The sequence below is a fragment of the Streptomyces blattellae genome (assembly GCF_009709555.1).
GTDB classification, from domain to species: domain Bacteria; phylum Actinomycetota; class Actinomycetes; order Streptomycetales; family Streptomycetaceae; genus Streptomyces; species Streptomyces blattellae.
In genome coordinates this window covers 57672-169930 of the sequence record NZ_WJBG01000106.1, presented here as the reverse complement: position 1 = coordinate 169930, position 112259 = coordinate 57672, and the positions used below count along the sequence as shown (strand labels likewise).

The 112259-nt window shown below is 71.2% G+C and carries 103 protein-coding genes and 12 pseudogenes (1 of these 115 only partly in view); 69 read left to right on the top strand and 46 right to left on the bottom strand.

The window, feature by feature from the left end:
- The first annotated feature begins 27 nt into the window (after positions 1–27).
- On the top strand, positions 28–1419 hold the full coding sequence (locus tag GFH49_RS03515) for a glycoside hydrolase family 43 protein (RefSeq protein ID WP_155054249.1): 1392 nt from the start codon (positions 28–30) through the stop codon (positions 1417–1419).
- 18 nt (positions 1420–1437) lie between these two features.
- Here GFH49_RS03515 and GFH49_RS03510 read toward each other — a convergent pair whose 3' ends face one another.
- On the bottom strand, positions 1438–1743 hold the full coding sequence (locus GFH49_RS03510) for an ester cyclase (protein WP_196217834.1): 306 nt from the start codon (positions 1741–1743) through the stop codon (positions 1438–1440).
- Between the two features lie 273 nt (positions 1744–2016).
- Between GFH49_RS03510 and GFH49_RS03505 the strand changes: the two genes are divergently transcribed.
- Complete coding sequence (locus GFH49_RS03505) at positions 2017–3057, top strand: LLM class flavin-dependent oxidoreductase (RefSeq protein ID WP_155054314.1); 1041 nt, start codon at positions 2017–2019, stop codon at positions 3055–3057.
- 58 nt (positions 3058–3115) lie between these two features.
- The gene (locus GFH49_RS03500) at positions 3116–3811 is read left to right on the top strand and encodes a DsbA family oxidoreductase (protein ID WP_155054247.1); all 696 of its coding nucleotides are present in this window, start codon (positions 3116–3118) and stop codon (positions 3809–3811) included.
- Between the two features lie 433 nt (positions 3812–4244).
- On the opposite strand, the gene GFH49_RS03495 is transcribed toward GFH49_RS03500, so the two are convergent.
- Both GFH49_RS03495 and GFH49_RS03490 read right to left on the bottom strand, forming a co-directional pair.
- Complete coding sequence (locus tag GFH49_RS03495) at positions 4245–4778, bottom strand: ester cyclase (RefSeq protein WP_155054246.1); 534 nt, start codon at positions 4776–4778, stop codon at positions 4245–4247.
- Between the two features lie 288 nt (positions 4779–5066).
- The gene (locus GFH49_RS03490; protein ID WP_155054245.1) at positions 5067–5735 is read right to left on the bottom strand and encodes a TetR/AcrR family transcriptional regulator; all 669 of its coding nucleotides are present in this window, start codon (positions 5733–5735) and stop codon (positions 5067–5069) included.
- A 434-nt stretch (positions 5736–6169) separates the two neighbouring features.
- Here GFH49_RS03490 and GFH49_RS41365 point away from each other — a divergent pair.
- From GFH49_RS41365 to GFH49_RS03480, 4 genes and pseudogenes are all read left to right on the top strand, one after another.
- Positions 6170–6454: pseudogene (locus GFH49_RS41365) on the top strand (nuclear transport factor 2 family protein); the annotation flags it as partial.
- 83 nt (positions 6455–6537) lie between these two features.
- Complete coding sequence (locus GFH49_RS39820; RefSeq protein ID WP_230396138.1) at positions 6538–7125, top strand: oxidoreductase C-terminal domain-containing protein; 588 nt, start codon at positions 6538–6540, stop codon at positions 7123–7125.
- Positions 7126–7156: 31 nt separating this feature from the next.
- Entirely contained in the window at positions 7157–9502 is a 2346-nt protein-coding gene (locus GFH49_RS03485; protein WP_230396137.1) for a thiamine pyrophosphate-binding protein, read from the top strand.
- A 427-nt stretch (positions 9503–9929) separates the two neighbouring features.
- Positions 9930–10727 carry a TetR-type transcription factor C-terminal domain-containing protein gene (locus tag GFH49_RS03480; RefSeq protein WP_230396136.1) on the top strand — a complete coding sequence of 266 codons (798 nt, stop codon included), beginning with the start codon at positions 9930–9932 and terminating at the stop codon, positions 10725–10727.
- 257 nt (positions 10728–10984) lie between these two features.
- On the opposite strand, the pseudogene GFH49_RS41360 reads toward GFH49_RS03480, so the two are convergent.
- A pseudogene (locus tag GFH49_RS41360) lies at positions 10985–11415 on the bottom strand (zinc-binding dehydrogenase); the annotation flags it as partial.
- Between the two features lie 131 nt (positions 11416–11546).
- Here GFH49_RS41360 and GFH49_RS03470 point away from each other — a divergent pair.
- The 6 genes from GFH49_RS03470 (at position 11547) to GFH49_RS03445 (ending at position 16488) form a co-directional block, all read left to right on the top strand.
- Positions 11547–12326, top strand: coding sequence for a dienelactone hydrolase family protein (locus tag GFH49_RS03470; RefSeq protein ID WP_155054243.1), 780 nt, complete (start codon positions 11547–11549; stop codon positions 12324–12326).
- A 279-nt stretch (positions 12327–12605) separates the two neighbouring features.
- The gene (locus GFH49_RS03465) at positions 12606–12794 is read left to right on the top strand and encodes a hypothetical protein (RefSeq protein WP_155054242.1); all 189 of its coding nucleotides are present in this window, start codon (positions 12606–12608) and stop codon (positions 12792–12794) included.
- 22 nt (positions 12795–12816) lie between these two features.
- Positions 12817–13527 carry a hypothetical protein gene (locus tag GFH49_RS03460; RefSeq protein WP_155054241.1) on the top strand — a complete coding sequence of 237 codons (711 nt, stop codon included), beginning with the start codon at positions 12817–12819 and terminating at the stop codon, positions 13525–13527.
- Entirely contained in the window at positions 13524–14495 is a 972-nt protein-coding gene (locus GFH49_RS03455) for a DUF6895 family protein (RefSeq protein ID WP_155054240.1), read from the top strand. Before GFH49_RS03460 ends, GFH49_RS03455 begins: the two co-directional genes overlap by 4 nt.
- Positions 14492–15412 carry a DUF6895 family protein gene (locus tag GFH49_RS03450; protein ID WP_155054239.1) on the top strand — a complete coding sequence of 307 codons (921 nt, stop codon included), beginning with the start codon at positions 14492–14494 and terminating at the stop codon, positions 15410–15412. Before GFH49_RS03455 ends, GFH49_RS03450 begins: the two co-directional genes overlap by 4 nt.
- On the top strand, positions 15409–16488 hold the full coding sequence (locus GFH49_RS03445) for a serine hydrolase domain-containing protein (protein WP_155054238.1): 1080 nt from the start codon (positions 15409–15411) through the stop codon (positions 16486–16488). The genes GFH49_RS03450 and GFH49_RS03445 overlap by 4 nt, the downstream gene beginning before the upstream one ends.
- 62 nt (positions 16489–16550) lie before the next feature.
- On the opposite strand, the gene GFH49_RS03440 is transcribed toward GFH49_RS03445, so the two are convergent.
- Entirely contained in the window at positions 16551–17924 is a 1374-nt protein-coding gene (locus GFH49_RS03440; RefSeq protein WP_155054237.1) for an alpha-lytic protease prodomain-containing protein, read from the bottom strand.
- 166 nt (positions 17925–18090) lie between these two features.
- Here GFH49_RS03440 and GFH49_RS03435 point away from each other — a divergent pair, with 166 nt between their 5' ends.
- The 6 genes and pseudogenes from GFH49_RS03435 to GFH49_RS03410 all read left to right on the top strand — a co-directional run bounded on the left by GFH49_RS03435 (position 18091) and on the right by GFH49_RS03410 (position 24415).
- Positions 18091–18885 (top strand): class I SAM-dependent methyltransferase, encoded by a 795-nt coding sequence (locus GFH49_RS03435; protein ID WP_155054236.1) that lies wholly within the window; start codon positions 18091–18093, stop codon positions 18883–18885.
- A gap of 15 nt (positions 18886–18900) precedes the next feature.
- A pseudogene (locus tag GFH49_RS03430) lies at positions 18901–19602 on the top strand (ABC transporter substrate-binding protein); the annotation flags it as partial.
- A gap of 9 nt (positions 19603–19611) precedes the next feature.
- Positions 19612–20577: a carbohydrate ABC transporter permease gene (locus GFH49_RS03425; RefSeq protein ID WP_155054235.1), complete on the top strand. Its 966-nt coding sequence runs from the start codon at positions 19612–19614 to the stop codon at positions 20575–20577.
- The gene (locus GFH49_RS03420; RefSeq protein WP_155054234.1) at positions 20574–21416 is read left to right on the top strand and encodes a carbohydrate ABC transporter permease; all 843 of its coding nucleotides are present in this window, start codon (positions 20574–20576) and stop codon (positions 21414–21416) included. The genes GFH49_RS03425 and GFH49_RS03420 overlap by 4 nt, the downstream gene beginning before the upstream one ends.
- Positions 21413–22441, top strand: a complete 1029-nt coding sequence (locus tag GFH49_RS03415) for a hydroxyacid dehydrogenase (protein ID WP_155054233.1) — start codon at positions 21413–21415, stop codon at positions 22439–22441. The genes GFH49_RS03420 and GFH49_RS03415 overlap by 4 nt, the downstream gene beginning before the upstream one ends.
- A gap of 36 nt (positions 22442–22477) precedes the next feature.
- Positions 22478–24415: a DUF2264 domain-containing protein gene (locus tag GFH49_RS03410; RefSeq protein ID WP_155054232.1), complete on the top strand. Its 1938-nt coding sequence runs from the start codon at positions 22478–22480 to the stop codon at positions 24413–24415.
- A 65-nt stretch (positions 24416–24480) separates the two neighbouring features.
- On the opposite strand, the gene GFH49_RS03405 is transcribed toward GFH49_RS03410, so the two are convergent.
- Positions 24481–26397 carry a glycoside hydrolase family 97 protein gene (locus tag GFH49_RS03405; protein ID WP_155054231.1) on the bottom strand — a complete coding sequence of 639 codons (1917 nt, stop codon included), beginning with the start codon at positions 26395–26397 and terminating at the stop codon, positions 24481–24483.
- A 124-nt stretch (positions 26398–26521) separates the two neighbouring features.
- Between GFH49_RS03405 and GFH49_RS39805 the strand changes: the two genes are divergently transcribed.
- Positions 26522–27196 carry a hypothetical protein gene (locus GFH49_RS39805; RefSeq protein WP_408055880.1) on the top strand — a complete coding sequence of 225 codons (675 nt, stop codon included), beginning with the start codon at positions 26522–26524 and terminating at the stop codon, positions 27194–27196.
- Positions 27088–28482 carry a beta-sandwich domain-containing protein gene (locus tag GFH49_RS03400; protein WP_408055881.1) on the top strand — a complete coding sequence of 465 codons (1395 nt, stop codon included), beginning with the start codon at positions 27088–27090 and terminating at the stop codon, positions 28480–28482. The genes GFH49_RS39805 and GFH49_RS03400 overlap by 109 nt, the downstream gene beginning before the upstream one ends.
- Positions 28483–28564: 82 nt before the next feature.
- On the opposite strand, the gene GFH49_RS03395 is transcribed toward GFH49_RS03400, so the two are convergent.
- Together GFH49_RS03395 and GFH49_RS03390 are read right to left on the bottom strand one after the other, a co-directional pair.
- Positions 28565–28759, bottom strand: a complete 195-nt coding sequence (locus tag GFH49_RS03395) for a CsbD family protein (RefSeq protein ID WP_155054230.1) — start codon at positions 28757–28759, stop codon at positions 28565–28567.
- A gap of 112 nt (positions 28760–28871) precedes the next feature.
- Entirely contained in the window at positions 28872–29105 is a 234-nt protein-coding gene (locus GFH49_RS03390) for a hypothetical protein (protein ID WP_155054229.1), read from the bottom strand.
- A gap of 119 nt (positions 29106–29224) precedes the next feature.
- Here GFH49_RS03390 and GFH49_RS03385 point away from each other — a divergent pair, with 119 nt between their 5' ends.
- From GFH49_RS03385 to GFH49_RS41355, 3 genes are all read left to right on the top strand, one after another.
- On the top strand, positions 29225–30070 hold the full coding sequence (locus GFH49_RS03385; RefSeq protein WP_155054228.1) for an EamA family transporter: 846 nt from the start codon (positions 29225–29227) through the stop codon (positions 30068–30070).
- Positions 30071–30225: 155 nt separating this feature from the next.
- Entirely contained in the window at positions 30226–30870 is a 645-nt protein-coding gene (locus GFH49_RS03380; protein ID WP_155054227.1) for an HhH-GDP family DNA glycosylase, read from the top strand.
- Positions 30871–30961: 91 nt separating this feature from the next.
- Entirely contained in the window at positions 30962–31129 is a 168-nt protein-coding gene (locus GFH49_RS41355; RefSeq protein WP_155054226.1) for a hypothetical protein, read from the top strand.
- A gap of 22 nt (positions 31130–31151) precedes the next feature.
- Here the strand turns inward: GFH49_RS41355 and GFH49_RS03370 are convergent, their stop codons facing one another.
- Together GFH49_RS03370 and GFH49_RS03365 are read right to left on the bottom strand one after the other, a co-directional pair.
- Entirely contained in the window at positions 31152–32147 is a 996-nt protein-coding gene (locus GFH49_RS03370) for a helix-turn-helix domain-containing protein (protein ID WP_155054225.1), read from the bottom strand.
- A gap of 111 nt (positions 32148–32258) precedes the next feature.
- Positions 32259–33230, bottom strand: coding sequence for an alpha/beta hydrolase (locus tag GFH49_RS03365; protein ID WP_155054224.1), 972 nt, complete (start codon positions 33228–33230; stop codon positions 32259–32261).
- Between the two features lie 201 nt (positions 33231–33431).
- Here GFH49_RS03365 and GFH49_RS03360 point away from each other — a divergent pair, with 201 nt between their 5' ends.
- A complete protein-coding gene (locus GFH49_RS03360) occupies positions 33432–34313 on the top strand; it encodes an LLM class F420-dependent oxidoreductase (RefSeq protein ID WP_155054223.1) in 882 nt (293 codons plus the stop codon).
- A 215-nt stretch (positions 34314–34528) separates the two neighbouring features.
- Here GFH49_RS03360 and GFH49_RS03355 read toward each other — a convergent pair whose 3' ends face one another.
- On the bottom strand, positions 34529–34750 hold the full coding sequence (locus tag GFH49_RS03355; protein ID WP_155054222.1) for a hypothetical protein: 222 nt from the start codon (positions 34748–34750) through the stop codon (positions 34529–34531).
- A 114-nt stretch (positions 34751–34864) separates the two neighbouring features.
- Between GFH49_RS03355 and GFH49_RS03350 the strand changes: the two genes are divergently transcribed.
- The gene (locus GFH49_RS03350) at positions 34865–35770 is read left to right on the top strand and encodes a LysR family transcriptional regulator (RefSeq protein ID WP_155054312.1); all 906 of its coding nucleotides are present in this window, start codon (positions 34865–34867) and stop codon (positions 35768–35770) included.
- A 360-nt stretch (positions 35771–36130) separates the two neighbouring features.
- Here GFH49_RS03350 and GFH49_RS03345 read toward each other — a convergent pair whose 3' ends face one another.
- Entirely contained in the window at positions 36131–36694 is a 564-nt protein-coding gene (locus tag GFH49_RS03345) for an NAD(P)H-dependent oxidoreductase (protein ID WP_155054221.1), read from the bottom strand.
- Between the two features lie 99 nt (positions 36695–36793).
- Between GFH49_RS03345 and GFH49_RS03340 the strand changes: the two genes are divergently transcribed.
- From GFH49_RS03340 to GFH49_RS03330, 3 genes and pseudogenes are all read left to right on the top strand, one after another.
- Complete coding sequence (locus tag GFH49_RS03340) at positions 36794–37474, top strand: TetR/AcrR family transcriptional regulator (protein ID WP_196217833.1); 681 nt, start codon at positions 36794–36796, stop codon at positions 37472–37474.
- Positions 37475–37563: 89 nt separating this feature from the next.
- Positions 37564–38601 (top strand): LacI family DNA-binding transcriptional regulator, encoded by a 1038-nt coding sequence (locus GFH49_RS03335; protein WP_155054220.1) that lies wholly within the window; start codon positions 37564–37566, stop codon positions 38599–38601.
- 19 nt (positions 38602–38620) lie between these two features.
- A pseudogene (locus GFH49_RS03330) lies at positions 38621–39798 on the top strand (4-hydroxybenzoate 3-monooxygenase).
- Positions 39799–39892: 94 nt separating this feature from the next.
- On the opposite strand, the gene trxA reads toward GFH49_RS03330, so the two are convergent.
- Complete coding sequence (trxA, locus tag GFH49_RS03325; protein WP_155054219.1) at positions 39893–40279, bottom strand: thioredoxin; 387 nt, start codon at positions 40277–40279, stop codon at positions 39893–39895.
- 121 nt (positions 40280–40400) lie between these two features.
- Here trxA and GFH49_RS03320 point away from each other — a divergent pair, with 121 nt between their 5' ends.
- Positions 40401–41834 (top strand): dihydrolipoyl dehydrogenase family protein, encoded by a 1434-nt coding sequence (locus GFH49_RS03320; RefSeq protein ID WP_155054218.1) that lies wholly within the window; start codon positions 40401–40403, stop codon positions 41832–41834.
- A 1-nt stretch (position 41835) separates the two neighbouring features.
- Here the strand turns inward: GFH49_RS03320 and GFH49_RS03315 are convergent, their stop codons facing one another.
- On the bottom strand, positions 41836–42486 hold the full coding sequence (locus GFH49_RS03315; protein WP_155054217.1) for a peptide deformylase: 651 nt from the start codon (positions 42484–42486) through the stop codon (positions 41836–41838).
- 145 nt (positions 42487–42631) lie between these two features.
- Here GFH49_RS03315 and GFH49_RS03310 point away from each other — a divergent pair, with 145 nt between their 5' ends.
- Positions 42632–44032 (top strand): PepSY-associated TM helix domain-containing protein, encoded by a 1401-nt coding sequence (locus GFH49_RS03310; RefSeq protein WP_155054216.1) that lies wholly within the window; start codon positions 42632–42634, stop codon positions 44030–44032.
- Positions 44033–44127: 95 nt separating this feature from the next.
- On the opposite strand, the gene GFH49_RS03305 is transcribed toward GFH49_RS03310, so the two are convergent.
- Complete coding sequence (locus tag GFH49_RS03305) at positions 44128–44574, bottom strand: winged helix DNA-binding protein (RefSeq protein ID WP_155054215.1); 447 nt, start codon at positions 44572–44574, stop codon at positions 44128–44130.
- A gap of 18 nt (positions 44575–44592) precedes the next feature.
- The gene (locus tag GFH49_RS03300) at positions 44593–45081 is read right to left on the bottom strand and encodes a MarR family winged helix-turn-helix transcriptional regulator (protein WP_155054214.1); all 489 of its coding nucleotides are present in this window, start codon (positions 45079–45081) and stop codon (positions 44593–44595) included.
- A gap of 103 nt (positions 45082–45184) precedes the next feature.
- Here GFH49_RS03300 and GFH49_RS03295 point away from each other — a divergent pair, with 103 nt between their 5' ends.
- From GFH49_RS03295 to GFH49_RS03275, 5 genes are all read left to right on the top strand, one after another.
- Positions 45185–46159: a pirin family protein gene (locus tag GFH49_RS03295; RefSeq protein ID WP_155054213.1), complete on the top strand. Its 975-nt coding sequence runs from the start codon at positions 45185–45187 to the stop codon at positions 46157–46159.
- Between the two features lie 144 nt (positions 46160–46303).
- Complete coding sequence (locus GFH49_RS03290; protein WP_155054212.1) at positions 46304–47704, top strand: glycoside hydrolase family 43 protein; 1401 nt, start codon at positions 46304–46306, stop codon at positions 47702–47704.
- Between the two features lie 68 nt (positions 47705–47772).
- Entirely contained in the window at positions 47773–48513 is a 741-nt protein-coding gene (locus GFH49_RS03285) for a helix-turn-helix transcriptional regulator (protein ID WP_155054211.1), read from the top strand.
- Positions 48510–49487, top strand: a complete 978-nt coding sequence (locus GFH49_RS03280; RefSeq protein ID WP_155054210.1) for a pyridoxal-phosphate dependent enzyme — start codon at positions 48510–48512, stop codon at positions 49485–49487. The genes GFH49_RS03285 and GFH49_RS03280 overlap by 4 nt, the downstream gene beginning before the upstream one ends.
- Before the next feature lie 144 nt (positions 49488–49631).
- Positions 49632–49991, top strand: a complete 360-nt coding sequence (locus tag GFH49_RS03275; protein ID WP_155054310.1) for a cupin domain-containing protein — start codon at positions 49632–49634, stop codon at positions 49989–49991.
- 23 nt (positions 49992–50014) lie between these two features.
- Here the strand turns inward: GFH49_RS03275 and GFH49_RS03270 are convergent, their stop codons facing one another.
- On the bottom strand, positions 50015–50989 hold the full coding sequence (locus GFH49_RS03270) for an NAD(P)-dependent alcohol dehydrogenase (RefSeq protein ID WP_155054209.1): 975 nt from the start codon (positions 50987–50989) through the stop codon (positions 50015–50017).
- A 159-nt stretch (positions 50990–51148) separates the two neighbouring features.
- On the opposite strand from GFH49_RS03270, the pseudogene GFH49_RS03265 reads away from it, so the two are divergent.
- Positions 51149–51344, top strand: a pseudogene (locus GFH49_RS03265) (short-chain dehydrogenase); the annotation flags it as partial.
- Here GFH49_RS03265 and GFH49_RS03260 read toward each other — a convergent pair.
- The 9 genes and pseudogenes from GFH49_RS03260 to rhaI all read right to left on the bottom strand — a co-directional run.
- Positions 51345–51566 (bottom strand): annotated as a pseudogene (locus GFH49_RS03260) (VWA domain-containing protein); the annotation flags it as partial.
- A 7-nt stretch (positions 51567–51573) separates the two neighbouring features.
- Entirely contained in the window at positions 51574–52884 is a 1311-nt protein-coding gene (locus tag GFH49_RS03255) for an FtsX-like permease family protein (protein WP_155054208.1), read from the bottom strand.
- A gap of 3 nt (positions 52885–52887) precedes the next feature.
- Positions 52888–53673 carry an ABC transporter ATP-binding protein gene (locus GFH49_RS03250; protein WP_155054207.1) on the bottom strand — a complete coding sequence of 262 codons (786 nt, stop codon included), beginning with the start codon at positions 53671–53673 and terminating at the stop codon, positions 52888–52890.
- 165 nt (positions 53674–53838) lie between these two features.
- Positions 53839–54486 carry a LutC/YkgG family protein gene (locus GFH49_RS03245; protein WP_155054206.1) on the bottom strand — a complete coding sequence of 216 codons (648 nt, stop codon included), beginning with the start codon at positions 54484–54486 and terminating at the stop codon, positions 53839–53841.
- Complete coding sequence (locus tag GFH49_RS03240) at positions 54483–55976, bottom strand: LutB/LldF family L-lactate oxidation iron-sulfur protein (protein ID WP_155054205.1); 1494 nt, start codon at positions 55974–55976, stop codon at positions 54483–54485. The genes GFH49_RS03245 and GFH49_RS03240 overlap by 4 nt, the downstream gene beginning before the upstream one ends.
- Positions 55977–56004: 28 nt before the next feature.
- Positions 56005–56760 (bottom strand): (Fe-S)-binding protein, encoded by a 756-nt coding sequence (locus tag GFH49_RS03235; RefSeq protein WP_155054204.1) that lies wholly within the window; start codon positions 56758–56760, stop codon positions 56005–56007.
- A 71-nt stretch (positions 56761–56831) separates the two neighbouring features.
- Positions 56832–58280: a rhamnulokinase gene (locus GFH49_RS03230; protein ID WP_155054203.1), complete on the bottom strand. Its 1449-nt coding sequence runs from the start codon at positions 58278–58280 to the stop codon at positions 56832–56834.
- Entirely contained in the window at positions 58277–60316 is a 2040-nt protein-coding gene (locus GFH49_RS03225; protein ID WP_155054202.1) for a bifunctional aldolase/short-chain dehydrogenase, read from the bottom strand. The genes GFH49_RS03230 and GFH49_RS03225 overlap by 4 nt, the downstream gene beginning before the upstream one ends.
- Positions 60317–60422: 106 nt before the next feature.
- Positions 60423–61583, bottom strand: coding sequence for an L-rhamnose isomerase (gene rhaI, locus GFH49_RS03220; RefSeq protein ID WP_155054201.1), 1161 nt, complete (start codon positions 61581–61583; stop codon positions 60423–60425).
- 273 nt (positions 61584–61856) lie between these two features.
- Between rhaI and GFH49_RS03215 the strand changes: the two genes are divergently transcribed.
- From GFH49_RS03215 to GFH49_RS03185, 7 genes are all read left to right on the top strand, one after another.
- A complete protein-coding gene (locus GFH49_RS03215; RefSeq protein ID WP_155054200.1) occupies positions 61857–63374 on the top strand; it encodes a sugar ABC transporter ATP-binding protein in 1518 nt (505 codons plus the stop codon).
- A complete protein-coding gene (locus tag GFH49_RS03210) occupies positions 63371–64411 on the top strand; it encodes an ABC transporter permease (protein WP_155054199.1) in 1041 nt (346 codons plus the stop codon). The genes GFH49_RS03215 and GFH49_RS03210 overlap by 4 nt, the downstream gene beginning before the upstream one ends.
- A complete protein-coding gene (locus GFH49_RS03205) occupies positions 64404–65417 on the top strand; it encodes an ABC transporter permease (RefSeq protein ID WP_155054198.1) in 1014 nt (337 codons plus the stop codon). The genes GFH49_RS03210 and GFH49_RS03205 overlap by 8 nt, the downstream gene beginning before the upstream one ends.
- A gap of 60 nt (positions 65418–65477) precedes the next feature.
- A complete protein-coding gene (gene rhaS, locus GFH49_RS03200) occupies positions 65478–66557 on the top strand; it encodes a rhamnose ABC transporter substrate-binding protein (protein ID WP_155054197.1) in 1080 nt (359 codons plus the stop codon).
- A gap of 17 nt (positions 66558–66574) precedes the next feature.
- Positions 66575–66895 carry an L-rhamnose mutarotase gene (locus GFH49_RS03195; RefSeq protein ID WP_155054196.1) on the top strand — a complete coding sequence of 107 codons (321 nt, stop codon included), beginning with the start codon at positions 66575–66577 and terminating at the stop codon, positions 66893–66895.
- A 56-nt stretch (positions 66896–66951) separates the two neighbouring features.
- On the top strand, positions 66952–68382 hold the full coding sequence (locus tag GFH49_RS03190; protein WP_155054195.1) for a BNR repeat-containing protein: 1431 nt from the start codon (positions 66952–66954) through the stop codon (positions 68380–68382).
- An 87-nt stretch (positions 68383–68469) separates the two neighbouring features.
- Positions 68470–69495, top strand: a complete 1026-nt coding sequence (locus GFH49_RS03185) for a LacI family DNA-binding transcriptional regulator (protein WP_155054194.1) — start codon at positions 68470–68472, stop codon at positions 69493–69495.
- A 49-nt stretch (positions 69496–69544) separates the two neighbouring features.
- Here GFH49_RS03185 and GFH49_RS39795 read toward each other — a convergent pair.
- Positions 69545–69883 (bottom strand): annotated as a pseudogene (locus GFH49_RS39795) (cytochrome P450); the annotation flags it as partial.
- Positions 69884–69993: 110 nt separating this feature from the next.
- On the opposite strand from GFH49_RS39795, the gene GFH49_RS03180 reads away from it, so the two are divergent.
- Entirely contained in the window at positions 69994–70602 is a 609-nt protein-coding gene (locus GFH49_RS03180; RefSeq protein ID WP_155054193.1) for a TetR/AcrR family transcriptional regulator, read from the top strand.
- A 94-nt stretch (positions 70603–70696) separates the two neighbouring features.
- On the top strand, positions 70697–71422 hold the full coding sequence (locus GFH49_RS03175) for a DUF2470 domain-containing protein (protein WP_155054192.1): 726 nt from the start codon (positions 70697–70699) through the stop codon (positions 71420–71422).
- On the opposite strand, the gene GFH49_RS03170 is transcribed toward GFH49_RS03175, so the two are convergent.
- The 3 genes from GFH49_RS03170 to GFH49_RS03160 all read right to left on the bottom strand — a co-directional run bounded on the left by GFH49_RS03170 (position 71390) and on the right by GFH49_RS03160 (position 75032).
- Entirely contained in the window at positions 71390–72580 is a 1191-nt protein-coding gene (locus GFH49_RS03170; RefSeq protein WP_155054191.1) for a lactonase family protein, read from the bottom strand. The two genes, GFH49_RS03175 and GFH49_RS03170, sit on opposite strands and share 33 nt — an antisense overlap.
- Positions 72581–72678: 98 nt before the next feature.
- Positions 72679–73731 carry a hypothetical protein gene (locus GFH49_RS03165; RefSeq protein ID WP_155054190.1) on the bottom strand — a complete coding sequence of 351 codons (1053 nt, stop codon included), beginning with the start codon at positions 73729–73731 and terminating at the stop codon, positions 72679–72681.
- A 44-nt stretch (positions 73732–73775) separates the two neighbouring features.
- Positions 73776–75032: an FUSC family protein gene (locus GFH49_RS03160; RefSeq protein ID WP_155054189.1), complete on the bottom strand. Its 1257-nt coding sequence runs from the start codon at positions 75030–75032 to the stop codon at positions 73776–73778.
- 196 nt (positions 75033–75228) lie between these two features.
- On the opposite strand from GFH49_RS03160, the pseudogene GFH49_RS03155 reads away from it, so the two are divergent.
- The 4 genes and pseudogenes from GFH49_RS03155 (at position 75229) to GFH49_RS03140 (ending at position 77831) form a co-directional block, all read left to right on the top strand.
- Positions 75229–76073 (top strand): annotated as a pseudogene (locus GFH49_RS03155) (DUF3626 domain-containing protein).
- A 159-nt stretch (positions 76074–76232) separates the two neighbouring features.
- Complete coding sequence (locus GFH49_RS03150; protein ID WP_155054309.1) at positions 76233–77213, top strand: phosphotransferase family protein; 981 nt, start codon at positions 76233–76235, stop codon at positions 77211–77213.
- Between the two features lie 12 nt (positions 77214–77225).
- A pseudogene (locus tag GFH49_RS39790) lies at positions 77226–77468 on the top strand (sugar kinase); the annotation flags it as partial.
- Between the two features lie 132 nt (positions 77469–77600).
- On the top strand, positions 77601–77831 hold the full coding sequence (locus GFH49_RS03140) for a hypothetical protein (protein ID WP_155054188.1): 231 nt from the start codon (positions 77601–77603) through the stop codon (positions 77829–77831).
- 232 nt (positions 77832–78063) lie between these two features.
- Here GFH49_RS03140 and GFH49_RS03135 read toward each other — a convergent pair whose 3' ends face one another.
- Together GFH49_RS03135 and GFH49_RS03130 are read right to left on the bottom strand one after the other, a co-directional pair.
- Complete coding sequence (locus tag GFH49_RS03135) at positions 78064–79026, bottom strand: SDR family NAD(P)-dependent oxidoreductase (protein WP_155054187.1); 963 nt, start codon at positions 79024–79026, stop codon at positions 78064–78066.
- A 286-nt stretch (positions 79027–79312) separates the two neighbouring features.
- Positions 79313–80347 (bottom strand): PHP domain-containing protein, encoded by a 1035-nt coding sequence (locus GFH49_RS03130; protein WP_155054186.1) that lies wholly within the window; start codon positions 80345–80347, stop codon positions 79313–79315.
- Between the two features lie 118 nt (positions 80348–80465).
- Between GFH49_RS03130 and GFH49_RS03125 the strand changes: the two genes are divergently transcribed.
- Entirely contained in the window at positions 80466–80702 is a 237-nt protein-coding gene (locus tag GFH49_RS03125; protein WP_155054185.1) for a hypothetical protein, read from the top strand.
- 253 nt (positions 80703–80955) lie between these two features.
- On the opposite strand, the gene GFH49_RS03120 is transcribed toward GFH49_RS03125, so the two are convergent.
- Positions 80956–81618, bottom strand: a complete 663-nt coding sequence (locus GFH49_RS03120; protein WP_230396130.1) for a VanZ family protein — start codon at positions 81616–81618, stop codon at positions 80956–80958.
- A 413-nt stretch (positions 81619–82031) separates the two neighbouring features.
- Here GFH49_RS03120 and GFH49_RS03110 point away from each other — a divergent pair, with 413 nt between their 5' ends.
- The 4 genes and pseudogenes from GFH49_RS03110 (at position 82032) to GFH49_RS39245 (ending at position 83000) form a co-directional block, all read left to right on the top strand.
- Positions 82032–82484 (top strand): MrpF/PhaF family protein, encoded by a 453-nt coding sequence (locus GFH49_RS03110; RefSeq protein ID WP_155054183.1) that lies wholly within the window; start codon positions 82032–82034, stop codon positions 82482–82484.
- 24 nt (positions 82485–82508) lie between these two features.
- Positions 82509–82697, top strand: a pseudogene (locus GFH49_RS03105) (Na(+)/H(+) antiporter subunit B); the annotation flags it as partial.
- Positions 82694–82828 (top strand): annotated as a pseudogene (locus tag GFH49_RS39785) (sodium:proton antiporter); the annotation flags it as partial. The pseudogenes GFH49_RS03105 and GFH49_RS39785, both read left to right, overlap by 4 nt.
- Positions 82824–83000: a hypothetical protein gene (locus tag GFH49_RS39245; RefSeq protein ID WP_408055879.1), complete on the top strand. Its 177-nt coding sequence runs from the start codon at positions 82824–82826 to the stop codon at positions 82998–83000. The pseudogene GFH49_RS39785 and the gene GFH49_RS39245, both read left to right, overlap by 5 nt.
- On the opposite strand, the gene GFH49_RS03095 is transcribed toward GFH49_RS39245, so the two are convergent.
- On the bottom strand, positions 83001–83681 hold the full coding sequence (locus GFH49_RS03095; RefSeq protein WP_155054181.1) for a DUF4230 domain-containing protein: 681 nt from the start codon (positions 83679–83681) through the stop codon (positions 83001–83003).
- Between the two features lie 295 nt (positions 83682–83976).
- Between GFH49_RS03095 and GFH49_RS03090 the strand changes: the two genes are divergently transcribed.
- Positions 83977–84930, top strand: a complete 954-nt coding sequence (locus tag GFH49_RS03090) for a ribose-phosphate diphosphokinase (RefSeq protein ID WP_155054180.1) — start codon at positions 83977–83979, stop codon at positions 84928–84930.
- Between the two features lie 8 nt (positions 84931–84938).
- On the opposite strand, the gene GFH49_RS03085 is transcribed toward GFH49_RS03090, so the two are convergent.
- The 3 genes from GFH49_RS03085 to GFH49_RS03075 all read right to left on the bottom strand — a co-directional run bounded on the left by GFH49_RS03085 (position 84939) and on the right by GFH49_RS03075 (position 86840).
- A complete protein-coding gene (locus tag GFH49_RS03085) occupies positions 84939–85319 on the bottom strand; it encodes an anti-sigma factor antagonist (protein ID WP_155054179.1) in 381 nt (126 codons plus the stop codon).
- 598 nt (positions 85320–85917) lie between these two features.
- Positions 85918–86481 (bottom strand): TetR/AcrR family transcriptional regulator, encoded by a 564-nt coding sequence (locus tag GFH49_RS03080; RefSeq protein ID WP_155054178.1) that lies wholly within the window; start codon positions 86479–86481, stop codon positions 85918–85920.
- Complete coding sequence (locus GFH49_RS03075; protein ID WP_155054177.1) at positions 86478–86840, bottom strand: DUF1304 domain-containing protein; 363 nt, start codon at positions 86838–86840, stop codon at positions 86478–86480. Before GFH49_RS03075 ends, GFH49_RS03080 begins: the two co-directional genes overlap by 4 nt.
- A 254-nt stretch (positions 86841–87094) precedes the next feature.
- Between GFH49_RS03075 and GFH49_RS03070 the strand changes: the two genes are divergently transcribed.
- The 5 genes from GFH49_RS03070 to GFH49_RS03050 are packed head-to-tail and all read left to right on the top strand — an operon-like array spanning position 87095 to position 91448.
- Positions 87095–88822: an ATP-binding protein gene (locus GFH49_RS03070; RefSeq protein ID WP_155054176.1), complete on the top strand. Its 1728-nt coding sequence runs from the start codon at positions 87095–87097 to the stop codon at positions 88820–88822.
- A 5-nt stretch (positions 88823–88827) separates the two neighbouring features.
- Complete coding sequence (locus tag GFH49_RS03065) at positions 88828–89247, top strand: roadblock/LC7 domain-containing protein (RefSeq protein ID WP_155054175.1); 420 nt, start codon at positions 88828–88830, stop codon at positions 89245–89247.
- Positions 89244–89615, top strand: coding sequence for a DUF742 domain-containing protein (locus GFH49_RS03060; RefSeq protein ID WP_155054174.1), 372 nt, complete (start codon positions 89244–89246; stop codon positions 89613–89615). The genes GFH49_RS03065 and GFH49_RS03060 overlap by 4 nt, the downstream gene beginning before the upstream one ends.
- Positions 89596–90201, top strand: coding sequence for a GTP-binding protein (locus GFH49_RS03055; RefSeq protein ID WP_155054173.1), 606 nt, complete (start codon positions 89596–89598; stop codon positions 90199–90201). Before GFH49_RS03060 ends, GFH49_RS03055 begins: the two co-directional genes overlap by 20 nt.
- Positions 90198–91448, top strand: a complete 1251-nt coding sequence (locus GFH49_RS03050) for a cytochrome P450 (protein ID WP_155054172.1) — start codon at positions 90198–90200, stop codon at positions 91446–91448. The genes GFH49_RS03055 and GFH49_RS03050 overlap by 4 nt, the downstream gene beginning before the upstream one ends.
- 170 nt (positions 91449–91618) lie before the next feature.
- Here the strand turns inward: GFH49_RS03050 and GFH49_RS03045 are convergent, their stop codons facing one another.
- Positions 91619–92650 carry a 7-epi-alpha-eudesmol synthase gene (locus tag GFH49_RS03045; protein WP_155054171.1) on the bottom strand — a complete coding sequence of 344 codons (1032 nt, stop codon included), beginning with the start codon at positions 92648–92650 and terminating at the stop codon, positions 91619–91621.
- 333 nt (positions 92651–92983) lie between these two features.
- Here GFH49_RS03045 and GFH49_RS03040 point away from each other — a divergent pair, with 333 nt between their 5' ends.
- Positions 92984–93376, top strand: a complete 393-nt coding sequence (locus tag GFH49_RS03040; RefSeq protein WP_155054170.1) for a VOC family protein — start codon at positions 92984–92986, stop codon at positions 93374–93376.
- A gap of 19 nt (positions 93377–93395) precedes the next feature.
- Here GFH49_RS03040 and GFH49_RS03035 read toward each other — a convergent pair whose 3' ends face one another.
- A complete protein-coding gene (locus GFH49_RS03035; protein WP_155054169.1) occupies positions 93396–93716 on the bottom strand; it encodes a DUF4235 domain-containing protein in 321 nt (106 codons plus the stop codon).
- A gap of 17 nt (positions 93717–93733) precedes the next feature.
- Complete coding sequence (locus GFH49_RS03030; RefSeq protein ID WP_155054168.1) at positions 93734–94750, bottom strand: glutathione S-transferase family protein; 1017 nt, start codon at positions 94748–94750, stop codon at positions 93734–93736.
- 118 nt (positions 94751–94868) lie between these two features.
- On the opposite strand from GFH49_RS03030, the pseudogene GFH49_RS03025 reads away from it, so the two are divergent.
- Positions 94869–95866 (top strand): annotated as a pseudogene (locus GFH49_RS03025) (cation diffusion facilitator family transporter).
- A 60-nt stretch (positions 95867–95926) separates the two neighbouring features.
- Here GFH49_RS03025 and GFH49_RS03020 read toward each other — a convergent pair.
- On the bottom strand, positions 95927–96376 hold the full coding sequence (locus GFH49_RS03020) for a nitroreductase family deazaflavin-dependent oxidoreductase (protein WP_155054167.1): 450 nt from the start codon (positions 96374–96376) through the stop codon (positions 95927–95929).
- A 164-nt stretch (positions 96377–96540) separates the two neighbouring features.
- On the opposite strand from GFH49_RS03020, the gene GFH49_RS03015 reads away from it, so the two are divergent.
- Together GFH49_RS03015 and GFH49_RS03010 are read left to right on the top strand one after the other, a co-directional pair.
- Positions 96541–96780, top strand: coding sequence for a ferredoxin (locus tag GFH49_RS03015; RefSeq protein WP_268867464.1), 240 nt, complete (start codon positions 96541–96543; stop codon positions 96778–96780).
- A gap of 364 nt (positions 96781–97144) precedes the next feature.
- Positions 97145–97675 (top strand): flavoprotein, encoded by a 531-nt coding sequence (locus tag GFH49_RS03010; RefSeq protein WP_155054166.1) that lies wholly within the window; start codon positions 97145–97147, stop codon positions 97673–97675.
- Between the two features lies 1 nt (position 97676).
- Here the strand turns inward: GFH49_RS03010 and GFH49_RS03005 are convergent, their stop codons facing one another.
- Entirely contained in the window at positions 97677–98528 is an 852-nt protein-coding gene (locus tag GFH49_RS03005) for a hypothetical protein (RefSeq protein ID WP_230396129.1), read from the bottom strand.
- Positions 98529–98650: 122 nt separating this feature from the next.
- Positions 98651–99400 (bottom strand): endo alpha-1,4 polygalactosaminidase, encoded by a 750-nt coding sequence (locus GFH49_RS03000; RefSeq protein WP_155054306.1) that lies wholly within the window; start codon positions 99398–99400, stop codon positions 98651–98653.
- 218 nt (positions 99401–99618) lie between these two features.
- On the opposite strand from GFH49_RS03000, the gene GFH49_RS02995 reads away from it, so the two are divergent.
- Positions 99619–100587 (top strand): aldo/keto reductase, encoded by a 969-nt coding sequence (locus GFH49_RS02995; RefSeq protein WP_155054165.1) that lies wholly within the window; start codon positions 99619–99621, stop codon positions 100585–100587.
- A gap of 22 nt (positions 100588–100609) precedes the next feature.
- On the opposite strand, the gene GFH49_RS02990 is transcribed toward GFH49_RS02995, so the two are convergent.
- Complete coding sequence (locus GFH49_RS02990; RefSeq protein ID WP_155054164.1) at positions 100610–101365, bottom strand: phytanoyl-CoA dioxygenase family protein; 756 nt, start codon at positions 101363–101365, stop codon at positions 100610–100612.
- A gap of 349 nt (positions 101366–101714) precedes the next feature.
- Between GFH49_RS02990 and GFH49_RS02985 the strand changes: the two genes are divergently transcribed.
- Entirely contained in the window at positions 101715–103562 is a 1848-nt protein-coding gene (locus GFH49_RS02985) for a ricin-type beta-trefoil lectin domain protein (protein ID WP_408055878.1), read from the top strand.
- Positions 103563–103578: 16 nt separating this feature from the next.
- Here GFH49_RS02985 and GFH49_RS02980 read toward each other — a convergent pair whose 3' ends face one another.
- Positions 103579–104220 carry a DUF4232 domain-containing protein gene (locus GFH49_RS02980; RefSeq protein WP_155054162.1) on the bottom strand — a complete coding sequence of 214 codons (642 nt, stop codon included), beginning with the start codon at positions 104218–104220 and terminating at the stop codon, positions 103579–103581.
- Positions 104221–104594: 374 nt separating this feature from the next.
- On the bottom strand, positions 104595–106970 hold the full coding sequence (locus GFH49_RS02975) for a SpoIIE family protein phosphatase (protein WP_155054161.1): 2376 nt from the start codon (positions 106968–106970) through the stop codon (positions 104595–104597).
- A gap of 255 nt (positions 106971–107225) precedes the next feature.
- Here GFH49_RS02975 and GFH49_RS02970 point away from each other — a divergent pair, with 255 nt between their 5' ends.
- Both GFH49_RS02970 and GFH49_RS02965 read left to right on the top strand, forming a co-directional pair.
- Positions 107226–110342, top strand: coding sequence for a glycoside hydrolase family 2 TIM barrel-domain containing protein (locus GFH49_RS02970; RefSeq protein WP_155054160.1), 3117 nt, complete (start codon positions 107226–107228; stop codon positions 110340–110342).
- A 198-nt stretch (positions 110343–110540) separates the two neighbouring features.
- A protein-coding gene (locus tag GFH49_RS02965; protein ID WP_155054159.1) for a glycoside hydrolase family 9 protein crosses the window boundary here: on the top strand, positions 110541–112259 show its 5' portion. It continues 516 nt past the right edge of the window; only the first 1719 of its 2235 coding nucleotides appear in the window; its start codon is at positions 110541–110543; its stop codon lies off the right edge, out of view.

The following is a 112259-nucleotide window of genomic DNA, read 5'->3' as shown; positions in this document are numbered from 1 at the left end:
ACATCCCTGTCGGAGGGAGAGCCGCACATGACCACCACACGTCCCCCCACGCCGTCCCGACGCACCCTGCTGCGCGCGATGGCCGCCCTGCCCGCCACCGCACTCGTGCTCGGCGAAGTGCCCGGCCTGCTCGGCACGGCCGTGGCCGCCGCACCGCCGAGCGGCTCGGCCACCCGCTACACGATCGTGCCGTTCCTCAACAGCGACGACGGCACGGTGAACGTCTACACGTCGGACGACGCGACCGACTTCCGCCTGGTCCAGGCATCCGCCTACACGCCGCCCAGCAACCGCATCCGTGACGCGAGCATCTTCAAGCACACAAACGGTTACTACTACATCACCTACACCACACACACCTGGCAGGACACCAGCACCACCATCGGCTTCGCCCGCAGCTCGGACCGCGTCAACTGGACCTTCCTGTACGACTACACGGTCCCGATCGCCAACCTCTCCCGCGCCTGGGCGCCGGAGTGGTTCGTCGACAGCGACGGCAGCGTGAACGTGATCGTCTCCTGCTCGACGGCCGACGACGAGTGGATCTTCACGCCTTACCTGCTGAGGGCCACCAACTCCGCTCTCACGGCATGGAGTTCACCGGTGGCCCTGTCGGGCATCGGCGCCAACCACATCGACACGTTCATCGTGAGGATCGGCTCGACCTACCACGCCTTCACGAAGAACGAGACGACGAAGTACATCGAGTACGGCACCGCGTCGAGCCTCACCGGCCCCTACACCATCAGCCGGACCGGCAACTGGGCAGGCTGGGGCAGCTATCGCGAGGGCCCGGCGCTGGTGCAACTCGACAACGGCGGCTGGCGCCTCTTCTTCGACGGCTACGGCGACGGCACGTACTACTGCAGCGACAGCTACGACACCTTCGCCAGCTGGTCCGCGCCGGCCGCACTCCCCGCCGTATCCGGAACGGCCCGCCACTTCACGGTGATCAAGGAGACGGTCTCCGGCGGCCCCACCCTGGCCAAGGGCGTCACCCGCTCCTTCCAGTCCGCCAACTACCCCACCCGCTACTGGCAGACCCAGTCCTCCCTGCTCAACCTCCCCGTGGTCAGCGGCTCCAGCACGACCGCGGAGAAGCAGGCCGCCACCTTCTCGGTCGTCGCCGGCCTGGCCGACGCGAACGGCTACTCCTTCCGCGACGCGTCCGGCAACTACCTGCGCCACTACGACTTCCGCGCCCGCTTCGACGCCGGTGACGGCACGACCACCTTCGCCCAGGACGCCACCTTCGTCGCCCGCACCGGCACCAGCAGCGGCGCCCTGCGCTTCGAGTCGTACAACTACCCGGGCCACTACCTGCGCCACTACGGCTACCAGCTCCGCGTGGAACGCACGGACGGCACGGATCTCTTCCGGAGCGACAGCTCCTTCGTACCGGTGACGGCTTGGGGCTGACCTGACGCGGCTCCGCCGTCAGGCGGCCGACGGCACCGCGCCGAGCTGCTGGAGCAGCCCCAGCAGATCGTCCATGACCCATTCCCTGGCGACCTTGCCGTCGGAGAAGGTGTACATGCCGATGCCGTTCACTTCGATGGTCCTCCCGGTGGGAGCGATCCCCATGAACTCGCCGGTGTGAGTTCCGCGGCTGATGAAGCGGCCGACGACCCGACCGCCCTCCATGTCGAGCAGCTCCTCGATCGAGACCTCAAGGTCGGGGAACCCCGCGAGGAACAGTTCGAGCAGCTGCCCGACCGCCTGGGGACCCCGCGCGTCCTCCATCCCTCCCGCGCCCGTAGCTGACGACGCTGTCGTCCGCGAGGACATCGGCGAGCCGGGCCGTGTCCCTGCGATTGAGGACCGTTGCCCGACGACATGCCGAGCGGGCGGGAAGAGGCGCGCTCCTGCGACGCCCGGGTCCGCCGGCCCGAGGACGTCGCCGGGGCGGTCGCCTATCTGGTCTCCCGGGACGGCCAGTCACCAGGAGATCGACTAAATCGGAATACATGCGCCAGTTCTTTGGTTGACTTGTGCAAGCAGAGAGAGGTTGTGACCATGGAAATCGGCGCGTTCACGTTCGTCGACGTAGGCATCGGTGGCGGCGTGAGTCCGGCCCAGCGGATTCCGGAACTGCTGGAGGAGATCGCCCTCGCCGACGAGGTCGGGCTGGATGTGTTCGGACTCGGGGAGCACCACCGGCCCGGGTTCGGCGTGCCGGCACCGGCGGTCCTGCTCGGGGCCGCCGCGGCCCGGACGTCACGGATCCGGCTCACCAGCGCGGTGACGGTGCTCGGCTCGGACGATCCTGTGCGGGTGTTCGAGCAGTTCACGGCCGTGGACCTGGCCTCCCGAGGGCGGGCGGAGATCATGGTGGGCCGAGGAGCGCTGCTCGACTCGTTCCGCCTGTTCGGGCATGACGCGGGCGACTACGACGCCCTCTTCGACGAGAAGCTGCGCCTGCTGCTGGACCTGCGTGAGCCGGAGCCGGTCACCTTCTCGGGGCGGTTCCGGCCGCCGTTGCACAATGAACTGATCCTGCCGCGGCCGGTGCAGGACCGGCTTCCGGTGTGGGTGGGGGTCGGCGGCAGCCCGAACTCCGTCGTCCGCGCCGCGTCCCTCGGCCTGCCGCTGGCCCTCGGCACGATCGGCGGCACGGCCACCCATTTCGCGCCCATGGCCGAGCTCTACCGCGAGGCCCTGGCGCACTACGAACAGCCGGCCCAGCCGATGGCCGTCACCCTGCACGGCTTCGTCGCCGACACCTCCCAGAAGGCCGGCGACATCTACTTCCCCGCCGACGCCGCCCTGTTCAACACGATCGGCGCCGAGCGCGGCGTGCCCCCGCTCGGTGTGGCCGACATCGCGGCCAAGAACGGTCCGGGAAGCATGTACGCGGTGGGCTCGCCCGCTCAGGTCGCGGAGAAGCTGCTCCACCAGCACGAGGTGCTGGGCCACCAGCGGGCCATGGTGCAACTCGCCGTCGGCACCGTGGGGCACCGTGACGTGATGCGTGCCATCGAACTGCTGGGCACCGAGGTCGCTCCCGTCGTCCGTGCGGAGGCCGTCCGCCGCGAGAGCGCCGAGGCCGTCGGGTGAGCGGGGCTGCCATGAGTTCCTGCCCGAGGCCTCCGGACGAGAAGAGAAAGGTGGTTCGATGAACGTGTTCGATCACCCGCAGAACCGGCTCGTCGTCGACGTGTGGAGCGATGTCATGTGCCCGTTCTGCTACATCGGCGACACCGTGTTCGCGCAGGCCGTGGAGAAGTTCACCCACCGCTCCGATGTGGAGATCCGTTACCACAGCTTCCAGTTGATGCCGCACCTGCCCGCCGACCACGCCGTCGACCTCGACGAACTCCTGGAGAAGGAGCGCGGCTTTCCCAGGGCCCAGGCGCGGGCGATGAACGCCCAGGTCGCCGCCCGGGCCGCCCAGATCGGGCTGGACTTCCACATGGACGACGCGATCGCGACCAACACCCGGGCCGCCCACCGGCTGATCCACTTCGCCCGGAGCCAGGGCCGCCAGCACGACATGGTCCAGCGGCTGTTCCGCGCCTACTTCACCGACGGGCTCAACGTCGGCGACCACGACGTCCTCGCCGGCCTGGCCGCCGAGACCGGCCTCGACAAGGACGCCGCACGCGAGGCGCTCCACCGTGGCGCGTTCGGCGCCGACTTCGAAGCCGACGTACGACAGGCCCGGGAACTCGGCATCAGCGGCGTGCCGTTCTTCGTCTTCGACGCCAAGTACGCCGTGTCCGGCGCTCAGCCGATCGAGACGTTCCTGACGGCGCTGGAGACCGCGTGGACGGGTAAGTTCGCCGCGTCCGAGAGTCCAGCCGGCCTCTGAGCGACGACGCACCGAGGCGTTCCGCCGGCTCTGTCGACGCCCTCATCGCCGAGCGCGTCGACAGAGCCGACATCGCATGGACAGGCGGGCTTTGGGTGGTCGCATCGCCGTCGGCTACCGGCACTGTCGGCGTCCAGGCCGTGGTCGGGTGGAAGACCGGCGGGTACGGATGTACGTCGACCAGGCTGGTGCACGGGCCGTGGGCGCACGACGTGTGTCCTCGCTCGACGGCGATCGACCAAGGGGGGAGGCGGGCCTCACCCAAGATGAGCCGATGTTTTCGCGGGTGCATCTGACGGTCGGCTTCCCTGCCCGTCAGGCGACGCCGGAACTCCTCGCGCGCGTTCCGCGGACGGATTCGGCGGAACGCGGGCGCGCGGATTCACCAGCGCCGCCAGGCCCGTTCATCACCCCGGGACCAGCCGGCGTGTTGTCACTCTGCGGCGGGGGCTGCGGACAACTTCTGGAGGAATGCCTGGAAGTCGAGGTCCACCCAGTGCTCCACGATCTGACCGTCCTCGACCCGGTCGACGGCGGTCGCGGACAGGAAGGCGACGTTCCCCGAGGCCGGAATGCCGGCGAACTCACCGGTCTGCGTCCCGCCGAGAGTGAAGCGGGTGGCGACCTTGCGCCCCTCGGCGATCTGGTCCAGCACGACCATGGAGAGGTCGTCGAAGGCGACGACCATCGTCTTGTCGAAGGCGAGCCAGTCCGCGATCGTGAAGGCGTCGTCCATCGCGTGCGTGACCGCATCCGGGGCGATGTACCTCGCGAAGCTCGCGTCCAGATCCCTCTGGTTGTAGCTCTCGTAGAACGCCCGGGCGACACTCTTGGGAGACCCGGTCGAGGACGTGGAGCCTTGCGAGGGGGCCGTGTCCGCGTGCGCGGCGCCGGCTGCGGCGACCCCGGCGATCGAGGCGGCACCGAGGCCGGCACCGGTGCCGAAGAGCGATCTACGACTGATCATGATGTGCTCCTGATGACGGAATCAACTGACGCACCCGCGTCCATTACCGTAGCGCACGAAGGTCTTGAGCGGTTCCCGCTCGTGGAATGTGATGCGTCGGCCGACTCGCTTCTCCCCATGGACGTGCCCCAGAGCCGCCCTGCGGGCGGACGACGGGAATCCGGCCAGGAATCCGGCCAGGGTCCTGGTGCCGTCGGCGTCCGGACGGTGCCACCAGGCCGGCCAGCCGCCTCGAACCGGCGGCCGGCGGCTGCCGCGCGGCCGGTCCGTGCCACGCCCCCCTTGAGGTCAGGAGGGCACGGCGTGCTGATCGCCGTCATGCAGGCGCAGCAGGGCCCGGTAGGTCTCGGTCATGGACGGCGGTGCGGGCAGGGGGCCGGCGCCCGGCGCGGCGAAGGCCTGCAACAGGTAGGCGACGAGCCGGGCGGAGAACTTCTCCGCGATGTCGCCGGTGGCCGCCACGATGCCCGCGTGCGACACGAGCAGCAGGATCATGTCCTCGGGCACGAAGTCCTCGCGCAGGGTTCCGGCGGCCTGGGCGCGGGCGATCATCATGCTGATCTTCTCGTAGGCGCGGCGGCGGTCCTTCTCGATCCGCATGGAGCTGGGGAAGGTCATCGTCAGGACCTCGGTGAAGCCTCGGTCGCCGAGTTGCATGCAGGCCAGGCGTCCCACGAACGTGGTGAAGCCGTGCCAGGGGTCCGGGTCCGCCAGGGCCTCCTCGGCCGCGTCGGCGTAGAAGACGACCTTGTCCTTGAACACCTCGGCCACGAGATCGGCCTTCGAGGGGAACCGGCGACGCAGGGTAGGCTCCCCCACTTTGGCGTGCCGGGCGACCTGGCGCATCGACACGTCCAGCCCTTGGTCGGCGAAGATCTCCCGGGCCGCATCGAGGATGCGACGCCGGTTCCGCTCGGCATCCGCCCGCAACTGCCGGTCCACTCCCGCATCACCCATGCACTGATCGTACCGAGTCAGAACTGGGGTGATTGCGCCAACTAGAGCCGGTGTCGGTCACGCGAGGGCCGGGCAAAGGTACCCGCGCCGCCACCGGGACCTGCCTCCGGCCGGCCGCGCGAGCGTGCTCAACGGCCGTGGCCAGGGTCGGGTGGTGGGCCATGTTCGTCGGGTAATGGGCCACGTTCACGGTGCCATCGTCGAGCCGGCACCGCCACCGACGAACGGGAGAGATTCACTGAATCGTTGCGCGCTCTCCACTTATGGGTCAGCGCCCCGCAAGAGCTCAACCAGCATCGATGTCGACACAAGCCCCCCGTCACTACGGACCTTGCCGGCATAACTGGAATTACTGCGCCAGTTAGCGAGGTTATAGCCGATGGCAACCGGCGCACCACATGCGTCGCTCATTCCCCTGACCAAAGGAGTCGGTCATGTCCGACCTCACCGCAGCCACGTCGACCACGAGCGAGGCGCTGCACCGTTTCGCCGATGAGTACCTCCGTCTCGCCAACGCCCACGACGTGGACGGCCTGGTAGCCCTGCATGCGCCGAGCTTCGTCATGCACGGACCGGAGGGCGAGGCAGGGATCGCGGAGTACCGGGCGCTCATCAGTGGGTTCTTCGCCGCGTTCCCCGACGCCGCGCTCACCTCCGTTCACCTCCTCACCGAAGGCGACCGACTGGTCCTGCACTTCGAGAGTCCGCAGCCCGGCCGTCCGTACCCGCTCCAGCGGGCGCTGCCCGCCGAACTGGCGGCCCCTGTGGTCCGTCTCCACCAGGCCGACGACGTCCAGGTGACGTGTGGCGTCGGAGTGGCACGGCTCCTCGGTTCCGGCCGGGTCGACAAAGTCGAACTCAGCGACGGCCGGGTACTCGACGCCGACCTCGTCGTCGTGGGGGTCGGAGCGGTGCCGCCACCGGGTGGCTCGCCGACTCCGGTCTGTACGTCGAGGACGGCATCCTCACCGACGCCACCCTGCGTACCTCCGCCCCCGGGGTCTACGCCGTGGGCGACGTGGCCCGCCGGCCACGGAGCGGAACCGGGGAGACCGTCCGGGTCGAACACTGGACCAATGCCCGCGAACAGGCGATACTTGCAGCACACAACCTCCTCGACCCCGAGACCGCGGAACCGTACGCCGGGGTTCCCTATGTGTGGTCGGACCAGTTCGGCGAACGCCTCCAACTGGCCGGAACGGCACACGCGCCGGACATCCACTTCCTCAGCGGAGGCTCCGGCGAAGGTTCGTATCTGGCCCTGCGCGGCGATGGCGAGAAGGTCGTCGGCGCGGTCGGGTTCGGCTGCGACCGCCGTCGGTTCAACCAGGCCCGGCGCCTGGTCACCGCACACACCTCCTGGGACGAGGCTGTCGGCCGGGACGGGTGACCGCACACCCGTCCACCGAGAAAGGCGATCCATGGTCACTAGCACCGCTTCAGCAGTTCCGGTCGCACGGGACGACTCCCGTGAGGAGCTGCTGCGCACGCTCCACAGTGTCGAGAAACGCGTGCTGTGGCTCTCGACCGCAATCATCGACCACGCGAACCGGGTACGGCCCAACCCGACCGGGTTGAAGGTCGGCGGCCATCAGGCGTCGAGCGCGTCGATGGCCTCCATCATGACCGCGCTGTACTTCCACGAACTCACCCAAAACGATCGGGTGTCGGTCAAACCGCACGCATCCCCCGTCCTGCACGCCATCAACTACCTGCTCGGCGAGCTGGACCGGGAGTACCTCACACAGTTGCGGTCCTTCGGTGGCCTGCAGAGTTACCCGAGCCGTTCGAAGGACCCGGATCCGGTCGACTACTCCACCGGATCGGTGGGCATAGGGGCGACGGCACCCGTCTGGGGTGCCATAGCCCGGCGCTATGTCGACGGCCGGTTCGGCGGCGCGGGCAGCGGTCGCCAGTACTCGCTGCTGGGGGACGCGGAGCTGGACGAGGGGGCCATCTGGGAGGCCGTGCAGGATCCCATGGTGGCGGGCCTCGGTGAGATCGTGTGGGTCGTCGACCTCAACCGCCAGTCACTGGACCGGGTGGTGCCCGGGGCGGCGGCGGAACGCCTGCGCGGCATGTTCGCCGCGGCCGGCTGGCAGGTGCTCACCCTCAAGTACGGCCACCTTCTTGAGGAGTTGTTCGCCCGGCCCGGAGGCGCAGAGCTGCGACTGCGCCTCGACACCATGGAGAACCCCGAATACCAGCGGCTGCTGCGTTGTACCCCCGAGCAGCTGCGCGAACGGCTGCCCGGTGCCGGGACCTCGTCGGCGGCCATCGCCGGGCTGGTCTCCCAGCTGGACGACGACACCCTGCACAGCGCGGTGCGCAACCTCGGCGGCCATGACCTCGGTGCCCTGCTGGGGGCGTACGAGGAGATCGACGACACCCGCCCGACGGTGATCTTCGCGTACACCGTGAAGGGCCGCGGTCTGTCGACCGAGGGCCACCCGCAGAACCACTCCTCTCTTCTGACCGGCGATCAAGTGGCGGAGCTGGCGGCCCGCGTCGGCGTGGACCCCGCCGACCCCTGGGCGGGCTTCACCGAGGGCAGCCCGGAGGCGGACCTGTGCGCGGCGGCGGCGGAGCGACTGCGTCGGCCGCAGCAGGCCCCGCTGCCGCCCGCCCAGGTCCCCGCCGACCTCGGCAGGCCCGCCCCCGGCGGCACCGGCAACACCCAACAGGCGCTCGGCCGGGTGCTGCTGGACCTGACGCGCAAGGCTCCGGAGGTCGCCGGCAGGATCGTCACGGTCAGCCCCGACGTCAGTTCGTCCACGAACCTGGGCGGCTGGCTGAACAAGGTGGGTGTCTGGTCGCCGACCGAGCGCACCAACTGGTTCGCCGACGATGCAGAGACGATCCTGCACTGGCGTGAGAAACCTTCCGGCCAGCATGTGGAGCTGGGCATCGCCGAGACGAACCTGGTCGGGCTGCTCGGCGAGCTGGGCGCCACCTGGAGCCGTTGGCAGCAGCCGCTGCTGCCGATCGGCGTGGTCTACGACCCGTTCGTCAACCGGGCCCTGGAGCCCTGGTCGTTCGGCGTCTACGCGGGCGGCCAGTCCATCCTGGTCGGCACACCCTCGGGCGTCACCCTCGCCTCGGAGGGCGGCGCGCACCAGTCGATCACCACGCCGTCGCTGGGGATCGAGCAGCCGGATTGCGTGACCTACGAGCCGGCGTTCGGTATCGACACGGAATGGTGTCTGCTCCAGGCGCTGGGCAACCTCGGTAGACCGGACGGCAGTTCGGCCTATCTGCGGCTGTCCACCCGGCCGGTGGACCAGAGCCTTGCCGGCGTACCCACCGACCCGGCCGCACGGGAGCGGCGGCGCCGCCAGACGGTCGCCGGGGCCTACCCCCTGCGCCGCGCCGACGCTCCCGTGGTCACCATCGCCGTGGTGGGCGCCCTGGTCACCGAGGCCCTGGCCGCGGCCGACCGCCTCGCGGCCCTCGGCCGGCCGGCCGACGTGGTGTGCGTCACCAGCCCCGACCTCCTCTTCCGGGCCCTGCAGGCCCGGCGGGGCCAGGAGGACGCCCCCACCTGGATCCTCGACCAGGCCTTCCCGGCCGAGCGCGCCACTCCCCTCGTCACGCTGCTCGACGGCCATCCGCACACCCTGGCCTTCCTGGGCACGGTGAACAACGTTCCGGTCACCACGCTCGGCGTGAGCCGGTTCGGCCAGTCGGGAGCGCTGGACGACGTGTACCGGTACCACCGGATCGACGCCGACAGCGTGGTCGGAGCCGCCCTCGACCTCGTCGACTGAGCCGCCGCAGTACCAGCCCGGTCCAACGGACAACCGCCGGCCGAACCCTGTCCTGCCCGACAGTCGGCCGGCGGTTCCATGTCCGCACACACCTCAACCGGGCACCCACGCCGCGCACCCACGCCGCCACCATGTTGCATTATGTGTGCGAAGAATTATTGACGCCGACGTCACACCCAACGCCGACGGCTGAGCAGTCGCGGCGGGCCCGCGTACCGGTTCATCGCTGCCGTAGTGCGTGACCACGTCGGCGTGCAGTACGTCCCCGAGCGCGTCGTATCCTCCGCAGCTGATGAGTTCGATGTACCGGCACGCCAGGTTTCCTGGTTCCATCCGCGCACTCCTGGAATTGACTTCAGTGTTCATAGTTTGTCAGTAACGTCAGTCGCGGGGAGGGGGTGCTGTTCTGCTCGCTAACATCAAGGCCATGACGGAACGATCGAGGAAGGCCACCTCCGGCGCCGAGCCGGAGAGCAAGGGCACCTCAAGAGCCAGGAGCACCACGGGACGCCGATCCTCGAAGCAGGCCGCCGACAGCCCCACCCGGCAGACGGCCCGCCGAGAACTCGTGGAGAACGAGATCTGCGAGCAGGCGTCCCGGCTGTTCGCGGAGAAGGGCTTCGCGGGGACGAACCTGCAGGACATCGCCGAGGCCATGGGCATCACCCGGCCCGCGCTCTACTACTACGTGAAGAGCAAGGACGAGCTCCTCGCCAGGCTCGTGACACAGATCTCGGAGGCACCTTCCGCGGAGATCGAGGCGCTGGGCAACGACGAGACCCTCGACCCGGCCACACGGCTGCGCAAGATCGCTCACCTCATCGCCTTGCAACGAGCCCGCCAGCCCGCCAGGTTCCAGCTCCTCCTCCGCTCCCAGGCCGATCTGCCGCCGGCCGTCGCCAAGGCGAACAGGCTCGCGCAACGCGCCACCCTGACCTGCCTCGTCCATGTGATGGAGGCGGGCATCCTCCAGGGACAGTTCCGGCCCGTGGACACCCGGACAACAGCGCTCGCGGTGGCGGGCATGTGCAACTGGGTGGCCTGGTGGCACCACCCGGGCGACTCCCACATCACGGACACGGAGGTCGCGGATCAGGTGTCCGATCTGGCAGTGGCGATGGTGATCCGATCGGAAGAGCGGACCCCCGCGGTCTCCGGGCCGAGGGCCGCGCTGGCTCTGCTCCGGCAGGACCTGGACTACTTGGAGCGAATCATCGACGCCTGACACCACAGCCACCACGCGTGGCCTCCGGCCTTCCGGACCAGACCCGATCGACGGACCGGCGCCGGCTGCCTTCGCGCACTGGCGCCGCAGCCGTCGGTGCGGGCACCGCGCCCGCCTGTTCCGCGGTGGTGTCGCGGCGTCAGTCCTGGGCAAGCAGGACGAGCTTCCCGAAGACGCCTCCGGCTGCCAGCCGCTCGAAGGCGGTACGGGCCTGATCGGCGGGTACGTGGTGTCGATCAGCGGGCTCCGCGGGGTTTCCCGACCGCCGCCCCGACGACCACCACGGTGCCGCCCGCCCGCAGAGAGCGCAGCGAGTGGTTCATGGTCGCGCGGCCCACGCTCTCCAGCACCGTGTCCACCCGTCGCGGCAACCGGCCGCCGGGCGGCAGGGCCGCGTCGGCCCCGAACTCGCCGACGCGGGCCCGGTTCTCCTCGCTCCGGCTGGTCACGTACACATCGAGCCCGGCGAGCTTGCCCAGGATCAAGGCGGCGGTCGCGAACCCGCCCCCCCCGCGCCCTGGATCAGTACGGCGTCGCCCTTCTTCAGCCCCGCCTGACTGAACAGCGCCCGATAGGCCGTCAGATACGCCGTCGGCAGACAGGCGGCCTCCGCGAAGCTCAGCCGCTGCGGCTTGTCCAGCACGTTCTGCTCGGGTACGGCGACGAACTCGGCGAACGTACCGTCGTATTTCCCGGGACGGGTCGGTCCGATGTGCCGCTCGGGCGACACCGACGTACAAAATTACGCCGCCTGACTCTAGTGTCAAATATTCGACGAATGATAGGTTCCTTGGTGTGGAGTAAGTAAGGAGCGCCCCCATGTGCCACAGCGACATCCCACCGAAGCAGCCGACGCCGGACGCCGCACGCCGGGAGGTGGAGATCGCCCTGCCCACCGGCGAGACGATGCCCGCGCTGCACTTCGCCACGGACGCGGGCACGCCTCCGGTACTGATCATCGCCGACATGCTCGGCGTCAGCCCGTTCTACGAGCACCTCGCCGCCCTGGTCGCCGAGGCGGGCTTCCAGGCCCTGGTGCCCGATGTCTTCTTCCGTCAGGGCCCCCTGGCCGAACCCGGCAGCGAGGCCGCCGTCGCCCGCCGTGCCAAGCTCGACGAGCGCCAGAGCGTCGAGGACATGCGCGCCGCGGTCGGCTGGCTCAGCGAGCGCTCCGGGGGTGCGGCGGTGGGCGCGATCGGGTTCTGCATGGGCGGCACGTTCGCGCTCGACCTGGCGTCGACGCAGGGCCGTCTCGTGACGGTCGCCTACTACGGCTTCCCCGAACCGCCCGCCTGGGTGGTGGCTCCGCCCGAGCGGCCGATCGACCTCGTCGACTCCCTGAGCGGGCCCGTGCTCGCGTTCTGGGGCGAACTCGACGAGACGGTGGGCCTGGCCGCCGTGCGGCGCTACGCCGAGCGAGCCGCAGCCGCCAACCCCCGCTACGCACACGAGATCCTCCCCGGACTCGGCCACGGCTTCCTCGGTACGTCCGACCTCGCCGATCCCACCGACACCGGCGGCGCGACATGGGCACGGACCATCGCCCACCTCCGTGCGCATCTCGGCGTGCGGCAGAGCGGCCGCGAGCAGCGCCGTTGAAGAAGCCGAAGAAGTTGAAGAAGCCGGAGAAGACGCGGTCACTTCGGAGTCTTCAACTGGCGGAGCATCGTGGCCAGTTCCTCGACCAGCCGCACCTCCAACGGCGAAGTCCTCGGCTGTGACGTCCAGTTAGGAGAGCCGGGAGAACGGCCGTGTGGGCCGGCCGGGTGCCCGGAAGCCGAAGCGGCGACGTATGCCGGTGTCTGGGAAAAGATGCGTGTTCTGTGACTCTGTGGTGATCTGGGTTGTGGAGGGGGTGACCCCAGAGGAGATGGTGATATGCCTTCCACTGACAAGGCGTTCGAGGACATCACGGGCGTCCGGAGCGTCGACATCGAGGCGGCACTCGACCCTGCCGAGCCCGATGGTGTCTACCGCGACAGCCGTGAGTGCGCCGCGTTGGCGCTGCTTTCCGCCGACACCAAGCTGCTGTTGTCCCCGCCGACCCCTCGCCCCAAGAAGGGCTGAGCGGATCGACGGGAGCAGCTGAATGGAGCAGTCAGGCGCTACGACCCTCTTGCAGGGCGCGGTGCAGGACGTTGCGTCGGACGTGGTCTCCGCCCTGCGGGGCGGGGACCACGTGCGAGTGTCCGGCGCAGAGGCCGTGGACGGCCCTGGGGGAAGTCTCGCGCTCGCGGCGGTACGCGTGTTGGGAGCGGACCTGCTCCTGCCGCACGTCCTTTTCCGCACCCCGCCCGCCCCCGAGACGCTCACCGTGTTCCGGGAGACCGTGGAGGCGTTCCCGCCTCGCGCGGACGCGGCTCCCGCCGTCATGTGGAGCCACTGGGCCATGCGTCGCACGCTACGGCGGCTCGACCCGTCGCAGGCCGGCTCACCCGGCGGGGACGCGTTCGCGGAACCCGACGCCCGCTGGCTCGACGAGGCGACCTGGCAGGTGCTGACGCATCAACTCGCGGTCCTGGCCCCGCTGGCGGTGCCCGGCGAGGACTGCGCGGTGGCCCGCGTGGCCCGGCGCCGCACGGTCGACGTGGCCCGGGGCTTCGTACGGGCCGTGCGCCGCAGGGACTGGCCGCAGGCAGCCGGTGCCGGGCGCTGGCTGACCCTGCTCGACGGCGTACCGGACGCACTCGGTCTTCAGACGGGGCTGGACTTCGTGGAACTGATGGGCGGCACCGATCCCCGTGTGGCCCTGCAGGCACAGGCGGCACGCGTCGTTCGGGCGGCCGGAGCCCTCGTATGACCGCGATCGGCGTCGGCGAGCTCCGGGAAGTGGCGGCCGGCGCCTTCGCGTGGCTGTCCGCGCACCGCGGCGAGTTCACGCTGGGGGAGGACGCGCTCACCGCGGACGGCCACGTGGACGCCACCTGGAAGCCGCTCGGGGAACTGGCCCAGACCTGCGCGAGCGTATGCTCGCGGATCCCGCCGCCGGATCCGCTGCACGCGTGCGCGTCGGACCTGTTGCGGTTCGCGTGGCAGCAGACCGGCAGGGGCGAGCTGTTCCTCCGGCTCCAGGCGCTGGAGCCCTTCGCGACATACCCCCTGGAGGTCTACTCCGTCTTCGCCGCGGCCGGGCTGCGGCACCCCGGGTACGAGGCCGCAGCCGCCACGACCGCCCGCACCCGGGGCTGGCGGCTGACCGAGCAGGAACCGACCCGCAGGCTCGGCGTCCTGAAGGCCGAGCGCCGCAGCGGCATCAACCGGCCGGAGCAGGAGACGCAGGCGCTGCGCCGCACCTGGCTGGGCGGGCTGCCGGAACCGTGGACGTTCGAGCGCTCCTCGGGGTACGCGCTCACCCACGTCGTCTTCCACCTCACCGACTGGGGCCGCAGCCCTGAGGGCGTCCCCGCGGACTTGGCCGCCTATCTCGCCGACTGGCTGCCGCCCTGGCTCGACACCTGCCTGGACGCCGGGATGTGGGACCTGAGCTGCGAACTGCTGATCGTCGCCGCGAGCCTTCCGGCCCCGCCCGACCCCGTGACCCTTCAGGACGCCTGGGCGAGGATCGCGCGGGCGCAGCACGCCTCGGGCGCGCTGGCGGAGCAGGGCCCGCGGGGCGACGTGGGAGCGGACCCGGAGCCGGAGCCGGACTTCCGCCGCTGCTACCACTCCACCTTGATGGCCGCGTTCGCGGCGGCACAGACCCTCACGTGCCTCACGGACCAGGGCGGCATGCACCACCGGTACGGGGAACAAGGAGTGCCCGGATGACCGACACCCGTCTGATACACACCGTCGGCGTCCGCGCCCTGGAGTGGCTGTGGGCCCATCGCGACGGATTCCGCCTGGAGCCCGACGTCGACCCGGAAGTGGGCTTTCTGGAGCGCTTCAAACCGGTCGGCGAACTGGCCCTGATCTGCCGGGTGCTGTTCCGCGAGGGCGTGGCCGGATCGCAGCAGGCCGAGCTGGCACGCCGGCTCGTGGACCACACATGGCGGCACACGCTGGACGGCGGTCGCATGCTGGTACGCGGCCAGCGCATCGAACCGCTCTCGCCCATCCCGTTCGAGGTGTACCTCCCGTACAAGGAACTCGGGTACAGCGAACCCGAGGTGGAGCGTGCCACGGTCCTCTACCACCGGCTCAGCAGCTGGACGGCGCTGGAGCTGGACCCGACCCGCCGACTCGGACTGGCCGCGTTCCAGCGCCGCTTCGGCCTCATGCCCAGCCCGCCCGAAGCGGACCTCGTCGGCGCCACCTGGCTGGCCCGTACGCCCGAGCCCTGGACGGTCAGCGGGCACATCGCCTACGACATCACCCACGCGGTGTTCCACCTCACCGACTGGGGAGAGCGCCCCGACGGCCTGCCGCCGGACATCGCCGACTACCTCGCCATGTGGCTGCCGGTCTGGATCGACGACTGGCTGGACCTCAAGCGCTGGGACCTGCTCGGCGAACTCCTCGTCGTCGACGCCTGTCTGCCCCGGCCCACCCTGGACGAACGGGCCTGGGAGGGCTTCGCCGCCGCCCAGCAGCCCGACGGTGCCATGCCCGCCTTCGGGACGATGCCCGAGGGCGACCCTGACGAGGTGTTCGACATGGTCTACCACCCGACGCTGGTCGCCGCCTTCGCGTCCGTACTGGCCACCTCCCGCGCCCTCTCCGAGCTGGCGCACGCCACCCCATGACCGGCAGGTCCACGCCCTGGCCGGGCGGCGCCGAGGACATCGACCAGGACGGTACGGGCGGCCCCCTCGGCAGCGACGACACGTTGCGGGAGCGGCTGGAGAGCGCCGTCCACGCCGTCGACGCGCCCGACGCCGTCTTCGCCGTCTCCCGGTCCGGTCACCGCACCCTGCACTGCGGCGGCACGGCCCCGTCCCCGCCGGTCCCCCGGGAAGATCTGCGTTACGAGATCGGGTCGGCGTCCAAGGCGTTCACCGGACTGCTGCTGGCCCAGCTCATCCAGCGCGGCCTGCTGTCCGGGGGCGAGCCGGCCGCCGCCTGCCTGGACCCGGCCCGGCGGACCGGCCCGGCCCCGGTGACGCTCGCGCACCTCATCACGCACACCGCCGGACTGCCCGCCCTGCCGGCCGACTTCTATGTGCGGGCGGTTCGCGCCTGGCGCACCAACCCCTACGGCCGCTACCCCGCCGAGCGGGTGACCGAGGCCTTCCTGCGACACCGTCCCCGGCACCGTCCCGGCACGCGGTGGGAGTACTCCAACTTCGGCGTCGCCGTGCTCGGCCACGCCCTCTGCGCGGTCACCGGCACGGCGTGGGACGAACTGCTCGGCGCACACGTACTGCGTCCGCTCGGCCTGAGCGGCACCGCCCTGCGGCCGGAGGACCCGAAGACCGACGCTCTCGGCCACGGCAAGGACGGCCGCACGCGCGCCCGCGCCTTCGACGCGGGCGGCTTCCAAGCGGCGGGTGCCGTCCGCGCCACCCCGCACGACCTGCTGGCCTTCCTCGAAGCCCATCTCGACCCGGCCGGCTCCCCGCTGGCCGGCGCACTGCGGGCCGTGCGGACGCCCGTGCTCCGCCGTGGGCTGGGACACCGGCATGTGCACACGATGGCGTGGTTCCGGCACCCCACGAACGGCGGGCCGATGTACTTCCACAGCGGGGCGACCCTCGGCCAGCAGGCATTTCTCGGCTTCAGGCCCGACACGGGCACGGCCCTCGTCGCGCTGTGCACCCGCCGGTTCCGTGCCCGTGACTCCTTCGTCGCCACCGCGTACGCGCTCCTCGCGGAGCAGTAGCAGGCGATACGGGGAGCGGGCGGTGCGAGGGCGTCGCCCCCGCACCCGCCGTCGTACGACACCTACAGCTTCTGCCACAGGGCCGGAGTGGCACTCGGCGACCAGGTGCCCTGGGACTGGTGGGTCTGCAGGCACTGGTAGCGAACACCGGAGTGGGTCACCGTGGTGCCGGCCTCGTAGACGCGGTCGGCGGCCCATGCGTCCTGCAAGCCGTTGTCCTGCTGACCGGGCGGTCGGGTCCCGGCGGGCGCGGTCTTCAGGACGAGGCCGAAGTCCTTGAGGATCGGGTTGACCGGCTGGTAGAAGGTGGTCCCGCCGCTGGTGCAGTCGCCCGAGCCGCCGGAGGTCACGCCCTGCGCCTGGCTGCCGGAGACGTACGGGCCGCCCGAGTCGCCGGGCTCGGCGCACACGGTCGTCTTGGTCACGCCGTCGACGGTGCCCTGGGAGTAGTCGACACTCGTGTCGTGCTGCTGGATGGTGCCGCAGTGCCATCCGGTGGTGGAGCCCGAGCGGCAGATCGACGCCCCGACGAGCGCCTGGACCGAGCCGGTGACCTCCGCCTTCTCGCCGCCCTCGCCCTTGACGTCGGGCGTGGCGGTCCAGTCGGTGTTGACGCCGACCCAGGACATGTCCTTGCCGGGGAACGTGGAGGCCTTGAACGTGCCCTGGGTGGCCTTGTTGAAGCCGGTGGTCTCGTCGCCCGTGCCGCCGCAGTGTCCGGCCGAGGCGAAGCCCTGCTGCGTGCCCTTGGTGACGGAGAAGCCGATGGAGCAGCGGGCCGTGGTCTCGATGTAGTAGGCGTCGCCGCCGACGAGGTCCTCCAGCAGCCGCGGCCGAGCCGATGACACACGGACGCCGACGTCCTCGCCCTGGACCCCGGCCGCCTTGATGAAGGCGGTGGCGGCCGACTGCCTGACCGCCTGGACGACGACCCGGTTCGCCGGCACGTCGACGTACCAGACCGGCGTGTCCCGCGTCGGGACGCGGGCGGCGGCCGTGTCCAGCTTCTCCTTGACGGCCCGGAGCTCGCTCAACGACCGCTTGACGACGGCCGCCTTCGCGCCCTGGGCCCGGATGGCGGCCACGTCGGCGGCCTGCGTGGTCGCGACGGTGAGTTCGGCCGAGGTCGCCCCCCGCACCCAGGCCCCCGCGAAGCGCTCGCCCAGGGCGTTGCGGAGACGGCCCGCACGGACGCCCGCCTCCGCCTCGTTGACCAGACGCTCGGTCGCCTGACCCGGCGTCAGCCCGAGGTCACGCCGCAGGGCACGCAGCAGCGCCGCGGACGGCCGGTCGGCACCGACCGTCTGTGCGGCGGTGGATCCGGGCACCGGCTTGGGCGGCTCGGCCGCCGCGGTCGAGGTGATCCCGGTGAGGACGAGGATCCCGAGAGCGGTCAGGGCGGTGCGGCGACCGGCCGCGGCATGTCTGCCGACCATGCGATGTACCTCCATCGAGTACGGGTGGGAATGCGACGGAGTCAAGGCGTTCACGGAACGGCATGAGTCCATGTCAAAGACGCCGTGTTTTCGCGCTTTGGGGGACGTCGGGCGTGCCATGTGCGCTATACGGGCCGCACGCGAACCGGATGAGAGGAAAGCCGAAGTGGCCGACTACGCACTGACCCTCAGCGACTCGGAGATCGAGCGCTACCGGCTCATGGCCGACGCCGCCCAGCGGCGGGAACGCGACCTGTGGGTGGCCGCGGGCGCGGTTCCCGGCGCGCGGATCGCCGACGTGGGATGCGGACCGGGCGCGATCGCGGTGCGGCTGGCGGGCATGGCGGCCCCGGACGGCGCTGTCTGGGCGGTCGACCGGGACGGCGACGCGCTGGCCGTCGCCGCCGCGCTCGCCGCACGGACCGGTGTCCCCGTGCACACCGCCGGCGGATCCGCCGACGCCACCGGGCTGGCCGAGGGCACCTTCGACCTGGTGATGCTCCGGCATGTGCTGGCCCACAACGGCGGCCGTGAGCAGGCGATCGTCGACCATCTCGGCACGCTGGCCAGGCCCGGCGGCGGCGCGGTGTACCTCGTGGACATCGACGCGAACTCCTCGGGTCTACGGGACGCCCCTCCCGAGTTCGACGAGATGGACGACCGCTACCGCGAACTGCACCGGCGCCGCGGCGACGACCTGACCGTCGGCACCCGGCTCGACGAACTGCTCACCGCGGCAGGCCTGGAGGTCGTCGCCTTCGAAGGCCACATCGACGTCTTCGCACCCCCGCCCGGCATGCGCGGACCCGTCTGGGCCGCCCGCGACACCCTCGTCGCCGAGGGCCTGGCCACCCCGGACGACATCACCCGCTGGGACGACGCCTTCCTGCGCGCCGAGCAGTCCGGGAGCGGACGCCGTTTCTTCGCCGCGAACTTCATCGCCGTCGGCCGACGCCCCTGACGGTTCGCCTGGCAGGCCGGCGCGCAGTGGTTCCGGACCGCCGGCGACACCTGGCGGATCACCATGGACGACGCCCCGACCCGCAAGGTCGCCGCATACTGGCAGCGCCTCGTCGACCAGGACCTGGTGCGCGTCGAACCCGTGGACAGCCAGCAGTGGCGGGCGCACCTCCAGAACGGCGAGACCGTGGGCTACATGGCGGGCGCCTGGGCGGCCGGCTCGCTGATGAACTCCACGCCCGGAGGCAAGGGCAAGTGGGCGATCGCGCCGCTCCCGCAGTGGGACCCCGCGAAACCGTCCCTCGGCACCCAGGGCGGCTCCACCTTCGCCGTCACCAAGGACAGCCGGCACCCCGAGGAGGCACTGGAGTTCATCATCTGGATGGTCACCAGCCCGGACGCCCTGCGCGCCAAGCTCTCCAGCGGCATCAGCAGCGCCTACCCCGCCGTACCCGCGCTCGTTCCCGTGGCCCGCAAGGAGATGGACACCTCCTACTACTCCGGCCAGGACATCTTCGGCCTCTTCCAGCAGTCCGCCCGGCTGATCTCCCCGCGCTGGCAGTGGGGCCCGCGCATGACCTCCACGATCACCTCCGTCGAGGACGGGTTCGCCAAGGCCGGAGCCGGCAGCGGCAGCATCATCGGCGCCCTGCGCCAAGGGGAGCGCAGAACGCTGCCCGACCTGAAGAGTCTCGGCCTGTCGGTCACCACCAACTGAGGAGCGGCCGTGAGCACTGTGCTCTCCGAAGAACGCACGGGAACGAAACCCCCCGCCGCCAGTGCCGTCCGCGCCCGCCGCGCCGGACGCCGCCAGCAGCTGCTCGCCTGCGTCACGCTCCTCGCCCCGTTCACGGCCCTGCTCGTCGCCGTGTTCCTGATCCCCGTCGGCTACTCGGTCTACCTCAGCCTCTTCTCCCAGGACCACGAGGGCCTCGGCTTCGGCGGCGGCACCACCGTCTTCACCGGGCTGCGCAGCTATCTCGCGGTCCTCGACGACCCGAGCTTCCGCTCCGGCTTCGGCGTGATCGCCCTGTACTGCGTGATCTTCGTCCCGGTGGTCGTCCTCGGCGCGCTCGCGCTGGCGCTGCTCCTCGACTCCGGTCTGGTCCGGCTGCGGCGCACCGCGCAGATGATGCTGTACCTCCCGCACGCGGTGCCCGGCATCATCGCCGCGGTCATCTGGCTGTACCTGTACACACCCGGCCTCAGCCCGGTCATCAAGCTGTTCGCCGAAGCGGACATCCACATCGATTTCCTGGGCCTGCACACCGTGCTGCCGGCCATCGTCAACATCGCGCTGTGGAGCGGCCTCGGCTACAACATGGTGATCTTCTACGCCGCCCTCCAGGCCCTGCCGCGCGAGGTGATCGAGGCCGCCCGCATCGACGGCGCCGGCGGCCTGCGCACCGCGCTGTTCGTCAAGGTGCCCATCATCCGCGGCTCCGTCGTCATGGTCTGCATGTTCGCCCTGATCGGCGCGCTCCAGCTGTTCACCGAACCCACCCTGATGAACCAGGCCACCCCGATGGTCAACTCCCGCTACACGCCGAACATGTACATCTACGACGCCGCCTTCCGCCGCAACAACTACGGGCTGGCCTCCGCCGCCTCCGTCATCCTCCTCGTCGTCACCTGCGCCCTGTCGTTCGCCGTGACCCGCTGGGCCGGCCGCCGGGAGAGGAGCGCGCGATGACCACGCACCGGCTCACCAGCCGCGCCGTCGCCAACGTCGTCGTCCTGATCGCGGCCCTCTACACCCTGCTGCCCGGCCTGTGGCTGCTGCTGGCCTCCACCAGGAACTCCGACGCCCTCTTCAGCAGCAACATCCTCGACCTCAGCGACTTCTCGCTCTGGCAGAACATCACCGACCTGTTCTCCATGGAGGACGGCGTCTACGGCCGCTGGTACCTCAACAGCCTGCTGTACGCGGTCGTCGGCGCCCTCGTGGGCTCGATGATCAGCGTCGCCGCCGGGTACGCCTTCGACAAGTACGACTTCCCGCACAAGGAGAAGCTGTTCGGCCTGGTCCTCACCGGCGTGATGGTCCCGCCGACCGTCCTCGCCCTGCCGCTGTACCTGGTGGCGTCCGGCGTCGGCCTGGTGAACACCTTCTGGGCGGTGTTCATCCCGGTGCTGTTCAACCCCTTCGGCGTCTATCTGGCCCGCCTGCTCAGCAGCGGCTACGTGCCGACCGAGGTGCTGGAGGCGTCCCGGGTGGACGGCGCGGGGGAGTTGCAGACGTATCTGCGGGTCAGTCTGCGCATGCTCGGCCCCGGATTCGTCACGGTCTTCCTCTTCCAGCTCACCGCGATCTGGAACAACTTCTTCCTGCCCATGGTGATGCTCTCGGACCAGCACCTGTATCCGCTCAGCCTCGGCCTCTACACCTGGAACAGCTCCGCCACCGTCTCGCCCGAGTACTACCCGCTCGTCGTCATCGGCTCGCTGCTCGCCGTCGTCCCGCTGATCGTCGCGTTCGTGACGCTGCAGCGGTACTGGAAGTCGGGCCTGACCGCCGGAAGCGTGAAATGACCGAACCCCACCCGCATCGGCGCCGCCCGCGCGCCGTCCTGGCCATGGCGCGGCGGACCGCCCGCCAGGTCCTCGACGCCGACGCGCGGGCCCGCCTCGCCGACCTCACCGACATCGACCCGCGTCTCGTCCTGGACGACCTGACCACACCCGCCGCCCACCGTGCCCTCGCCCACGCCGAGTTGCTCGTCACCGGCTGGGGCTGCCCGCCCCTCGACGCGGCGGCCCTGCGCGCCGCGCCCCGCTTGCGCGCCGTCATCCACACCGCGGGCACGGTACGCCACCACATCACCCCCGCCTGCTGGGAGCGCGGCCTGGCGGTGTCCTCCGCCGCCGCGGCCAACGCCGTACCGGTCGCCGAGTACACCCTCGCCATGATCCTGCTCGCCAACAAGCGCGTCCTGGAGACCGCCCGCCTCTACCGCGCCGAGCGCCGCCGCGTCGACTGGAACGAACGCCACCCCGACGCGGGCAACTACCGCCGCACGGTGGGCATCCTGAGCGCCTCCGTCATCGGCCGCCGCGTCATCGGCCTGCTCCGCGCGCACGACCTGACCGTCCTGCTCCACGACCCCTACGTCGCCGAGGGCGAGGCCCACGACCTCGGGGCGCGGGCAGTGTCGCTCCCGGAGCTGTTCACACACAGCGACACCGTCAGTGTGCACACGCCGCTGCTGCCGGAGACCCGCGGCCTCGTCAGCCGCGAACTCATGGCACGGCTGCGCACCGGCGCCACCCTGATCAACACCGCGCGCGGGGCCGTGGTCGACCAGGACGCCCTCACCGACGAGGTGCTGTCGGGACGGATCCACGCCGTCCTGGATGTCACCGACCCGGAGGTGCTGCCCGCCGACTCCCCGCTCTACGACTGCCCGAACGTCGTGCTCACCCCGCACATCGCCGGCTCCAAGGGCGGCGAGCTGCGCCGCCTCGCCGAACTGGCCCTGGCCGAGGTCGAGTCGTACGTCCTCGGCCGCCCCTTCGCCCACCCCGTCCGGCCCGAACACCTGGCACGCCTCGCCTGAGGCGGACCCGAGACGAACAGGAGGCGTGGCTCCGCCATGCCCGAACTCCCGCTCCCGCCCGAGGACCGCACCCTCAGCCCGTACACCGGCTACACCCGCGCCCACTGGGAAGCGGTGGCCGACCATCTGCTCGCCGCCGCCCTCCGCTACGCCACCCCCGGCCACGCCCTCATCGACCTGCCCGGCCCGCCCTCGAAGTCCGGCGTCCGCTCCGACGGCCTGGAGGGCTTCGCCCGTACGTTCCTGCTCGCCGCGCTCCGTACCGCCGGGGCCCGGGGCAAGGACCCGCACGGCTTCCTGGACCGCTACACCGCCGGCCTCGTCCGCGGCACCCGCACTCCCGGCCACGACGACTGCGAGTCCTGGCCGGAGATCGGCCACCACGGCATCCGGGGCCAGCCCATGGTGGAGTCCGCGTCGGTGGCCCTCGCCCTCCGCCTCACCGCGCCGTGGACCTGGGACACCCTCGCCGCCGCCGACCAGGACCGCGTCGAACGCTGGCTGCGCGGCGCGCTCAGGCACACGCCCGCACCCAACAACTGGTATCTCTTCCCGCTGACGGTCGCGGGTTTCCTCCAGTCCGCGGGGCGGGGCGACACCGAGACCGGCCGCGCTGTCGAGCGGGGCCTCGACCTGCTGGACGGCTGGTACCGGGGCCAGGGCTGGTACTCCGACGGCGACGGCCGCGCCTTCGACCACTACAACGGCTGGGCGCTGCACCTCTACCCCCTCCTCCACGCCCACCTCGCCAAGGACCGGCCCCTGCTGGACCGACTGGGCCCCCGCCTCCGGGAGTTCCTCGACGGTTTCGCCCTCCTCTTCGACGCCAACGGCGCCCCGATCCACCACGGCCGCTCCCTGACGTACCGCTTCGCCGCGACCGCGGCCGTGGCCCTCGGCGCCCTCACCGGCAGCACCCCGCTCACCCCCGGCGCCACCCGCAGCATCCTCAGCGGAGCCCTGCGCCACTTCCTCGACCGCGGCGCCCTCACCGAGGACGGCATCCTCACCCTCGGCTGGTACGGGCCGCACGCGGCAACGCTCCAGCGTTACTCGGGGCCAGGCTCGCCGTACTGGGCGTCGAAGGGCTTCCTGGCCCTGCTGCTCCCGCCCGAGGACCCGATGTGGACGGCGACGGAGGAACCCGTGCCCGCCGAGGGCCCCGACCGTGTACTCGCGCTGCCGGCCCCCGGACTGCTCGTCCAGACCACCGCCCGGGACGGCCTGGTACGCCTGCACAACCACGGCAGCCACAAGTTCGACTCCCGCGAGCCGGAGCAGGCCCCCGGCAACCCGCTCTACGCCCGCCTCGCCTACTCCACCCGCACCGGTCCCACCAGCGCCGCCAACACCCCCGACAACCACATCGCCCTGGAGGCCCGCGGCACCCGCAGCGCCCGCATCCGCATCAACCCCCTCGCAAGCGGCCCGGATTGGCTCGCCTCATGGCACCGCCCGGTCTTCCCCGAAGGCGGCCCCGTCCTGCCGTCCGCCCGGATCGAAAGCCTGACCCTCGCGCGCGGCAGCCTCGAACTGCGGGTGCACCGCACGGTCGGCGTACCGCCGGGAACGCCCGTGCATCACACCGGCTGGGCGGTTGCCCTGCCGCCGGAGGCCGCCCCCGACGAAGCCGGGCACGCCGGCGAGATCCGCATCGACGGCGAGGAGGTGACCAGCCGACTGCTGGGCCTGCACGGCTGGCACCGGCAGGGCGTCGTCCGCGCCCCGCAGGGCACGGCGTACGGCCCCTGGGCCCTGGTCCCCGAACTCACCGGAACCGTGGGCGACGACCGGTCCGGCACGGTCTTCGCCGCGCTCGCCTCCCTCACCGCCGAACCGGACCCGCCCGCGCTGACCGGCCGAGTCACCGTCGAGATCGACGGCTTCGTCCTCACCGCCCGCTGGACGGACGGTACCCGCACCGTCGTACACCTCGGTGAGGGCGGCCCGGCGGTCACCGAGGAGCCGGCGTGACACCGCCGCGCCGCGATTCCGTGCCGGACGGCGCGTGCTGCGAGAACGACGAGCAGCGACCCGCCTCACCCGCAGTTCGCACGTCCCGGCTCCGCCGGACACACCCGCGCCGCGAAACCGCCGTTCGCGGGCACGTCCAGAACGATCCGCGAACCGGCGGTCACCTCACGGGTCTCGACGGCAAGACCACCTCCCGGAGCGTCCCGGTAGACGTCGAGGAGCCAGCGCCCGGAGCCAAGGAAACCGAGCGATTCGTCCAGCGTCCGCGCACCCCCGGACGTCACCGCCCCGAGGAACCACTCACTCCCCGACCGCCGAGCGAGCACGGCCCGGTCCCCAGGCAGTCCATCGACCAACTCGGTGTCGTCCCATACCGTGGGCACCCCCCGCAGGAACCGCTCCGCGAGCGGCCGGGACGCATACGACTCGACGCTGTCGGCGAAGTGCTGCACCCCGGACTCGTACACCACCGACAACGCCAACTCGGCCGCGTCACTGGTGGGCCGCACGCCGGTGAAGGTGACCGGCGTGAAGTCCATGGACCCGGTGAGGTTCCGGGTGAACGGCAGCGTCGTGTAATGCTCCGCGGGGAACGGCTCACGCCCCGGCCGGGGCCTCGTGCCCTCGGCCCCCCGCACCGCCTCCACGGTCATCAACTGCGGCCAGGTCCGCTGCTGCCCGCGAGGAATCGTGCCGCCGTGGAAGTTCAGCATCAGCTCGTTCTCGGCGGTCGCGGCGAAGATCGCGTCGTACCACCGCATCCGGTCCTGTCCGTCCGACTCCATGAAGTCGATCTTCAGTCCGACGGCGCCCCAGGACTTCCACCGCGGCAGCAGCGTGTCGATCTCGCTCGTGGCGTCGATGGTCTGCCACCGCACCCACAGCCAGACTCCGACGCCCTTCTCCCGGGCGTACGCGATGAGTTCGGGCATCCAGTCGTTGCTCCAGCCCGAGTCGACGAGCACGTACTCCCAGCCCTGCTCGGCGGCGTAGTCGACGAACTTCTTCTGCGCGGTGAGGCTGGTCGGGCTCTGCCCGTCGGACCACCAGGACCAGGCGGCCTTGCCCGGCTTGATCCACGAGGTGTCGGCGACCCTGGACGGCTGTGCGAGATCGGTGATCAGGTCGCTCTCGGTGACGGTGGCGAGATCGCCGATCACCATCGTGCGCCAGGGGGTCGCGAAGGGTGCCGTGGCCACCTCGGCGGGATCCGGCAGCTTCAGGCTGAAGAGGCCCGCGTCCGCGTCGACCCGGTCGAGGGTGAGACGGGAGCCCGCGTAGGAGCTGTCGAGGCCGGACTCGCCGATGAGCATCCAGCTGTCGCCGTCGACGCGGAACAGGGACGGGTAGCCGTAGTCGGTGCCGGTCTCGGCCTGCGCGAGCGGGGTGCGGTCGTGGATGGACTCGTAGTCCTGGCGGCCGTTGTCGTACGGCAGCAGGTAGGAGTCCGCCTGCGCGGGCACCGCGTACTGCGAGGTCTCGCCCAGCACGGTGACGGTCCCGGACTCCCCGTCGCCCCGCGGGAGTTCATAGCGGTAGGCGACGCCGTCGGACGTGACCCGCAGAGCGATCCGCAGCATGCGGCCCTGCTTGCGGAAGGTGAAGACGGATTCGGCGGCGTCGAGGGTGTGCCGGGTGCGGGCGCCGGTCGTCGTCGTGTACGTCTCGTGGACCGTCCGGTCCCGGCGGCTGACGAAGCTCAGCCCGGCGGAGAAGTCGGTGACGGACGTGCGGATGCCGAGCGCGGACGGCCGCAGGACCGTCGTACGGCCGTCGCGGGCGGTCAGGGTCAGACCGCCCAAGTCGGTGAGGGACAGCTGGGCGGAGACCGGGCCGCCGCCGGGTGCGGCCGTGCGCCAGCTGCGTTCCGGGCCGGCGTCCGGGCCGGCGTCCTGGCCTTGGGCGGCTGTCGGAGCGCACAGCGCCGCCAGGCAGGCGGCGACCGTCAGGGCTCTGGTGACTGTGGATCGTACGACACGCATGTGTGCCTCCCACGCACGAGTCATCGGATGAAACGGTCGTGCTGTTCGGTGTATTGACGCATCATTAGCCGCTTTTTACGCTCACGTCTAGCCAAGTCATCGGATCAATATGAGGAGATCGATGATGAGAGTGAGTAGACGGGGCTTTCTCGGAGGTGTCGCCGCCTCAGCCGCGACGCCGGTCGCCGCCCCGGCAGCGGCAGCTCAACCGGGCGGCGGGCCCGGGGCCTTGATCGGCATGCGCGCCGACCGCGAGTGGCAGGAGTTCCTCGCCGCACAGGACCCGGTGTGGAAGCGGATGCCGCGCACCTGGTACGAGGGGCCCTTCCTCGGCAACGGGCTGCTCGGCTCGATCGTCTACCAGGAACCCGGCCAGGGCGCCCTGCGTTTCACCGTGCAGCACAGCGAAGTCCAGGATCACCGGCCTCAGTTCGGCAGCGACTGGGGCGTGGCCCGGCTCCCGGTCGGCAATCTGCTGTTACACCCCGTCGGCGCCATCACCGGCACCGAGCTGCGCCTCGACCTGTGGAACGCGGAGATCACCGGCACCCTCACCACCGACAAGGGCACCATCCGGCTGCGCGCGCTGGTCCACAACGACCGCACGCTGCTGCTCGTCACCGCCCGAGCCGACGCGGGCGAGCGGACTGCAACTACGACCTGGCGCTGCTGCGCTGGAGCTGCCGCACCCTGCTGGAGACCACCGAACTCCTCGGCGTGGACGACGAGTCGGCGCCTCGCTGGCGCGAGGTCCTGGACCGGCTCACCGACTATCCGGTCGACGCCAACGGCTTCATGATCGGCGCCGGTGTCCCGTTCGCCAAGTCCCACCGGCACTACTCCCACCTGCTCGCCGTCTACCCCCTCTACCTCGTCAACTGGGAACAGCCCGACCAACGCGAGCTCATCGAACGGTCGTTGGAGCGCTGGATCGGCTTCGAGGGCGCCCTGCGCGGATACAGCTTCTCCGGTGCCGCGTCCCTCTCCGCGATGATGGGCCGGGGCGACGACTCGCTGACCCATCTGCGGGAGCTGGTGGCCCGGTTCGTGCAGCCCAACACGATGTACTACGAGGCGGGTCCGGTCATCGAGACCCCGCTGTCCGCCGCGCAGAGCCTGCACGACATGCTCTGCACCAGCTGGGGCGACACCATCCGGATCTTCCCCGCGGTGCCGGGGGAGTGGCGGGACGTCACACTTCACGACTTCCGCACCCAGGGCGCGTTCCTCGTCAGCGCCGTCCGCCGGGACGGCCGGACCCGCTGGGTACGGGTGCGCAGCCTCGCCGGAGAGCCCTGCCGGGTGCGCCATTCACTGGGCGGGCGCGTCACGGTCGCCGGGATCGGCGGCCCGGCTCCCGGCTGGCGCGACCTCGGCGACGGCGTCGTCGAACTCGACCTGCCCAAGGGCGCGGAGGCCGTGATCCACCCGGCGGGCCACCGCCCCGAGCTGCGGATCACCCCCGTGCCGGTCTCCGCCCCCGCCGACAGGTGGGGCCTGCCGGAACTTCCGCAGACCGGAACCGTCACCCAGGTCGACCTGACGAGCCACTTCGACAACGACGCCATTACGACCGAGATGTACTACGGCGACGGGGACTTCGACGGAACCGGCCGCACCTACCCCATGGCCCAGCTCCCCCAGACCGGCCAGACCTCCGACGACGGGATCGGCTTCGCCTTCACCAACGGCAGTGAGGGAACGAACAACAACGTCGTCGCGGACGGCCAGAACATCGCCGTTCCGCAGGGCGGGTACGGCAGGCTGCACGTGCTCGGCGCGGGCGACACGGCGGGCGTCACCGTCCCGGCGACGCTCCGGTACGCCGACGGAACCACCGTCGCCGCGCAGCTCCGGCTCACCGGCTGGCTGGCGTCGGGGCCCGCGTACGGTGAGACCGCGGCTGTGACGACCAGTCAGATCCACACCCGTAACGGGCCGTTGGGCACCAAGGCGGCCATCTTCCACCAGGTGGTGGAACTCGACGCGACCCGGCAGCTCACCGGGGTCACCCTGGCCGCGCCCACGGGCGGCACCGCCCGGGCCCACGTCTTCGCGCTGTCGCTGGAGGCGGTCGGCGGGTAGGTGCGTGCGGGCGCCGCGGTGCCGCACAGGACGACGCCGCGGACACGGTGGGAACGTGTCCGCGGCGGCAGCGTCGCGAGGTTCAGGTGCGGTCGCGCTTGGCGGAGCGCGTCCCCGGCTGCTGCATGTTCTCCTGAGCCTTGCCCTTGAGCTTCTTGGCTTCCCCGCGTGCCTGCTCAAGCCTGCCCTCGGACTGCATCTCGCGATCGCCGGTGACCTTACCGGTCATCTCCTTGGCCTTGCCCTTCATCTTGTCCGCGCGGCCCTTGTCGGCCATGGCTCCTCCTTGGGTGAGACAGGGCTTGCCCGCCCAACGTAAGCGGGTGGGGCGGGCCGCGCGCGTCGGACGGTGACGCTGTGTAGGCAGCGCGCCGCCGGACGGCCGGGCGTCAGCCGCCCAGCCGCGTCCGCAGCAACTCCTTGCCCAGTTCGGCGCCCTTGCGGCTGTCGGCCTGCGCCTTGCGGAACAGGTCCACGACCTCCGTGTCCCTATCGCGCTCGGCGTCCTGAATGTACGACTCCAGCCGCAGCGCGTTGTCCAGGCAGGCCTCGACGTACCAGATCAGGTCGTAGTCCTTGTCCTGCGTGCCCGTGATCCCACCGGTCTCCGTGCTGCTGGTCATGGTGAACCTCCTCCTGTCCTGAACGGAACGATCGAGTACCCCGAGCGGCGGGGCGTACACGGCCTCCCGAGTGCTGGTCACCGGCGGATGGCGACGGCTTCGGCGGGCACCTGAAGCGGATGGGTGCTCTGCTCGCGCTGGCCTCCGCGGTCTGCTACGGCATCGTCGACTTCGCCGGCGGGCTGCTGTCACGCCGGGTCCACTTCGCCGTCGTCACCTTCCTCGGTCAGGTCGGGGGCCTGCTCCTGGCCGCCGTCGCCGCGCTGCTGACGCCCGCGACAGCCGTCCATTCCGCGGATGTCGCGTGGGGCGCGGCGTCCGGCGCCGGAAGCGCGGTGACCATGCACTTCCTCAACCGCGGCCTGAGCCGTGGTGCCATGAGCGTCGTGGTCCCCGTGAGCGCGGTCACCGGGGTGGCGCTGTCGGTGCTGTGCGGCGTCTTCCTGCTGGGTGACCGGCCCACTCCGCTCGCGTGGTTGGGCATCTGCGCCACCGTTCCCGCTCTGTGGCTGGTCTCCGCCGGCGGCGACGGTCACGGCAGCCGGGCCCGTTCCGGGCGGCGGCTGCCGGCGGACGGCCTGATCGCCAGCGGGGGAGTGGCGGTGCAGTACATCGGCCTCGCCCAGGCGGATCCGGCGAGCGGACTGTGGCCCGTGGCCATCGGCCGCACCGCCGCGGTTCTCCTTCTGCTTCCGGGCGTCCGGCGGCACGCGCCCGAGTTCCGCGGGCCCGTCCGGTTGCTGGGCTGTGCGGTCCTGACCGGAGCGGGAGCGGCGTTCGCCCTCATCCTGTATCTCCTCGCCGCCCACGAGCAGATACTGGCCGTCGCCGTGGTCCTGGCCTCCCTGTACCCGGCGGTCCCGACGGCCCTGGGTCTGGCCGTCCTGCACGAGAGGGTCACCCGGACCCAGATGTCGGGTCTGCTGATCGCGGGCGCCGCGATCGTCCTGCTCAGTCTGGGGTGAGCGGCTGGTTGCCGTAGGGCCGCATCGACCGGACCTGGCGCGGGTACACGGAGGCCGACAGTGAAGCGGACCTCGAAACTCCGATGAAGCCCGCGAGATGAAGCCCGCGAGGGAATGACCGTAAAAGCACGAACCGTTGAATCGGTGGCCTGACAATGAGTGCGAAGACCGACAACGCGGTGGTCCGGGCCCTGCTCGACCGGCAGGAGCGCACCTACGCGGCGCAGGCCGGGATCAGGCTGCGTAATACCCCCGGCCCCCTTTACCAGACGCTCGTGCTGGCGATCCTGCTCAGCGCCCGTATCAAGGCCGATATCGCGGTGGCGGCGGCAAAGGCGCTGTTCGACGCAGGAATGCGCGACGCCCGCTCGATGGCGGACGCGTCCTGGCAGGAACGCGTCGACGCGCTCGGTGAGGGCGGCTACCGCCGTTACGACGAACGGACCGCGACCATGCTCGGCAAGGGGGCCGAACTGCTGCTGGAACGCTACGGAGGCGATCTACGGCGCCTGCGCGAGGAATCCGACCCCAGGAAAGCCCTCCAGGACATACCCGGGATCGGTCCCACGGGAGCCGATATCTTCTTGCGCGACGTGCAGGGCATATGGCCGGAGTTCGCACCGTACTTCGATCGCAAGGCCCAGGACGGTGCGCGCCGGCTCGGACTGCCGACGTCGCCCGACAAGCTGGCCGGATTCGTGAGCGAGCGTGACGTACCCCGGCTCGCGGACGGCCTGGTCCACGCGGCCCTCGACAAGCCGCTGGCCGACGAGGTGCTCGACGCGGCGAACGCGGCGTGACGATCCGCCGGACAGCTGCCCCGGGCCACTGGCCGGTGTCTGCATACTCGCCCCGTTGAGTATTCAACGGGGCGGGTGTTGGCTTGGGGCCATGGCGTTGCGTAATGCGGTGACGGCCACGCCCCAGCAGCTCTGCCGGGAGCGGCTGCTGGCCGGACGCAGCGAGGACGAGTACTTCGCCGACGCCGTGCGCATCGGGCCCTACCGCACACTGATGGGCGGGATGGCTTTCGAGTGCGGTAGGGCGGTAGGGCGGTAGGGCGGGTAGGGCGAGTCGCCGGCTACGCGCGCGCCAAGTGCCGCATGGTCAGGGCCAGTTGCAGCCTGAGCCGGCCCTGGGGGGTGCGCACCGGCCAGCCCAGCAGCTGCTCGGCGTGGGCCAGCCGGTCCTGGAGGGTGGAGTGGTGGACGTTGATCTCGGTGGCCGCCGCGCGCAGGCTCGCCGTCGAGGCGACCGCGTGCAGCGTGGCCAGCAGCCAGGGCGTCGCCGCGGCAGCCGTGTCCACGGCGCGGACGTCGGGCGGCGGTTCGGCACCGGGTACGACCAGGTCGGCGAGGAGTGCGATACCGCCCAGGTCGTCGGCGTGGACCACGCGCGCGCCGGGATCCTGTGCGGTGCCGTCCGCCGTGAAGCGCAGGGCGGTGCGGGCCGCGGTCCAGGAGCGCGGCAGGTCGAGCACGGGGACGACGGGGCCGATGCCCAAGCGGTGTCCGGCGTGCGGTGGCTCGGTCTCCGGGTGCGCCGGTGCGATCCGGGGGCGGCCGTCGTACGGGGCCAGGGCGCGGGCCTGTCCCGCGGGGTCCAGGCCCAGCCGGCGGGCGGCGTGCAGTCGGGCCGCCTCCGGGGCGGTGGCGTCGAGGACGGTTTCGACCAGGGCGGGGTCGTCGATCGGGGCCCGGCCGCGGGTACGGTCGAGGACCCGCCGTACGGCACCGGCGGCCCGTTCCAGGATCACCGCGTCGACCACACTGGGCTGCGCCGCCGCGCGCTCCAGCCACAGCGCCGGTGCACCGTCCGGGGTCAGTGCCGCGGACGGCCAGCCGGGATCCGGCGGGAGGTCGGAGTCCTGCCGGGTGCCGTCCGGCTCCACACGCACCTGCACCCGCCGGTCGGCGTCGAACAGCCGCGCCGGCACCCCGGACAGTACGGCCGCCCCGCGCACCAGCGCCTCCAGACCGGCCCGCGACTCGGAGAGGCGGTCGAAGTAAGCGATGACCCGCACGGCGGCACCGGCGTCCGGATCCAGCGCCGTCAGGCGTCCGGCCAGCTCTTTCATACGACCATGGTGCGGCATGGCGACGGCTGGGAGGAGTCTGCGGACGGACCGGATCCGGGCCGTGCGGGCTCGGTCGGGGTGGGTTCGGGTGGTGGGTGTGGTCGGGCCTCACTACCCCAGGATCCGCCGCAGCCACCGCAGCTGTGCCGCCCGGGCCGCCTGGGACAGGGCCGCCTGCGGGGCGAAGCCGTCGAAGCCGTGGAAGCCGCCCGGCCACACATGCAGTTCGGCCACGCCACCGGCCTGCCACAGGCGTGAGGCGTAGGCGACGACCTCGTCCCGGAAGGTCTCCGCGGAACCGACGTCCAGGAAGGCCGGCGGCAGCCCGGTCAGGTCCTCGGCCCGGGCCGGTGCCGCATAGGCGGGCACGTCCGGGCCGCCGCGCGCCTCGCCGAGCAGCGCCGTCCAGCCGGTCTCGTTGGACGTGCGGTCCCATATGCCGAGGCCCGCCATCTGGTACGACGACGGCGTGTCGTTGCGGTCGTCCAGCATCGGGCACTGCAGGAACTGCCCGATCGGCTGCGGGCCCTTGCGGTCACGGGTGAGCAGAGCCAGCGCCGCGCACAGCCCGCCGCCCGCGCTGGCTCCGGCGATGACGATCCGCTCCGGGTCCCCGGTGATCTCGTCGGCGTGCTCCGCCGTCCACAGCAGACCCGCGTACACGTCCTCGACCGGCGCGGGATGCGGATGCTCCGGCGCCAGCCGGTACTCGACGGACACCACGACCGCGTCCAGCTCACGGGCCCAGGCCAGCGGTCCGTCCACGCCGACCCGGTTGGTGCCGAGGACCATGCCGCCGCCGTGGACGTAGTAGATGACCGGACGCGGGCCCGCGGCCGGCTCGGCGGCCGGACGGCAGATCAGCAGCGAGATGTCCGGGGCTCCCTCCGGCCCCGGCACGGCCCGGTCCTCGACCTCGAAGAACCCGCCGTCGGTCAGGTCCAGCTCTCCCAGCAGCTGGATTCCCGGGCCGGTCCGCACCGCCTCGATCTCCTCCGAGGTGAGACTGGGCGAGATCATGTCCTTGATCGCCTCCAGCGCGGCGGCGAGCTCGGGGTCGAACGGGGGCGGCACCTGAGTCATGGCTTCTCCTCACTCACGCCGTCGCGCGGCGGCTCCTGCAGTCATGATCCGCGCACGGCACGGTTCGGGAGCGCCGCCGTACGGCGGAACCTGCCCGCCGTACGGCGGGTGGCACGGCGCACCGGGCCGCCTTGACTTCGAGAGCGCTCCAAGTTCTACCGTCACCGGAGTCGGTGACGGTCCGCACGGACGGAGACGAACATGCGCGTGGGCGTGCACATCAACCGGTTCGACCATGCCGGGGGCGGGCCCGTGCTCGGCGCCGAACTCGCCGCGGCGGGGGCCGCGGCCGAGGCGGCGGGCGTGAGCTGGCTGTCCGTGATGGACCACTACTTCCAGATGGAGTTCAACGACCGGGCCGAGGACCCCATGCTGGAGGCCTACACCACCCTGGGCTACCTCGCCGGCCGCACCTCCACGGTCCGGCTGGGCGCGCTGGTGACCGGAGTGACGTACCGCCACCCGGGACTCCTCGCGAAGATCGCCACCACGCTCGACGTGCTGTCCGGCGGCCGGGCCACCCTCGGTATCGGCGCGGCCTGGTACGACCGCGAGCACCAGGGGCTCGGCGTGCCGTACCCCTCGACCGCCGAGCGTTTCGAACGGCTGGAGGAGACGCTGCGGATCTGCCTCCAGATGTGGGACCCGGAGGCGAACGGCCCCTTCGAGGGCAAGCACTACCGGCTCGCCGAGACCCTGTGCGTCCCGGCGCCGGTCAGCTCGCCGCACCCGGAGATCATGATCGGTGGCGGCGGCGAGCAGAAGACGCTGCGACTGGTCGCCCGGTACGCGGACGCCTGCAACCTGATCGTCTCCTCACCCGAGCAGCTCAGGCACAAGTTCGACGTGCTGCGCCGCCACTGCGACACCGAGGGGCGCGACTACGACGCGATCCGCAAGACCATCGTCCACACCGGTGAGGCCGCCACCCACGGCGACCTCGACGCCTTCACCCGGGACATCACGGGCTACACCAAGCTCGGCATCGACACGGTCATCCTCGGCCCGCGCACGGGCGAACCGGCCGCGTGGATCGAGGACTTCGCTGCCCCGGCCGTTCAGCGGCTGGCCGCGCTCGACTGAGCGAGCGTCCCGTCCGGCTCGGGTGGTCGTGCCGCGCGTGGGCTCGCAGGGCGTGGTCTGCGGGGTGGCTGGCCGGGCTTGGCTGAGGGGGCGGCCTGTCGGGCTCGGGTGGTCGTGCCGCGCGTGGGCTCGCGGGGTTCGGTGTGTGTGGGTGGCTGTTGGGCTCGGCTGGGCGAGAAGCCCAGTTGCCCGTCCGGCTCGGGTAGCCGTGCCGCTCACCGGCTCGCAGGGGTCGGCTCCGCGGGGGCGGCGGGGCGGCTGCGGGAGACGATTCGCATGCCGTGGTCGTCGATGACCCGGACCTGGAGCGAGCCGCAGCCGCAGCGGGTCCACACCGTTCCGCCGGCCGCGGTGACGTGCCGGGAGACGACCTGGAAGGGCTCGGCGCCGTCGGGCCAGCCGCAGTGCGGGCAGACGGTGCCGGTCGTGCTGGTCATGGGAACTCCTTGGACGTCATGGCTGGTTGGCCGTCGCGACACAGCCAGGGTGCAGCGCGGCCTCCGTACACGTCCAGGTTGACTTTGTGGACTTCACCTTGAAGCGTGGACTTCATGATTGACCTGCGCCGACTGCACGTCCTCAGGGCCGTCGCCCACTACGGCACGGTCACCGCGGCCGCCCACGCCCTGCACTTCACGCCGTCCGCCGCCTCCCAGCAGATCCGGCAGCTGGCCCGCGATCTGGGCGTCGACCTCCTCGAACCGCAGGGCCGCGGGGTACGCCTCACACCGGCCGCGGAGAGCCTGCTCGCGCACGCCGATGCGATCCAGGCCCGCTGGGACCAGGCCGAACTGGACCTCCGGGCCGGCCAGGGCGAACCCGCGGGGCTCTTGCGCGCGTGCGGATTCCCGCTGGCCGTCGCGGTGTTGCTGGCGCCCATGGCGGCGCGGCTGCGCGGACGCCATCCGCGTCTGGACGTACGGGTCCAGGAGGCGGTGGTGCCGGAGAGCTTCAATTTGCTCTTCGAGGGGGAGAGCGATCTGGCGGTCGTCGAGGCCACCGTGGTCAATCCGCCCTTGAGCGACGCCCGCTTCGACCAACAGCCGCTGCTGGACGACCCGTTCGACCTCGTGGTGCCCGAGGGGCATCCCCTGGCCGGGCGAGGCCGGATCGACCTGGCGGAGGCGGCACACGAGTCCTGGATCGCTCCCGTGCCGGACAGCCCCTGCCGACCGCATGTGCTGTCGGCGTGCGGGGCGGCCGGGTTCACTCCGGATGTCGTGCACCAGGCGATGGACTGGAACGGGATGGCCCATCTCGTCGCGCACGGGCTCGGCGTCGCGCTGATCCCACGGCTGGCGCAGCTGATGCCGCATCTGCCCGTCACCCGGGTGCCGTGCGCGGCCGACCCGCACCGCAAGCTCCTCACCTGCACGCGCCGCGGCGGCCACGAGCGCCCCGCGGTCGCGGCCGCGCTGGCGGAACTGCGCGAGCTGGCACCCGGCGCGGTGGCCTGACCCGCACCGGGCCGGAGCTCTCGGGGGCTGCTGTCCGGCGCATCGGACGAGGCGAGAACCACCGTGCGCCAAGTCTCCAACCGTGTGCCCAGTCGCCAACCGTGTGCCCAGTCGCCAAGCGTGTGGCCAGTCGCCAAGCGTCTGCTCATTCTCAGCGACACCCCGCGACACCCCGCGACACGCCGCGACACGCCGCGACACCCCGCGACACCCCGCGACACCCCGCGATACCCGCGACACCCGCGACACCGGGGCAGCGTGCCGCGTCGCTGAGGCTCAGCCGTCAGTTGGCGAGCACCGGCCGACTTCGCCGGCAGCATCCCACCCGCGCCCACGGCCCCCGTGGGCGCGGGGCGTCGCTCACGCCGCCGAGGTCTCGCCGGCGTGCCCGTGCAGCCGGGCGATGACCTCGGCGAGGTCCGCGGCGACCTCGGCGTCGTCGGCCGGGTGCGTCTCGGCGAAGCGGGTCAGGGAACCGGGGATGGACAGCTTGACGTCGTCCAGCACCTTGCCGCCGGCGATGCCCACGGACTTGCGGGTCTCGTCCTGCGCCCACACGCCGCCGTACTGGCCGAAGGCGGTGCCGATCACGGCGACCGGCTTGCCGCCGAAGGCGCCGGCGCCGTACGGGCGGGACAGCCAGTCGATGGCGTTCTTCAGGACGGCCGGGACGGAGCCGTTGTACTCGGGCGAGAAGAACAGGAACCCGTCGGAGGCCTGCGCGGCCTCGCGCAGCTTGGCGGCCGGGGCCGGGACGCTGCCCTCGATGTCGAGGTCCTCGTTGTAGAAGGGGATCTCGGCCAGGCCCTCGAACAAGTGGACTTCCGCGCCCTCCGGGGCCAGCTTGACGGCTGCCTCGGCGAGCTGACGGTTGTGCGAGCCGGCGCGAAGACTGCCGACGAGCGCCAGGATACGAACAGACATGCGAACTCCAGAGTGCTGAAACAGTGCCGCAAATGATCCGGACCATGGTCCGTTGAATGTTGTATCAGCATAACCGGACCGCGGTCCAGTTTCTTCCCGATGCTTTACGCTGTCTTCATGTCCGCCTCTCTGCCACCCTTCCCGCAGCCTCAAGTACCTTCAGGCGAAGCCGAGTTGCTGCAGCTCGGCAGCGCCGGGGACGCGCCGTGCCTGCGCGCCGACGCGGCCCGCAACCGGGCCCGGCTGCTGGAGGCCGCCGCGGAGCTGATCGCCGAGCACGGTGTGGCCGGGGTCACGATGGAGGCCGTGGCCGCGGCGGCCAAGGTGGGCAAGGGCACGGTCTTCCGCCGGTTCGGCGACCGCACCGGCCTGCTGATGGCGCTGCTCGACCATTCGTCACGGAAGCTGCAGGCCGACTTCCTCGGCGGGCCGCCGCCCCTGGGACCGGGGGCACCGCCGGTCGAGCGGCTGCGGGCGTTCGGCCTGGCCGTGCTCTACCGCTCGGCCGAGCAGCTGGAACTGCACCTGGCCTCTCAGTCGGAACCTGCCCGCCGGTACTCGGCCCCGCCGCACCGGGCGCTGCGCATGCACGTGGTGATCCTGCTGCGGCAGATCGTGCCCAACGCCGACTGCGAGATACTCGCCCAGACCCTGCTGGGCTACCTCGACCCCTCCGCGATCCACTATCTGACCAAGCAGTGCGGGATGCCGTTGGAGCGGCTGGCGACGGGCTGGGTCGACCTGGTCGCCCGCGTCACGGGTACCGAGCCGCCCAACTGAGCCTTTTCGTGGCAACACTTCGTACAATCGTCATCCATCCGATCCCGCCCGCACCCCCGGCTCTGCTCTCTGCCAAGATGCGGTACGTCATGGTGCAGATACCGAAAACGCCCGCCCCCTCGGCGACGCCCGCCCAGCGCTCCGTGCCCACGAGCGCCGATGTGGCCCGCCTGGCCGGCGTCTCGCGTGCGACCGTCTCCTACGTCCTCAACAACACCAGCGCCGTCCGGATCAGCGAGCCGACCCGTCGCCGGGTCCACGAGGCGGCGAAGGAACTCGGGTACGTGCCGCACGCCGCCGCCCGCAGCCTGCGCGCCGGGCACAGCCGGCTGGTCCTGATGCCCGCCCCGACCATCCCGGTCGGCCCGCTCTACAGCCAGTTCATCAACGAACTCCAGTGGGCACTCAGCCGGCTCGACTACACGGTCGTCCAGTACGGCACCGTAGGCCTGCAAGGCGACGAAGCCGCCCGCGCCTGGGCGGAGTTGCGGCCCGTCGCCGTCCTCGTCCCGGGCACCCGGCTCGGCCCGCAGGGCGTCACGGTGCTGAAGGGTTCCGGGGCCCGGGCCGTCGTCACCCTCGGCCCCGAAACCGTCGACGGCGCCCACGCCCTGCTCATGGACCACGAGACCGTCGGCCACTGTGCCGCCACCCATCTGTACGACCGGGGCCGGCGCCGGATCGGTGTCGTCCTACCCGATGAGCCCGGCATGGAGACCTTCTCCACGCCCCGTCTCACAGGCGTACGCCGCGCCCTGCACGGCACCGACGCGACCGTCACCGAACTGCGCCTCGCGTACGAGGAGTCGGCGGGCGCCCGGCTCGCCGCGCGCTGGCGGGACCTCGACCTGGACGCCGTGTTCGCGTACAACGACGAGTACGCGATGCTGCTGATGCGCGCGCTGCAGGACGAGGGGGTCGACATTCCCGGGGACACGGCGATCATCGGAGCCGACGACCTGATGCTCGGACGGCTGCTGCGGCCCCGGCTGAGCACGGTCCACATCGAGCTGCCGTCCGGCCGTGACCTCGCCGAACTCGTCGACCGCGCCGTGCGCGACGCGGACGCCGCGCCTGAGCGGCACACCGTGCTCGGCGCCACGGCGGTGCACCGGGAATCCAGCTGAACTCCAGGAGAGGCGCACCATGCGCACGACGGTAGGCATCATCGGCGGCGGCCCCGCCGGACTGCTCCTCGCCCGCCTGCTGCACCGGGCGGGGATCGACTGCGTCCTGCTGGAGAGCAGGACCAGGGACTACGTCGAACAGCGCCAGCGCGCCGGAAGCTGGAGCAGGGCACGGTCGACGCCCTGCGGGAGGCCGGCGCCGCCGACCGCCTCGACGCCGAGGGGCTGGTCCACCAGGGCATCGAACTGCGCTTCGACCGGGAACGGCACCACATCGACTTCCCGGCCCTGACCGGCGGCCGTACCGTCACGATCTACGCCCAGACGGAGCTCGTGAAAGACCTCGTCGCGCTGCAACTGGCCGAGGGGCCACCGTTGTTGTTCGAGGCTGAGGTGCTCGCCGTGGAGAAGCCGGAGAGCGAGGCGCCCGTCGTACGGTTCCGGCACGAGGGCCGCGAGCAGGCGCTGGACTGCGACTGGGTGGTCGGCTGCGACGGCTCCCACGGCATCGCCCGGGACAGCTTCCCGGCCGCGACCAGCCGGACGTACACGCACGACTACCCGTACTCATGGCTCGGGATCCTCGCCGAAGTCCCGCCCTCCTGCGACGAGTTGATCTACGCGCGGGGCGATCGCGGCTTCGCCCTGCACAGCATGCGCTCACCGAGCGTCTCCCGGCTGTATCTGCAGGTCCCGAACGGCACCGACCCCGACGACTGGCCGGACGACCGCATCTGGGACGAACTCGCCGCCCGCTTCGCCATCGACGCCGACTGGACCCTGAGCCGCGGCCCGATCACCGCCAAGTCCGTGACACCGATGCGGAGTCACCTCCACGAACCGATGCGCCACGGACGGCTGCTGCTCGCCGGGGACGCCGCCCACATCGTGCCGCCCACCGGGGCCAAGGGCCTCAACCTGGCCGTGTCCGACGTACGCGTCCTCGCCCGCGCCTTCAGCGAACTGCACCGCACGGGAGCCGAGCAACTCCTCGACAGATACTCGCAGTTGTGCCTCGCCCGGGTCTGGCAGGCGACCCGTTTCTCCTACGACATGACGCGGATGCTGCACGTACGCCCGGACGGGGACGCCTTCGACGACCGGCTCCAGCGGGCCCGCCTGCGCCGGATCACCGCATCCCGCCACGCGGCCGCCGAACTGGCCGCCAACTACACGGGACTGCCGCTGACGCTGTAGGGGGCGCAGGCGGGACAACTCAGAACAGGCCCTCGGGCACTGTGCGCCACGCCGCCGCGCACACGGCGACGTGGTCATGGCATCAGGCCCGCGCTCACGCCCCGTTCTGCTCGGCGCCCGCCTGCTGCTCCGCGACGGCCTTGCGGACCTCGTCCATGTCGAGCTTCCTGGCCTGTCCGATGACGTCGGTCAGCGCGGCCTCGGGCAGGGCGCCGGGCTGCGCGAAGACGGCGACCCGGTCCCGGACGATCATCAGCGTCGGAATCGACCGGATGTTGAACGCGGCGGCCAGCTCCGGCTGCGCCTCCGTGTCGACCTTGCCGAACACCAGGTCGGGGTTGTCCTGGGCGGCCTGCTCGTAGACCGGGGCGAACTGACGGCACGGCCCGCACCAGGACGCCCAGAAGTCGATCAGGACGAAGTCGTTGTCCGTGACCGTCTGGTCGAAGTTCTCCTTGGTGAGCTCCACAGTGCTGCTCATGGCGTGATGTCCCTCTTCCTGATGTCGGGGCGAAGCCGTCCGCACAACACGTCCGACCCGTTGCGTATTCCGCGCACGTACCCGTGTGGCCACAGCGCACACCACCCTCCAGACTGACCCCATGACGGAAACGGATTCCAACGTGTACGACGTAGTGGTGCTCGGAGCCGGGCCCGTGGGGGAGAACGTCGCCGACCGCACCCGCGCGGCCGGCCTTGCCACCGCGGTCGTGGAGAGCGAGCTGGTCGGCGGCGAATGCTCGTACTGGGCGTGCATGCCCAGCAAGGCGCTGCTGCGCCCGGTCATCGCCCAGGCCGACGCCCGCCGCCTCGCCGGTCTGCGGCAGTCGGTGCAGGGCCCCCTCGACACGGCGGCGGTCCTCGCCCGGCGCGACGGCTTCACCTCCCACTGGAAGGACGACGGCCAGGTCCAGTGGATCGACGGCATCGGCGCCGGCCTCTACCGCGGCCACGGGCGCCTGACCGGCCCCCGCGAGGTCACCGTGACCGGCCCGGACGGCGAACGGCACGTCCTGACCGCACGGCACGCCGTCGCCGTCGCCACCGGCAGCAGCGCCGTCGTGCCCGATCTGCCCGGGCTCGCCGACGTCAGGCCCTGGACCAGTCGCGAGGCCACCAGCGCGAAGGCCGCGCCCGGCCGGCTGATCGTGGTGGGCGGCGGCGTCGTCGCCACCGAGATGGCCGCCGCCTGGCAGGCCCTCGGCTCGCAGGTCACGCTCCTCGTCCGCGGCAAGGGCCTGCTGGGCCGCATGGAGCCCTTCGCCGGCGAACTGGTCGGCGACGGTCTCACGGAAGCGGGGGTGGACGTCCGCACCGGCACCTCGCTCGCCTCGGTGACCCGGGAGAACGGCACGGTCGTGGCCGTGACCGAGACCGGCGACCGGGTCGAGGGCGACGAGATCCTCTTCGCCACCGGGCGCGCTCCGCGCACCGACGACATCGGCCTGGACACGGTCGGTCTGGAGCCGGGCTCCTGGCTGCCGGTCGACGACAGCCTGCGCGTCACCGGCAGCGACTGGCTCTACGCGGTCGGAGACGTCAACCACCGCGCCCTCCTCACCCACCAGGGCAAGTACCAGGCCCGGATCGCGGGCGCCGCCATCGCCGCCCGCGCCTTTGGCGTACCGCTCCTGGAGTCGGACCCGTGGGGCGCCCACGCCGCCACCGCCGACCACGCGGCCGTACCCCAGGTCGTGTTCACCGACCCGGAGGCGGCGGCCGTAGGACTCTCCCTCGCCGAGGCGGAACAGGCGGGCCACCGCGTCCGCGCCGTGGACGTCGAGCTGTCCTCGGTGGCCGGCGCGGGCCTCTACGCCGACGGCTACCGCGGCCGCGCCCGCATGGTCGTCGACCTGGAACGCGAGATCCTCCTCGGCGTCACCTTCGTCGGCCCCGGCGTCGGCGAACTGATCCACTCGGCCACGATCGCGGTCGCCGGACAGGTCCCGATCGGCCGCCTGTGGCACGCGGTGCCGTCCTACCCGACCATCAGCGAGGTCTGGCTGCGCCTGCTGGAGGCCTACCGGGACAACTGACTCACTCCCTCGCCAGCCGGAACCCCAGCGCAGCCGCCGCCGCATCCGGCGTCGGCTGCGCCCAGCGCTCGGCCGTCGCCCGGCTGGAGGAGAGCGAGCGCAGCTCCGCGCGGTCGAGATACAGCGTGCCGTCGAGGTGGTCCGTCTCGTGCTGCACGATCCGCGCGGGCCAGCCGCTGAGGACCTCGTCCAGGGGACGGCCGTACTCGTCCTCGCCCGTCAGCCGTACCGCGGTGTGCCGTGCCACCACCGCCTGCCAGCCGGGCACACCGAGGCAGCCCTCGAAGAACGCGGCCCGGTCGGGGCCGACGGTTTCGTACGACGGATTGACCAGCACCCGGAACGGCTGCGGCACCCGCCCGCGTGCCGTCCGTACCTCTTCGGGAACCGGTGCCGGGTCCTCCATGACCGCGATCCGCAGCTCCACCCCTACCTGCGGGGCCGCCAGACCCACGCCCGGTGCCGCGTGCATCGTGCTGCGCAGCGCCGCGACGAAGCGGGCCAGGAGCGCGGAGTCAAGCTGTCCGTCGAAGGGCTCGGCCGCGTGCCGCAGTACCGGGTCGCCCGCCTCGACGATGGTCAGCGGCCCTTCGGCGGCGAGGAGTTCCTCGACGGACTCGGCAAGGGGCGCGCGATCGCGGGGAGATGCCATCGCGCCAGAATGCCACGGCACCACGACCACCGGCTCGCAGTCATGTGGCGTACGTCACTCCGGGCGCCGGGAACTCGGCGGCATCTTCCCCCGACTACTGGACCGCCAGAGCAGAGAAACGTCCCGAGCCCCGGAGAAGCCGCCGATGTCCATCGCTCCCTCGACCTCCACGGACGAGGCCCCGAAAGCCGCCCCGGCGCCGTCCGCCAGCAGATGGGCCCCGCTCCGCCCCCTGATCCTGCGTCTGCACTTCTACGCGGGCCTCGTCGTCGCGCCGTTCCTGCTCGTCGCCGCCACCACCGGGCTGCTCTACGCCGCCTCGTTCCAGGCCGAGAAGATCGTGTACGCGGATGAGATGACCGTCCCGGTCGGCGACACCAAGCTGCCGATCTCCGAGCAGGTGGCCGCCGCCCGCGAGGCGCATCCCGAGGGCACGGTCTCGGCGGTACGCCCCTCCCCGGAGGACGACGCGAGCACCCGGGTGCTGCTGTCCGGCGTCGAGGGCGTCGACGACGCCTATACGCTCGCCGTGTTCGTCGACCCGTACACGGCCGAGGTGCGTGGCGCCCTCGAACAGTACGGCTCGACCGGCGCGCTGCCCCTGCGTACCTGGATCGACGAGTTCCACCGGGACCTGCACCTCGGTGAGAACGGCCGTCTCTACAGCGAGTTCGCCGCGAGCTGGCTGTGGGTGATCGCGGGCGGCGGCGTGGTGCTGTGGCTGTCCCGCCGCCGGGCCCTGCGCAAGGTACGGGGCACCAGCGGGCGGCGCCGCACACTGGGCCTGCACGGGACCGTGGGCGTCTGGGCCGCGATCGGGTTCTTCTTCCTGTCGGCCACCGGCCTGACCTGGTCGGCATACGCCGGCGCCAACATCGACGAGCTGCGGACCTCGCTCGGCCACTCCACACCGTCGGTCTCGGCTTCCGCGGGCGGTGACCACGACGGCCACGGTGCCGCCTCCGGCTCCGGCGGAAGCGCCGAGCACGGTGTCGGCCTCGACGACATCCTGGCCGCCGCGCGTTCCGAAGGGCTCGGCGACCCGGTCGAGATCGTCCCGCCCGCCGACGAGTCGTCCGCGTACGTCGTCAAGCAGGTGCAGCGCAGCTGGCCGGAGAAGCAGGACTCGGTCGCGATCGACCCGGCCACCGGCGAGGTCACCGACGTGCTGCGGTTCGACGACTACCCGCTGCTCGCGAAGCTGACCCGCTGGGGCATCGATCTGCACACCGGAGTCCTCTTCGGCCTGGTCAACCAGATCGCCCTGATGCTCCTCGCGCTCAGCCTGATCGTGCTGATCCTGCTGGGCTACCGCATGTGGTGGCAGCGCGGACGCGGCTCCGCCTTCGGCCGGCCGATCCCGCGCGGCGCCTGGCAGCAGGTGCCGCCGCAGATCCTCGTCCCGCTGGTCGCCGTGATCGCCGTCGTCGGCTACTTCGTGCCGCTGCTCGGCATTCCGCTGGCCGCGTTCATCGTGGTGGACGTCGTGCTCGGGGAGGCCGCCCACCGGCGGAGACGACGGACGCCGGGCAACGCGAAGGCATGAACCCGGGCGTCGTAGTACGTCGTGTCCACCCGTGACCTCCTTGCCTCGTCCGGCGCCGTCGACGCGGCACGGTGGGTCCATGTTCCAGTGCTGGGTCAGGGGGCCATGGCGGCCAGTTCGGCGTTGGCCCGCTCGGTGATGAGGGTCAGGACCCGTCCGGCGGTGGCCAGTTCCTCCGCCGGGATACCGGCGTAGATCCGGGCGGTGATGGGGGCGGTCCCGGCCGAGGTCCGGGCGTACAGCTCCCGGCCGGCGTCCGTGATCCGTACCCGGGACGGCTCCTGAGGCGCCAGCAGGTCCGCGGCGAGCAGTTCATCGACCACGGAGTGGGCCTCCGACGGCTCGATCTTCAGCGCGCCGACGACTCCGTCGACGAGGCGGTCCCGCTCGACCGGTCCGCCGTCCATGGCTGCGAGCCGGAGGGTGACGGACTGCTGGAACGTGGCGCCGTGACGGGTCAGCACGCGTTCGAGGAGCGCGCGGGCGGCGTAGTGGGCCAGAGCTATGACACGGGGGTCGACCGGGGGAGTGGTGGTGGTCATGACTGCTCCTTGTCGGACTCAGTGTTCGTTGTCGGACTCACTGTCCATGGCGAACGGGTCAAGAGGTGCGTCGAGCAAAATCGCCAGATCGCGGGTGAACTCCCGGGTGCGCGGGCTGTCGAGGCCGCCGAGCGGCTCCAGCATCTGCCGCAGCAGGCGGTGGACGACCTTGATCGCCTGCCGGGTCCGCTCACGGCCCTGCTCGGTCAGGGCCAGTTGCACCGCGCGCGGGTCGCGGGGATCCCGGGTGCGTTCGAGCAGTCCGGCCGTTTCGAGGGTTCGCGCCAGTTTGGAGACATACAGCGGCTCAAGACCGGTGTGGTCGGCGAGGCGCCGCTGGCTGGGGCGCTCGCCGCTGCGCTGCATGCCGTACAACGAGGCCATCAGCGAGTACTGCGCGTGCGTCAGTCCCAGCGGGGTCATCGCGCGATCGACCGCGACCCGCCACTTCGTGGACAGCCGCCAGACCAGGAAACCGGGCGTCGCGCCCTCGGAAGCCGTGCTCATGAGAATAGAGTACATGGATACTATAGCCATGGCTACTATTTTCGGATGTGACCGGCCTGCGTCGGACTGACGCGGGGACTTCCGCGGAGCTAGGTTGGGCGCCATGAGCAATCTTGATCGCGAGGCGGTTCCCGCTCTGTGCGGCGGCCGCGGCTTCGTCGTGGCGGAGCCCGTGCGGGAACTTCTCAGCCCTCGCCACGTCAAGCTCGGCGAGTCCACCGAGGTCCGCCGCCTGCTGCCCAATCTGGGCCGCCGTATGGTCGGCGCCTGGTGCTTCGTCGATCACTACGGCCCCGACGACATCGCCGACGAGCCCGGTATGCAGGTTCCGCCGCACCCGCACATGGGCCTGCAGACGGTGAGCTGGCTGCATGAGGGCGAGGTGCTGCACCGCGACTCGACGGGCAGCCTGCAGACCATCCGCCCGCGCGAACTGGGCCTGATGACCTCGGGCCGCGCGATCAGCCACTCCGAGGAGAGTCCCCGCTCACACGCCCGCTTCCTGCACGGCGCCCAGCTGTGGGTCGCCCTCCCCGACGGTCGCCGTCACACCGAACCGCACTTCGAGCACCACGGCGAGTTGCCCGTCGTCACGGCGCCCGGCCTCAGGGTCACGATGATCCTCGGCGAGCTCGACGGCGCCGCCTCACCCGGCACGACGTACACCCCGATCGTCGGCGCCGACCTGGCCCTCGCCGGCGGTGCGGACGTACGCCTGCCGCTGGAGCCGGACTTCGAGTACGCCGTGCTGTCGATGTCCGGCGAAGCGCTGGTGGACGGGGTGCCGGTGCTGCCCGGCTCGATGCTCTATCTCGGCTGCGGTCGCGCCGAACTGCCACTGCGCGCCGTGTCGGACGCCGGGCTGATGCTGCTCGGCGGCGAGCCGTTCGAGGAGGAGCTGATCATGTGGTGGAACTTCATCGGACGCACCCAGGCCGAGATCGAACAGGCCCGCCAGGACTGGATGACCGGCTCGCGTTTCGGTGCGGTGAAGGGTTACGACGGTGATCCGCTCCCGGCGCCGGAACTGCCGCCGGTCCCGCTGAAGCCGCGGGGCAGGGTGCGCCGACCGGCCTGACCGTTCTCGGCCGACCCGGCTGTCTCACAGGAATCAGCAAGGCCTGACGGAACAATTGACGCACCGTCATCACGCCTCTACCTTCTGATCGATTCACCGAACTGCGTTCGAAATACCGGAAATCGGTGACCTCTTGGAGGGTAGATGAGCAGCAGTGCCCAGCCCGGACCCCGCCCCTCGCGCCGTCAGTTCCTCGGCATGGCCGCAACCGTGCCGCTGGCCGTGACCGGCACGCTGGCCCTCGGCGCGGGAACGGCCCACGCGGCCGACTCGGCGTACGTCATGTGCTACTTCACCGAGTCCACGACCATGCTGGAGGCCAACTACGGCCTGCATCTGGCCGTCAGCACCGACGGCCTGCAGTGGATGCCGCTGAACCAGAACAACCCCGTGGTCACACCGACCGCCGGTGCGGGCGGGCTGCGCGACCCGTTCATCCTGCGCAAGCAGGACGGCACGTTCGTCGTGCTGGCGACGGACCTCAGCGGCACCGACTGGTCCCGCAACAGCGTGTACATCCACGTCTGGGACTCGGCCGACCTGCGTACCTTCACCGGCTACCGGCTGCTGAAGCTGCACGACATGACGAACACGCACAGTTGGGCCCCGGAGGCCTTCTGGGACGCCGGGCGCGGCCGGTACGGGATCCTCTACTCGTCGGTGAACAGCAGCGGCCACAACGTGATCATGGTCAGCTACACCACCGACTTCCGGACGACCGAGAACCCTCAGGTGTTCTTCGACCCCGGCTACGACATCATCGACGGGAACCTGACCGTGGGCGTGAACGGGGTCAACTACCTGTACTACAAGCGGAACGAGACCCTCGTCGGCGCCAGATCCACCTCGCTCGACCCGGGCAGCTTCACGGTCTTCAGCACGCCCGCCGCGCAGGGCGGCACCGAGGCCCCCACCGTCGTGAAGTCCCTGACGTCCGACACCTGGTACCTCTGGGGCGACACCTACACGCCGAACGGCGTCTTCTACGCCTGGCAGACCACGAACCTCGCGGCCGGCACCTGGACCGCGCTCGACCAGCGTCGGTACACCCAGCCGCTCAACTCCAAGCACTGCGGCATACAGCCGATCACCTCGGCCCAGTACAGCGATCTGGTGTCGGCCTGGGGCGCCCCCGCCTGGAACCGGCTGAAGTCGTACAACTATCCGGCCCGCTACATCCGGCACAGCGGTTTCGTGGGCCGGATCGACGCATACCCCTTCGACCCGTATCCCGACTCGCAGTGGCGGCTCGTGCCGGGTCTCGCCGACTCGGCGGGCGTCTCCTTCCAGTCGGTCAACTACCCGTCCCGCCATCTGCGCCACTACAGCTACAACCTGAGGCTGGACGAGAACGACGGCACGTCCACGTTCGCCGCCGACGCCACCTTCTACCGGACCGCGGGGCTCGCCGACTCCTCCTGGTCGTCGTTCCGCTCGTACAACAACCCGACCCGGTACATCAGGCACTCCGACTACGCCCTGCGCATCGACCCCGTCTCGACCACCACGGAACAGCAGGACGCCACGTTCTACGTCGGCTACTGAGGGGTTCGCCGTCGGACGCCGCATATCTGGACTACCAGTACAGAGGCTGGACTGCTAGTCTAAAGACTGTGAAGCGAAGAAGTCTGGATGCGGAGCGGGACGCGATCGTCGCCGCGCTGAGGCCCGTGGTCGACGGGCTCGCGGCGACCTTCGGCCCCATGTGCGAGGTGGTGCTCCACGACTACCGGCGCCCGGAGAAGTCGGTGGTCGCCGTGGCCGGTTCGGTGACCGGACGTGCCGTGGGCGGGGCGATGAGCGAGATCGGCATGCGCGTCCTCGCCCGCGGCGACGCGGCACGCGACGAGCTGAACTACGTGACCCGCACCGAGGCCGGCAAGATGGTCAAGGCGTCGACGATGGTGCTGCGGGACTCGACCGGCGAGGTCTTCGGCGCCCTGTGCGTCAACCTGGACGTCACCGCCGTACAGGATGCCCAGGCGCTGCTCGGCGCGCTCGCCGGAATCGGCCCTGACGCCGGCGAGGTGCCCGTGATCACGTTCGGCAATGACATCGACTCCGTCGTCGACGCCATCCTCGACGCCCACCAGCTCCGGCAGAACCGCAGCTGGGCCGGGCTCGACCGGGCCCAGCGCCTGGAGCTGTTCCGCAGCCTGGACGAACGCGGCGTGTTCGCCGTCCGGCGTGCCATCGAGCAGGTCGCCGCCCGGCTCGGCATCTCGCGGGCCTCCGCCTACAACTACCTCTCCCAGGCCCGGACCACGGCCGAGCACGAGGCCGTACGGACCGGGCCCGAGGCCGTACGGACCGGGCCCGAGGCCGCCCCGACCCCCGATGGAGGACACGCGTGACGACCACGCCCCCGCCGGTCACCCTCGGCGCCGTCCGTGATGCCGCCGCCCGGCTCAAGGGCGTCGCGCACCGCACCCCGGTGCTGCGCTCACGCACCCTGGACGCACTCGTCGGCGCCGAGGTGTTCCTCAAGTGCGAGAACTTCCAGCGCGTGGGCGCCTTCAAGTTCCGCGGTGCCTACAACGCGGCGTCCCGGCTGGCGCCGGAGCAGCTCGCCCGGGGCATCGCCGCCTACTCCTCCGGCAACCACGCCCAGGCCGTCGCCCTGGCCGCCCGCGAACTCGGCACCACCGCCGTGATCCTCATGCCCGAGGACGCCCCGCGCTCCAAGACCGACGCCACCGCCGGATACGGCGCCGAGATCGTGACGTACGACCGCTACACCGGCGACCGCATCGCGCTCGGTGAGGCCATGGCCGCCGAGCGGGGCCTCGCCCTCATCCCGCCGTACGAACATCCGCACGTCATCGCGGGGCAGGGCACCGCCGCCCTCGAACTGCTCGAAGAAGTGGGGGAGCTGGACGCACTGGTCACGCCGGTCGGCGGCGGAGGGCTCATGGCCGGCAGCGCCACGGCCGCCAAGGGCCTGTACCCGGGGATCCGGATGATCGGCGTCGAGCCGGAGGCCGGGGACGACACCAAGCGCTCGCTGGAGGCGGGCCGGCGCATCACCATCCCGGTACCCCGCACCATCGCCGACGGACAGGCCCTGCACACCCCCGGCGAACTCACCTTCTCCGTGAACCGGCGGCTGGTCGACGGGATCGCCCTGGTCAGCGACGACGAGATCAGGGATGCGATGCGGTTCGCCTTCGAGCGGCTGAAGATCGTCGTGGAACCCAGCGGCGCCACCCCGCTGGCGGCCCTGCTCACCGGCCGGGCGGGCGCGCTGCCGCACCGGGTCGGTGTGATCATCTCCGGCGGCAATGTGGACGCCGGGCGGTTTGCCGAACTCTGCGGAAACCGGATCTGACGGGCGCTCCCCGAATGGCGGCGCCGGATGGGCGGGCGGACCATGGAGTGGTAGGGGGCCGGCCGCCTGACGGCGATGCCCAGGGCCGCCAGGGAGACCGGCCCAGGCCGTGATGAACCGCGGCCGGAAGGGAGTTACGTCATGGTGTTGGAAGTGAAGACCCTCGAAAAGCCGGATGAGCGCCGTGATTTCCCGCGGGGCCACCTCGAAGCCGTCCACATGACGGATCTCGACTTCGCCGTGGCGACCTTCGAGCCCGGCTGGCGCTGGTCCGAATCCGTAGCCTCGATCGCGGGCACCGAGAGCTGCCAGATGCACCACAACTGCTACATGCTCCAAGGCCGCATGCACATTCGCATGGACGACGGCGGCGAACAGGAAGTCGGCCCCGGCGACGTCTTCGTCGCCTCGCCGGGACATGACGCCTGGGTCGTGGGCGACGAGCAGGTCATCGTCTACGACTTCCAGGGGCAGACGGCGAGGGAGTACGCGAAGCAGGAGTGACGTCGGCCGGTCCGCGCGGCCCGTCACACCGTGATGACGACCTTCGCGCGCGCGTGCTCCACCTCCAGGTACCGGATCGCCTCCGGTATCTCGGCGAACGGATAGGTGCGGTCGACGACCGGGAGGACCTTTCCGGACTCGGCCAGTTCGCCCAGAACCGTCAGATGCTCCGTGGTGACCACCGCCGGGAGTTCGAGCACGCGCTGCCGGACGAATCTGCCGACCGCCCGCCCCTGGAAGAAGAGACTCATCGGCCCGAAGAAGGTGCCCCCGTTGTAGGTCCCGCCGCCGGACAGCACCAGCGTGCCGGTCGGGGTGAGTACGCTCCGGAACTCGCCCAGCGACTTGTTGCCCACCAGATCGAGCACCACGTCGTACCGGCGTCCGCTGCGGGTGAAGTCCTCCTGGCTGTAGTCGACGACATGGTCCGCGCCCAGCGAGCGGACCATGTCCGTGTTGCGGGTCCGGCACACCGCGGTGACGTCCAGGCCGTACACCTTCGCGAGCTGCACCGCGAAGGTGCCGACGCCGCCGGACGCGCCGTTGATCAGGATCGTCTGCCCGGACCGCACGCCGGCCACGTCACGCAGGCCGATGAGCGCGGTGCACCCCGCCACCGGTATCGCGGCGGCCTGCTCGAAGCTGAGGCCGGGCGGTTTCGGGGCCACCGCCGCGGCGCGGGGGCACGCGTACTCGGCGAAGGTTCCGTCGGTCTCGCCGAACACCTCGTCACCCGGGTGCAGCCCCTTCACCTCGCTGCCGACGGCCTCCACCCGGCCCGCGAAGTCATTGCCGCGGATCTTCACCTTGGGTCCGCGCAACCCCATGGAGATGCGCATCAGTTTCGGGTCGCCGTGCATGAGGTGCCAGTCCTTGGCGTTGACGGACGCCGCGTGCACCCGCACGAGCACCTGGTCGGGCTTCGGCACCGGCTGGTCGACTTCCCTGATCTCCAGCTCGTCCGCCGAGCAGTACCGGTCCTGGATCACAGCTTTCATGGAACCCCCTCTGTGTACCTCTGAGCCTAGAAGAGCGGGATCTGCTCAGGAATGAGGAGCAAGCCCCAGTTCTCCCGGAGAAGTGCCCCCTAGGGGTCCGGGAGAGAACGGAGCGGGGCACGAGCAGGCGTGAGTCATCGAGCGCGACGGCGGCGGCCACATCCTCAGTGTGCCGACACGGATATGACGGCCCGGACCGATGAACCGAAGGCCACGCCCGGGAGCGTGGCGGCGCAGGGCCCTCGACGGCATCGAGGCCGGAGCGTGCGAGGTGCTGGCGGACGACGTCTCGCGGCAGGTCAAGGCGGGGCTGTCTGCGGATCTCGGGGTGCTCCGTCCGCAGCTCACCGCCTGATCACACCGGCAGCAGGCGGGCGATCAGGTCGCCGAGCTGCCGGGCGTTGCGGCACTCGTGCATCGCCACGAGAGCGGCGTACTCGGGTGCGGCCGAGTCTCCGGTGCCCCACAGGGTGCGCGGCTCGGGGTTCAACCAGTGGACGCGGCAGGCACGTTCGGCGACATCGCGCACGGCGGGCAGGTTCGGGTCGCTCATGTTGGTGCGGGCGTCGCCGAGCGTGCCGTGCTCAGGCCGCGAGCCCCACCGCCTCGACGGCCGGAGCACGCAGCACCCGCCTGGTCGTGGCCAGGCTGGTCCCCATCGTCACCGCCGCCGCGATCGCGACGACCGCGAGCCAGATGCCGAAAAACTGGCCCGGCATCACCTCGTCCGAGCGCACGACGGTGAACGGGACGATGCCCGCCAGCGCCGCCACCGTGCCGAAGAAGACACCGGTCGCCGTCAGGACCAGCCCCTCGGCGCCCACCACACCGAGCACCTGACCCGGAGTCGCCCCGGCCAGCCGCTGCTGCCCGAACTCGCGGGCCCGGTACGTCGTCGCCGCGTACAGCGAGTTGACCAGCATCACGCAGACGAACGCCACGATGATGCCGACGACCGTGAAGTTCAGCGTCTGAAGGGTCTTGGCGTCGATGTCCTTGACGATCCCCAGCTTCTCGACCGTGTCGCTCTCCACCGCCTGCATGGTGAGCGTCGCCGTGGACACCGCCGTGAACAGGATCAGCGACATCAGGATCCCGGCGAGCTGATCCGCCCGCTCACGCAGGTTGCGCACGGCCAGCCAGCCACTCGGCCCCGACAGCGACAGCCGGTCCAGCAGCGTCTTCAGCAGCCGCGTCGCCAGCAGCGCGAAACCCACCGACAGCAGGATCGCGCCGTACGCCGGAGCCGCCATCAGCGCCTCGTCCGACGCCGACATCGCGAAGGTGGAGGTCACCGTCACGGCGCCGACGACCAGAGCGGCGTACGCGGAGAACGCCCGTGCCCGATCCCGCAGTTGGCGCCGGTGCGTGGCCCGTCGTACGGCGAGGAACGCGGCGCCCGCCGCCGCGAACAGCGTGATGGCGATGCCCGACATCAGCGCGATCGGCCCGAAGGAGTGGTCGACGGAGTCGGCGACCTGGCCGCTGTCCTGGAACACGTCCAGCAGCAGCTGACCACCCAGCATCGCCGGGCCGATCGCCAGCGCCGCGCCCACCAGCGCCACCGCCACGGCCTCACCGACGACCATCCGCTTGATCTGCGCCCAAGTCGCCCCCGAGCAGCGCAGCAGCTCCAGCTCGGCCGCCCGTCGGCGGACGTTGACCGTGAGCGTCGAGGCGATGGCGAAGAACACCAGCAGGGTGCCGTAGCCGCCGACGACGCCCGCCGAGAGGCTCAGCGTCTCGGAGCCGGCCGAGTCGATGCCGGGCTGCCCGGCGGTGTCGTGCATCGAGTTGAACGTCATGATGACCGCCGCGCCCAGGAAGGCGGACAGCAAGGTCGCGAGGAAACGTCCGGGCCGATGCCGGATCGACCGCAAGGCCAGTACAAGCATCGCTCACACCGCCTTCAGGGCGTCGTCGCCCACGTGGGCCAGCCGCTCGGCGACCGCGTCGGGCGTCGGCGCGTCCATCCGTCCGGCCAGCCGGCCGTCCGCCAGGAACAGCACCGAGTCGGCGTACGAGGCGGCGACCGGGTCGTGCGTCACCATCACCACGGTCCGGCCGTGCACCCGCACCGTCTGCTGGAGCAGCCGCAGCACATCCCGTGCGCTGCGCGTGTCCAGGGCGCCCGTCGGCTCGTCCGCGAAGACCACCCGCGGTTCGGTGACCAGCGCACGGGCGATCGCCACCCGCTGCTGCTGACCGCCGGACAACTGGCCGGGACGGTGTTCGAGCCGGTCCCCGAGCCCCACGGAGGTCAGGACCTCCCGGGCCTGACCCCGGTCGACGCGCTGCCCGGCGAGCCTCAGCGGCAGCACCGTGTTCTGCGCGACCGTCAGCGTCTCCAGCAGGTTGTACTGCTGGAACACGAACCCGATCCGACGCCGCCGGAACTTCGTCAGTTCCGCCTCTGTGCCACCCGTCATCTCCGCGCCGTCGACCAGCACGATGCCGCTGTCGGGCCGGTCCAGGCCGGCCGCGCACTGCAGCAACGTCGTCTTGCCCGAGCCCGACGGCCCCATCACGGCGGTGAAGGTCCCCCGCCCGAGGCTGAGCGTGACCCCGTCCAGGGCGGTCACGGCGCTGTCGTCAAAGCCGTAGGTCTTGGTGACCTCGACAAGCCGCAGCGCCTCGGCGGCGGGTCCCTCGTCGTGCGTACGTCGCGAGCCTGTGCGAAACATCGCGTCATCACCCTCCGTCCGGCACGTCCTGTGCCACGCCCACGACGCTACGGAGACGGGGACCCGATGACATGGGGCGCAGAACCCGTATCGGAGGGTGTACTTGGCGACACCCCGTACGGGTCGCCGGAACGAGTCGGCCCTCACTGATGGTGAACGCGTCGGTCACTCCCCGCTGACCAGGACCACCTCCAGGGTGCGTGGTCCGTGCACCCCCTCGACCCGGTCCAGTTCGATGTCGCTGGTGGCGGAAGGGCCGGAGATCCAGGTCAGCGGTCGGTTCGGAGCGAGGCGCCGCAGTGCCTGGGGGACGGAGGAGACGACCTGGTCGGGGACGCGTACGACGCAGATGTGATGGTCGGGGACGAGCGTGATCCGGCGGCGGCCCTGGTCGGGGGAGCCGTCGAGGACGATGGTGCCGGTCTCGGCGATCGCGAGCGCGCAGCCGGTGACCACGCTCTCGACCGTGTCCAGCTCGTGCGGAGTGCTGACGGCACGGTCGTGGACCCGCGTGGCGTCCGCGGCCGACATCCACTCGGGCGGCAGCCCGGGCGGCACGAGGACGGACCGCGGGCCGCGCTCGGCCAGCAGCCGCATGATCAGGCAGGGCAGTTCGTCGGCGTCCGTGCGGTGCACGATCGCCCGGTAGTCCGCCAGGTTCTCGGCGAGCAGATCCACCGTCTCCTCGACACTCCGGTTCCCGTGCTCGCCCAGATAGGCGCGTTCAATCGCCTGGTCGTACGGCGTGTCGTCCGGTGGCACGTCCGCGAGCGCGCGCTGCACCCGGCCCAGGATCCGTTCTCTGCTGCTCACTTGCCGCCGTCCTTTCCGCTGCCGCCCCGTGTGCGCTGCCACCAGTCCCGGAACGGTTCGGAAGGCAGCGCGGGCAGCGCCCTGCTGTCGCTCCACGCCTTGCCGGGACCCGGAAGCGAGCGCGGATGCAGCCGCCGGGTGCGCGAGGCGAGCCGCTGCCCGGTGCGCAGGACTCCAGGCCGGGCGAACGCCCAGCGCGCCGCCCGCATGGCCGCCCGCTCCGCGACATGTCCCTTCGCCGGTTTCAGCACCACCTTGTTGCCCTCGCGCGTCACCTGGCCGCCCTCCACCACCCGCTCCCGCAGATGCACCAGCACCTCGGGGATGTCGATGGCGACCGGGCACACCTCGTAGCAGGCACCGCACAGCGACGAGGCATAGGGCAGCGAGGAGTCGATCTCGCTGTCCGTGCCCCGGAGCTGAGGGCTGAGGATGGCGCCGATCGGGCCCGGATAGACGGAGCCGTAGGCGTGGCCGCCGGCCCGCTCGTACACCGGGCACACGTTGAGACACGCCGAGCAGCGGATGCAGCGCAGTGCCTGGCGGCCCACCTCGTCGGCGAGGGTGTCGGTGCGGCCGTTGTCGAGGAGCACCAGGTGGAAGGTCTGCGGCCCGTCAGCGGTCTCGGAGTTGGTCGTTCCGGTCCACATGGAGGTGTACGGGTTCATGCGCTCCGCCGTCGACGAGCGCGGCAGTGTCTGCAGGAACACCTCCAGGTCCTGCCAGGTCGGCACGGTCTTCTCGATGCCGACGACCGAGATCAGCGTCTCGGGCAGGGTCAGGCACATCCGCCCGTTGCCCTCGGACTCCACCACGACCATCGTGCCGGTCTCGGCGACCATGAAGTTGGCGCCGGAGACGCCGACCTTGGCCCGCAGGAACTTCTCGCGGAGGTGGAGGCGGGCGGCCTCGGCGAGTTCGGCGGGTGTGTCGGTGAGGCCGTCGGGTGCGGGGCGCCCCCACTCGCTCATCTCGCGGGCGAAGATGTCCCGGATCTCACCGCGGTTGCGGTGGATCGCCGGGACCAGGATGTGCGAGGGCCGGTCCTTGCCCAACTGCACGATCAGCTCGGCGAGATCGGTCTCGTAGGCGCGGATGCCCTCCTCTTCCAGAGCCTCGTTGAGCCCGATCTCCTGCGTGGCCATCGACTTGACCTTGACGACCTCCGATTCGCCGGTCTCCTTGACCAGCCGCGTCACGATCCGGTTGGCCTCCTCGGCGTCGGCGGCCCAGTGCACCGTACCGCCCGCGGCGGTGACCGACTCCTCCAACTGCACGAGGTAGCGGTCGAGATGACGGAGCGTGTGGTCCTTGATCTGCTTGCCCGCCTCCCGCAGCGCCGCCCAGTCCGAGACCTCCGCGACGGCGTTCGCCCGCTTGGCGCGGATCGTGTGCGTCGCGTGCCGCAGATTGCCGCGCAGTGTGCTGTTGTGGACGGCCTCGTGCGCGGCCTTCGGGAACGCAGGCATCCCTACGAACGTCCCGCTCATGCGCGCGGCTCCTCTCCCGTACGCCCGCTCATCGCGCCGGCTCCTCTTCCGTGCTCGCCAGGATCTCCGCGATGTGGACCGGCCGCATGCCGGTGCTGAGCCGGGCCATGGTCCCGCCGATGTGCATCAGACAGGAGTTGTCGGCCGCGCACAGCACCTCGGCGCCCGTGGACTCGGCGTTGCGCACCTTGTCCGCGCCCATGGCCGCCGAGACATCGGAGTTCTTCAGCGCGAACGTGCCGCCGAAGCCGCAGCACTCGTCCGCACCCGGCAGTTCGGCCAGCTCCAGCCCCTTGACGGCCTGCAGCAGCCGGCGCGGCCGGTCGGCCAGGCCCAGGCCGCGCAGCCCGTGACAGGTCGGGTGGTATGTCACATGGTGCGGGTAGTACGCGCCGACATCGGTCACCCCCAGCACGTCCACCAGAAACTCCGTGAGTTCGTACGTCTTCGGGATCACCGGCGCCAACGTGGCCGCGAGCGTGTTCCCGCGCCCCTCGGCCCGCGCCCGCTCACCCATCCGCGGATACAGCTCCCGCACCATCGCCCCGCATGACCCGGACGGGGTCACGATCGCCTCGTACTCCCCGAAGACATCGGAGAAATGCCGGGCGAGCGGCTCCGCCTCATGTCGGTAGCCGGTGTTGTAGTGGGCCTGCCCGCAGCAGGTCTGGGCCATCGGGAAGTCGACCTCGACGCCCAGCCTGGTCAGCAGTTTCACCACGGCGCGTCCGGTGTCCGGGTAGAGCGTGTCGTTGACACAGGTCAGGAACAGGGCGACACGCATCGCGGCTCCTTGTGGTTGATCATCGGATGAGTGCAGCGTAGTCCGGCAGCAAGACGTGAGGGAGTCCCCGGTCACGCCCCGGTGAGCCGGGCCTCCGCCTCGCGCCAGCGTGCGATGTCGCCGCGCGGTTCGTACCGCGTGAGCGGCTGGGTACGGGTGAGCAGGCGCCGCATGCCCGCCAGGTCGCCGACGAGCCCGTGGGCCCGTGCCTGGACCAGGACGTTCCCGAGCGCCGCCGCCTCCGTCGGGCCCGCCACGACCGGCAGTCCGCAGGCGTCGGCGGTGAGCTGGCACAGCAGCGCGTTGCGCGTGCCGCCACCCACGATGTGCACGACGTCGACCGGGTGGTCCGCCAGCCGCTGCGCCTCCTCCACCGCCCGGCGATGCGCGAGCGCGAGGGAGTCCAGGATGCAGCGCGTGATCTCGCCGGGGGACTCCGGCACCGGCTGCCCCGAAGCCCGGCAGGCCTCGGCGATCCGCTCCGGCATCCGCCCCGGCGCGAGGAACGCGGCGTCACCCGCGTCCACGACCGACCGCAGCGCCGGTGCCTTGGCCGCGTCGAGCAGCAGCCCGCCCAGCTCCGGCCCGCCCCAGGCCCGTACGCACTCCTGGAGCAGCCACAGCCCCATGATGTTGCGCAGATAGCGGACCGTACCGTCCAGTCCCAGCTCGTTGGTGAAGTTGGCGGTGCGGCTCGCCTCGCTCAGCACGGGCGCGCTCAGCTCCAGGCCCGCCAGGGACCAGGTGCCGGTGCAGATGTACGCGAACCGCTCACGCCCGGCCGGCACGGCCGCCACCGCGGACGCCGTGTCGTGCGAGCCGACCGTCGTCACCGGCACCGGCCCGGTCAGCCCGGTCTCCTCCAGCACCTCGGGCCGCAGCACGCCCGCCGGATCCCCGGGCTGCCTGAGCGGTGCGAACAGGCCGAGGTCGATCCCGAGCCGGGCGGCGACGTCGCGGGACCAGTCGCGTGTCCGGGGGTCGATCAGCTGGGTCGTCGAGGCGTTGGTCAGCTCGGTGCCCTGCTCGCCGGTGAGCCAGTAGGCCAGCAGGTCCGGGACGAGCAACAGGCGCTCGGCGTGCGCCAGTTGCCCGGTGGAACGGGCGGCGACCAGCTGGTACAGCGTGTTGAAGGGCGCGTACTGCAGTCCGGTCGCCGCATACAGCTCGGGGGCGGGCATCGTGGCCCACACCTTCTCCGCGACGCCCTCGGTGCGGGCGTCGCGATAGTGCACGGGGTTCCCGAGCAACGCGCCGTCGGCGTCCAGCAGCCCGTAGTCGACGGCCCAGCTGTCGATGCCGGCGGAGTCGACCTGCCCAGCCGCCCGCAGCCCGTCGAGGACACCGGCGTACAGCCCGAGAATGTCCCACCGCAGCCCTTCGGGCACCCGCACCGGCCGGTTCACGAACCGGTGCGCCTCCGTCAGCTCCAGCGAGTCGGGCCCGACGCGGCCGACCATGACGCGCCCGCTGGACGCGCCGAGGTCGACCGCCGCGTACGACTTCACGGCCGTGCTCATCGCAGGAACGCGGCTGCGACGCCGGCGTCGACCGGGATGTGCAGCCCGGTGGTGTGCGTCAGCTCCCCGCCGGTCAGCGCGAACACGGCGTTCGCCACATGCTCGGGCAGCACCTCGCGCTTGAGGATGGTCCGCTGCGCGTAGAACTCGCCCAGCTTCGCCTCCTCGACCCCGTAGACGGCGGCCCGCTGCGCACCCCAGCCACCGGCGAAGATCCCGGACCCGCGCACCACGCCGTCCGGGTTGATCCCGTTGACCCGGATGCCGTGCTCGCCCAACTCGGCTGCCAGCAGCCGCACCTGGTGGGCCTGGTCGGCCTTGGTCGCGGAGTACGCGATGTTGTTCGGCCCCGCGAAGACGGCGTTCTTCGACGCGATGTACACGATGTCACCGCCGAGCCCCTGCGCGATCATCACCCGTGCCGCCTCGCGCGAGACGAGGAACGACCCCCGGGCCATGATGTCGTGCTGGAGGTCCCAGTCCTTCGCCGACGTCTCCAGCAGCGGCTTGGAGACGGAGATACCGGCGTTGTTGACCACGAGGTCGACCCCGCCGAAGGCGAGCGCGGCCGCCTTGAAGGCGTCGGCGATCTGCTCCTCGGACGTGACGTCGACGGTGACGGCGACGGCCTTGTCGGCCCCGCCCAGCTCCTCGGCGACACTGGCGGCGTTGTCGGCGTTCAGATCGGCGACGACGACACACGCGCCCTCGGCGACGAGCCGCTGCGCGATCGCCCTGCCGATCCCACTGCCCGCACCGGTCACCAGCGCCACCCGGGTCGCGAGCGCCTTGGGCTTCGGCATCCGCTGAAGCTTGGCCTCCTCAAGCGCCCAGTACTCGATACGGAACTTCTCCGACTCCTCGATCGGCGCATACGTCGACACGGCCTCGGCGCCGCGCATCACGTTGATGGCGTTGACGTAGAACTCGCCGGCCACCCGCGCGGTCTGCTTGTCCTTGCCGAAGCTGAACATGCCCACACCGGGAATCAGCACGATGGCCGGGTCGGCACCGCGCATCGCGGGGGAGTCGGGCAGGGCGTGCCGCTGGTAGTAGGCGGCGTACTCCTCGCGATAGGCGGTGTGCAGCTCCTTCAGCCGGGCGATCGCCTCGTCCAGCGGGGCGGTCGGCGGCAGGTCGAGCACCAGCGGCCGTACCTTCGTACGCAGGAAGTGATCGGGGCAGGAGGTGCCGAGGGCCGCGAGGCGCGGATGCTCGGCGGACGCGAGGAAGTCGAGGACCGCCTCGGAGTCGTTGAAGTGGCCCACCTGGGGGCGGTCCTGGGACGCGAGGGCACGCACGTGCGGCGCCAGCGCGGACGCCCGCTCCCGCCGCTCGGCGGCGCTGAGGGCGGCGTACCCCTCGATCACCGGCCCGAAGGGCTCCGCCTTGCCCCGCTCGGCGAGGAACGCCTCGGCGGTACGGATGATGTGCAGCGAATTCCGCTCGCATTCCTCGGAGGTGTCACCCCACGCCGTGATCCCGTGCCCGCCCAGGATGCAGCCGATGGCCTGCGGATTGGCCTTCTTGACCGCCGCGATGTCCAGCCCGAGCTGAAACCCGGGCCGCCGCCACGGCACCCACACCACGCTGTCCCCGAAACACTCGGCGGTCAGCTTCTCCCCGTCGGCGGCGCACGCCAGCGCGATCCCGGAGTCCGGGTGCAGATGGTCCACGTGCGCGGCCTCGACCAGCCCGTGCATGGCCGTGTCGATCGAGGGAGCCGCCCCGCCCTTGCCGTGCAGGCAGTAGTCGAACGCGGCCACCATCTCGTCCTCGCGCTCGACCCCCGGATAGACGTCGACGAGCGCCCGCATCCGGTCCAGCCGCAGCACGGCGAGCCCGGCTTCCTGGAGAGTCCCGAGGTCGCCTCCGGACCCCTTGACCCACATCAGCTCGACGTCACCACCGGTGACGGGATCGGTTTCGGTTCCCTTGGCGGACGCGTTCCCGCCGGCGTAGTTGGTGTTACGGGGATCAGCGCCGAGCCGATGGGACCGGGCGAGGAGAGCGGCGGCTTCGGGGTGCGGTGCCATGAACGGTCAGTCCTTACGTGATGTTTCTACGAGGGGTGGTAGGGGCGCCCGCAACGGGGCGCGCGGGGCGGTGCCGACAGGCGACTGGAGCCGCGATGGGGGAGGCTCACGCCCCCCAGCCGGCCTGCTGACCGCCAACCCGTTCGGCCACGATCTTCTCGGCCCACCCGGACCGGCGGTACGCGGCGATGGGGTCGGCGTCGAGACCCATCTCCTCCCGGACCTCCGCGAGCAACGGCCGCACATCGGTGTTGTACGCGTCCATCAGCACGGCGTTCGCGGCAAGGACGTCGCCCGCCGCCTGAGCGTCGGCCAGCGCCGACCGGTCCACCAGCAGCGCCTTCGCCGTGGCCTCCTGGACGTTCATCACCGACCGGATGATCGCCGGGATCTTCGCCTCGATGTTGTGGCACTGGTCGAGCATGAAGGCGACGTCGGAGGTGAACCCGCCCCCACGCACCACCTCGTACATGATCCGGAACAGCTGGAACGGGTCGGCGGCCCCCACCATCAGGTCGTCATCGGCGTAGAAGCGGGAATTGAAGTCGAAGGCTCCGAGCTTCCCCTCCCGCAGCAGGGTCGCCACGATGAACTCGATGTTCGTGCCCGGCGCGTGATGTCCGGTGTCGACCACGACCTGGGCCTTCGGCCCCAACTTCAGGCAGTGCGCGTACGCCGTGCCCCAGTCCGGCACATCGGTCGTGTAGAAGGCAGGCTCGAAGAACTTGTACTCCAGCAGCATCCGCTGCCCGTCACCGAGCCGCTCGTACACCTCCGCGAGACCCTCGGCGAGCCGGTCCTGCCGCGCACGGATGTCGTCCTGCCCGGGGTAGTTCGTGCCGTCCGCGAACCACAGCTTCAGGTCGGCGGAGCCCGTCGCGTCCATGATGTCGACGCACTCCAGCAGGTGGTCCACCGCCTTGCGGCGCACCACCGCCTCGGGATGGCAGATGCTCCCGAGCTTGTAGTCGTCGTCCTGGAACGTGTTGGAGTTGATCGCGCCCAGCTTCACGCCACGCTCTCCGGCGTGCTTGGCCAGGGCCGCGTAGTCGTCGACCTTGTCCCAGGGGATGTGCAGGGCGACCGTGGGGGCGACGCCGGTGAACTCGTGCACCTTCGCAGCGTCGTCCAGCTTCTCCCACGGCGTCCGCGGAACGCCTTGCTGCGCGAACACTTTGAACCGCGTACCCGAGTTCCCGTACGCCCACGACGGCGTCTCGACGGCCTGGGTCTTCAGGGCGGCCTTCACCGCGGCGAGTTCGGTCACTTCAGGACTCCTGTGGCATCGGGTCGTAACACTGCTGCACGACTGCTGCATGAAACGATTCAGAACGGGAAGCTATGGGGCCTCCGGGAGGGTGTCAACCCCTCTGGCCAACCTCGATGCCCGTGACTGGTCCGTGACCTTCGGCTCTCGAAATTTTTTCGACCCAGACCCATTGACGTGACATGGCTCTGATGCCTAACGTCCCGGCAACCCAGTTGAAACCTTTCACGACGCCCTGAGGCCAGGCCCGCCGGCGTCGTCGAGGAGCCCCCAATGACCCACCCGTCCGACACGGGTCCGGCCCCGGTGCTCGCGCTGAAGGACGTTTCCAAGTCCTTCGGCGCGGTGCGAGCTCTGCGGGACGTCTCCCTGGAGCTGTCCCCCGGCGAGGTGCACGCACTCGCCGGTGAGAACGGCGCCGGCAAGTCGACCCTCATCAAGACGCTCGCCGGGGTGCACCGGCCGGACGCCGGCCAGGTGCTGCTCGACGGTGAGCCCGTCGTCTTCCACGGTCCCGGCGACGCCCGCGACGCCGGTATCGCCGTGATCTACCAGGAGCCCACGCTCTTCCCCGACCTGTCGATCGCCGAGAACATCTTCATGGGCCGCCAGCCCCGGCGTGCCCTCGGCCGGATCGACCACAAGGCCACCCACGCGGCCACCCTGGCGCTCATGCAGCGACTCGGTGTCGAGCTGGACCCGGACCGGCCCGCGCGCGGTCTGTCGATCGCCGACCAGCAGATCGTGGAGATCGCCAAGGCGCTCTCGTTCGACGCCCGCGTCCTGATCATGGACGAGCCGACCGCCGCCCTCACCGGCAGCGAGGTCGCCCGGCTCTTCGGAGTCGTCCGCACCCTGCGTGAACAGGGCGCCGCCGTCCTGTTCATCTCGCACCGGCTGGAGGAGATCTTCCAGATCTGCCAGCGGGTGACCACCCTGCGCGACGGCGCCTGGATCGCCAGCGAACCGCTGGACGGCATGACCGAGGACGACCTGGTCCGCCGGATGGTCGGCCGCGACCTCGACGAGCTGTACCCCAAGCAGGACGTGAAGCCGGGCGAGGTCGCCCTGAGCGTGCGCCGGCTGACCCGCGAGGGCGTGTTCACCGACGTCTCCTTCGACGTACGACGCGGTGAGATCGTCGGCCTCGCGGGGCTGGTCGGCGCGGGGCGCACCGAGGTCGCCCGGGCCGTGTTCGGCATCGACCGCTGGGACGCCGGCGAGGTCGCCGTCGACGGCAAGGCCCTGACCAACGGTGCCCCGTCGACCGCCATGGCCTCCGGGCTCGCCCTCGTCCCCGAGGACCGGCGTGCCCAGGGCCTGGTGATGGACATGTCCATCGAGCGGAACATCGGCCTCACCGGACTCCGTACGACCGTCAGGGCCGGCCTGATGGACCGCGGCGCCGAACGCAGCCGCTCCCTCGACTGGGCCGTCAAGCTCCAGGTCAAGTACGCCCGCATCGCCGACACGGTGAACACCCTGTCCGGCGGCAACCAGCAGAAGGTCGTCCTCGCCAAGTGGCTGGCCACCGGCCCCAAGGTGCTGATCGTCGACGAGCCCACCCGCGGCATCGACGTCGGCACCAAGGCCGAGGTGCACCGGCTGCTCAGCGAGCTGGCCGCCGACGGCGTGGCCGTCCTGATGATCTCCTCCGACCTGCCCGAGATCCTCGGCATGGCCGACCGCGTGCTCGTGATGCACGAGGGACGCCTCACCGCCGAGATCCCGCGCTCCGAAGCCACCGAGGAAACCGTGATGGCCGCAGCCACCGGGAGGGCCGCCGCATGACGGTGATCACTCCCAAAGAGGCTCCCGTGACCGACGCACCGAAGTCCAGCGGCACCCGCCTCGTCGACCGCGTCTTCAAGATGCGGGAACTGGCCATCCTGGTCGTGTTCCTGGTGATGATCGTCGTCACCCAGCTGGGGAACAGCGAGTTCCTGAGCGAGCAGGGCATCAAGGACCTGCTGCTCAACGCGACCATCCTGGTGCTGGTCGCCACCGGACAGTCCCTGGTCGTCATCACCCGCAACGTCGACCTGTCGGTCGGCTCCACGCTCGGCATCAGCGCCTTCGCCGCCGGTACGTATCTCCAGGGCGGCGGGAACCCGGTCGTGGCCGTGTTCCTGGCGATCCTGATGGGCATCGGCTTCGGTCTGCTGAACGGCCTGCTCGTCAGCCTCGGCCAAGTGCCCGCGCTCGTCGTCACCCTGGGCACGCTCTACATCATCCGCGGCATCGACTCCATCTGGGTCGGCTCCCGCCAGATCACCGCGGCCGACCTGCCCGACGGCTTCGTGGACTTCGGCTCCGACGGCATCTCCGCGGTGCCGTGGCTGGCGCTGATCGCCGTCGCCGTACTGATCGCGACCGCGTACTACCTCAGGCACTTCGGCAGCGGCCGCGAGCTGTACGCCCTCGGCTCCAACCCGGAGGCCGCGCGTCTCGCCGGCATCCCGGTGCGCAAGCGGATCCTGGCCGCGTACACCTTCTGCGGCGCGCTGGCCGGTCTCGCGGGCGCCATGTACCTGGCCCGCTTCGGCAACGTCGACTCCGGCACCGGCAACGGCTACGAACTCACCGTCGTCAGCGCGGTCGTGGTCGGCGGCGTCGTCTTCACCGGCGGCTCCGGCAGCGTCTACGGCGCGGCGCTCGGCGCGCTGCTGCTGACGTCCATCAACAGCGTGCTGCCCGCCCTCGGCGTCAGCTCCGTCTGGGTGCTCGCCATCAACGGCATCCTGCTCCTCCTCGCCATCGCCGTCGACCGGATCGTCGCGCTGCGTGTGGCCTCCGCCCTGAAGAAGAGGAACGCCCGCCATGGCTGACTTCTCGCTCTCGCGCGCCGTTCGCTGGGACACGGTCGTCGGCGCCCTCCTCATCGTCGTCCTGCTGCTGTCCTTCGGCACCGTCGACGGCTTCGGCAACGCCCTCAACCTGTCCTTTCTGATCGGCAACACACTGCCCATCGCGCTGATCGCGCTGCCGATGACCCTGCTCGTCGTCTCCGGTGAGATCGACCTGTCGGTGGCCTCCACGGCGGGACTGTCGGGGGCCGTGATGGGCGCCCTGTGGAACGAGGGCATGACCATCGAGACGATCATCCCGATCTGTCTGCTGCTCGGCGTGGTCTGCGGACTGATCAACGGCCTGCTGGTCACCAAGCTCGGCCTGCCCTCCCTCGCCGTCACCATCGGCACCCTCGCCGCCTACCGGGGCATCGCACAGATCGTGCTCGGCTCCGACGCGGTGACCGACTTCCCGACCCAGTACCTGGACTTCGCGGCCGGACGCATCGGCGACACCTTCATCCCGCAGGCGTTCCTGCCCTTCCTGGTGCTCCTCACGATCGCCGTGGTCGTCCTGCACGTCACCCCGTTCGGGCGGTCGGTCTTCGCGACCGGCGCGAGCGAGGAGGCCGCCCGGTTCGCCGGCATCCGGGTCAAGCGGCAGAAGCTGATCCTGTTCACGGTGACCGGCCTGATGGCCTCCCTCACCGGCATCTTCTGGGCCCTGCACTACGCCAGCGCCCGCTACGACAACGCCACCGGCCTCGAACTCTCCGTCGTCGCCGCGGTGTTGCTCGGCGGCATCGACTTCGACGGCGGCAAGGGCACGCTCGGCGGCGCGATCGCGGGAGTCTTCCTGCTCGGCACGCTGCAGAACGTGATGAGCCTCCAGGACGTCACCGCCCAGTCGCAGATCGTCGTCACCGGCGTCCTGCTCGTCCTCTCCGTGCTCGGCCCCCGGGTCGCACGCCAGATCTCCGTCGCGAGGGCCGGGCGCAGAACCGCCTCAGCGCCGGTGTCCAAAGCACCAACGCCAGCCTCATAGGCAAGACGGCGCTTACGGACGACCTCGTAACAGCCCCTTCACCCTCGTAAGGAATCAGACATGCGTAAGGCATCCATCCGCCGTACCTGCGCGGCCCTCGCCGCCGTGACCTCACTCGCCCTCGCCGTCACCGCCTGCGGCGGCACCACCCAGGAGGACGTCAAGGACGAAGGCGCCTCCGCCGCCACCACCGGCAAGGCGGACCCGAACGCCGAACTGAAGACGGGCCTGACCGTCGGCTTCCTGCCCAAGCAGGTCAACAACCCCTACTTCACCTCCGCCGACAAGGGCGGCGAGGCGGCCCTGAAGGAGCTGGGCTCCAGCTACAAGGAGGTCGGCCCGTCCAGCGCCACCGACACCGCCGGCCAGGTCTCCTACGTCAACACGCTGACCCAGCAGCAGGTCGACGCGATGGCCGTCTCCGCGCAGGACCCGGGCGCCCTGTGCACCTCGCTGAAGCAGGCCATGGACAACGACATCAAGGTCGTCACCTACGACTCGGACACCAACCCCGAGTGCCGCAACGCCTTCGTCTCGCAGGCCTCCGCCGAGGACCTCGGCCGCACCGAGGTGCAGCTGCTCGCCGAGCAGATCGACTACAAGGGCGAGATCGCGATCCTGTCCGCCGCGCAGACCGCGACGAACCAGAACATCTGGATCGACTTCATGAAGAAGGAGCTGGAGGACCCCAAGTACAAGGACATCAAGCTCGTCAAGGTCGCCTACGGTGACGACGACGCCCAGAAGTCCTTCCAGCAGACCCAGGGCCTGCTGCAGGAGTACCCGAACCTGAAGGGGATCATCTCCCCGACCACCGTCGGCATCAAGGCCGCCGCTCAGTACCTGTCGGGCTCCAAGTACAAGGGCAAGGTCAAGCTGACCGGCCTCGGCACCCCGAACGACATGCGCAAGTACGTCAAGAACGGCACCGTCGACGCGTTCGAGCTGTGGGACCCGGCGAAGCTCGGCGACCTGGCCGCCCGCGCCGCCGTCGCCCTGGTCTCCGGCCAGATCACCGGCAAGGAAGGCGAGACCTTCAAGGCCGGCGACAAGACGTACACCATCGGCAAGGACGGCGTGATCAGCCTCGGCAAGCCGACCGTCTTCGACGCCGAGAACATCGACCAGTACAACTTCTGACACCCGGAGGGTTGTTGATGCAGCGCGTGTGCTTCCTGCTGAAGGTCAGGGCGGACCGCCTCGACGAGTACCGCGAGCGGCATGCCGCCGTGTGGCCCGAGATGCTCGACGCACTCTCGGCCACCGGCTGGCACAACTACTCGCTCTTCCTGCGTGACGACGGCCTGCTCGTCGGCTACCTGGAGACCGAGGACTTCGCCGCCGCCGTGGCCGGTATGGAAGCCACCGACGTCAACGCCCGCTGGCAGGCGGAGATGGCGCCGTTCTTCGAGTCACTGGACGGCGCCCGGCCCGACGAAGCCATGAAACCCCTTACGGAAGTGTTCCACCTCGCCTGACCCCTCGTGAACCACTTAACCCTCCCCGCACCTCGCCGACAACGGAGTCCCCCGAGATGAAGAGACGTACGCTGCTGGGCGCCGCCCTCGCCGGAGCCGTAGTGACCCCGGCCCTCACGTCCGGCACGGCCCGCGCCGCCGACCCCGGCCCGTCCCTCACCCTGACCAGCACCACCACGCTCGACACGCAGGCCCTCTTCTTCGTGTCGTACGACGGCCTGGTCAACAACAACGCCTTTCAGAAGAACGGCCTGCTGACCTACAAGGGCTACCAGTACGCCGTCTGGTACACCGCCGACCGCAACGCCGTCGTGGCCCGCCGCGTCCTCGGCGCCAGCACCTGGTCCACGGTCAAGGTCGGCCACACCCTGCGTTACAACGACTCCCACAACGTCATCTCGATGGGGATCTCGAAGGTGGACGGCCGCCTTCACCTCAACATGGACTCGCACAGCGACGGCTTCACCTACGTCAAGTCGGTCGCCGGTCTCATGGACAACCCGGCCGGCCTGAGCTGGACCGCGAGCCGCTTCGGCGCACCCCAGTCCACCCTGGACGGCCTCGCGCTCACCTCGCAGTTCACCTACCCGCAGTTCGTCTCCACCCCCGAGGGCAGGCTGCAACTCAGCTACCGCGTCGCCGTGTCCGGCAACGGCCGCAACGCGCTCGCCGAGTACAACGGCACGAGCTGGACCAACCTCGGCGAGTGGACCAGCTCCACCGGCACGTACACCAGCGAGCACGGCTCCTCCACGGCCCGCAACATGTACCTGCACGGCATCGACTACGACGTCAACGGGCGCCTGCACTCCTTCTTCACCTGGCGCGAGCAGAACGGCGCCGTGATGTGCAACGGCGGCGGCATCACCAACCACGACACCGGCTACGTCTACTCCGACGACCGCGGCCGCACCTGGCGCAACAACGCCGGCACCGTCGTCGGCACGACCGGCGGCTCCGACAAGGTGGCCGTGACCGACAGCGGGCTCGTCGTCGACCCGCTCAACCCGGACCACTCCCTGATGAACCAGGAGAGCCAGTTCACCGACTCCGCCGGCCTGCCGCACGCGATCATCAGCTATGTCCCCGGCCGCTTCGGCCAGTGCACCACGAACTACGTCACCGACCGGACCAACAACGGCCGTGCCTTCCACGTCCGCAAGAACTCCTCAGGCACCTGGCAGAAGACCGAGATACCGGTCCCGCTGAACTCCAGCCAGCGCACCAAGCTGATCCTGGACAAGTACGACAACGCGTACGCGATCTTCCCGTTCTGCCGGATCGCCGGGGCCTCCAAGGCCTCCGGCTACACGGACTGGTCGGTCCTGTACGACGGGGTCACCGCCGGGCTGAACGCCTTCGGCGAGGTCGTCATCGACGAGACGCGCGTCGCGCAGGACAACTTCCTGTCGGTCATGTACCAGGAGAAGTCCAGCGGTACGACGCCCTCGGCGCTGCGTAACCTCAATTTCCGGCTGCCTGCCTGACCGCAGCTGTTGCGGGCGGCTTGACGGTACCGTGAAGGGCCTTCCCGCCGCCCGCGTCTCTTCTGTCTCTCTGGAGGTCCCTGCCCGATGGCCCAGTCGGTGGGTATCAAGGACGTCGCCCGCGTCGCCGGAGTCTCCGTCGGCACGGTGTCGAACGTCATCAACCGTCCGGACACCGTCGCCACCGAGACCCGGGCGCGGGTGCTGTCCGCGATAGACCGGCTCGGCTATGTCCGCAGCGAGTCCGCGCGCCAGTTGCGCGCGGGCCGCAGCCGGATCATGGGGCTGCTCGTCCTCGACATGGGCAACCCGTTCTTCGTCGACGTCGCGCGCGGCGCCGAACGGGCCGCCCGCCAGGCCGGGCTCGGCGTGATGGTCTGCAACAGCGCCCAGAGCGCGGGCGAGGAGGCCGACTATCTGGCGCTCTTCGCCGAACAGCGGGTGCGCGGCGTCCTGCTGACACCCACCGACGCCAGCGGCCACAACATCGACGCGTTCCGCCGCCACGGCATCCCCTTCGTACTGGTCGACCGTGTCGCCGAGGGCACCACCGAGTGCTCGGTCTCGGTGGACGACGTGGCGGGCGGCGCGCTGGCCGTACGGCATCTCGTGGACGCCGGGCACCGCTCCATCGCGTACGTCAGCGGGCCGTCCGGCCTCAACCAGGTCCGCGACCGCCGCACCGGCGCGCTCAACGCGCTCACCGAGGCGGGCCTCGGCCCCGACGCGCTGCGCGAACTGCCCACCGAGCGGCTCGATGTCGCCGCCGGCCGGGACGCCGGCGCCCGCCTTCTCGGCCTCGCCGACCGCCCCACCGCCGTGTTCTGCGCCAACGACCTGCTCGCCCTCGGCGTTCTGCAGGCCATGTACGCGGCCGGCGTCGGCGTCCCCGACGACCTCGCGATCGTCGGCTACGACGACATCGAGTTCGCCGCAGCCGCCGCCGTCCCACTCACCTCGGTCCGCCAGCCCGCCGTCACGATGGGCGCCCTGGCCGCCGAACTGCTCCTGGAGGAGACCGAGGAGAACAGCGGCCCCAGAAGGCACGAGCACCGCCGGGTCGTCCTCCAGCCGGAACTGGTGGTACGCCGCTCCAGCCTGGCGGCCCGCTGACCGAAGTCGACTGCGGTGCCGCAACGCCCCGAAGGGGCGCGGGGCTGAAATACGCCGTGAACAGCGCGTCCCCGACGATCGGCCGCAGGTTGGCGATCCCGAGGCCCACGTGCTTGGCGAAGCGGGACTCGTCGGACAGGTCGGCCGTGAGGTCCGCGCCCCACACGAACACGATCTCGTTGGCGAACGCCTTGCGCCGGAAGATCGGCCCCAACCGCCGGGCGTGGCGCAGGGAGTGCTGCAAGGGCCTGGTCCTGCTGGCGCCGAGCACATCGCCGAGCAGCGGGAGCCGGCGCGGCGGGTGCGGAATGCGGTGCAGCTCCGGCCAGCCCTGCTCGGCGCCGCGGAAGCCCTTCGGTGCCGCCGCCCCGGTCGTCGTCTCCGCCATGACGCGATCTCCCTTGATCCAGCGGGTGAGTTGAGCGTGTTGTACGCGGGTTCAACAGCGCCGATCCAGTCTGGTCCCGCTGTTGAACCGGCGTCAAGTAAAGTTCGGACATGACCGCGAAACAGGGCGGGCCGACACGCCGCCGGCTCAGTACCGAGGAGCGCCGCGAGCAACTCCTCACCGTCGGGGCGCGGTTGTTCTCGGAGAGTCCGTACGACGACGTGTGGATCGAGCAGGTCGCCGAGATCGCCGGAGTCTCGCGTGGGCTGCTCTACCACTACTTCCCGACGAAGCGTGACTTCTTCGCGGCGGTCGTGGCGCGGGAGAGCGAGCGGATGCTGCGGATGACCGCGGCGGTGCCGGGGGTTCCGGTGCGCGAGCAACTGGCCGCCGGTCTCGACACGTACCTGGCCTACGTCGAGGCCCATGCGCACGGCTTCCGTGCCTTCCACCGGGCCGACGCGGCGGGGGACCAGGCCGTGCGCCGTATCTACCAGCGTGCCCTGGGGGCCCACGAGCAGCAGATCCTGGGCGTGCTCGCCGAGGACCCCGAGTTCGGCCCGGTCGCGCGGGAGCGCCCCGATGTCCGGCTGGCCGTCCGCGGATGGCTGGCGTTCACGACGGCCGTCTGTCTGGAGTGGCTGCGGGGCCCCGACCTTTCGCGGGAGCAGGTCCGGGACCTCTGCGCACGGGCCCTGCTGGGCGTTCTCGCGCCGTGAATTCTGACAACTGCCGCACAGGTTCGCCCGGCCTGGTTGGCGCGCGCCGCAATCTTAGGTAAGTTAGGCAAGGCTTACCTAAGGAGGTTTTGGGATGGGTGACAGCCAACCCTGGACGGCCGCGCCTGCCGCGGCGGAGCGGGCCCGTTCGCTGCTCCTCACCGCGTGGTCCTGCACGGTGACCGCCGACGGCGGCCGGGAGGAGTTCGTCGGCGCGCACTCCGTGGACGACGACGGCCGGGTGCTGCTGAGCGTGCCCGAGGACAGCGCGCTGTTCGCGGCGGCGGTCTGCGCGCCCCGCGGCGAGCCGTCCGCCGTCCTGGAGTTCGCCGACGTCGCGCCCGTCCCCGTACGCAACCGGATCCGCGCCCGGCTCTGGCTCGCCGGCTGGTTCGCCCCCGAGGACGACCTTCTCGCCTTCCACGCCACGCGCGTGGTGCTGCGGCAGCCCACCGGCGCCGCGGTCGTCGACCTCGACGAGTTCGCCGCCGCGAAACCGGACCCGCTGGCCACGGCGGAGTCCCGGCTGCTGACGCACCTCGCCGACTGCCACGCAGACGCGGTCGAGCGGCTCACCCGGCTCGTCGAGCCCGAGAGCCTGCACGGCGCGGTGAAGGTCCAGCCCCTCGCCGTCGACCGGCACGGACTGACGCTGCGCATCGAACGCACCCGCGCCCACGGCGACGTACGACTGGCCTTCCACCGGCCCGCCGACGACGTCGCGCAGCTCACCGAGCGTATGCACATCCTGCTCTCGCAGGCCAGCGCCGCCTCCTGCCCCCGCGCCCTACACCGGCAGCGCACAGACGGCGACCGGTGAGGCGAACGGGTCTCCCGCGAGCCGCAGTTCACCGCTGTCGGCGTCCACGTGGAACACGCTCACCGTGCTCGACCTCTGGTTCGCCGCGAACAGCAGTGTCCCGTCCGGCGCGAGGGCGAGCTGCCGGGGGAAGTCACCGGACACCGGCACGGTGTCCAGCAGCCTGAGCCGGGCGCCGTCGGCCTCCACCGCGTAGCGGGCGAGGCTGTTGTGGCCCCGGTTGGCGAGACAGGCGTATCGGCCGTCCGGCGTCACCACGATCTGCGCCGGGTAGCTGGTGCCCTCGCCGGTGCCCGTGGACTGCGGCTCTGAGACGGTCAGGCGACCGGTGGCGCGGTCGTATCCGCACACCGAGACCGTGTTGTCCAGTTCGTTGGCCAGGTAGGCGTACCGGCCGCCCGGGTGGAAGGTCAGGTGCCGGGGGCCCGCGCCGGGGCGTGTGTGGGCCTGGGACACCTCGGTGAGCGTGCCCGCGCGGGTGTCGAGTCGATAGGTGTAGACGGTGTCCGCGCCGAGGTCGACGGCGAGCACATGGCCGCCGTCGGGACTGGTGATGAACTGGTGGGCGTGCGGGCCCTCTTGACCCGGGCCCGGTGCCGGACTGTCGTGCGTGACCAGGTCGGTGCGCTCGCCGAGTGCGCCGGAGGCGTCGATGGGGTGCACGGCCACGCTGCCGGAGCCGTAGTTGGCGCTCAGCAGCCAGCGCCCGCTCGGATGCACCGAGAGATGGCAAGGGGCCCCGCCACCGGTGCTCCGGCTGCCCAGGATCTCGCGGTCGGACAGCCGGACGGCGGTCACGGCACCGTCCTCGCGCTCGTTGACGGCGTACAGCGTGCGGCCGTTCGGATGGAGCGCCAGATACGACGGGTCGCCGATGTTCTCGATGGTTGCCTTGCCGGTGATCCGGCCGGTGGCGGCGTCGTAGTTCGCCACGCCGATGCCCTTGCCGCCGCCCTCGACCGACGTGTAGGTGCCGAGGTACAGGGGGCGGGGCCCGGAATGCCTGGCCGCCTCGCGAGCTGTGCCCGCGGTCGTCTCCGGTCGTGTCGTGTCCTCGGCGGGCGACGGGGCGTCGCCACATGCCGGGAGCGTCACCGCGGCGCCCGTTCCCGCGAGGGCGCCGACGAACCGGCGCCTGCTCAAGTCACCACTGCTCATGTCCACACCTCAGGTCGTCGGTCGTCCCGACAGCCACCCTGGCGTGGATCACCCTTCGTACGCAAGAACAGCACCACCCGTTGCACAGGCCGCAACGCCTACCAGTCGCCGTCCTCAACCGGCTCGCCCGGCACGTCCTTGAGGGGCTTCACCTGGCCCGGCGACGGCTCCTGCCAGGGTTCGTGGTCGTCACCGATCCACTCGCCGACCGGCTTCACCCCTTCCAGGGTGCCGGCGGGAGCGAGGTCCTCCGCGTCCTGGTCGAAGTAGTCGAACCACGGCAGCCCCGCGCTCGTGTAGGCCGCCCGGTCCACGGGCGACGGCGGCGGGGCCTCGCCGGTGATACGACGCCACTCCGGCGGCGTCACCAGATGGACGTAGACCCGCCCGGCGGGCTCCTCGGACCAGTCCGTCGAGGGCCGGTCGTCCTGGTAGACCTCCTGGCGCATGGCCCCGCCGACGCCGAGCCCCATCGCCGCGGCGGGCCGCGCCCGGCCGCCCCGAGCGCCGCCGTGTGCCGCGGGTGCTGCGGGTGCCGACAGCGGCCCCGCGGCGGCACCGAAGCCCCCGGCCGCCTTCAGGGACCGCACCCGGCGCTCGGCCCTGAGCCGCTGCTCCTCGCGCCACCCGGCCAGCGCCCCCGCGTTCAGCGCGAACGACTGCAGCTGTACGCCGCCCCAGACCTCCTCGCCGGTGACCTGGCCCTCGACGGTCGCCCCCATCCCCAGCGGCACCGCCACGAACTGGCGGACCGTGCCCTTCCCGGAGTTGATGCCGTCCAGCCAGGGCTGGCGGGGGAGTACCACGTAGTTCTGGGGTTTCCGGGAGAGCCGGTCGCTCCACGGCCGGCCCGAGACGGCGCACACCTTGCCGACGCCGACCTGCAGGGCGGCCGGTTCGGCGGTGCCCGCGAAGCTCAGCCACATCGCCTCACGCAGATACACCGGCAGCAGCACGCCGCCGCGCGAGCGCCACTGCCCGGGCACGGTGTCCGGATAGTCCGCCACCCGCCGCACCGGGAACTCGCCGAGCCCCGGCGGCAACGCGTGCGTGCCCGTCTCGGGCAGGCGCAGGGTGCGGATGAACCGCACCGCCACGCCGCCGGGCAGCCGCAGCGCGTTCCCGTCGATCCGTACGGTCGTGTCGGTCATCGGCCCGCCCCCTTGAGTTCTGCCGTCCCCTGCTCTGACGTCCCCTACCGGAAACGCCCGTCCATCCCCGCACGGTTCCGCCACAGCTGCTCCTGGATGCCCATGCGCTCACGCAGCCGGGTCAGCCGCGGCATCCGGGCGCGCTGCTCCTGCGACACGCGGTCCAGTTCCTCCAGCAGACGACGTGTGCGGTAGTCGGTGTCGAGTTCGTCGAGGATGCGGTTCACCTCGGTCAGCACGGCACCGAGCAGCTGCCAGTGCCGGGTATCGCGCTCGGCCTCCTCGCGCAGCAGCAGGGCCACCTTGTCGCGCGTGGCCGCCGCGGTGTGCAGCTCGGCGGCGAGCCGGGCCTCCGCCGACTCGGCGTTGGCGCTGACGCTGGTGGTGACCAGGACGGCGAAGCTGACCACGGCGTCGGCGATATCGGCCAGCAGCTGTTCCACGGCGGCGCCCGTCGGCGGCGCGAACAGCGGCTCGGGGTCCCGCGCCTTGGCCAGGTCGGTGAAGCTGCGTGCGAGCACGCGCAGCACGACCGTGCAGATCTCCAGCGTGTCCAGACCGGTGCGCAGCACGACCCGGTGCAACAGGCCCTCCCGCACCCGCGGATTGAGCCGCAGACTGTCCTCGGCCTGCCGCAGCGCCGCGTCCACCTCGACGATGTCGTGATCGAGCCGGCGTGCCTCGTCCAGCCGCGCGGCGGCATGCTCGACCGGGGTACGGCCGGCCGCCTCCTCACCCATGCTCAGCATCAGCTGCCGCAGCCGGCGAGCCAGCCCCTCGATGGACTCACCCGCCTGGCCGACCCACACCGGCGGCGCCAGCAGCAGATTGAATCCGAGTCCGACGACCGCACCGATGAGCGTCTCCACCACCCGCGCCCACGCCGTGTCCCCGACGGTCGTCACCCCGAGGACCAGCATCGCGCTGATCGCGACCTCGGGGACGTACTCGTCGACCCGCACCAGGTGCCCCACGGCCAGCGCGGCGAGGATCAGCAGGGCGAGACTCCACCAGGTCAGCCCCACCAGCAGGCTGAAGGCGATGGCCACGAGCACCCCGGCCACCACGGAGTTCACCCGGCGGATGCCGTTGGTGAGCGTGGCGTAGAGGGTGACCTGGACGACCAGCAGCGCGGTCAGCGGCGCGGTGAGCGGCAGCTGCTCGGGGCTCAGGCGCAACGCGATGACATAGGCGATCGTCGCGGCGGCGGCCGACCGCAGCGTCTGGACGACGACGGGGTCCCGGCGCCGCTTCTTCACCAGGCGCTCAACAGACTCCGTCCGCTCACGCACATCTCGCATCGCTTGGGATCTTCCCTTCCTCAGGCGCATCGAACGTACTGAGGAAAACCTCCGCTGTCGCGCACGCTCCGGATGTTTTCCCAGGGGCATGGGACGGGGCATTGGACTGAGGTCCGGGGCAGGTAGCCCCGGGGAGGGGAACCCGGTGGATTTCCAGGGCGTCGGGTCACCGCGGGCCCGCGCGGCGCTGAGACATGTGGCGGGCCGTTCCGCGGGGCCGGCCGTCGACCGGGAACTGCGCATCACGCTCAACTTCCACCCGGACCGGCTGGTCGGCGGGGCCCCATCCTCGATGCGCTGGCCCGGGACGGCACGTACCACTCGCAGTTCGTCACCGGCGTGAGCAACGGCGGCCTCACCGCGCATTCCGGCGGCGACCGCTGGCGCTGGGAGAGCCGGATCTTCGGCGGAGCCTACGACGACGCCGACCCGCACGACCGGCCCGTGTACGGCGCCCTGGACTTCCGGCGCCAAGTGGTGGGCGCGGCCCCGCGATTCGGCTCCTCGCACCTCCGGCTGACCGGCGCGATACTCGCCCGCGCCACCTTCTGCCACCCCGACAGCGCGGCCGAGCCCGCCGACTTCGGTGTGGCCGCCGGTATGTCCCTCGTCGCGCTGGCCGAGGCGGATCGGCAGGACGCGCTCAACGACCACATCGAGGCGCAGGTCCACGGCGGCGTCGTCCTCGCCCGGGACGTGGAGGCGCTCGTGCTGGACGCGAGCTACCGGGGCACCCCGGTCGAGGCGGCGGCCCGCGCGCTGCCCTTCCCGGTCGAATGGCACCCCGGCCACCGGCTCACCGTGGCCGAGTTGCGCAGCCACGCGGACTACCGCGGCCCCGAATACGCCGACCTGGGCGCCCGGATCGCCGAGGAGGGCCGCCTCGACCCGCGGATCACCGGAAACGCGGCACGCACGGGACGCCACGAACTCCAGGACCTGAAGATGGTGTGGCACATCCTCGCCCGCTTCGGCGCCCCGAAGAGCACCGGCCCACTCAGCGCCCGCACTGCCGGGACTCGTCCCGATGCTGTGACCTGATACGGCCGCCTCGGTCAGCCCCGTCGAAACGGATGACCGAGACGGCCGGCGGCGGGTGCACAACGTCGCGGTTCAGGGTGTTCAGTGACTGGCCGGCTGCGTGGCGGACGCGTTCCGTACGCTGTACCGGGCGAGTACGAGGCGAGGGGCGGGCGCATGATGGTGGACTCCTGGGAGCGGGCCCGAAACGTCCTGGCGGCGGCGAAGATCCCGCCCGGTCACCTCGCCCACCTCCGCCCGCTGCTCGGCGGCACGTACAACACGGTCGAGGAACTCCGGCTCACCGACGGCACCCGCTACGTCCTGAAGATCCCGCCCGCCCAGACCACGCCCGGCCTGCGGCATGAGCGTGAACTCCTCGTCTCCGAGGCCGAGTTCTGCGACGGGGCCGCCAAGGCGGACGTAACGGCACCGCACGTCGTGGCGGTCGGCGGGCACCCGGGCGGACGGCATCTGCTGATGACCGCCTGTCCGGGCGACCCGTGGGACGATTCGCTCACGGCTGCCGAACGGCCGCCGCTGCGCAGGGAGTTGGGCCGTCAGGTGGCGCGGCTCCACCGGATCACGGGCCCCGGCTTCGGCTACCCGTCCGGCGCCCTCGGCCCGCTCGCCGGCGACTGGCGGACCGCCTTCACCGCGATGCTCGACGCCGTACTCGACGACGCCCGTGAGTACCGCGCCCGGCTGCCCCGCCCCGCCGACGAGGTGGCCCGCACCGTCCGGGCCGCCTTCCCCGCGCTCGACGAGGTCGCCGTCCCGTGCCTCGTCCACTTCGACCTCTGGCAGGGCAACATCCTGGTGGACCGTTCGACGGGGGCGGCCCGCATCGGCGGCCTCATCGACGGGGAGCGCATGTTCTGGGGCGACCCGCTGGCCGACTTCGTCTCCCTGGCCCTGCTCGGTGACATCAGGAAGGACGAGGACTTCCTGGCGGGCTATCGCGAGGCGGGGGGCCGCGCCGTCTTCGACACCCCGGCCCGCCTCCGCCTCGCCCTCTACCGCAGCTACCTCTACCTGATCATGCACACCGAGACGGTCCCACGGGCGACGGGCGAGGAGCACGACGGCTGGATCCAGACCGTGGTCGCGCCCGAACTCCTCCTCGCACTCGACGAGATCCGGGAACTGACCGCCCGCTGACCGGGGGGCCGCATCGCGGGGCGGAACGGGCGCACGGTACGCGACCTCAGGCGAGCCGACCGCACGGCCGTACTGCAAGGGCTCTCCTTCGACGGACCCCTCAGCCGCTTCGAACTCGGCCCGGCGAGCGGACTCAGCTCCGGCCCCGTCAGCGACGTCGTCGCCGCCCTGATCGCCGACGGCCTGCTGGAGTGTCGTACGCGCTGCGCCATCCGGCAGGGCGGGTCACCATCGATCTGGGCGGGCTCGGCCCCGACGCCGTCACTGTCGGCGCCGCGATCCCGCCGCTCACCGGCCTCTTCGCCCGCGGCGGGCGCCGCGCCGAGGTTTCGCCGGTGACCGGCGGAGGTACCCGGGGGCGCTCGCACCACGTGAAGGGAGGACGCCATGGCCGACGACCGAGGCGAAGGTCCCGTGCCGCGGGATCTGCCGGACCAGCAGGCCGACACGGGCGACGACCCGTGGGAGGTGCCGCCCGCGGACGCGACCGACGACACCGAGGACACCGAGGAGGCCGAGGTGCCCGACACCGACGAGGCGGGCACCGGCCGCCAGGGCGCCCCGCAGTCGGCGGGCGTCCACCCCGAACAGCCCGTTCCGGACGAGCCCTCCGGGTGACCGGCGGGCGTCATGAGGGCCTGTGTGTGGTACACGCACCGCAGGAGAGGACGCCGCCCCGGCCGACCTCGACGACTGAGGGGTCCTAGGGCGGGGGAGCGTGCGATCGCAAGGTGCCGGAGCGCCCTGACAGCGGAGCTGTTCGGGCGTTTCGGCAACGCCGCTGGGGGTCCCCCCTCTGGGGGAGTGCGTGCCAGGCGTCGCGGGGCAGGCGGGACTTTCGAAACACGCCCTAGGCGGCGAGCGGGTTCACGCCGGTCAGCTTCACCGACAGCTCCCACAGCCGCGCGGCCTCCTCGGGGTCCCGTGCCCAGTCCTTGACGCCCGCGAACTCGCCGTCGGCCGGAGCGGGCTCGGCGATGTCGCAGTCCTCCAGGTAGACGCCGCCCATTCCGGCCAGCTGGGGCGAGGTCGCCGCCCACACCTGGGTGGCGGCGCCCTGCTCCGGGGTCTTGAAGCCCTCGGGGTTCAGCGGGTTGCCGTCCTCGTCGATCCAGCCGCGCTCGACCATCTCCTGCTTCGGCAGATGGCGCTGGAGCGGGGTGAGGATGCCGCCCGGGTGCAGCGAGAAGGCCCGTACGCCGTGCTCCCGGCCGAGCCGGTCGAGGTGTACCGCGAAGAGGACGTTCGCCGTCTTGGCCTGCCCGTATGCCTGCCACTTGTCGTAGCCGCCGTGCCAGTGCGGGTCGTTCCAGCGGATCCCGGAGTGATGGTGCCCGCGCGAGGAGACCGAGACGACGCGGGCGCCGCCCGGCTCGACGGCCGGCCACACGCGGCCCAGCAGGGCGAAGTGACCGAGGTGGTTGGTGGCGAACTGCGCCTCCCAGCCGGGGCCGACCCGTGTCTCGGGGCAGGCCATGATCCCGGCGCTGCCGATGAGGAAGCCGATCGTGCGGCCGGAGGCGAGGAACCGTTCGGCGAAGCCGCGCACGCTCTCCAGGTCACCGAGGTCCATCTCGTCCACCTCGACGCCGTCGACACCCGCGAGCGCCTCCCGCGCGGTGTCCGGACGCCGGGCGGGTACGACGACCCGGGCGCCGGCCCTGCTGAGCGCGCGGGTCGTCTCCAGGCCCAGCCCCGAGTAGCCGCCCGTGACGATCGCGAGCCGCCCGGTCAGGTCGATGCCCTCCAGGACGTCGTCGGCGGTGCTCGTGGCTCCGAAGCCCGAGCCGATCTTGTGCTGTGCGGTGGTCATGCCCGTAACGCTACGAATTGGAGCGCTCTTCAAGTCAAGGCGAGCGCAATGCGGAACGAACGCGGGCAAAAGGAAAGCCCCGACCGGACGGGGGGATCGCGGTCGGGGCAGCCGAAGGGTGGGCGCGAACGGCGGTCGCCTCTCGGCGAACGGCTCCACAGGGCTTCAGCCGAACGATCGTCCCTGTGGGCAAGAGGTGAGGCCCGGGGACACTGTCCCATCCACACCCACGGCTTGTTCAACGAGGAACCACCTTGGGGTGTTCCGGTGCCCGCGGTGATCTGGGTCACCCGGGCAGCCGGCGCTCCCCGGCCCAGGCCAGCAGGTCGTCCGCCGGCCAGGTGGTGACCACCCGCTCCGCGGGCACCCCGCACTCCTCCGCCCGGGCGCAGCCGAGGATCTGCCAGTCCAGCTGGCCGGGTGCGTGCGCGTCGGTGTCGATCGAGAACAGCACGCCCGCCGCCACGGCCCGGCGCAGCAGGCGGCGCGGCGGGTCGAGCCGTTCCGGACGGCTGTTGATCTCCAGGGCGGTGCCCGTCTCGGCGCACGCGGCGAACACCTCGTCCGCGTCGAACGCCGACTCCGGCCGCGGGTCGCTGTCACCCCGCCCGATGATCAGCCGTCCGGTGCAGTGCCCGAGGACGTCCGACAGCGGATTGCGTACGGCGGCCAGCATGCGGCGCGTCATCGCGCGGGCGTCCATCCGGAGCTTGGAGTGCACCGACACCACCACGACGTCCAGCCGGTCCAGCAGCTCCGGCTCCTGGTCCAGCGAGCCGTCCTCCAGGATGTCGCACTCGATGCCGGTGAGCAGCCGGAACGGCGCCCACTGCTCGTTCAGCTCCGCCACCACGTCCAGCTGTGCGCGCAGTCGGTCGGCGGACAGCCCGCGGGCCACGGTCAGCCGGGGCGAGTGATCGGTCAGGACCGCCCATTCATGGCCGAGCCGTGCCGCGGTCCGGCCCATCTCCCTGATCGAGCTGCCGCCGTCCGACCAGTCGGAGTGCAGATGGCAGTCGCCGCGCAGCAGCGCCCGCAGCCGTGCACCGCCCTCGCCCTGCGGAGCCCCGGCCTCGTCCTGAAGCTTCTGCAGGTACCCGGGCACGCCGCCGGCCAGCGCCTCCCGCACCACCTGCGCCGTCTTCGGGCCGACGCCCTTGAGCCGCTCCAGCGATCCGCCGTCCGCCCGCGCCCGCACCTCGTCCTCGGGGAGCTCGGACAGCACCTGGGCCGCGGTGCGGAAGGCGCGTACGCGGTACGTCGGCGCAAGGGACCGCTCCAGCAGGAAGGCGATCCGTTCCAGGGCCTCGACGGGATCCATCGCCACCTCCTCCTCCAGGGTTCCCGAGGGCCGGAGGGAGCGCGACCGGTCGTTTCGCCCCGTTTTCAGGGTGGCTCATATGGTTCGCGATGGCCGGATCCGCTCTACGCTCTATTGCATGACCGAAGCAGCGAGCCCCTACATCTCCCACCCGCGGATCATGGTGCTCGGGGTGCAGCCGGGCACGCCCCCGTTCCGCATCGTGGAGATCGACGGAGAGGTGGTCGGTGAGGCGAAGAACCTCACCGACGTGCTCCAGGCAGCCGCCGCCTGGGGCATCACCGTCCACGACCTGGACGATCCGGACGTGGTCCGCTGGGTGGGCGGCGACAAGTTCACCTGGAAAATGCACTAGCCGGAGGCTGACCCTGCTCCCGCGGCCAGGGCGTGTTTCGAAAGTCCCGCCTGCCCCGCGACGCCTGGCACGCACTTCCCCAGAGGAGACCCCCGGCGGCGTTGCCGAAACGCCCGAACAGCTCCGCTGTCAGGGCGCTCCGGCGCCTTGCGATCGCACGCTCCCCCACCCTCGAACCGCGCTTCGCACGGCTCGGGCGGGAGGGGCCCCCATCGCCGTCGCGTGGCGGAGGACGGGACTTTCGAAACACGCCCTAGGAGCGACGCTCCCGGGCGTGCACCGCACCGCTCAGCCGCCGCCCCAGGACGAGGTAACCGATCAGCGCGCCCGCGGTGTTGAGGATGACGTCGTCGATGTCGAAGGCGCGGCCGGTGACCATCGCGCCCTGCACCAGCTCCACCAGCAGCATCACGGTCGCGGTCAGCAGCAGGACGCGCAGCGGCCCCCGGGTGCGCGGGACGACGACCGGGGCCAGGATGCCGAACGGCACGCCGAGCAGCAGGTTGCCGCCGATCTGCCGCGCGGCGTCGCGCAGCTCCGGCTGGTCGAGATAGGCCCTGAGGGAGCGCCCCGGCCGCAGGTTGGTGTGCGTCAGCGCCTCCGACGCGGGGGAGGGCTGCAAGGTCAGCCGGGCGAGCACGACCGCGAACGCCACCATGAGCACGAACGCGCACGCCATCGCCAGCAGCCGCGCGAGCATCCGAAGGCGATCGCGTCCCCGACGGGCGGACTTCGGGGCCTGCTCGGGCTTCGCCGCGTCGGCGGCCTGGGGCGCCGGCCCGGACGTGGACGGCTCCTCGGACTTCGGCGCTCGCTTCGACCTGGGTACCCGCCTCCCCCTGGGTATCCCCACGGACGCGGACGTGACGGTGTGGAGCCGTAACCCGGCACGGGATCGTGAGGCTGTACGGGCCATGCGGTCCTCCAGTCATCAACTTCCCTTCGTAGTAGGGCGGTTACCCGCAAACCGGCCGAAGATGCCGTCGCGCGATCCCGGCCCCCGGTTTCCCCGCGTGCTGCGGGGGCACTCCGGGCGGAGACCCGCGCGCCGTCACGCCGCACGACGGACACGGTGTTTGGGTGGCGCGAAAACGGCGTAAACGGATGAATCGCCGCGCCGGTCGGCGGTCGAAGCTCGGAGGTGTGGCGCATGAACCGGCGTACGACGCTTCTCGCCACCGCCGAGATCCTGGCGTGGTGAGCGGCGCTCACCGTGCTGTGGCTGGTCCTCGTCAGCACCGTGGACGCCCTGGAACTCGCGGTCGGCGCGGGCGCCGCGGGTGTGGCCGCCCTCGCCGCACGGGCCGCGCGCAGGGCGGTGGCCGGACGGTGAACGGCTGGAGGGCGGCGGCGGCCGTGGTCCTCGCAGGCGGCGTCGGGGCCACCCTCTGGGGCGTAGCCACCGGACCGCTGCGCCGCGCGGTCGTGGCGCAGAACCTGGCGACCGCGCCGGCCTGCCCGGCCCTGCTGCTGCTCTCCCGGGCCTACGACCGCCCGTCCTACGTCGATGTCGCCCTGGTCCTCGCCCTGCTCGGCCCCGTCGGCACGCTGGTCTTCGCCCGGCCGCTCACCGGCGATCTGACCGCTGATCCACCACGCGCCGGGGGCCCGACGTGGGCGGCCGCGAGCCTCGGCGCAGTGGTCGTGCTGGTGCTGTGCGCGGCCGTGGGACCGAGCCGGGCCATGGTCGAACTCCTGGTCACCGGCGCGCTGCTGATCGGCGGGAACGCCGTCGCCTCGCGGGCGCCGTCCGGCGGATTCCGCGGAGCCGGCCGTGGCTGACGCAGTCATCGCCGTCGCCCTGCTGCCGTCCGCGACCCGGTGCGCCAGGCCCTCGTACTGGCCGTCCTCGGTGTCGTCCTCGCGGTCCTGTTCACCGTGTTGCAGCCACCCGACGTGGCTCTGTCGCAGCTCGCCGTCGGATCCGCGCTGACACCGCTGTCGCTGCTGCTCACCGTCCGCAAGGTCAAACGGCCCAAGGGACGCGACCGATGAGCCCGCGCATCCGGCTGTGGCTCGTCCTCGCGGCCGGCGCGGGCCTCGCCGTCCTGCTGGTCGCCGCCTGCCTGGACCTGCCCGGCTTCGGCGGCGACCGGCACCCCTACGGCGACCGCGCCGTGCGTGCTCGCGGCAGGGCTCGCGGGCGTCGCCGTCACCCGGCCCGGACTGCTCGCCGCACCGGAGTGGGCGCTGCCGCTGCGGCGGCTGCAGTCCGGGCACGTGGGCGACTACGTGGCATGGCTGCTGGTGGGCGCCGCGTTGCTCGGCGCACCCGCCCTGCCGGGAGTCCTCGCCTGATCAGGTGCCGTTCTTCGGCTCCGACACGTACGAGACGTTCACCTCCTCGAAGCCGAGGGAGTACAGCAGGCCTTCGAGCATCTCGACGGTGTTGGACTCGGCGCGCTTGGTCAGCCCGCTGCTCTTGGCGGCATCGCCGATGTGCCGGGACGCGAGCGTCTGCACGGCCTGTTCGCTGTTGGGGTTGTCGGAGAAGAGATCGCCGAGACGGTCGAGCAGACCGCGCTGCTTGGAGACGGCGTAGGAGCGTTCGGTGTCGAGGGCCGGTTCGCCCAGTGCCGCGCGCGGCAGCCGGAGCGTGGCGGACGTACGGTCCTCGTTGACCGTCACGTCCTGTTCGCCGACCCGGCCGAGGTCGACGTAGGCGTCCACGGTGCCCGCGCCGACGTACAGGGTGCGGGTGCCGCGGATCGCGTCGGGAAGGTACTTGGCGTCCTTCTCCAGGTCCACGACGACCTGGAAGTTGCCGGAGGCGGCGTCGTAACGGCTGATGTCCTGAATGGACTCCAGCAGTGCGGGACCGGAGCGGTCCTGGGTCTCCGTACCGAAGACATCGTCCAGGCCCGGGAGCAGACTCAGCCGGATCCCGGCGAACATCACGGCGAGCACGAGTACGACGGCGGACACCAGCTTCGCCCAGCCGGGCAGGCGCCTGGGTAAGCGCTTGATGGAAGTCGTCATGGCGACGCTCCTCCCTTCCTCTCTGACCGGATGCCCCTCAAAACACGTGTCAGACCGGGTAGTTGGGCAACCACGCCAGTTGACGGAGGCGCGCACCGGCGCACGCGGTACTTACGGGCGAGCTCGGAGTTCCCGGTCCACCTGACGCACCCCGCGCGGCGCATGCGGGCGAGCCCGACCTGAGTGAGCGCGGACCCCGCCGTGCTGACGCGCCCCGTGACGCGGGCCGCAACCGGATCTCCGCGGTCAGTAGCATGAGGGCGGCAGCCCGGAATGATCATGCGAGGAGTGGATCGTGCGAGACATCGCCGTGTTCAGCGGTAGCGCCCACCCCGAACTGGCGGCGGAGGTCTGCCGGCATCTCGGCGTGCCGCTCAACCCGATCCGGGTCAGCCGGTTCGCCAACGACTGCCTGGAGGTGCAGCTCCAGGCCAACTGCCGTGAGCGGGACGTCTTTCTCGTCCAGCCGCTGGTCAAGCCGGTGCAGGAGCACCTGGTCGAGCTGCTGATGATGTGCGACGCGGCACGCGGGGCGTCCGCACGCCGGATCACCGTCGTCATGCCGCACTACGCCTACGCCCGCTCCGACAAGAAGGACGAGCCCCGCATCTCCATGGGCGGACGGCTCGTCGCGGACCTGATGGTCGCCGCCGGCGCGAGCCGGGTCCTCGCCATGACGCTGCACTCGCCGCAGGTCCACGGCTTCTTCTCGGTGCCCGTCGACCACCTGCACGCGCTGCGCGAACTGGCCGCGCACTTCCGGCAGTACGACCTGGCCCGCACCACCGTCGTCTCACCGGACCTCGGCAACGCCAAGGAGGCGGCAGCCTTCGCCCGGCTGATCGGCGCCAAGGTCGCGGCGGGCGCCAAGCAGCGCTACGCGGACGACCGGGTCAGCATCAGCTCCGTCATCGGCGAGGTCGCCGGGCGCGATGTCATCGTGCTGGACGACGAGATCGCCAAGGGCAGCACCGTGCTCGAACTCCTCGGCCGGCTGCGGGAGCTGGGGCCGCGGTCGATCAAGGTCGCCTGTACGCACGGCCTGTTCGCGGCCGGTGCGCTCAAGCGGCTCAGCGAACAGCCCGACGTGGAGGAGATCGTGTGCACCAACACCGTGCCGGTACCGGCGGAGGAGCACACGGACAAGCTGCGGGTTCTCTCCATCGCCCCCGCCCTCGCCGAGGCCGTGCGCCGCATTCACAACGGTGAGTCGGTCAGCGCCCTGTTCGACGCGCCGCGCAGCGAATAGCGCCGCCGTCAGACGGGACCGGACGTGGCCTCGGGCTGCCCCAGGGCCGCCTCCAGCGTCGGGGCCGGGGGCAGCAGCCGTGCCAGGCCGGTCACCCGGAGGATGTGCAGCGTCAGCGGATGCGTGCACACCAGGTGCAGCTGTCCCTCGCGGTCGAGCACCCGGCTCCGGGCCCGGTACAGCAGACGCAGTCCGGAGCAGTCGAAGAACTCCACCTCGCTGAGGTCGAGCACGATGCGGGGGCCGGGTCCGGTGGTCACGCGGTCGAGGGGCGGGATGATCTCCACGGACGCCGCGATGTCGATCTCGCCGCGGAACTCAAGCACCGTGAAGCCGCGGTCCTGGCGGATGCGCAGATACCGGGTGAAAGGTGCGGGTTCCTGCGGCACGACGGCATCGCCTCCAACCGGTTCCCTGGGCGGCAATTCCTTTTCCCGCCCAGCAAGTTACCCCCGATCGAGCGAATCTGCGCAAGTTCGATTGACATATGTCTTCGATTTGCGATGTAGCGCTCAAGCCCAACGACAGCCCGTGCCGGGCCGAGACGACCGGCAGCGTCGCCGTGCTGCGTCAGGTTGTGGACGCGCTGGCCGTCCCCGGCACCCCTGGTCGTCGTCGGCACCCCGCCGTTCGGCACCGAAGTCGCCCTGCGAGGGCGGGCAATGCGATCAAGCCCGTGCTCACGTTCCGAGCCACGGCGGCCGACCAGCAGGACCAGCTGACCGGCTTCCCCTGCTCCGGCCGCCGGCCGATCCGGCAGCGCGTCGCCCGGGCCCGGCATCTGCTGGAGGCGAGCGACCTGTGCGGGGGACCGGATCGCCGGCCGCGTCGCCTTCGCGACCGGAGCCGACCCGTGCCGTCACCTGCATGCCCGCGATCGGCGGCTGCCCCGGGCGTACCGGCGTACGTGCCGGGCGGCTCGCTGAGCGCGGTGTCGAGCCGCGACCGGTGCTGCCACTTCTCCGGAGCCCCGCCCTTGAACCTCGGTCACCGGCTGGCGTGCAGGGCGACCAGTAACTGCCAGACCTGGTGGGCGACTTGGTCGGGAGAGACTTCGATGAGGCCGTGCAGCCAGTCGGCCAGCACTCCGGCGAAGGTCGCGGCGACGGCGGAGGCGACCAGCGGGGCGTCCGACGCGCCCGCGAGCCGGCGCTCGGTCAGGCTGCGGGACCGTAGATCCCGGTGCAGGACGCGGCCGAGCGGGCCGCCGCCACCGGGGCTCAACAGGGTGCGGTACAGGGCGGCGTGTGGAGGAAGGCCCGCGAAGAACTCCAGCAGCGCGGCGGGCGCGCGCACCGGATCGGGGCGGCCCCGCCAGGCGTGCAGCGCATCGACGGCGTCCCGCACGATGTCCGCGCAGGCGTCCACGGCCAGTGCCTCCAGGTCGGCGTAGTGCACGTAGAACGTGGCCCGGCCGACGCCGGCCCGGCGCACCAGCGCGGCGACCCCGACCTCCGCCAACGGCCGCTCGGCGCACTCCGCGAGCAGGGCCTCGCGCAGCCGCGCCCGGGTGCGGGCGGCCCGCGGGTCCTCGGGCACGTCGCGCGTCACCGTGCGACGAGGACGGCGGCCAGGGCGAGCGCGCCGGGCAGCGCCTGCGCGGCCAGGATGCGGATGTTCGCGGTGACCGCGCCGAACACGCCCGCGACCACGACGCAGGACAGGAAGAACACCTGCGCCCTGAACCCGGTCGGATCCGCGGCGATCAGACCCCACACCAGGCCGGCGGCGAGAAACCCGTTGTAGAGCCCCTGGTTGGCGGCCATCGGCGCGGTCCTCCGCGCCATCTCGCGGTCGAAGCCATGGAACGACCTGCCCGGCGTCTTCTGCCACAGGAACATCTCCATGACCAGGATGTACGCGTGCAACGCGGCCACCAGCCCGACCAGCACGCTCGCGACGGTCTCCATAACCCCACCCCTATTTTCTGGACGTCTGTCCAGCATAGCTGGACGACTGTCCAGGATCCTTCTTCTGCCGGAGAGTGGCGGAATCCTCACTTCCGCGAAGCCGTGAGGTTGATCCTTTTGGGTTCAGACCCGATAAGCTCCCTTCAGTACTGCGAGTTGACGCGGTCACGATCCGTCGTCTCGCAATGCGTACTCACGAGTGCGGCGCCTTGCACACCCCCCCGTTGTTCGTCGTGTTGCTTCGAAGGATGCAGATGGAACTCGCCACTCCGCCGCCGGCGGCGCGGGCCCCTGTCGCCTGGCACAGCTGGTGGCTGATGCCGCTGTCCCTGGGCGGCGGGACGGTAGCCGCCACGTTCATGAGCTCCGAGCGAATAACCGTGGCCGTCGCCGGAATCGCGGCGACGGCGGCGAGTTCCGTGTGCGTACGCCTGTTGCTCCGCACCCGAGCGCAACTGCGCCGCGCGGAGAGCTCCTTCCTCACCTCGCAGGCCGAGCACTCCCAGCAGTGGCAGCAGCACGTCGCGGGCCTGGAGCGGAAGAACTCCGCCGAACGCGCCGCCCAGGAAGCGCAGTTCGCCGACCAGGCAGGCGCCTACGAGGCCCGGCTCGGCGAGCAGCGTGAGGGCTACGAGGCGCGGCTGGCCGAGCAGGCGGAGGCGTACGAGGCCCGGATCGCCGACCAGATCACGTCGTACGAGGCACAGCTCGCCGACCAGGCCGCGGTCTGGCAGGAGCAACTGGCGCACCAGCTCGCCGCGGTCGCCCGGCTCGCCGACGAGCAACTGCCCGAGTCGCTGGACCGGCTGCGCTCCGGCGATGCCATCGACGACATCCTGCCGACCGTCAACCAGTGCGCCAAGGTCGGCGCCGACCTCCAGGCCGAGCTGCGCAAGCTGCTGCGGACCTCGCTGATCGGCGTGGAGCGCGAGTTCGACCGCTCGACGTCGGCCGAGCATGCCGTGATCAGCATCGGCAACCGCATCCACGTCCTGACCAGCAAGCTGCGCGGCCGGCTGCACGAACTGCAGGGCGAGCACGGCAGGTTGCCGGCCGTGGCGCGCGGCCTGATGGAGCTCGACCAGGAGATCGGCCCCGCCGACTGTCTCGCCGCCAGCATCGGTGTGCTCGGCGGTTCGGACCGGCCCGGCCGGCAGTGGCAGGAGCCGCAGCGGCTGCTGAGCGTGGTGCGCGGCGGCATCGGCCGGATCAAGGACTTCCACCGGGTCGACGTACGCCATCTGCCCGAACTCGGCGTCGACGGCGGCCTGGTGGACCACCTGACGCTGATCTTCGCGCACCTCCTGGACAACGCGGCCCGCTACTCGCCGCCCACCGAGTCCGTGGTCGTCTCCGGCAAGGAGGTCCCGAACGGCGTCGGCATCGAGATCCAGGACTCCGGCAAGGGCCTGAGCGAGGAGAAGAAGCGCGAGGCCGAGCAGGCCCTCGCCGGCACCGGGACCGGTCCGGGCCTCGGCGGCATCTCCGAGGACGCCAACATCGGCCTGCGCGTCGTCGGTGCCCTCGCCCGCCGCTATGGCATCCGGGTCACCTTCGCGGACTCGCCCTGGCTCGGCACCTCGGTGGTCGTCGTGGTCCCGCACAAGTACTTCAGCCCGCTGCCCGCGACCACGCAGACCCAGGCCCCGGCCGCCCCCGAGGCCCAAACCGCCGTGACCGCGCCGGCCCGTGAACCGGAGCCCGCCGAACCCGTGGCCGAGCCCGTCGGCGAGGACGTCGACACGACGCCGGGCGGACTGCCCCGGCGCCGGAGCAAGCGAGGCGAGCCGGCCCGGCAGCGGCCGGCCGAGCGTGCCGAGCGGACCGGGGAGCGTGCCGTCGCCGCCGTCCCGCCGGACGCGTCCTTCGCCGGTCTGGCCGCCTTCGCCACCGCCGGACGTGTGCCCGCAGAGCCCGGCGAGGCCGTCGGCACGGCCGACGGCCGCGAGTCCACCGAGCCCCGCACTGAAGAGAGCGACTAGTCCACATGACGCAACAGGGAACCGACGTGAGCTGGGCGCTCCGCGATCTGGTGGAGTCCATCCCGGAGATCCGTTTCGCCCTCGTGGCCTCCAGCGACGGCAAGGCCATCACCTCCTACGGCGCCGAAGACCCCGACGACGTGGACCGTTTCGCCGCCGTGGTGGCCGGCCTGCAGGCGCTGGCCCAGCCGGTCGCCGAGCAGTTCGCCCGATTCGCCGGACAGCTGGGACAGCTGCGGCTGGCGATGATCGAGGTCGACGGCGGCCATCTCTTCGTCGTCCGCGCGGGTGTGGAGACGTATCTCGGCGTCCTGGCCCGCGAGGGCCTGGACCAGGGCCTGCTCGGACACCAGATGAGGGATCTGGCCCGCAGGATGGGAGAGCTCCTCGGCACCACTCCGCGCCTGGATGAGCACTCTGGATGAGTGCTCCTCGCCGGGCCACGGACCCGTCCGGTCTTGAGCGCTACTACGTCGTCACCAGGGGACGCAGCGGACCGGGCGGTCCGGCGTCGAGTCTCGACGTGGCGACGCTCATCGTCTCCCTCTCCGCCCCCGTACCGGGCATGCAGCACGAGCACGAGGACATCCTCCGGCGCTGCCGCGATCCGCTGTCGGTGGCCGAACTCGGCGCCCACCTCGGATTGCCCTTCAACATTCTCGCGGTGCTGCTGGCGGATCTGCTTGAGGCAGGCCGCGTCGAAGCCCGTGACCCCATCCCGGCGCACGACGCCGGTCGCGGGCCCGACCTCGCGCTCCTTGAGGAGGTACTCAGTGGACTTGAAAGGCTTTGACCATCCCGGCCGGACGGCCGGTGACGGCACCCGCTCGGTGAAGGTGATGATCGCCGGCGGCTTCGGCACCGGCAAGACCACCATGGTCCGCTCGGTCAGCGACATCAGGCCGCTCACCACCGAGGAGACCCTCACCCAGGCCAGCGCCGACGTCGACCACCTCATCGGGGTGGCCGACAAGACCGAGACCACGGTCAGCCTGGACTTCGGCAAGATCGGCATCAACGACGAGCTGGTCCTGTACCTGTTCGGCACCCCGGGCCAGGAGCGGTTCTGGTTCCTGTGGAACGGCCTGTTCAAGGGCGCGCTCGGCGCGGTCGTCCTGGTGGACACCCGCCGTCTCGCCTCCAGCTTCCGGGCGATCGAGGAGATGGAGCGGCAGGACGTCCCCTTCGTCATCGCGCTGAACATCTTCCCCGACTCCAAGGACCATCCGGTCGAGGAGATCCGGGACGCCCTCGACATCGCCCCGCACATCCCGGTCGTGGCCTGCGACGCCCGCGACCGGGCCTCCAGCCGTGACGTACTCATCGCGCTGATACGCCACCTGAAGGAATACTCGGCCGGCCCAGGAGAGCCCCGATGAACGACGACGAGACCTCGAACGGTCCCGACGCGCCGGGCGGCTGCCCCGTCGCCCACGGCGACGGCATCACCCGGCTCTACGGCGCCGAGTCCGCGAGCGACCCGCAGAGCATCTACGCGCGACTGCGCAAGGAGTACGGTGCCGTCGCGCCGATCCTGCTGGAGGGCGACGTACCGGCCTGGCTGGTCCTCGGCTACCGGGAGAACCGGCGGGTACTGGACAACCCCCTTCAGTTCAGCCGGGATTCACGGATCTGGCGGGACTGGAACGAGGGCCGGGTCGACAACGCCTCACCGCTCATCCCGATGGTGGGCTGGCGCCCCGACTGTGTCTCGCAGGACGGCGAGCCGCACCGCAGGCTGCGCGGTGCCGTCACCGACAATCTGCGGGCGACCGCCGGCCGTGGCATCCGCCGCCATGTCACGCACTTCGCGAACAAGCAGATCGACGCGTTCGCGGGGGAGGGCCGGGCCGATCTGGTCGGTGACTTCGCCGAGTATCTGCCCATGCTGGTACTCACCCGGGTCCTGGGGCTCGCCCAGGGCGAGGGGCGCACCCTCGCCGAGTCCTGTGCCCAGGTCATCAAGGGCGGCGCGGACGCCCTGGAGCACAACGACCGCATCATGGGCATCCTCGGCGAACTCGCGGAGCGCAAGCGGGCGGAGCCCGGCTCCGACTTCACCACCGGGCTCATCGGGCACCACTCGGGCCTCGACGAGGACGAGATCATCCAGCATCTGCGGCTGGTGCTGATCACCGCGCACACCACCACCAGCAACCTGCTGGCCCGGGTGCTGCAACTGATCCTCACCGACACCTCCTGGCTCTCCGGGCTGGTGAGCGGGCAGCTCAACGTCTCCGGCGTCGTCGAGGAGGTGATGTGGAACACCCCGCCGCTCGCCGTGCTGCCGGGGCGTTTCGCCACCGCCGACCTCGAACTCGGCGGCTGCCCCGTCAAGGAGGGCGACCTGCTGGTCCTCGGGCTGGCCGCGGGCAACCTGGACCCCGAGATCAGGCCGGACGCCGGTGTCTCCGTGCAGGGCAACCAGTCGCACCTGGCGTTCAGCGGGGGACCGCACGAATGCCCGGGACAGAACATCGGACAGGCCATCATCGAAACAGCCGTGGACATCCTGCTCCACCGGCTTCCGGGCCTGCGCCTGGCCGTAGCTCCGGAGGAACTCACCTCGACGGCCTCCACCTGGGAGTCGAGGCTGGACAGCCTGCCGGTCGAGTTCCCAGTCTGAGCGGAACTGTTGAAGTCCGGTGCGGTGCAGCGCCCCGCAACGGGCGCGGGGCTGTATCAGAATGCGGCTCCGCCGCGTGGGCACGACCAGCCCCCACCGGCCTGCGGCGAACGAACCACGCATCCAGCGGGGCTGCCCGGCCAAAGCACCGGCCGGGCAGCCAGATCAGGTCACACGGCCAGCAGGTCGTCCACCGACCCCCGCCCGGCCAGCTCGGCTGCCGCCGCCGGCCCCTCCTTGGCAGCCGCGTAACGGCCAGTGGTGAGCGCCCACTCGTAATTGCCGTTGATCCAGTGCTGGATGGCCTCCACCCCCATGCGCACCCGTGACCGCTCATCGTCGTCGAGGCGCAGCTCGTCGCACATCTGGGGGACGCGCTCCTGGAGTTCGAGGTACCCGTCGAGGCAGGCGGTCGTCATCCGGTACGCCTCCTGCGCCGCCTCCTCCCAGGAGCAGTTCCGCTCCCGGTGCAGCACGGCGATCAGGTTGTGGCCGTCACCGCGGCGCCGCTCGCGTTCGAAGGAGTGGATGTCGTTCATGAACCCGATGGTGTCCGAGGCCAGATCACGCATCCGCTCCATCAGCGGATGCGCCATCGCCTGAGCGGGCACCTCGAAGCCCCGGCTGCGCTCGCCCGCGTCGATGCTGTGGTGGATGCCGACGGTACGGCGCCGGAACAGCGCGTACTCGTCGAGGTCCAGGGTGGTTTCCAGGCCGCGGGCCGCCAGGTCGACCTCCTCGCAGTGCGCCACGAGGAACCGCCCCCAGGAAGCGGCGAACCGGGTCCGCCAGGTCAGGGACATGCCGTCCGAGAGATGTTTCCACACCTCCGACCAGGCCAGGGTGATCGGGCAGGCGACCCGGGGCCGGATGCTCGCGGGCCGCAGCGGGGCGGCGATGAGCTCGCGGGCGACCTCGGTTATCCGGTCGGCGCGGTCCGGCTGGTTCGCGTCGAACTGGTCGTCGAAGAGGAAGGCGAGGGAGAACCAGTTCATCAGGACGACCATGTCGGCCGCCGAGGCGTACGGGTAGGTGCGTGCGGCGGCCTGGGGCAGGTCCCAGGACTTGTACTCCTCGAACCCGGCCTGGCTGCGCACCAGACCCATGTCCCAGATCCAGCGGAGGTGACGTGCCCGGGCGTACTCCAGGTGCTCGCTGACGGGAGTCTCGAAGGGGAGGTCGAACCGGACGTCCTGAGGCATGGGTTTCCTTTCGGGGGTCGGAACGCAGAGTCCCCCCGCCCCTGCGAGCGGACGGCCGCCGCGACCGCCCGTGCACTCGAACTGGGCTTCGCGGTACGGAAGTTGAACCGAGAAGCGGTACGAGGCTGCCCAGAGCGTAAATGATCTATACCGTAACCGGACCGTGATATGTATTACTGCTTGCGCCTATTGAGCTGCGTATACTCGCGCGCCCTCGACGTAAGTGAGAGGTACCCGTACGGCATGCCTCCAGCCCGCGGCGACTGAATCCGCGGAACGGGGTTAACCGGGACGCGCGGGGAACCGTACGTCCCCGACCCTTACGGAGGAGACATGGCACTGGTGGAAGCGGGCCTCGTGGTGCTCGACTGCGCCGAGCCCGAGAAGCTCGCCGTGTTCTACAAGGAACTCCTGGAGGCGCAGGAGACGCACGCGACCGCCAACCGGGTGGAGATCAAGGGCGCGGGCGGGACGCGGCTGGCGTTCCGCCGCGATGTGAACGCCACCCCGCCGAGCTGGCCGCGTCCCGAGAACTCCCTCCAGGTCCACCTGGACTTCGTCGTGGCCGATCTCGACGAGGCCGAGCGCAAGGTCGTCGGACTCGGCGGCCGTCCGCTGGAGACCAAGGACGCCTCGGGCCCGTACGAGGAACGCGGTTACGCCGACCCGGCCGGCCACTCCTTCACCCTGCGCCGCATCCCGTCGACGGCGCCGAAGCAGGGATAGGCGAGCAGGTGCCGCGCCCCTACCGGGCGCTGACTTCGGCCTTCTTGCTCTTGTCCACGGCGGGCCAGACGCCCGTGGAGCGTTCGACGGCCTTCGCGCCCGTGCGGTTCACGGCGCTGCGCACCACGGCGAAGATGGCGCCCTGGACGGCGGAGGCCAGCAGGATCTCGCCCCAGCCGCGCTCCCGGTCGAGCGGGTCGGGAGCGTCGTCCTCGTGCCGGATCGCCTTCCATGTCGTCTTGAAGGCGAGTCCCGCCAGCGCTCCGCCCGCCCAGCCGAGCACGAACCCCAGGGGTTTGTAGGCGAGGGGGAGTTTGAGCTTCTGCTGCTTCTTGCCCACGTCTGCCTCCTGTGTGGTCAGGGCCGCCCTCGCGCCGGAACCTCCTCGGCCGCGGGCACCGGCCCGGGCGGTGTCCCACCGCCGAACGGCCGGCCGCCCAGCCTCTCCCGGTGGTGCGGGGTCCGCCAGCCGGACAGGTCCGGTCCGAGGGGCACGATGCCGGTCGGATTGATGCCGGTGTGCACCTGGTAGTAGTGCCGCTTGATGTGGTCGAAGTCGACGGTGTCACCGAAGCCGGGCGTCTGGAAGAGGTCGCGGGCGTACGCCCACAGCACCGGATTCTCCGACAGCTTCCACAGATTGCACTTGAAGTGGCCGTGGTAGACGGCGTCGAAGCGCACCAGGGTGGTGAACAGCCGGATGTCCGCCTCGGTGATCGTGTCGCCGACCAGATAGCGCCGCTCCTCCAGCCGCCCCGCCAGCAGTTCCAGCCGCCGGAACAGGGCTGAGCAGGCGGCCTCGTACTCCTCCTGGTCCGCGGCGAAACCGGCCCGGTACACACCGTTGTTGACGTCCTCGTAGACATCCGCCATGACCGTGTCGATCTCGTCGCGCGACGCCCGCGGATACAGATCGGGCGCCCCGTCCCGGTGCAGGGCCGTCCACTGAGTGGCCAGGTCCAGGGTGAGCTGCTGGTAGTCGTTGGTGACCAGCTTCCCGCTGGGTACGTCCACGATCGCGGGCACGCTCACACCGCTCGGGTAGCCGGTCTCGCGCCGGTCGTACGCCTCACTGAGGAACCGGATGCCGAGGACCGGGTCACGGCCGCCGGGGTCCAGGGTGAAGCGCCAGCTGCGGTCGTCCTGGATCGGGTCGGCGACGGCCAGCGGCAGGGCGTGCTCCAGGCCCAGCAGCCGCCGGGAGATCACCGCCCGGCTCGCCCACGGACAGGCACGGCTCGCCACCAGCCGGTAGCGGTCCGGCTCCACCGGCCAGCCGTCCCGGGCGTCCGCGGTGATCCGGTCCGTGAAGTGGGCCCTGGACCGCTTGAAGGGCTTCCTGCCGTAGGCGCTGTTGCCGTCGTCGTCGCTCATCACCCGGCTCCTCACTGCCGACTACCTCCCCGGTTTCCCCGATTTCCGCAGACGAGACGGTGTGAGCCGGACCGAGGAGGGAAATCGGCGAGGGGTGAGTGGGAAACCCTCGAAACCAGTGAAACCCGCCAACCGGAAGGCCGATCGCAGAACCCGCGTCACCGTACTGGTGGCGCTCGCCGCCAACCTGGTCATCGCGGTGGCCAAGTCGGTCGGCGGCCTGGCCGCGGGATCGCCCGCGCTGCTGTCGGAGGCGGCGCACTCCGTGGCCGACGGCCTGAACGAGGTCTTCCTGCTCGCCGCGGTGCGCCGCAGCCGCCGCCCCGCCGACGAGCGCCACCCCTTCGGCTACGGCAAGGAGCGCTTCTTCTGGTCGCTGCTCGCGGCCGTCGGGATCTTCGTGATGGGCGGCTGCTTCTCCTTCTTCCAGGGCTTCGAGGCCCTCAGGAACGGCACCGGGGAGGAGCTCAGCGGCTATGTGGCGGGGCTGATCGTGCTGGGCGTCACCTTTGTCGCCGAGGGAGTCTCACTGGCCCGGGCGCTGTACCAGGCGCACCGCCAGGGCGGCCGGGGCCGGCTGCGTGACCCGGCGCTGCGCACGGTGATCGCCGAGGACGGCACGGCGGTGCTGGGCGTGAGCCTGGCCGCGGCAGGCATGCTGCTGCACCTGGCCACCGGGCAGGTCGGGTGGGAGGCGTCCGCGTCGCTCGCGATCGGCGCGCTCCTGGTCTACGTCGCCTACCGGCTGGGGCGCGACGCGCACGACCAGCTGATCGGGGAGGCCGCCGCCCCGGAGGCCGCCGAGCGGATCCGCGCCCTGCTGCGGGAGCAGCCCGAGATCGACAGCGTGGAGGCGCTGTACACGATGAAGGTCGGGCTCGACGCGACCCTGGTCGCCGCCCGCATCGATCTGGTGCCTGGCATGGACTGGGGGTCCCCCCGCTCGAGCGAAGCCGAGAGTGGGGGAGAGCGGGTCGGGAGGTCACCGTCCGTATCAAGCGCACCCTCGCCCGGAGCGTCCCCGAGACGGGCGAGATCTTCCTCGATGTGACCGACCGGCCCGCCCAGGAGGCACGAGAAAGCCCCGCCGCGACGGGGGAACGCGGCGGGGCCTGACGCTCGGGTGCCCGACGGACGCGGATTCATGCGTCACACCGGGCAAGATTTTTCGCGCGGTCACCCGCCGTCGGCCGGCTCCAGCACGAACACGGGAATCTCCCGGTCGGTCTTCTTCTGGTAGTCGGCATACGGCGGATACGCCGCCACCGCACGCTCCCACCACTCGGCCTTCTCCGCGCCCTTCACCTCACGGGCCGTCATGTCCCGCTTGTCCGGGCCGTCCTGGAGTTCCACATGAGCGTCGGACTTGACGTTGAAGTACCAGACGGGGTGCTTGGGAGAGCCGCCGAGCGAGGCCACGGCCGCGTAACGTCCCTCGTGCTCGACGCGCATCAGCGGCGTCTTGCGGATCTTGCCGCTCTTCGCGCCACGGGTCGTCAGTACGATGACGGGCCTTCCCGTGTCCCTCAGGGTCGTTCCCTCGGTACCGCCGGAGCTCTCGTACAGCTCCACCTGCTCGCGCACCCACTGGGTCGGGCTGGGCTCGTACTCGCCCTCAAGAGGCATGGCATCCGTCCCTCGGTCGGCAAACTCCTGTACAGCACGATTCAACACCGGCCCGTCCAGGTTTCATCCGCACCTCGGGCCCTCACCGGCCATGTCCATCCCCCCGGCGGCGATCGCCCCGGCGCGGACGAGATCCCCGCACACCCGGCGACACGGTTCAGGGGATGCTGGAATCCCCCGTGACCGGGTACGAGGCTCCCCCCATGCACATCGACATCGACACGGACGTCTGCATCGGCGCGGGCCAGTGTGCCCTGGCCGCCCCGGGCGTCTTCACCCAGGACGACGACGGATTCAGCACCCTGCTGCCGGGCCGGGAGGACGGCGGCGGCGACCCCATGGTGCGGGAGGCGGCCCGGGCCTGCCCGGTCAGCGCCATCACCGTGTCCGACACGGTCAGTTGAACCCGGCCCCGCCGTCACCGGCGGGACGCGGGCAGCAGCCGTACCGCCTCCCGGGCCGGCAGATACACGGGCCGAGGCGAGCGCGGGGTCCAGCCCGGCGTAGTCCTCGAATACGCCGCCTTGTGCGCCCGGACCCGCTGGGTCACCCGGGTGGACGGCGCCCGGTCCGCCGTACGAGTGGATCCGCGCGCAGCCGACCGCCCGCACAGAAGGTCCAGGCCGCCGAGGACGCCTGGAACACCCGCGACCCGCACCACGTCCCGGCATCGACGACGTACGGATCGAGGAGCGGGAGCGGCGGACCTCCGGCGCCCGGACCGAAGCCGGACGCGGGCGGTCCTTCCCTGTTGAGTAGGGTTCGCGGGTGACCGAACAGGACCGGAAGCCTTTCCTCTACGTCGTCGTCTGCGCGGCCGGGATCGCCGCGGACGTCAGCAGGCTGATCACCGCCGCGCAGGAACGGGACTGGGAGGTCGGTGTCATCGCGACGCCCGTCGCCATGAACGGCTTCTTCGACACCGCCGCGGTTCAGGCGCAGACCGGGCGCCGGATCCGCTCCGCCTGGCGGAGCCCCGGCGACCCGCGCCCGTTCCCGCCGCCCGACGCCGTCGTGGTCGCGCCCGCCACCTTCAACACCGTCAACAAGTGGGCGGCGGGCCTCGGCGACACCCTCGCCGTGGCCACCTTGTGCGAGGCGTACGGCCTCGGTGTCCCGATCGCCGCCCTGCCCTGCGTGTCCGACGCGCTGGCCGCCCACCCCGCCTACAACGACAGCATCATCCGGCTGCGCGGCATGGGCGTCCGCTTCGGCGAGCCCTGTTCGGGGGAGCCGGACGAGCACGGCAGGCGGCCGGAGTTCCGCTGGGAACAGGCGCTCGACCTCGTGGAGCACTGACCTACCGGCAGCCGACCGTCGGCCCCACGAGCATGCCGCCGGTGTACACGGCCTGGCCCTGCGGCATCCAGTAGCCCAGCTTGGACACGACGGTGGAACAGGCGTCCGGCACCGCGACACGCACGACGACCTTGGCCGGACGCCCCGGCTGAAGGTCGGTCAGCGCGCAGTCGAGGGCGTGCGTCTGACGGTCCGTCGACGGATGGCGGCCGATCAGCGGATTGACGCAGCGGGCGTCGGACGTGGTCAGCCTCACCCCGGACGCCTCCTCCCCGATGAGCCCGAAACGCGCACTGCCGTCACCCCGGTCGCTGTCCCGCGCGACGGTGTACGTCAGCGTGGCCACCGACCCGGACCGCAGCGTCGTGCGGTCGACCCGGACGCTGTGCGTCGGCTCCGGCTTCGGCGCGGTCAGGGTGAGCGTGGCGCGGACGGTGCCGCGCAGGTCCACACCGGAGGGCGCGGACCGTACGCGGACGTCGGCCTCGACGTCGTAGGTCCCCGGGCCGGGGTAGGCGTGCGAACCGGGAAGCGGCCCGGACGCCGCCGTCTCGCCGTCACGGCGGGCCGTCCAGGTGCCCGAGGTGAGACAGGCGGAGCGCCGGCAGGCCGCGGGCGCGGAGACCGCCATCATCGGGGTGCCGCTGCCCGCGCACAGGCTGATAGAGGCCTGCTGTCCGTCCGGGCCGCGCAGGGTCCCCGCGGGCGCGCACAGCGTGGCCGGGGGATCGGCGGCCGGGGCCCGTCCGGGGTCGGGCCGCCCCCATGCCGGCGACACGGCGGCGAGCACCAGCACCGTGGCCCCGATCAGTGTCCTCAGCGTCGTCGGACGTGTCCGCGTCCTGTGCCTCATCCTGTGCCTCCCGGACGGCTCCGACCGGCCGGACGCCGGTCGTCTGCGCCGAGAATGCGGGACCCCGCGGACCGCCGGGCGGCTCCCACGCCGGGCGGTCACCTGCCGGCAGCAACGGGTGCTCAGCGCGTGCGGCGGACGTAGTCCTCGCTGTCAGGGGTCGACACCATCACGTCCCGGCGCACGATGCTCAGCCGGTCGCCGTAGCCCGAAAGGGCCTTCCGCAGGCCGCTGTCGGTGTACTCGACGTCGACCACCCGGTCGTCGAAGGCCTCGGCGTACACCCCGCACTCGTCGTACTGGCCGCACTCCTCCGCGACCGCGAAATCGAGCCCCGCCTGCTTCCTCTGCCCGGCCAGCTCCACGGTGTTCTTCTGGCCGATGGCGAGGTGCCGGGCGTGGGCGTGCTCGGAGAGCAGGGCGATGAAAGCCGTCGCGTCGCCGGCGGTGAGCAGGCCGTCCGAGCGGGTGTAACTGTCGTAGTTGTCCGGCTCGACGGCGTCGAAGCCCTTGTCGGCGCAGCCGTCGATCCACTCGCCCACCCGTGCGGCGATCCGCTTGCGCTTGGCTGCCGTACCGATGTCGAGCAGCGCCTCGTCCCAGTCCTCGTCGACGACCACCTCGCCGTCCGCGTCGCGCAGCAGCAGGTCCGCGGGCCACGACTGCTCGGCGTCCGGCTGCGCCTGGAAGGCGTTGACGTAGCAGATGTTGTAGAGGCCGGGCGCCGGGGACGCCGTACGGTCGCGGGCGACGATGCGGACGCCGGGCGGCGGCTGGTACGCACCGCCGATCTGGTAGTCGAAGCCGGCATGGCGCGGAGGGAGCCGCACCTGCGAGGACTTCGCCTCTTCGGAGGATCCGCAGGCCGTCATGGCGAGGGCGAGGAGGCCCGCGACCGTGGCGAGAGCCCCGACGCGGCGGACAGCTGTTCCGTTCTGCGGCACATCGGTGATCAAATCGCCCGCGTGCCAGGGCCGTCAAGCGTGGATCACGCCGTCCGGAGGGGAACGGTGGAAGGAAGGGCGGGGCGGGACGGACGACGTACGCTCCCCTCTGTAGCCAGCCACCCCCGAAGGCAGGAGCAGCAACGATGCAGTACGTGAAGCTCGGTTCGACGGGCCTGGACGTCTCGCGGATCTGTCTGGGCTGCATGACCTACGGCCTGCCGGACCGCGGCGTGCACGAGTGGACCCTCGACGAGGAGGCGTCGCGCCCGCTGATCCGGCAGGCGCTGGACGCCGGGATCAACTTCTTCGACACCGCGAACGTCTACTCCGACGGCACGAGCGAGGAGATCGTCGGCAAGGCGCTGCGGGACTTCGCCGGCCGCGACGACATCGTGCTGGCGACGAAGGTCAACGGCCGGATGCGGCCCGGCCCCAACGGCGGCGGCCTGTCCCGCAAGGCGATCATGACGGAGATCGACCACAGCCTCAGCCGCCTCGGCACCGACTACGTCGACCTCTACCAGATCCACCGCTTCGACCGGCACACACCGGTCGAGGAGACCATGGAGGCGCTGCACGACCTGGTGAAGGCGGGCAAGGTCCGCTACATCGGGGCGAGTTCGATGTACGCCTGGCAGTTCTCGAAGATGCAGTACACGGCCGAGCGGCACGGCTGGACCAAGTTCGTCTCCATGCAGAACCACTACAACCTCCTCTACCGCGAGGAAGAGCGCGAGATGCTGCCCCTCTGCGCCGATCAGGGCGTCGGCGCACTGCCCTGGAGCCCCCTCGCCCGCGGTCGCCTCACCCGCGACTGGGGCACGGTCACCGAGCGCAGCGCGGGCGACAACTTCGGCAGCCGCCTCTATCCCGACGGCGACCGCACGGTCGTCGAGGCGGTGACCCGCATCGCGAACGACCGCGGCGTCCCGCGCGCCCAGGTGGCCCTCGCCTGGCTGCTCCACCAGGACACCGTGGCCGCCCCGATCGTCGGCGCGGCCAAGCCCCAGCACATCGAGGACGCGGCAGCGGCAGTCGAACTCCGGCTCAGCGACAAGGAGATCGAGGAGTTGGAGCAGCCGTACACTCCGCACCCGATCGTCGGCCACTGACCACGCGCCTCGCTGAGACGGCCTAGTGGGGCCCGTGCGGTTCACAGACCTCCGTACCGCACGGCCCCGCCCCCTCACTCTCCGGCAGCAGCACCCGCTCCCCGCTCATCGACAACGTGCGGTAGTGACGCCCGATCCGCTCGGCCGACCGCCCCACATAGTGGGCGATGAAGGAGCGCCGGAACCGGTCCGCGGAGCGGTTCGGCTGCGACCCGTGCACCACGCTGCCGTTGAAGAACAGGACGTCCCCCGGCTCCATGCCGACGGGGACGGCGGCCAGACCGGCCGGCGGCGGCACGTACTCCCGCGAGAAGGACAGCTCCGCGTCCGCCTCCTCGGGACAGAAGATGTCCATCCGGTGCGTGCCCGGCACGATCTCAAGCCCGCCGTTGTCCCGGTCGATCACATCGCAGGCGACCCACGCGGCCACGCACGTGCCCGGCTCGACCCGCAGATAGAAGTTGTCCTGGTGCAGCGCCTGCCCCCGGGCATCCGGCGGCTTGAAGTAGAACATGCTCTGCGCGGCCAGCGCCTCCTCGCCCAGCAGTACCTCCAGCACCTCACGCAGCCGGGCATCCAGCAGCACGCGCCGCGCGAGGTCGCTGATCACATGCGGGTGCATCACCCTCGGGTGGGTGAGCAGCGGGTCGGCGGACACCCGCGGCTCGAAGTGCCCCGGCACCGGCCCGGCCGCGTGCAGCGCCGTGAACTCCGCGCACAGTCCGCTCGCTCGCCGGGCAGGTCGCGCTCTCGCCGAGGCGGGCCCTGCGCGAGGCACGGCTGCGGCCTCGGGCCGCGCGAGCCCGTTCCATTTCGATCGGGTGTTCCGGGAGCGGTACGGCGTGCCGCCCGGAGCGTACCGGGGCGGGCCGGTGACCGGGTGAATGAAGGCTCCTTATTTCCATGTCGACACGGCGCCAATCGGAAATGGATCCCGATAAGGCCCTTGATCGACCTTCCGTCAAGTCCCTGTCAAGAGAAGGTAATGCGCGAAACCGCGGGATCCCTTGTTCCGCTTCGTCGCGCTGTGCGAAGGTGTGCCTTAGTCGGCGTGCAGTCCAAAGACGCAGCCCACATACCCGTTGGTATGGACTTTATGTCGCATGCCCTTGAGAGGAAATGCAGCCGTGAAAGACGCAGGCCTGCCGAATTCCGCCATGCTCGCGCCTCAGTCCGAGGTGACGGACGAACAACTCAGCACCGAGCTGAGGAAATGGACGGGAACGGCGCCCGCTCTGCACCCCGTAGGCGAGCTCCTCGACCGGCACTGGGAAGCGGCCTTCGCCTACGCGCGGTTGTGCACCGACGGCCCGCGTGCCGCGGGCATGCTCACCACGGCGGCCTTCACGCGGCTCTTCGGCGAGTCCCTGCGGCAGACCGGTCCGACGGCCGCCTGGCGGCCCCACCTGCTCGTCACGGTGCGCCGGATCGCCGCCGAGTGGGACGGCGACCGCAGACGCGAACTGCTCCACCCCGAGCTGAGATCCGAGGCCGGCGGCGGCCGTATCGCGGCGCGTCTGCTGCCGCCGGCGGACCGGCGCCTGCTCTCCGGGGCCTTCCAGCGGCTGCCCCAGTCGGCCCGGTGCCTGCTCTGGCACGTCGAGGTGGAGGGCGAACCGCTTCGGACACCGGCCGCACTGCTCGGCCTCGACGAACAGGACGCGCGCGTCGAACTGCGGCGTGCCCGGGAGCGGTTGCGGGAGGAGTGCCTCCAGGTCCACCGCGAACTCGCCCCCGAGCAGGAGTGCCGGCGCTTCCAGCGGATGCTCGACGTCACCTACCGGCGCGGCGGAGTCGACGTCGACCCCGACCTGTGCGCGCACCTGAACGGCTGCAAGCACTGCCGCCACACCGCGGGCCAGCTCGACCACTTCAACGACGGGCTCGGCACGGCACTCGCCGAAGCCGTCCTCGGCTGGGGCGCGCGGGACTACCGCGAGTCCAGGGAGGGGGAGCCCGAAGCAGCCGCGGAGGTGTCCCTCGGGGCGGAGCCCCAGGCACGACTGCCCCTCCCGGACGAGGAGCCGGCCCTCGCGGTGCCCGCCCCGCGCCCGCCCTCCCGCCGCTCGGCCCACAAGGCCGCCCGCCGCGCCGCGCGCCGCCGCAACGTCACCATGGCCGTCACGATCGTGGGCGGCCTGGTCGTCCTCCCTCTCGTCCTGTGGTCCGCGTTCGGCTCCGGGGAGGACACCACCCCGGCCGACGGCGACCGCTCCTCCAAGAAGCCCGTGACCGGCTCATCGGGCGGCGACCCCTCCTGGGTCGGGGCGGGCGAGGAGATGGACGGCGCCCTGAGCGGCCGACTGCACAACGTGGACTCCGGTCTCTGCGTCGGCATCGAGGGCAAGAAGGCCGTCGACGGCGCGGAGGCCGTGGTCACCAAGTGCTCCGCCGCGGCCGGCCAGCAGTGGTCGTACGAGACCGACGGGCTCCTGCGCAACGCCGCCGACCCCGATCTCTGTCTCGACTCCCACCTCGGCTACTCGATCCGGCTCGCCCCCTGCACCGGCGAGTCCCGGCCGGACACGAAGAACGTCCGCTACGACTTCACCCTCCAGGGCAGCCTGATACCCCGCTGGAACCAGGACCTCGCCCTCACCTCCACCAGCGACGGAGCCGGTGCGCTGGTTCTCAAGAACCGCGACGACAGCACCGCCCAGCGCTGGGTGATCGACACCGCCGACACCGACCTCCAGATGGAGATCGTCAACTGGGACGCGGCCGCGGGCACCTCGAAGGCGCCCGCCCCGCCGGCACCTTCCAAGACGCCCGCCCCCACACCCAGCGCCACACCCGAGCCGACGCCCACCGCGCCCCCGTCGACCGCACGGCCGACACCGACGCCGACCACTCCCTCCTGCTTCTCCTATTCGTACGACTGCTCCTGGAACGGCGAGCAGGGCTGGTACGGATACGGATACGGGTATGGGTATGGGTACGGCGGTGACCGCGGGTACGACGGCGGGCGTCGCTGAGCGGCGCCGCGGAGGGTCAGGCGCCGGTGCCGGGGCTGAAGGCCGTCAGGAACACCGAGGACTCGTTGCCGCCCACCGGAACCTCACCGGCCGTCCACGCCACCTTGAGCGGATCCCGCTCGTCGGGCGGAGTCACGAGCAGGGAGTCCGGGGTCGCCGTACGGGCCCCGCTGATCTCGGGGCTGGAGTACGTCAGCCCGGCCCAGGCGCTGCCGCCGGGCTTCAGCGTGACCGTCGCGGGAGAGCCGGCGGAGCGCTTCGGGTCCGGGCCCAACTGCTTGCCGGAGGCGTCGACGAAGGCCGCGCCCGGGTAGCCGCGCACCGTGCAGGTGCCGGGGGAGGTGTTGGTCAGCACGATCGGGTAGTTCCGCTGTCCGGCCCCCGGATCGACGCGGCCGACGGACGCGCGCAGCTCGGAGGTGTGGCAGCGGGTGCTGGTGGGGGGCCGCGTCTGCTCGGCGGGGGCGGACGACGAGGGGGTGGCCTCAGCGGGGGTGCTGGTGCCGGTCTCCGGGGCCGCCGTGCCGGGCAGCGTCTGCGGAGTGCTCGCGCTGTTGCCGCCGTCGCTGCCGTTGCCGCAGCCGGTCAGCAGCCCGAGCACCGCGACGGCACTCGCCAGCAGGGTGGCCCGGCTTACGGACCGGTGGGTGTTCGCCATGGTTCACATCACTCCCGAGGCATTTCATCCGTTTCGCCCGCACCGAGTCCAGGATGCGCCCTGACGGGGACGGATCGCCGTTCTGGCGGATCCGCACATACGCCTGAAGCTGCGAGACGCCGTCGGCACAGTCGGTCCAGGTGCGGTCTCCGTCGCAGCGGCAGCCGGCGTGTGCGAGGGCGTTCACCCGCCCGATCACGTCGGCGTGTTCGCTCAGTCCGGCGAACACGCCGTTCGCGTCCGACGTCAGGTCCTGCCCGATTCGCCAGGTCGTCCGCGACGGCGAACCCCGGCTCGCGTCCCACGCGCAGGCCGATCGACGCCGGACCCCACCCGGAGGCCGTGCCCGGCCGGCACACCGTGGACGCCTGGCCTCACACGTCGTCGAGCAGCGCGATCTCCGCCCAGATCGTCTTGCCGTCCGCCGTGTGCCGGCTGCCCCAGCGCTGGGTGAGCTGGGCGACCAGCAGCAGACCGCGGCCGCCCTCGTCCCAGGTCTTGGCCCGCCGCAGATGCGGGGCCGTGTGGCTGGTGTCGGACACCTCGCAGATCAGCGTGGCCGTGTCATGGATGAGCCGCAGCCTTATGGGATGGGTGCCGTACCGGATGGCGTTGGTGACCAGCTCGCTCACCACCAGCTCCGCCGTGAACGAGGCGTCCGGCAGCCCCCAGCGGTCGAGCTGAACGACGGCCTGCTTGCGGATCGGGGCGACCAGCGCCGGGTCGGCCGGAATGTCCCAGGTCGCGACGCGGGAGGCGGGCAGTCCCTGGGTACGGGCCAGCAGCAGGGCGACGTCGTCGGAGGCGCCGCCCGTGGGGAGCAGGGTGTGCAGGATGCGGTCGCAGGTCTCGTCCAGGGAGGCGGAGGAGGCGGCGAGGGCATCGCAGAGCAGCGCGTGGGCGGCGTAGACACCACGCTCGCGGGACTCGATCAGCCCGTCGGTGTAGAGCGTGAGCACCGTGCCCTCGGGCAGCTCGATCTCGGCCGACTCGAACGGCAGCCCGCCCAGGCCCAGCGGCGGCCCCGCCGGCAGGTCGACCTGCCGGGGCCGGCCACCGGGCGGCTGCATCACGGGCGGCGGATGCCCGGCGCGGGCCAGCGTGCAGCGCCGGGACACCGGGTCGTAGACGGCGTACAGGCAGGTCGCGCCGACCGCGGCCGTGCTGCTCTCGCCGCCCGCTTCCGAGGACAGGCGTACGACCAGGTCGTCGAGGTGGGTGAGCAGCTCGTCCGGGGCCAGGTCGATGTCGGCGAGCGTTCGCACGGCGGTGCGCAGTCGGCCCATGGTCGCCGCGGCCTGGATGCCGCGGCCGACGACGTCCCCGACGACCATCGCGACCCGCATCCCGGACAGCGGGATCACATCGAACCAGTCGCCGCCCACCCCGGACCGGGCCGCCGGAAGATACCGCGAGGCGGCGTCCAGTGCCGCCGTACGCGGCAGCGACTGGGGGAGCAGGCTGCGCTGCAGGGCGAGGGCCGTCTCGCGCTCCCGGGAGTAGCGGCGGGCGTTGTCGATGCAGACCGCGGCACGGGCCGTGATCTCCTCGGCCAGCAGCACGTCGTCCGGCGTGAAGGGGTCCGGGCGGCGGAAGCGGGTGAGAACCGCGACGCCCAGGGTCGCGCCGCGGGCCAGGATCGGCACGGCCATCGTGGAGTGGACGCCGTACTCCCTGACCCGTTCCATACGGGCCTTGTCCCAGGTCAGCCACTGGGCGAGATCGCCGGAGGGCACCGTCGCGACGATGGCCCGGCCGGCCAGCAAGGAGTCGGCCTGAGGGGAGGCGGCCGGGTACACATCCCGCTGGCCCGGCTTGAGGACGGCCTCGGGGCTGCCCGGGTTGACCGACTGATGGGCCGCCCGGCGCAGCGCGACCGGCGCGGTCACCGGCCCCGCGGCGGGGTCGCCGGTGGGCTCGGGCGGGTCCAGGAGGTCGACACTGACGAAGTCGGCGAGCGCGGGCACGCACACGTCCGCGAGTTCCTGTGCCGTCCGGGTGATGTCCAGGGTGGTGCCGATGCGGACGCTCGCCTCGTTGACCAGCTGGAGCCGCTCGCGTGACGCGAACTGCTCGGTGAAGTCGTGCACGGCGACGCACACCCCGCGCGCCCGCCCCGCGGCATCGGTGATCGGCGCCATCCGGGTCAGCCAGGCGGTGACCCGGCCGTGCACGCCGACCGGCACATAGGCCCGTTCGTCCCCCCGGCCGGTGGTGAGAACGCGGTGCAACCGCCGCTCGATCTCCTCGCCGTCCAGTCGGCCGCCGCTGATCTCGGGCAGGCGCAGTCCGCGCACCCGCTCCTCGGGCAGTCCGATCACCTCGGCCATGGCGTCGTTGATCCGGTGCAGCCGGAGCCGCTCGTCGTAGATCGCCACGGCGCAGGGGGACTGGGTCAGGCCCGCATGTTCCAGCGGATCGTCGGCCTGCCGGGGCCGGTCGTCCGCCAGCGGGGTGACCGCGAGCCAGTCGCCGGTGCCGCCGGACGCGGGCTGCCGGTGGTGGACCAGCAGCCACACGGTCACCGTATGGCCCGCACGATGACGCAAAGTGACCCTGCCGTTCCAGTGGGGCGGGTGGACCGCGGGCGGCTGCCCCTGGATCAGCTCGGCGGCGGGGCGCCCCACGACCTCCTCGGCCTTCCAGCCCAGCAGCCGCCGGGCTCCCTCGCTCCACTCCGTCACCGTGCCCTCGCGGTCGAGGACAGCCCGGGCCGTGTCGGCCTCGTCGAACGGATACACCGGGCTCATCGTCGTCGCTCCATCGCGCGTACGCACAGTGAACAGAGGGGTCACTTCGGTTCCAGCCTAGTGCGTCGCGCTCCCGCGTGAACGAGAACGGTGAGCTGTCCGGCACCCCGGGTCAAGAGAGAGATCCGGCCGATGTGGCCCCTGGGACAGAAGGACCTCACGCGACCCTTGACGGCCTTGTGTGCCTCACCGTCAGAATCTGTTTGTTCACGATCAGTTGTGAGTACTTCTGGGCCCTGATGAGGGAGAGCCGCCATGACGGTCACTCGCAGATCGGTTTTGATCGCCTCTACGACCGCACCCGCGGCCGGGGTGCTCCTGGGCACCCCGGTGGCACGGGCCGCCGAGGCGGTCGCGGGGGCGTCCGGCCGCCGTACCGTCGCCCTGCGCGACGGTTGGCGCTTCGCGCTGGTCAACCCGGGCGGCATCACCGACCCGACCGGCGCCTACGCCGAGGCCGCCGCACCCGCATACGACGACTCGGACTGGCGCGAGGTCGCCGTCCCGCACGACTGGAGCATCGAGCAGACCCCGACCACCGAGCACGGCACGACCAGCGGGACCGGCTTCCTCCCCGGCGGCCTCGGCTGGTACCGCCTCGCCTTCACCCTGCCGCCCGGCTTCGCCGGCCGCCGGATCTCGGTGGAGTTCGACGGCGTCTACATGGACTCGTACGTCTACTGCAACGGCAAGGAAGCCGGCCGCCACCCCTACGGCTACACCGGCTTCGCCTTCGATCTCACGGACCTCCTGCACACCGACGGCACCACCGAGAACGTCCTCGCCGTCAAGGTGCAGAACCGGCTCCCCAGCAGCCGCTGGTACTCGGGCAGCGGCATCTACCGCGAGGCCCGCCTCGTCGTCACCGAGCCGGTCCATGTGGCGCGCTGGGGCACGTACGTCACCACACCCGAGATCACCGGCAAGAGCGCCACGGTGCAGGTGCGGACCGCGGTGGTCAACGAGACGGGCACCGCGAGCCCGGTCGAGATCCGGTCGGAGGTCAAGGACCCGCGCGGCCGCACGGTGGCCCGTGCCGCCTCCACGGTCACGGTCGACGGCCAGGCGACGGAAGGTCATGAACTCACCGTCTCCGCCCCCCGGTTGTGGGACATCGAGACTCCCCGCCGCTACACGCTGGAGACCGAACTGCGCGTCGACGGCAAGGTCGTCGACACCTACCGCACCCCCTTCGGCTTCCGCACCTTCCGCTTCGACCCGGACGAGGGCTTCCACCTCAACGGCACCTATCACAAGATCAAGGGCGTCGACCTCCACCACGACCAGGGCGCGCTCGGCGCCGCCGTCAGCATCGACGCGATCCGCAGACAGATGACCATCATGAAGTCGATGGGCGTCAACGCCTTCCGCACCTCCCACAATCCGCCGTCGCCGGAGATGATCGAGGTCTGCGAGGAACTGGGCATCGTGATGCTGGTGGAGGCGTTCGACTGCTGGAAGAGCCCCAAGTCGCGCTACGACTACGGCCGCTTCTTCGACGCGTGGGCCGACCGGGACATCACCGAGATGGTGCTGGCCGCCCGCAACTCGCCCGCCGTCGTCATGTGGTCGATCGGCAACGAGATCTCCGAGTTCACCTCCACCAGCGGTCTCGCCATGGCGGACCGGCTGATCGCCGGTGTCAAGGCCTCCGACGACACCCGCCCGATCGTGATCGGCTCCCACCGGCACCGCAGTGTGCCCGCCGTGGGCTCCCCGGCCGACCTGATCCTGTCCAAGGTCGACGGTCTCGGCCTCAACTACAACACCGCCAAGTCGGTGGACGCCCTGCACGCCCGCTATCCGCACCTGTTCCTCTTCGAGTCCGAGTCGTCGTCCGAGACCTCCACCCGCGGCGCCTACCAGGAGCCGGAGCGCCTCAACACCGGTGAGAACTACACCCCCGGCAAGCGGGCGGCCTCGTCGTACGACAACAACCTCGCCTCCTGGACCATGAGCGGCGAGTACGGCCACAAGAAGGACCGCGACCGCAAGTGGTTCGCCGGGGAGTACCTGTGGTCCGGCATCGACTACATCGGCGAGCCGACGCCGTACGACTCCAAGACGACGGGATCCGGCGTCTTCCCCGTCAAGGCTTCCTTCTTCGGCGCCGTCGACACCGCCGGCTTCCCGAAGGACATGTACTACCTGTTCCAGAGCCAGTGGATCAGCGAGCCGATGGTCCATCTGCTGCCGATGACCTGGAACCACGCCGAGGGCGACACGGTCGAGGTGTGGGCGTATTCCAACGTCGCCGCCGTGGAGCTGTTCCTCAACGGAAAGTCTCTGGGCACACGGGAGTTCGACACCAAGAAGACCGTCGACGGGCGGACGTACCTGGAGACGACCGAGGCGACCGGCGACGACAAGACCTTCACCGACGGCCCCTACCCCGGGAGTTACACCAGCCCCAACGGCAGTGCGGGCAAGCTCCACCTGACCTGGAAGGTGCCGTACGAGCCGGGCGAGCTGAAGGCCGTCGCCCGGCGCGGCGGCCGGGTCGTCGCCACCGACGTGCTGCGCACGGCCGGGGAGCCGCATGCCGTACGCCTCACGCCCGACCGCAAGTCCCTGGCCGCCGACGGCCGTTCGCTGGTGTTCGTGACCGCAGAGGTGGTCGACCGGCAGGGGGTGGTGGTGCCCGGCGCCGAGCACCTGATCTCCTTCGACGTGGCGGGCGGCTCCCTCGCCGGGCTCGACAACGGCCGGCAGGAGAGCGCCGAGCGCTATCAGGCCAGTACCCGGACCGCCTTCCACGGCAAGGCGCTCGCGATCGTCAGGTCCGGTACGAAGGCGGGCACGCTGAAGGTGACGGCACGGGCGGATGGCCTGCGCACGGGCACGGCATCCGTGCGCACGGCTCCCGCCCGGTCGGCCGCGACCACTCCCGCCGCGACGTTCCAGCCCGAGCATCCGGCGCCCCCGAACTACCCCTACGCGGACGCCAGTTACTCCGGCCACCCCGACACCCTGCCCGCCGCGATGCTCGACGGTGACCCGGCCACCGGCTGGTCCAACGCCTTCGTCAAGGCCGCCACGGCCCTGCTGCCCGCCTTCGACGGGGCCCGGGAGGAGGACTGGGTCTCCGTCGACTGGGGGCGGGCCCGGACCCTGGACCGGGTGGAGGTCTCGTTCACCGTGGACACGACGCACTCGCTGCCCGCGTCGGTGGCGGTCGCGGTGTGGGAGGGCGGCCGGTATGTGCCGGCCGGTGGGGCGGCCGTCGACTGGGCCGCGGCCTCGGACGAGCCGACCGTGATCACCTTTGACGCCGTGCGGGCCTCCCGGCTGCGGCTCACCATGACGAGTGGTGCTCCGGGCGTGGCCCGAGGGGCGGTACGCATCAGCAGGCTGGAGACTCCGGCCGGCTGATCGTCCCACGTGGTCCGGACGGGGCGAACGTCGCCTGCCGGGGCGCTGAGCGGCCTTGGTCAAGTCGGCCGCGGAGCGCTTGGTCCCGTCCGGACCGTTGACGGGCCGTCAACCCTCCTACAAGCATGGCTTGCGCCCGCATGTGGGAGCGCTCCCACTTCGGTAGCGTCGCCCGTACCTCTCCCGAGGAGCCCAGACGTGAACAGACGCAGAACCGCCCTGTTGTCCCTGACGGCCCTGCTGGCGGCGGCAGTCACGGCCTTGCCCGCCGCTGCCGACGAGGTCGAGCAACTCAAGAACGGCACCTTCGACACCACCACCGACCCGTGGTGGACGACGAGCAACGTCACCGCCGGTCTGTCCGGCGGACAGCTCTGCGCCGACGTGCCGGGCGGCACCGCCAACCGCTGGGACGCGGCCGTCGGCCAGAACGGCATCACCCTGGTGGAGGGGGAGTCGTACCGGATCTCCTTCACCGCGAACGGCACGCCCGAGGGCCATGTGGTGCGCGCCCTCGTCGGGCTGTCGGTGGCCCCGTACGACACCTGGTTCGAGGTGAGCCCGCAGCTGAGCGTCTCCGGCAACTCGTATGCCTACACGTTCACTTCGCCCGTCGACACCACTCAGGGCCAGGTCGCCTTCCAGCTCGGCGGCCAGGCGGACGACTGGCGGTTCTGCATGGACGACGTGTCGCTGCTGGGCGGGGTGGAGCCGGAGCCGTACGAGCCGGACACCGGGCCGCGTGTGCGCGTCAACCAGGTCGCCTATCTGCCCTCCGGTCCCAAGAACGCCACGCTGGTCACCGACGCCACCGGCAGACTGCCCTGGCAGCTGAAGAGCGCCGCCGGGAAGACGGTCGCCCGCGGCTGGACCGTGCCGCGCGGCACCGACGCCTCGTCCGCGCAGAACGTCCACTCGATCGACTTCGGCAGCCACCGCGGGCGCGGTCAGGGCTTCACGCTGGTCGCCGACGGGGAGACGAGCCGCCCGTTCGACATCGACGCGCGCGCCTACGAGCAGCTGAGTGTGGACGCGATGAAGTACTACTACACACAGCGCAGCGGCGTCGCGATCCGCGACGACCTGCGGCCCGGCTACGGGCGCCCGGCCGGCCATGTGAACGTCGCGCCCAACCAGGGTGACGCGAACGTGCCCTGCCAGCCCGGCGTCTGCGACTACACGCTCGACGTGACCGGCGGCTGGTACGACGCCGGCGACCACGGCAAGTACGTCGTCAACGGCGGCATCTCCACCTGGGAGGTGCTCAGCACCTACGAACGCTCTCTGCTGGCCCGCACCGGCGACCCGGCGAAGCTCGGCGACGGTTCGCTCGCCATACCGGAGAGCGGCAACAAGGTGCCGGACGTCCTCGACGAGGCCCGCTGGGAGCTGGAGTTCCTGATGCGGATGCAGGTGCCGGAAGGGCAGCCGCTCGCGGGCATGGCCCACCACAAGGTGCACGACGAGCAGTGGACCGGCCTGCCCCTGCTGCCCAGTGACGATCCGCAGAAGCGCGAGCTGCACCCGCCGACGACCGAGGCGACCCTGAACCTGGCGGCGACGGCCGCGCAGGCGGCGCGGCTGTACCGGCCCTACGACCGGGAGTTCGCGACCGAGGCACTGGCAGCCGCCCGGAAGGCCTGGTCCGCGGCGCTCGCGCACCCGGCGCTCCACCCCGACCCCAACGACGGCACCGGAGGCGGCGCCTACCCCGACACCGACGCGACCGACGAGTTCTACTGGGCCGCCGCCGAGCTGTATCTCACCACCGGGGAAAAGGAGTTCGAGAAGCACATCCTGAACTCGCCGGTCCACACGGCCGACATCTACGGTCCCCTGGGCTACGACTGGTCGAGGACCGCGGCCGCCGGCCGGCTGGACCTGGCGACGGTTCCGAGCAGGCTGCCCGGCCGGGAC

Coding starts and splice junctions, on each gene's coding strand:
- GFH49_RS03515 (WP_155054249.1), top strand. CDS start 28: ATGACCACCACACGTCCCCCCACGCCGTCCCGACGCACCCTGCTGCGC.
- GFH49_RS03510 (WP_196217834.1), bottom strand. CDS start 1,743: ATGGAGGACGCGCGGGGTCCCCAGGCGGTCGGGCAGCTGCTCGAACTG.
- GFH49_RS03505 (WP_155054314.1), top strand. CDS start 2,017: ATGGAAATCGGCGCGTTCACGTTCGTCGACGTAGGCATCGGTGGCGGC.
- GFH49_RS03500 (WP_155054247.1), top strand. CDS start 3,116: ATGAACGTGTTCGATCACCCGCAGAACCGGCTCGTCGTCGACGTGTGG.
- GFH49_RS03495 (WP_155054246.1), bottom strand. CDS start 4,778: ATGATCAGTCGTAGATCGCTCTTCGGCACCGGTGCCGGCCTCGGTGCC.
- GFH49_RS03490 (WP_155054245.1), bottom strand. CDS start 5,735: ATGGGTGATGCGGGAGTGGACCGGCAGTTGCGGGCGGATGCCGAGCGG.
- GFH49_RS03485 (WP_230396137.1), top strand. CDS start 7,157: ATGGTCACTAGCACCGCTTCAGCAGTTCCGGTCGCACGGGACGACTCC.
- GFH49_RS03480 (WP_230396136.1), top strand. CDS start 9,930: ATGACGGAACGATCGAGGAAGGCCACCTCCGGCGCCGAGCCGGAGAGC.
- GFH49_RS03470 (WP_155054243.1), top strand. CDS start 11,547: ATGTGCCACAGCGACATCCCACCGAAGCAGCCGACGCCGGACGCCGCA.
- GFH49_RS03465 (WP_155054242.1), top strand. CDS start 12,606: ATGCCTTCCACTGACAAGGCGTTCGAGGACATCACGGGCGTCCGGAGC.
- GFH49_RS03460 (WP_155054241.1), top strand. CDS start 12,817: ATGGAGCAGTCAGGCGCTACGACCCTCTTGCAGGGCGCGGTGCAGGAC.
- GFH49_RS03455 (WP_155054240.1), top strand. CDS start 13,524: ATGACCGCGATCGGCGTCGGCGAGCTCCGGGAAGTGGCGGCCGGCGCC.
- GFH49_RS03450 (WP_155054239.1), top strand. CDS start 14,492: ATGACCGACACCCGTCTGATACACACCGTCGGCGTCCGCGCCCTGGAG.
- GFH49_RS03445 (WP_155054238.1), top strand. CDS start 15,409: ATGACCGGCAGGTCCACGCCCTGGCCGGGCGGCGCCGAGGACATCGAC.
- GFH49_RS03440 (WP_155054237.1), bottom strand. CDS start 17,924: ATGGTCGGCAGACATGCCGCGGCCGGTCGCCGCACCGCCCTGACCGCT.
- GFH49_RS03420 (WP_155054234.1), top strand. CDS start 20,574: ATGACCACGCACCGGCTCACCAGCCGCGCCGTCGCCAACGTCGTCGTC.
- GFH49_RS03415 (WP_155054233.1), top strand. CDS start 21,413: ATGACCGAACCCCACCCGCATCGGCGCCGCCCGCGCGCCGTCCTGGCC.
- GFH49_RS03410 (WP_155054232.1), top strand. CDS start 22,478: ATGCCCGAACTCCCGCTCCCGCCCGAGGACCGCACCCTCAGCCCGTAC.
- GFH49_RS03405 (WP_155054231.1), bottom strand. CDS start 26,397: ATGCGTGTCGTACGATCCACAGTCACCAGAGCCCTGACGGTCGCCGCC.
- GFH49_RS39805 (WP_408055880.1), top strand. CDS start 26,522: ATGAGAGTGAGTAGACGGGGCTTTCTCGGAGGTGTCGCCGCCTCAGCC.
- GFH49_RS03395 (WP_155054230.1), bottom strand. CDS start 28,759: ATGGCCGACAAGGGCCGCGCGGACAAGATGAAGGGCAAGGCCAAGGAG.
- GFH49_RS03390 (WP_155054229.1), bottom strand. CDS start 29,105: ATGACCAGCAGCACGGAGACCGGTGGGATCACGGGCACGCAGGACAAG.
- GFH49_RS03385 (WP_155054228.1), top strand. CDS start 29,225: ATGGGTGCTCTGCTCGCGCTGGCCTCCGCGGTCTGCTACGGCATCGTC.
- GFH49_RS03380 (WP_155054227.1), top strand. CDS start 30,226: ATGAGTGCGAAGACCGACAACGCGGTGGTCCGGGCCCTGCTCGACCGG.
- GFH49_RS41355 (WP_155054226.1), top strand. CDS start 30,962: ATGGCGTTGCGTAATGCGGTGACGGCCACGCCCCAGCAGCTCTGCCGG.
- GFH49_RS03370 (WP_155054225.1), bottom strand. CDS start 32,147: ATGAAAGAGCTGGCCGGACGCCTGACGGCGCTGGATCCGGACGCCGGT.
- GFH49_RS03365 (WP_155054224.1), bottom strand. CDS start 33,230: ATGACTCAGGTGCCGCCCCCGTTCGACCCCGAGCTCGCCGCCGCGCTG.
- GFH49_RS03360 (WP_155054223.1), top strand. CDS start 33,432: ATGCGCGTGGGCGTGCACATCAACCGGTTCGACCATGCCGGGGGCGGG.
- GFH49_RS03355 (WP_155054222.1), bottom strand. CDS start 34,750: ATGACCAGCACGACCGGCACCGTCTGCCCGCACTGCGGCTGGCCCGAC.
- GFH49_RS03350 (WP_155054312.1), top strand. CDS start 34,865: ATGATTGACCTGCGCCGACTGCACGTCCTCAGGGCCGTCGCCCACTAC.
- GFH49_RS03345 (WP_155054221.1), bottom strand. CDS start 36,694: ATGTCTGTTCGTATCCTGGCGCTCGTCGGCAGTCTTCGCGCCGGCTCG.
- GFH49_RS03340 (WP_196217833.1), top strand. CDS start 36,794: ATGCTTTACGCTGTCTTCATGTCCGCCTCTCTGCCACCCTTCCCGCAG.
- GFH49_RS03335 (WP_155054220.1), top strand. CDS start 37,564: ATGGTGCAGATACCGAAAACGCCCGCCCCCTCGGCGACGCCCGCCCAG.
- trxA (WP_155054219.1), bottom strand. CDS start 40,279: ATGAGCAGCACTGTGGAGCTCACCAAGGAGAACTTCGACCAGACGGTC.
- GFH49_RS03320 (WP_155054218.1), top strand. CDS start 40,401: ATGACGGAAACGGATTCCAACGTGTACGACGTAGTGGTGCTCGGAGCC.
- GFH49_RS03315 (WP_155054217.1), bottom strand. CDS start 42,486: ATGGCATCTCCCCGCGATCGCGCGCCCCTTGCCGAGTCCGTCGAGGAA.
- GFH49_RS03310 (WP_155054216.1), top strand. CDS start 42,632: ATGTCCATCGCTCCCTCGACCTCCACGGACGAGGCCCCGAAAGCCGCC.
- GFH49_RS03305 (WP_155054215.1), bottom strand. CDS start 44,574: ATGACCACCACCACTCCCCCGGTCGACCCCCGTGTCATAGCTCTGGCC.
- GFH49_RS03300 (WP_155054214.1), bottom strand. CDS start 45,081: ATGAGCACGGCTTCCGAGGGCGCGACGCCCGGTTTCCTGGTCTGGCGG.
- GFH49_RS03295 (WP_155054213.1), top strand. CDS start 45,185: ATGAGCAATCTTGATCGCGAGGCGGTTCCCGCTCTGTGCGGCGGCCGC.
- GFH49_RS03290 (WP_155054212.1), top strand. CDS start 46,304: ATGAGCAGCAGTGCCCAGCCCGGACCCCGCCCCTCGCGCCGTCAGTTC.
- GFH49_RS03270 (WP_155054209.1), bottom strand. CDS start 50,989: ATGAAAGCTGTGATCCAGGACCGGTACTGCTCGGCGGACGAGCTGGAG.
- GFH49_RS03255 (WP_155054208.1), bottom strand. CDS start 52,884: ATGCTTGTACTGGCCTTGCGGTCGATCCGGCATCGGCCCGGACGTTTC.
- GFH49_RS03250 (WP_155054207.1), bottom strand. CDS start 53,673: ATGTTTCGCACAGGCTCGCGACGTACGCACGACGAGGGACCCGCCGCC.
- GFH49_RS03240 (WP_155054205.1), bottom strand. CDS start 55,976: ATGAGCGGGACGTTCGTAGGGATGCCTGCGTTCCCGAAGGCCGCGCAC.
- GFH49_RS03235 (WP_155054204.1), bottom strand. CDS start 56,760: ATGCGTGTCGCCCTGTTCCTGACCTGTGTCAACGACACGCTCTACCCG.
- GFH49_RS03230 (WP_155054203.1), bottom strand. CDS start 58,280: ATGAGCACGGCCGTGAAGTCGTACGCGGCGGTCGACCTCGGCGCGTCC.
- GFH49_RS03225 (WP_155054202.1), bottom strand. CDS start 60,316: ATGGCACCGCACCCCGAAGCCGCCGCTCTCCTCGCCCGGTCCCATCGG.
- GFH49_RS03215 (WP_155054200.1), top strand. CDS start 61,857: ATGACCCACCCGTCCGACACGGGTCCGGCCCCGGTGCTCGCGCTGAAG.
- GFH49_RS03210 (WP_155054199.1), top strand. CDS start 63,371: ATGACGGTGATCACTCCCAAAGAGGCTCCCGTGACCGACGCACCGAAG.
- GFH49_RS03205 (WP_155054198.1), top strand. CDS start 64,404: ATGGCTGACTTCTCGCTCTCGCGCGCCGTTCGCTGGGACACGGTCGTC.
- rhaS (WP_155054197.1), top strand. CDS start 65,478: ATGCGTAAGGCATCCATCCGCCGTACCTGCGCGGCCCTCGCCGCCGTG.
- GFH49_RS03195 (WP_155054196.1), top strand. CDS start 66,575: ATGCAGCGCGTGTGCTTCCTGCTGAAGGTCAGGGCGGACCGCCTCGAC.
- GFH49_RS03190 (WP_155054195.1), top strand. CDS start 66,952: ATGAAGAGACGTACGCTGCTGGGCGCCGCCCTCGCCGGAGCCGTAGTG.
- GFH49_RS03185 (WP_155054194.1), top strand. CDS start 68,470: ATGGCCCAGTCGGTGGGTATCAAGGACGTCGCCCGCGTCGCCGGAGTC.
- GFH49_RS03180 (WP_155054193.1), top strand. CDS start 69,994: ATGACCGCGAAACAGGGCGGGCCGACACGCCGCCGGCTCAGTACCGAG.
- GFH49_RS03175 (WP_155054192.1), top strand. CDS start 70,697: ATGGGTGACAGCCAACCCTGGACGGCCGCGCCTGCCGCGGCGGAGCGG.
- GFH49_RS03170 (WP_155054191.1), bottom strand. CDS start 72,580: ATGAGCAGTGGTGACTTGAGCAGGCGCCGGTTCGTCGGCGCCCTCGCG.
- GFH49_RS03165 (WP_155054190.1), bottom strand. CDS start 73,731: ATGACCGACACGACCGTACGGATCGACGGGAACGCGCTGCGGCTGCCC.
- GFH49_RS03160 (WP_155054189.1), bottom strand. CDS start 75,032: ATGCGAGATGTGCGTGAGCGGACGGAGTCTGTTGAGCGCCTGGTGAAG.
- GFH49_RS03150 (WP_155054309.1), top strand. CDS start 76,233: ATGGTGGACTCCTGGGAGCGGGCCCGAAACGTCCTGGCGGCGGCGAAG.
- GFH49_RS03140 (WP_155054188.1), top strand. CDS start 77,601: ATGGCCGACGACCGAGGCGAAGGTCCCGTGCCGCGGGATCTGCCGGAC.
- GFH49_RS03135 (WP_155054187.1), bottom strand. CDS start 79,026: ATGACCACCGCACAGCACAAGATCGGCTCGGGCTTCGGAGCCACGAGC.
- GFH49_RS03130 (WP_155054186.1), bottom strand. CDS start 80,347: ATGGATCCCGTCGAGGCCCTGGAACGGATCGCCTTCCTGCTGGAGCGG.
- GFH49_RS03125 (WP_155054185.1), top strand. CDS start 80,466: ATGACCGAAGCAGCGAGCCCCTACATCTCCCACCCGCGGATCATGGTG.
- GFH49_RS03120 (WP_230396130.1), bottom strand. CDS start 81,618: ATGGCCCGTACAGCCTCACGATCCCGTGCCGGGTTACGGCTCCACACC.
- GFH49_RS03095 (WP_155054181.1), bottom strand. CDS start 83,681: ATGACGACTTCCATCAAGCGCTTACCCAGGCGCCTGCCCGGCTGGGCG.
- GFH49_RS03075 (WP_155054177.1), bottom strand. CDS start 86,840: ATGGAGACCGTCGCGAGCGTGCTGGTCGGGCTGGTGGCCGCGTTGCAC.
- GFH49_RS03070 (WP_155054176.1), top strand. CDS start 87,095: ATGGAACTCGCCACTCCGCCGCCGGCGGCGCGGGCCCCTGTCGCCTGG.
- GFH49_RS03065 (WP_155054175.1), top strand. CDS start 88,828: ATGACGCAACAGGGAACCGACGTGAGCTGGGCGCTCCGCGATCTGGTG.
- GFH49_RS03060 (WP_155054174.1), top strand. CDS start 89,244: ATGAGTGCTCCTCGCCGGGCCACGGACCCGTCCGGTCTTGAGCGCTAC.
- GFH49_RS03050 (WP_155054172.1), top strand. CDS start 90,198: ATGAACGACGACGAGACCTCGAACGGTCCCGACGCGCCGGGCGGCTGC.
- GFH49_RS03045 (WP_155054171.1), bottom strand. CDS start 92,650: ATGCCTCAGGACGTCCGGTTCGACCTCCCCTTCGAGACTCCCGTCAGC.
- GFH49_RS03040 (WP_155054170.1), top strand. CDS start 92,984: ATGGCACTGGTGGAAGCGGGCCTCGTGGTGCTCGACTGCGCCGAGCCC.
- GFH49_RS03030 (WP_155054168.1), bottom strand. CDS start 94,750: ATGAGCGACGACGACGGCAACAGCGCCTACGGCAGGAAGCCCTTCAAG.
- GFH49_RS03020 (WP_155054167.1), bottom strand. CDS start 96,376: ATGCCTCTTGAGGGCGAGTACGAGCCCAGCCCGACCCAGTGGGTGCGC.
- GFH49_RS03015 (WP_268867464.1), top strand. CDS start 96,541: ATGCTGGAATCCCCCGTGACCGGGTACGAGGCTCCCCCCATGCACATC.
- GFH49_RS03005 (WP_230396129.1), bottom strand. CDS start 98,528: ATGAGGCACAGGACGCGGACACGTCCGACGACGCTGAGGACACTGATC.
- GFH49_RS03000 (WP_155054306.1), bottom strand. CDS start 99,400: ATGACGGCCTGCGGATCCTCCGAAGAGGCGAAGTCCTCGCAGGTGCGG.
- GFH49_RS02995 (WP_155054165.1), top strand. CDS start 99,619: ATGCAGTACGTGAAGCTCGGTTCGACGGGCCTGGACGTCTCGCGGATC.
- GFH49_RS02980 (WP_155054162.1), bottom strand. CDS start 104,220: ATGGCGAACACCCACCGGTCCGTAAGCCGGGCCACCCTGCTGGCGAGT.
- GFH49_RS02975 (WP_155054161.1), bottom strand. CDS start 106,970: ATGAGCCCGGTGTATCCGTTCGACGAGGCCGACACGGCCCGGGCTGTC.
- GFH49_RS02970 (WP_155054160.1), top strand. CDS start 107,226: ATGACGGTCACTCGCAGATCGGTTTTGATCGCCTCTACGACCGCACCC.